Here is a 114,113-nt window from a genome sequence, read left to right as displayed (position 1 = left end):
CACGGTGGGGCGCTGGTCTTGAACAGTGGCAATCCCGATCTGCGCGAACGCGTTGATGAACTGCTGGCGCGCGGCACGAATTTTCCCGCGTTCGCCCGGCGGGAGGTGAACCATTATGAATGGACCTCCGTCTCTTCCAGCTTCGAGATGCCGGATCTGAATGCGGCCTTGCTCTACAGCCAACTGGAGCACGCAAAGGAGATCCTTTTCAAAAGCCGTGCGATCTGGGCCTATTACGAAAGGGCGCTTCGGAACTTGCCGGTCGAGATCCTGCGGCCGGGAAAAGGGACGCAGGCCAACGGCTATTCCTTTGCCTTTCTCGCACAGGACCGTGAAAGCGCGGAACGGCTGCTGCAGGGCTCAGCCATGTTGGGGCTCGGCATGCAGTCCCATTACAAGCCGCTGCATCTTTCCCGGTTCGCCGGGCAAAATCTGGCAGGCAGTTGTCCCGGTGCGGAGCGCACCTGGGACCGGCTGGTGCGTCTGCCGGTCCACATGGACCTGAACACCGGCGAAGCGTCCAGGATCTGCGACTTCCTGCAAGCGGAGCTGAGCTGAAGCGGCTGATTATTCCCGGTGTTTGGCCGACACCGCCCGGTGCAGCAGGACGGCCAGTGTGGTCACCGCAAGCCGAAAGTGAGAGATGACCCCGACCCGTTCGAAGTAGGCGGTGTCGCGGGCAAGCCTTTCCGGCAGGATCTTGCGTGCATAAACCGCCTCGATATCGGCGGCGCCGTCGATCCGGTGAAGGTTTTTCAAGGCCCACAGGGTGCCTGGGCTGAGCAGGCCCGGCAGGAAGAGAAGAGATTTCCGCATCTCTTCATCGTAGTAGCGGGCGACGATGCCCGGGTCTTCCGGTCTCGGTCCGAAAAACGCCATGTCTCCCCGCAGGATGTTCAAAAGCTGCGGCAGTTCGTCCAGCTTGGTGTTTCTCAAGAACCTGCCGATAGGGGTAATGCGACTGTCGCCAACCGCAGTGATCGCGTCGGCCTTGATTGTGCCGGGGCGCATGGTTCTGAATTTCACCATGGCGAAGGTGCCACCCCCCAGGCCGACGCGCCGGGCGATGTAGAACGGTGACTGACGGTCGGTCAGCCAGACAAGAAGAGCAATGCCGGCAAAGAGCGGCGACAGCAGGATCAGGAAAACGGCGGCAACAACCTTGGTCATCAATTCATCGACATGCGGGGGAAGCTGAGCAGAAACGATACGGTCTGGTGGGAAACGCCATGGAATCCCTTTCCTGGAACGACGAGGCCCCGGACTTTGACAGCCGGGGCCTTATCCAATCCTAGCAGTGAGGCGGGGGCCGGGAAAAACGCCGGTCCAGCGTCCCGCGTCAGTCGCGCAGCTTCACGATCTTGTCGTCAGTGCCGCCCGGGGTGTTACCGTCCGGTCCGTCATCGTCGGAACCGCCGTCATCGACATCCACTGTCTCGGTTTTGCCCGGCAGCGGTTCGGTGATCCCCAGTTCGGCAGCCGGATCGTAGCCTTCGGTCAGCCCGAGTTCTTCTGCCGGGCCTCGGCCTTCCATTGCCATCTGATAGTTCACGATGACCGATTTCAACTGGACGATCTGCTCGTTGGCAGTATCGACCTGGATCTTGTAGCGCTGCAGACGCTTGTTCTCTTCGATCAGGTCTTCCAGATTGTCGGCATACTTCTGGTTCTGGTTGCGCTGGTGGTTCAGATCCGTCAGGGCCGAATTGTAGCGCAGGTTCAGTTCACGCAGCTTGGCGGTGGTTGCCATCAGCTCGTTACGGTCTTTCTCGTGGTTTTTCTGCGCACTGTCGAGCAGGTGTTCGATTTCCTGCATGCGCTTGAGAAGATCGCGGCTGCGTTCCTTCAGCGTGGAGTTCTCGCGCGCCATTTCCTGCAGCGACTGGGCGCCGATGCGGCGCTGGGACGAGAGGTTCTCGATTTCCGCATTCAGCGCATAGACCTCGTTGTCGTGCTTGCGCTGTTCTTCCTCAAGACGATTCTTGGCGTAGAGCAGTTCCTGATTTGCGACGTCCAGATGGGACTTGAGGTCGATGTTGTCGTTACGGAACTCGGCCACTTCACGCTTGACCGCTTCCAGCTCGCTGGTGACCTGGTTGTTCTTGCGGATTTCGTCTTCCAGCAGCTTGGCGCTTTCAGACAGGTTCTGCTGCAGTTCCTTTTCGCGGTGACGAACGGCTTCCAGATCGGAGCCGAGGCTCTCCGCGTGTTTTTCCAGCGTCTCGAACTTGGCTTTAAGGTCGTTGAGCTTGCCGGTGAGGTCGGACACCTGGGAATTGGCTTCCACCAGCTTGGCGCTCTGCAGCCGATATTCCTCGTTGACCTTCTTGTTGTTGTCGCGAATGGAGACGATGTCGTTGCGCGCGGTTTCCAGCGCAGTGCGGGTCTCGGTCGCGCGCTTGCGCAGCGAATGAACCTCAGCCTGGGCATCTTCCAGCTGGGTGGTGAGCGTGCGGACCTTGTGTTCGGCGTCGAGCAGGTCGGTAGAGATCTTGGCGTTTTCCGACTTCAGCCGCACCTCGGTCTCCACGCTCGTGCGGGAGCCTTCAAGGTATTCGGCCATCATGCGGATGGAGGTCTGGCTTTCCGCCGCAAAGGCAGCCATCTGTTCGAAGGTCTGGTTGAGACCACCGATGCGGGACTTGAGCCCGTCCAGATGGTTCATCTTCTCCTGCATCTTCAGGGCAAACGGGGAAAGATGCTCAATATTGCTCTTTTCAGGAACCTGCATGGTTTCCTGAACATCGCTTGCCTCTGTCCTCGTCTCGACCCGCTGCTCCTGGTCACCGCCGGGGCGCGAGGATTTCGAGAAAATGCCCATTCCTGTCTCCTGATTTTCCCACCGGCGCCGCCCGGCGGAAGATACGCAAAACTTTAACTCTTTATTAACCCATAAGCGCTGGCGGTTTCAACGACTCAGGGGAGGCTGACCCCAGAATACAGTGTGAAGTGTTACCCCTAAAAGACAGATATCCCCGGCATTTTAACGGATTTGCACCTATGGTTAACATTCGGGCCCAAGCGCAATGGGCCGTGTCGCCCGCGCAGGCCGATGACCAGCGGGGTCGAGAGCGCGAAGAAAGGACGGTATGACACCCGCTTATCTGATCTTCATGACCTTCATGACACTGGCATTTCTCCTGATGATTGCCGGCTATGTGAGCGCGCTCCTCTTCATCAACCGTCAGAACCTTCTGGAGGAGGCCGCGCTTTCCCCTGTCAAAGGCGTCTGGCTCTGGAAGCGCCTGTTCACGCGTGGCAGCTTCGGTGACGAGGCCGAGCCGGCGCGCCGCCGCATTGCCCGGCTCTTTCTTCTGGCGCTGACGGCTTTCGCAATTGCCGTTGTGCTGTTTTTCGTCCTGCCGGCTATACCGGGTTGATCGTTACCGGGCTGCTCTGGGCCGCGATGTTCGTGCGCTCTTAAGAGGACGCTTGACGTTGCATCAGGGGTTGGTCGAAATGCATGGGGCTGAAGATGAGGTCCGGGGAGATAATCATGCACGTTTTTCAGAAGGCAGTTTTGCCGGGCCTTTTCCTGGTCATGGCTTCGTTTCTCCTCCAGCCCGCTTCCGCCTATCAGGTGTTTTACACCTACAGGATTGCCGGCAGCGACATTCTGGAGGTGAGCGAAGGCGATCACGTCGAAGAAGATCCACTCGTCCTGATGCTGAAACTCAATATCGGCAGCGGCGAGGCCACCAGTCTGGCGATCGAGACCGACGGTGACATTGAAGAATGCAAGCTCCAGCTTGAAACCATCATCGGGTCAACGTCTGCCTATGCCGAAATCGTCGTCGACATGAACGCCCAGACCATGAACGGCGTTCTGATGATCCAGTGCGCCGTGTTTCACGGGCTGTTTCCGGAGAAGCAATAGGCTGGCCTCAAAGCATCGATCAGACCGTCATTCCGGAGGAGCGAGGCAAAGCCGCGCGAAGAGCCGGAATGACGGTGGTGTTCCGGGTCGCTGGCCTCATGCAGACCCGGAAGTCACAAATGCCAGCACGTGAAGCTCTCTCCAGCGAAGGGTCTAATCCCCCATCTCGTCAATCGTCCAGCTCAGTGGCCAGCCTTCGGCAGGGCCGGTGATGCCGTCGCAGTCGGATTTTTCGAGATATTCCATCAAGGTGTAGTTGCCGCTTTCCGCCTCGACCTCATGGCGTTCGAAGGTGCCGCAGTCATAGTTGGGCGAAGCGTAGGTGGTGCCCGTCACCTGGCCGCTGTCCGGGTCGAAGAACAGATTGTTGACCAGGGCATGGTTGGGCTGGTTGAAGCCGGGAGGTGTTTCAAATTCCTTCCACTCGTCAAGCGATGGATCGTAGGGAACATGGGTCGCCATGTAATAGGGCACGTTGACGTCGGCCATCTGACAGGGAACGATCCAGGTTTCGACGTCCCCTTCCGCGTAGTATTGCGCGCCGAAGGCAGGCACGGTTTCCGCAAGCTGGCAATTCAGCGTGCGGTAACCCATCATCTGGATCTCGTCCGGAAGCTCGTTGACTGTATAGACTTGGCCGCGTGCGCCCCTGTCCAGGCCACTGTTGTTGGTCTCCTGCGACGGCATGATCGGCGGCGGCAGATCGTCTGCAGGCGCTTGTGCCACCGGGTCGGCCGGGGCCGGTGCCGGGGCTGGCGCAGGCTGAGCCGGGGCAGGGGCAGACGCCGGGGCGGCCGCAATGCCGGTTGTTTCTTCCGGTGGCAGGCCGCCCCAGGCCACGATGGCATCCTGCCGGCCGATACGGCCCTGAACCTCATCGATCTTCAACAGCGCGTGGGTGATGCCGCTCAGCGAGACCTCGTAGGTGATCGTGCCGGTACTGCCGCCATACTCGATCTGGACCGACGCCTCCTGGCCAAGACGCAGGTTTTCGATCAGGTCCCGGTCGGCGTCTCCGCCGAAGGTCATTTCATTGCCGGTGTAGATCTTGGCCGCCTTGCCAAAGAAACCGACATTGTCCTCGTCGCCCTCAATTTCGATCCGGGCACGCAGGCCGGTTTCGAGCGGCGTTTTCGGACGCAGGGTCACGTAAACCTGAGCACCGGGCTTTGCGCCGCGCTCCACCTTCAGCCGGAACGGTTCGCCATTGGAGCCGCTGCCACCGGTTTCGGCGATGCAGTAGCTCTTCTCGTTGCAGCGTACCGACCAGTCGCCGAAGTCGGTCCGCTCAAGTTCGGCGACCGCCGGTTCGGCAAGAACCAGCGAAAGAGATGCAAGTAAAATAAGCCTTTTCGTCACGTCAGCCCCCTCTGACTGTACCGGCTTTTCGCCGGTCCCCACCCCACCATGGCGTTCCACGACCTGAAGTCAATCGTGTGAAGGACGGAAACAGGGTGCTTAATGCGAAAGGCGGTTTTGGCGCCGTTCAAGCGAACGAACGTTGGAACGAAAGCTCCGGTTACTTGTTTTCCATCGAGCGCACCCGGCCGACGCCGGTTCGGGAACGTTCGCCCGGGGGGGGCGAGAGGATGGAACGAATGACGTCTAGATTGCTTCGAAATTCAACGGCCATGGCCCTCGTGCTGGCCATCGGCTTGCCGCTGCAGCCGGGCCTGACCCGCGCCCAGGAAACGGCGGTGGATTGTGCCGCCAATCCGGATCAGGAGGCCTGCCGGACGGAGGAGGCTGCCCCTGCTGGGGAAGCAAGCGCCGGCGAAGTGCCTTCCGAACCGGCCTCTGAAGAGGCTGCCCCGGAATCTTCCCCGGAAACTTCCCCGGAGGCTAGCCAGGAGGCTGCCCCAGAAGCTGCCCAGGAAGCTGCTCCGGAAGCTGCTCCGGAAGCCGGCCAGGGCGCAGAACCTGCTGAAGCCACCGAGACGCAGGACGCGCAGCCTGAGGAAAAGCCTGCTGCCCCTGTGGAGGAAGCGACGCCCGCCGAGAAGCCGGCCGCTCCGGTTGAGGAAACCGCACCTGCGGAAAAGCCCCAGACCACTCGAGAGACAACACCAGAAGAGACCGCAGCGCCGGAAGCAAAGCCAGCCGCGCCGGTTGAAGAAGCTGTTCCCGCAGAAGAGACTGCGGTTGAGCCATCAGCCGATCAGGCGAGCCCTTCTCCGGAGGCCTCCACCGCCGAACAGCCGGCGGCAGAGCCGCCCGCAGATGCGGCAACCAGCACGGAAACCGGGCAGGCAGAGACTTCGCAAAGCCCTGAGACGCAGGCCGATGCGCCGAAGCCGGCTGCCGAAGAGCAGCCTGCTGCTGCCGCAGAACAGCCCGCAGCCGCTTCTGCGGAGCCTGCGCCGGAGGAAGCAGCCCCGCAGCAGACGGACGCTCAGCAGAAGACCACAGACCCTGCACAGGCCGAGACGCTCGCTGCGCCAGATGCTGCGCCGGTTGAAGCTACGGCGGCAGATGAGACCGTGACTGAGGAGCCGGGTGAGCCGATCAAGGCCCAGGCCGCCGCGCCTGCGGAAGAGCCGGCGGCCGTCGTTTCGGACGATGCGACCGAAGCCCAGCGGGCTGAGGTCAAGGCGAAGGAAGAACGCCGCCGTGACAAGGCCCGCGACCGCAGGCTCGAACTGCTCGGCGCTGCCGCAGTTGGTGTCGGCGTCGGCATGCTGATCCCCGCCCTTGGCGGCAAGGTGGTCGAGGACCAGGGTGACCGGATCATCGTTGAGCGGGACGGCGAATATTTCGTGCGCAAGGATGAAAGCAGCCTGCTGCGTTACGGCGATGACGAGTTCCGTGCCGAGCGTCTTCGCGGTGGCCGTACGCGCGAGACCGTCACCCGTCGCAACGGTGTGAAGATCATCACGATCCGCGACGAGGGCGGCTATGTGCTTTACCGCTCGCGCCTTCTGCCGGATGGCCGTAAATATGTGCTGATCGACAATCGCCAGTACGATCATCGCCGCCGCAACTACGACCGCGAGCTGCCGCCGCTGCAGGTCGGCATCCCGCGCGATCGTTACATCGTGCCGGCAGGCCGGGCGAATTACGACGAGATCTACCAGACGTTCACCGCCCCGCCGGTGGAGCAGGTGGAGCAGGCCTATTCCCTGCGTGACATCCGCGAAAGCGAACGCCTGCGCGACAAGGTGCGCCGGGTGGATCTGGACACCATCACCTTCGACACCGGCAGCGCTGTGGTGCGCCAGAGCCAGGTGCCGCAGCTTGAAGATCTCGCCCGTGCGTCCCAGGCCTTGATCGAGCAGGACCCGACGACGGTGCTGCTGATCGAGGGCCACACGGATGCGGTCGGTTCGGATGTCTCCAACCTGGCACTTTCCGACCGCCGCGCGGAAACCGTCGCCCGCATTCTGGCGGACGTCTATGGCGTGGCGCCGGAAAACATGGTCGTTCAGGGCTATGGCGAGGACTATCTGAAGATCGATACGCAGGGTGCTGAAGAGCGTAACCGCCGCGTGACGATCCGCAACATCACGCCGCTGCTGAGCGCACGCAGGTAACAGGCAAACGGCGCGGCGCTGGCTTTGCGGCGCCGCGTTTCCCGCCTCGGGTCCGGACCACCACGTCAGATGTGGGAAGGCATTGCCCTTGCCCTGACTGACATTGACAATCCCTGACGCCACGGCTCATGTGACCGCTCCGATCCGTCCGGGCAGACCAGCTCCGGACGGTCAAGGATCGACCCGCTCCGCAATGCCCGCCCTCCAATGAGTCGCGGCAAGGCGGACCGAAAAACAGAACCAGATAAGAAGGTCTTCATGCGCCTGACACCTCCCTCCTTGATCGTTTTCATCGTTTCCCTGGCCCTTTTCGTTGTCGCAGTTCTCCCGATGCTCGGCGTCGCCATCCCGAGCATCGGCGTTTCCACCGTCCACCTGCTGATCGGCTCCTGGGCCGTGCTTGCCGCCGGTGTGCTGTTCAAGGGCATCTGAGCCTGATGTCTTTCGGCGGACGGTGAGCGAGCTGCGCTCGCACTGATGCGCTGGGTTCCGGATCTGCGTGCAGCCTTGCTGCACTTGTCCGGAATGACGATGAGGAGGAGAGGCTTATCCTTCTTCTCAGGCTTCTGAGCCCGAGTGTGGGATTGGAGGCGCAGCTTTGAAAACGGATTTACCGTCAGAATCACTCCTAGCTCGCCACACCCACCCTTCATTCCGGACAAGCGTAGCGCAGCTACGCACCGATCCGGAACCCAGACATATTTCATGCCAAAGGCATGACCTTATTTCTTGCAAGGCTTGGTGATGCACGGAATAGTCGCGCCATGCCTGCCGTCGTCTATATTCTCGCCTCGAACCGGAACGGCACGCTCTATATCGGCGTGACCACCAACCTCCCGCGCCGCCTCTTCGAGCACCAGAACGGCCTGATCGACGGCTTTTCGAAAACATACGGCGTTACCAGGCTCGTCCATGCCGAAACGTTCGACCGGATAGACGAGGCCATCTACCGGGAAAAGCAGCTCAAGAAATGGCGGCGAAGCTGGAAGATCGACCTCATCGAAAGCAACAATCCCGAATGGCTGGACCTATCGTCGTCGGCGCTTTTGTAAAGCGCCACGCAGCCCCCTCGGATCTCCTGGATACCCGCAGCCTCAACCCCCCCCCACCCGTCCTCCCGGACAAGTGCGGCAACGCCGAACGTAGATCCGGGATCCAGACATAATCTTCACCGCAGGCGCGCTCATTTCCCATTGAGAAGGGGACTGAGGAGCGAGCTGTGCTCGCGCTGATGCGCTGGGTTCCGGATCGTCGCGCAGCTTCGCTGCGCTTGTCCGGAATGACAGTGGGGGAGGAGAGGTTTGCCGGTTTCCCGAGGCTTCACGAGCAGCAGGCGTTAGAGGTGCGGCGTTGACCTTACCACTGACCCTATCGTCGCAGATACCTGTCCCCAGCCCCACCCACCTCGTCATCCCGGACAAGTAAGGCAAAGCCGAACGCAGATCCGGGATCCAGACATAGTCTGCGCCGCAGGCGCGCTCATTTCCTATGGAGAAGGTGACTGAGGTGCGAGCTATGCTCGCGCTGATGCGTTGGGTTCCGGATCGTCGCGCAGCTTCGCTGCACTTGTCCGGAATGACAGTGGGGGAGGAGAGGCTGCGGTCGCCTCACAGTTTCATATTTCCACCGTCATTGCAGGGCTCGACCCTGCAATCCATACCATGTCTGTTAGACACTCGAGGTCTCTCAGGGTGGCTCGCGTTACGACATGGATCCCATGGTCAAGCCATGGGATGACGTTAACGCAGGCCGTTGCGAACAATCCAAGCCTTGTCATCCCGGGCTGTCGAGCCTTTGATTGCCCTCCAACAGTGGGATTGTCTTTACCGCCCCGGACGCCCGCTTTTCTTCGGCCGTCCGCGGTTGCGCTTCTCTTCAGCCGGATCCTCATATGACCCAGTGCCGATCTTTGCCCGCACCAGTGGTTTGACCGGATCTGACGAACCGAGCGGGACTTCGGTTCGGCCGACGGTCATTTCGTCGAGGGTGTTCTTGCGCACCTTGGCGCTGGGGGCGGGCAGGGCGTTTCGGTCCTTGGCGGCCTGGGCCTTGTCGCGGGCGGTCTGTTTCTTCTTGCCGCTCGCGCCTTCCTTGGTTCCGCCGGCACCGAACTTGCGGTCGCCCTTGTAGCCGCCGGTCTTGCCGTCGACGTCGGACTGGCGGGCCATGGCGTCGTCGGCGACGGCCAGCTCGGTTGCCTGCAGCCGCTTGATCTCGTCGCGCAGGCGGGCGGCCGTCTCGAAGTCGAGATCGGCGGCGGCGTCGCGCATCTGTTTTTCCAGATCCTCGATGTGGGCCTTGAGGTTGTGGCCGACCAGGTTGCCCTCTTCGGCGAAGCCGGCGTCGATGGTGACGTGGTCCTGCTCGTAGACGCTTTCCAGAATGTCGCCGATGGAGCGGCGGACGCTTTCCGGCGTGATGCCGTTTTCCTCGTTGTAGGCGAGCTGCTTTTCGCGGCGCCGGTTGGTTTCGGCGATTGCCCGTTCCATGGAGCCGGTCATGTTGTCGGCGTAGAGGATCACCTTGCCGTCGACGTTACGCGCCGCGCGCCCGATGGTCTGGATCAGCGAGGTTTCGGAGCGCAGGAAGCCTTCCTTGTCCGCGTCCAGGATCGCGACCAGCGCGCACTCGGGAATGTCGAGGCCTTCGCGCAAAAGGTTGATGCCGACCAGCACGTCGAAGGCGCCCAGGCGCAGGTCGCGCAGGATCTCGATGCGTTCCAGCGTGTCGATGTCGGAGTGCATGTAGCGCACGCGCACGCCGTTCTCGTGCAGATATTCCGTCAGATCCTCGGCCATGCGCTTGGTGAGCGTGGTCACCAGCGTGCGGTAGCCTTTCTGGGCCACCTCGCGCACTTCGCCCAGAAGGTCGTCGACCTGGCTGGTGGCCGGGCGGATCTCTACCGGCGGATCGATCAGCCCGGTGGGGCGGATGACCTGTTCGGCGAAGACGCCGCCGGCCTGGTCCATCTCCCAGGAGCCGGGCGTTGCCGACACCGCGATGGACTGCGGCCGCATGGCGTTCCACTCCTCGAAGCGCAGCGGACGGTTGTCCATGCACGACGGTAGGCGGAAGCCGTATTCGGCCAGCGTCGCCTTTCGGCGGAAGTCGCCCCGGTACATGGCGCCGATCTGCGGAATGGTGACGTGGCTTTCGTCGGCGAAGACGATGGCATTGTCGGGCAGGTATTCGAAGAGGGTGGGGGGCGGCTCGCCCGGTTTGCGGCCGGTGAGATAGCGGGAATAGTTCTCGATGCCGGCGCAGGAGCCGGTGGCTTCCAGCATTTCCAGATCGAACATGGTGCGCTGTTCCAGCCGCTGCGCCTCCAGCAGGCGGCCGTGCTGGTTCAACTCCTCAAGCCGGTGCTTGAGTTCGTCCTTGATCGACTTGATCGCCTGGTTCAGCGTCGGCTTGGGCGTGACATAGTGCGAGTTGGCGTAGATCTTGACGCTTTTCAGCTCGCCCGACTTCTGCCCTGTGAGCGGGTCGAATTCGGTGATCGACTCGATCTCGTCACCGAACATGGAAATGCGCCAGGCCGTGTCCTCATAGTGAGCCGGAAACAGCTCAATGGTGTCGCCGCGCACCCGGAAGGTGCCGCGCTGGAAGGCAGCGTCGTTGCGCTTGTACTGCAGGGCCACCAGATCGGCGATCAACTGGCGCTGGTCCATGCGCTCGCCCACCTCGATGGCGAAGGTCATGGCCGTGTAGGTTTCCACCGAGCCGATACCGTAGATACAGGACACCGAGGCGACGATGATGACGTCGTCGCGCTCCAGCAGCGAGCGGGTGGCGGAGTGGCGCATCCGGTCGATCTGCTCGTTGATCGAGCTTTCCTTCTCGATGTAGGTGTCCGTGCGGGGAACATAGGCTTCCGGCTGGTAGTAGTCGTAGTAGGAAACGAAATACTCGACCGCGTTGTCCGGGAAGAAGGACTTGAACTCGCCGTACAGCTGGGCTGCCAGCGTCTTGTTGGGGGCCAGGATCAGCGCCGGGCGCTGGGTGCGGGAAATCACCTGCGCCATGGTGTAGGTCTTGCCCGAGCCGGTGACGCCGAGCAGAACCTGGGTTTGTTCGCCGTTTTCCATGCCTTCCACCAGATCTGCAATGGCAGTCGGCTGGTCGCCCTTGGGCTCATAGGCCGACTTCAGCACGATCGGCACACCACCTTCGGATTTCTCCGGGCGCTCGGGCCGGTGCGGCACCCAGAGCTCGCCGTTCTTGTGCAGCGGGTTGCCGCTTTCGATCAGCGCAGACAGCGCCTCCACCGTCGCCGTGGCGCCCTGGTTGCCGGTCAGCTCGCCGTATTTGCTTTCCTTGTTCTTCTTCTTGTTGTCTTTCTGGTGCTGCTTGAGCTGCTTTTCGAGGCTTTCGGCCTCTTCCAGCGACATGTCGAGACCGGCCACCGGGTTGAGGCCGCCAGCCGCGCGTTCGCGCGCGCTGTCCGCCTTGCCGATGGATGTTCCGCGCGACGACTTGGTCGGCTTTTCCTTCTTCGCGCTTGCGGTCGCACCGGCCTTGCGGCCTGACTTGCGTACGGGCGCGTCGTCGGCCCGAGCCTTTTTTCCCTCACGAGCGCTCTGCGGTGCTGCCTTTTTCGGCTCCGGCTTGTCTGCCTCTTGCGAAATCTCGGCTGCCCAATCGCTGATCGATCCGGACAGGGGCGCACCTGAAAAGGGGCTCTGCGGCGCTTCGCCGAAGCCGTCAGAAGAGGTCGTGTCGTCAGGGGAGGATTTGGTCGGGCGCTTGCTCATGGGCGCAATATGGTTCGGTTCCGCGCGCGAGGAAAGGGGGTGGTTGCGGGTTTGTTCCGCTTTTTGCCACTTCCTGTCAGTCTCCTGACACAAGGTTGTCAGGAAGTCGCTCTTGGAGAGTGGCGGTGATCCGAAAAAATGCTCGCCTGAGACAGGTGCTGCGGGCCAGTCGCAGGAGTTTGTGTGTGCCCCCTTTTGGGCCCGTCAGAGGGGGCATTGAAGATCGGCAGGCCGACGTAAAGCTGTTGTTTTGATCCGTAAATCTTATACGTGCTGCGTAGTTTGCTGAATATTCGGCGGTTCTGTTTCGTGCTATAATTGGGTCCATCAGTTCAAAGTGAAGCATATGGCATCTTGCGCGGAGGAGGCGAAAGATGAGGCTGATTTCTATTGTTAAAATTACGCTGATGCCGGGTCTGTTTTACGCAGCTTCTCCTGCCAGTGCAGATCCGCTGGACCTGACACATCAGCCGGACCTGAGCGCGGCGAAGGTTGTTCTGGCCAGTCTGGACAAGGGGCTTGAGGTTCCGCCGATGCCGAACATGTCGCCACGCCTGTCCGGTGCGGTGGATCTGCCGGGTTCTTCAACCGACAAGGGGCCGTTGATCCGGGTTGCCGGCCGTTGCGGATCGTCCGAATACTATTGCGACTCGCCCGGTTTCCTCTATTGCTGCGGCAATTCTTCAGATGGGTTCTACTGCGCTGCCGACGTCAACGGCTGCACCAAGTAGGCTCCGGTCGGGATCACGTGTCGTCTAGCGACACTCACATACGGACATGCGGCCCTGCACGGTGGTGCGCCACTGGCCGCTCCAACTGAGACCGTTGCCGAAGCAGATGCCGGGGCATTTGCCTTGCGCATCGGCATTGTTCCAGATGGGGCCGGCGTCGATGTCCCGCCCGGGACTGGCCTTCTCGCAGGAACAGACCGACATCTGCCCCTGCACCGTCGTATGCCACTGCCCGTTCCAGCGCGTACCCAGCCCACCGCAAACCCGCGGGCATTTTGCCTGCGCATCGCCATTGTTCCAGATCGGCCCGGCCTCGACGTTGTAGGTCTGGGCACCGGCGGGAAGGGCGACGAGCAGGAAGAAGAACGCGGCAAGTGATATCGGCAATCGCATCGGGACCTCCGTAGGCAATCGATCCTCCGCAGCTTCCATTACCCGTCGCCGCGTGTCGACCGGGAAGTTCCGTGTGAACTGGTTTCTCGAACGGTGTGATCCCCCTTAGCTGGGGCCGGGACTGGGGATCGCGGTGTCCGAGGCGAAGGAAACTGGAAAATTTTGAGGTCAGTGGCGTACTGGATCCCCGCCTTCGCGGGGATGACAAGGAAGGTGTGGTGGGTCCGGGTCCGAGAGGCTGACAGGGCTGTCTCGCTCTCAGTTGTCATCCCGGTTTGGCGAAGCCAGGACCGGGATCCAGTATTCCGTGGAAGCGGTAAGTGGTTATTCGAGAGGTCAGAGGCGTACTGGGTCCCCGCCTACGCGGGGATGACAAGGAGGGTGTGGTGGGGCCTGGGCTGAGAAAAATAGGTGCGTTTCCCCTTACTCTCCCCTCGGATACCTCTGGCTTTCTTCCACGATGTTCAGGTCCATGTGGTTGCGCATGTAGCGTTCGGAGGCTTTTTGCAGGGGCTGGTAGTCCCAGGGGAAATAGGCGCCGTTGCGCAGGGCTTCGTAGACGATCCAGCGGCGGGCCTGGGATTGGCGGACTTCGGCGTCGAAGGCGGCCATGTCCCATTGTTTTCCGGTGATTTCGGCAAAACGCACGGCCATTGCGGCATGGGCCGGGTCGGCGGCGAGGTTGGTCAGTTCGTTAGGATCGTCCGTCACGTTAAAGAGCAGCGGCGGGTCGAGTTCGCAGTGGATGTATTTCCAGTCGCCCTCGCGGATGCCGACCAGCGGGGCGTAGGAGGCTTCGGCGGCATATTCCATCAGCACCGGTGCGGTACGGGTTTCGCCTTTTGCCAGCGGAACCAGGCTGGTGCCGTCGGTCCAGGGCATGATCTCGCTCATGTCGATACCGGCGAGATCGCAGACGGTCGGCAGAACGTCGAGCGTGCTGACCGGGTCGGAAATGTGCTTCGGGAGGAGATCCGCATCGGCCACCATCAGCGGCACGCGGGCCGAGCCTTCGAAGAAGTTCATCTTGAACCACAGACCGCGCTCGCCCAGCATGTCGCCGTGGTCGGAGACGAACAGGATGGTCGTTTCCTCGCTGAGGTCCATCGCGTCGAGCGCATGCAGGATCTCGCCGATCTTGTCGTCCAGATAGGTGATGTTTGCGAAATAGGCCCGGCGGGAGCGGCGAATGTCTTCTTCCGTGATGTTGAAATTGCGCCAGTCGTTGGCATCGAAGATGCGTTTTGCGTGCGGGTCGTGGTCGTCATAGTCCATTGCCGGAACCTGCGGCAGCAGATGCTCGCAATCCTCGTAAAGGTCCCAGTATTTCTGGCGGGCGACATAAGGGTCGTGCGGGTGGGTGAAGCTCACCGTCAGGCAGAAGGGCCTGTCGTATTTGCCGCGGCCGTAATCGTGGATCTTGCGCACGGCCTGGAAGGCGACATCGTCGTCATATTCCATCTGGTTGGAAATCTCGGCAACGCCTGCGCCCGTGACCGAGCCCATGTTGTGGTACCACCAGTCGATCCGCTCGCCCGGCTTGCGGTAGTCCGGCGTCCATCCGAAGTCGGCCGGATAGATGTCGGTTGTCAGGCGCTCCTCGAAGCCGTGCATCTGGTCCGGGCCAACGAAATGCATCTTGCCCGACAGGCAGGTTGTGTATCCGGCGCGGCGCAGATGGTGGGCATAGGTCGGGATGTCGGAGGCGAATTCCGCCGCGTTGTCGTAAACGCCGGTACGGCGCGGCAACTGGCCCGACATGAAGCTCGCCCGTCCCGGCGCGCAGAGCGGGGAGGCGGTGTAGGCATTCTCGAACCTGACCGACCGTTCCGCCAGTTGTTTGAGATTGGGCGTATGTAAAAAGTCCGCCGGTCCGTCCGGAAAAAGCGTTCCGTTCAATTGGTCGACCATCAAAATCAGGATGTTCTTGCGCTTGGTCATAGAGCTTCTCCAACGGAATGCAGGACAGGTTGTCAGAGTCCTAGCGTTTTTTTGATTGAGCAATCAATCAAATTCATTATCCTCTTTCACCAGCCCAAGATGTCGTTAAAACGACGTAACTTGCACATTTTACCTATGTGTGCAGGTTATGCCGTTCAGCCGGGCCAGCTTGGCCTCAAGAAAGAAGGGACAGGTATATGAAGACTCCAAACCAGCCACTCTTACAATCGGGGATCTCCCGGCGCGGCGTTCTGATGGGAACGGCAGCGATCGGCGCAACGGCGTTCGCAGGCCAGTTCGGCGTCGGGCCGGCAGCCGCACAGCCCAAGAAGGGCGGCACGTTCCGGGTTGGCATGGCCGGCGGCAACACCAACGACAACTACGATCCGGGCACATGGGACAACGCCTACTCCCAGACCTTCGCGACCGCACGTCACGGCTACCTTGTTGAAATCGGGGCCGATGGCTCACTCGTGCCGGAAGTTGCCGAGAGCTGGGAAGCATCGCCCGACGCGAAAGAGTGGACGTTCAAGATCCGCCCGGGTGTCGAATACCACGAGGGCGGCACGGTAACGGCGGACGATGTCGTTGCCTCGATCAACTATCATCGCGGCGAGAAGAGTACCTCTGCAGCGAAACCGATTGTCGCGCAGATCGAGGACGTCAAGGCGAACGGCGATACGGTCGTTTTCACTCTGGAAGCAGGCAATGCCGACTTCCCTTATGTCGTCAGTGACTATCACCTTGCGATCATGCCCGCCAAGGATGGCACCATCGATACCAGAAGCCCGAACGGCTGTGGTCCCTACAAGGTGGTCAACTACGATCCTGGCGTGATTGCCGAGCTGACGCGCAACCCGAACTACTGGAAAACCGACCGCGCCCACTTCGATGAAGTCAAGATGCTGACCATCCTGGATGCGGCTGCGCGCCAGTCGGCGCTGATGACGGGCAACGTCGATGCTATCGACCAGGTCGATTTGAAGACAGTCGGTCTCTTCCAGCGCGCGCCGAACGTCAAGATTCTGTCGGTCACTGGCACGCAGCACTACACTTTTGCCATGGACACGCGCGCGGCGCCGTTCAACGACAACAATGTGCGTATGGCGCTGAAATATGCCGTCGACCGGCAGGAACTGGTCGACAAGATCCTGTTCGGCTATGGCGCGGTGGGCAACGATACGCCGATCAGCCCGTCCTACCGCTACTATGCCGACGATATCGAGCAGACTACCTACGATCCGGACAAGTCCAAGTTTTATCTGAAACAGGCAGGTCTCGATTCTCTCGATGTCAGCCTGTCGGCAGCTGACGCTGCCTTCGGCGGCGCAGTCGATGCGGCGGTCCTCTTCTCCAACAGCGCCGCCAAGGCCGGCATCAACCTCAAGCCGGTACGCGAGTCGAACGACGGTTACTGGTCGGACGTCTGGATGAAGAAGCCGTTTTCCGCCGTTTACTGGGGCGGCCGTCCGACCGAGGATCTGGCGTTTACGGTTGCCTATGCAGCCGGTGCTCCCTGGAACGATACCTTCTGGGACAACGAGCGCTTCAACAAGCTGCTGGTCGAGGCCCGTTCGCAACTGGACGAGGCCAAGCGCGCCGAGATGTACAAGGAAATGCAGCAGATCCTGCGTACAGAAGGCGGCGTGATCGTGCCGATGTTCGCCAGCTACGTGATGGCGCACACCAACAGCGTTGCCCATCCGGAAGTGGTGGGCGCCAACTGGACCCTCGACGGCTTCCGGGCCATCGAACGCTGGTGGTTCGCCTAACAGTCCCAAGGCGGCTTCTGCAGCCGTAAAGGCGAAGGCGGTGGAACCCGCCTCGCCGGATTGATCTTCAAAGCGCTCCATCGGGAGCCTTTCCAACGGCCGGCCGGGCAAGTTCCGCTGGCCGTTTTTTTTGAAAAGATGCTTGACCTGGAGTGCACTCCAACTGGTAGCTGAAAGAAATCGTTCCGTTCGGAGACTGAAATGCTGATTGGTGACCTGGCCGAGAAATCGGGACTTTCGACCGATACCCTGCGCTACTACGAGAAGATCGGCCTGATGCCTCGGCCCCTGAGGGACGGTGGTGGACGGCGGGTCTACGATGCGGCGATCCTCAGATGGATTGATTTCCTGGACCGGCTGAAGTCAACCGGCATGGGCATCAAGGATCGGCTGCATTATGCGGACCTGCGCACACAGGGTGCGGCCTCTCTAACAGAGCGCCGTGAATTGCTGGAACAGCACAGACAGAAGGTTGCCGGCGATATCGTCAGGCTCACCGAAATGCTGGATGTCCTGGACGATAAGATTGATCTCTACAGAAGGATGGAAGCGGGCGAGACCGTCGACCCCACCTTCGAAAGCTGCGCCCGGACCGAACACGCTGCGCCGCCAAGCAAGGAAGTTCCGAAAGATGAGCACCGCCCTGGAACGCGGCCGCGCGCTGACGCAGAAACTTAATCCCGATCTCGAAGCCGTTCTCAGCAAGGGCTATGACGATCTTCTGCCCGGCTTTGCCGAAAGCCTGATCGAATGGGCTTATGGCCGGCACTACGCCCGTGAGGGCCTCGACCTGAAAACGCGCCAATTGTGCACCATCGCCGCCCTGACCGTGCTCGGTGGACAGACGGCACCGCAGTTGAAGATCAACATCGAACACACGCTGGCCACCGGGGCCAGCCGCACCGAAATCATCGAGGCGATCTGGCAGATGGCCGTCTACGGCGGCCTGCCGGCAGCCATCAACGGCCTCAATGCGGCACGGGAGGTGTTCGAGGCTCAGGATGCGGCCTGAGGACCTCATGATACCACTTGCGAGACAGATCCCCGGCTGTCTCTCCATCGTCATCCCGGCTCGCGCTTTGCTTGGCCGGGATGACCCCGAGAACTAGGAGAAAGTCCCCACTCAGGCCGCAGCGACGTCCTGAAGGAACCTGTCGATCCGGGTGGTGACTTCAGCCAGTTGCCGGGTGGCAGCGTCGGTGATTTCTTCCACCTCGCGGGCCGAAAGGCTGGTTTCGCTGGAGCCGCGGGAGAGGTCGCCGATATTTTCCGACACGCTGGCGGTCTGACCGGCCGCCTGGGAGACGCCGGTGGAGATTTCGGCCGTTGCGCCGGCCTGCTGTTCCACGGAGCTTGCCATGGCGGCCGCCGTTTCGTTGACGGATTCCATCATGTCCATGATCGCGCTGATCGCTTCGACAGCACCGTTGGTGGCCTGCTGGATTTCCGACACCTGGCTGGAGATTTCCTCCGTCGCCTTGGCCGTCTGTCCGGCCAGCGACTTGACCTCGGAAGCCACCACGGCAAATCCCCGCCCGGCGTCACCGGCGCGGGCGGCTTCAATGGTGGCGTTGAGTGCCAGCAAGTTGGTCTGCTCGGCAATCTCCTGAATGAGCTGCACGACGGCGCCAATGCGCTCCGCAGCGGCGGACAGGCCCTTGATCTGGTGGTTGGACGTGCGGGTGGCCCCTGCAACTTCTTCGACGCGCAGCAGGGTATCATTGACCTGCCGCCCGACTTCCTGAACCGAGGCGCTGAGTTCCTCCGTGGCGGCTGCGATCGTCTGGACGTTCTGGCTGGCCTGGCTGGAGGCCGTGCTGACATCTTCGGACTTGCCCGTGGTCGTGCGGGCGATTTCGGAGAGCTGCTCGGCAGTGTTGTCGAGCTGTTGCATGTTGCCGGTCACCGTGGCGAGGGCTTCCTCGATGTCCTGACGGAACGAGGCCACAAGGGCGTCAACGGTCGCCTGCCGCTTGCGGACACCTTCCTGGCTGGCAAGGGTTTCCTCTTCCAGTCGCATCCGTTCGATTTCCCGATCGCGGAAGGTCGAGACGGCCTGGGCCATATGGCCAATTTCATCCTTGCGGTTTGCTGCCGGCAGGTCGAGATCCGTATCGCCGTCCTTGAGTTTGAGCATGGCGCCGGTCAGCCCCCGGATGGGGCGGATGATGGCCGTGGAAAGCAGTACGACGAAGGCGATGCCCAGAAGCAGTGCCAGACCCAGGGTGACGGTGATCTGCGTCTGTGCGCCAACGGCGCTTGCAAGAGCGGTCGCTTCGGAGTTGGCGCTGATGACTTCCGCCTGATCCGTCAGCGAGGCGGCTGCCGCGGCAAAGGATTGTTCGCTTGAGCGCAGTGCCGTTGTTGAGGCAACGACTTCGGCAAATGTAGCTTCCAGTTTCGGGAAAGCGTCCGTACCGGCCGTAACGAGCGCCTTCAGGGGACCGTTCAGAAGATCGGTCAGGGCCTTGTCGGAGGTATTCTTGCCGGCAGAGGTCCGCACGGTGTCGAGATTGCCCAGTTCCGTTCGGGCATCGGCCAAGTACATCTGGAATGTATCGGCGGCGTTTTGGGACGATGTGTTCAGATAGTCGGAATAGGCACTGCGGACGCCAAGCACGCTGCGGGCGACACTCTGGGTATAATTCGACAGCAGGGCAATGTCGGCGCTGGCCTTGTCGAATTCCCGCAGTTCCTTGGTCAGGTCGTTGATGGGTTCCTCGGCGGCCTTGATGATGGTGTCGGCAAGGGTGATCAGCTCGCGAGTGGCCGGTTCCAGTTGCTTTTGCCAGGCGTTCGGGTCCGGAGACTTCAGATGCGCCTTCAGCAGCTTTTCAAAGGATTTGGAGCTTTGCGTCAGAGCCTTGACGCTGTCCTTGATCGTGTCCGTCTTCACCGTACGGCGAACGGCCTTGGCATCCTTGTCCAGGGCATCCACCCGCTCGGCCAGCTTCTTTGCCAGGCCCTTGTCCGGTGCCGCGGCAAAGGTCTCTGCTTCCTGCGCCAGCACCACCGTTGTGATGCGCATGTTGCTGAGCCGAGGGCTGACGTTGGACAGGTTGTTCATCTTGCCTTCGTTGGTGATGGCAAGGGCGGATCTGTAAGCGGCAAGAGCCGTATAGTCCTCGAAGGCCTTGTTGGTGGTTTCCACCAGTTCGGACGTCAGCGTGTCGAGACTGGCTGCTGCCGTATCCCGGCTCTGCCGTTTGTCGCGTAGCGTCGCAAATCCGGTCTCCAGTTCGCCGACGATTGCCGCAAGCTGCGTTGCTGCCTGGGGCTGGCTTTCGGAGAGGTTCAGGCTTTCGCGGGAAATCGAGGCAATATCGGCGACAACAGCCTCTGCCGCCTGACTGCTTCCTTCCCGGCCGAAGGTCTGGGCGTTGGTCAGCAAGCGGGGAACGCTGCCGAGAAGTTCGTTGGCCGTCTTGGCGACCGTCACCGAGTTCTTGACCTCCGAGCCTGCGTACAGGCCGCCCGCGCCGACCCCGATCGCGCACAAAAGCATGGCGCCGAACCCGATCTGCAACTGGGTCTTGATCGGCCAGTCGAAGAAGACGCGTGGCCGTGCCGCAGTCCCGGTACGGTTGATCCTCTTGGGTGTGCCGCTGGTTGCAGTCTTCCGGAAAGGAAGGTTTACGAACTTCATTCTTGAGCTCCGGAGGTTGTCTAGCCGGACGCATTTTGAGCGGAAAGTTTTAAGAAGAACCGAAGGAGAGCTGCATTAATTATGGGCGAACTTTTGTACGCTTGTTGTGCAGGTAAGGCTTTGGAAAGATTCTCTGCTGGGCCCCGCTAAGCAAAGAACCTCTTTACGAAAGGAAGTTTCCTATTGCGTCAAACGCTTGGGGTTGCTTTGCGGTTTCTTTTCAAGGTGGGAATTGAGGACGGCCTGCAGCCGGTTGGTGAGTGACACATCTGTTTTCCGGTTGCAGGCCAGCGCAAGCTCCACTGTCTGGAGGGTCAGCAGTTTCTTGATTTCCACGCCTTCCTGAGCAGCGACATAGGGAGATGATATCAGGCCGCCCAGCCAGAGCTGGGTATGACCGGTCTTCAGCATGTTTGCGTTCAGCTTGTCTTCGTACACCAGAACCAGATTGGGGTGACCCGCATCCTGTAGTTCGTTGGTACTGGTCCAGCCGCCAACAGCCCCCGTCGCATAGCCGAAACTGTCCTCAACGGATGACAGTCTGATCGAGCTGTCCTTGAGGGCAAACAGGCCGTAGCCGTCGATTTCCAAAGGTCCGACCCAGTTGAAATTAGGTTCGCGGGCTTCTGTGCGCCACAGCGCCATGAAACAGTGGTTGGCGTTGCTTTCGACCGCGTTCAATCCGCGCTTGAAAGGACGCATATGCATCTCAACCGATATGCCGGCTTCGTCGGCAAGGCTTTGGACAAGTCTGGTAACGGAGCCGTCGATACGCCCGTCTTCATGGGGGAAATAAAGGGGTTTGTAGTCTTCGGTGTAAATGACAATTTCTGGTCGCGTATTGTCTGTTGCTGCAAAAACGCCTGTTCCTGCGAGCAATACTATTGCCAGAAATAATCCTGATAACCCTATGTGCATGAAGGCTCCGGTTCATGCGGCTTGTCTTGTGTTTCTTCCGAAAGCTTCGTTTCAGAGGATTATGATAGCGTTTCGCAGGTTTAAGAAGCGTAATCCAATCAAACTTCTCCGGGATCGTGCTGCTTGTCCTGCCGGTCGCTGTGACCGAGATCCTTCTGCGGCCAGAGCTGGTCGCGGAGCCGTTGTTTCAGCACCTTGGCTTCCGGAAAGCCGCCATCCGTCTTGCGGTCCCAGACGGTTCTGCCGTCGCAGACGATCGTAAAGATGCCGCCGGTGCCAGGAACAAGCGTAACCGCCCCTGTTTCTTCAGAGAAGGTGGACAGGATCTCCTGAGCCATCCATGCGGACCGCAACAGCCAATTGCATTGGCGGCAATAGGTGATGATGATATGGGGCGAAGGGACGTTCGTCATGGCGTCCGGCCGGCTCCTCTGTTTCACTTTATGGTCCTTGCTTGTGCCACAGCTTTCCTCCGACGCGCCAGATGCCACTTTGCCAGCCATCCTGGAGACCTTTGAGACCCATCATCATTTGCACGAAGTGTGCGGCGCGCCTCTGACAGCCATGGCGTTTCCCGGATTGACCAACCGTGTGTTCAAGCTGCATGCCGAGAAAGGCACCTTCTTTCTGCGGCTGCCGCGCCGGGAGGCGGCAGGCAGCATCGACCGGAAAGCGGAAGCGCGAAATCTGACGCTGGCCGCTGATGCCGGGCTCGCCGTGCCGCCGGTGTTCTGTGATCCATGTACGGGTGTTCTGGTGACACGGGCGGTCGAGGTTCACACCGAAGCCGCCCATCGGGGCCAGCCGCCGCAAGCTCTCGCTGAGGCTCTTGGTGAGGTGCTGGGGCGTTTGCATGGGTCCGGCGCGGCTTTTGAAGGGCGGCTCGATCCGGACTGCGTGCTTGAGGCTCAATGGCACGGGCTGCGGAATATGTCAGACCTTCATTCGGAAATGGACGGGCTGGAAAAGGTGCTGAAGCTTCGCGCAGCCAGCATGTCTGGCAGCGCTGGCCTCGGGTATGTCCCGAGCCATGGCGACCCGTCTCCCGGCAACTGCCTGATGACGGATGAACGGCTCTGGCTGATCGACTGGGAATTTTCAGCCATGTCCGACCCGGCCTGGGATCTTGCCTATGCTGTTCTCGAACATCAGATGAGGCCAGATCAGGAGGACGTTTTTCTGCAGGCCTATGCGGCCACCGGGGCGGACCTGCCTGATGCTGCCCGTCTCGGTGTCATGAAAGCCAAATGTGACACGGTATCGGCTCTCTGGGCCCTGGAGCAGGTGGCTGCAGGGCGCGACGAGGCGGTGTTTCTTCCCTTTGCCCGGCAGAGACGGCAGCGCGCGCTTCAACAACTGGCTGTGCTTACGTGAGGCCTTGGAAACAGGCCCGACATCTTGGTACATGAAGTCAGTTGAGCGGAGCCTGCCGCTCCGGGTCGGCTAGGCACTGGCTGTATCTGTTGGACATTCGGTTCCGCAGCGACTGGTTGTCTGGTTCTGCCAGAAGCTTTTCCCAGATGCCGTCCGCTTTCAGATAGTCGAGCGTGCATCCGCAAGCTGCCTGGCAGATGTCCGGCGTGGCGGTCGTACCCTGGCAGGAAACCGTGCAGTTGCGCACGAAAGCGATTGCGGACCTGTCCATTTCGGGGCCGACCTGCACTGCTGTCCACACAAGGCCGTATAACAAAGGCTGGTGCAGCAGATAGACCGCAAGGGAATGACGGCCGAGAAACCGTGTCAGACGGCCCGGACGGTGGGAAAAGGTCAGGCCGGACAGCCTCTGCCACAGGTTGAGCTTGCGAAAGATCTTCGAGACAGCGACGCCGGCGAGCGTTACGCCGGCCCAAGGGGCAAGCGGAACATAGTCGACGCTGGCAAAACCCGGCGTGCCAAGACCCGTCCACAGCCACAACTGCCCGTCAAATGCCGGAGAAGCAGCCCAAAAGGGCAGACTGAAAACCAGCAAAGCGGCAAGCCCTGCCAGGACAACGGGGAGACGTGTGAAGGGCAGGGCGATCAAGCTGGACAGGGCAATGCAGTGCAGGATTCCGAAGCGGACAAACGTATCGCCGAAGGTGAAATAGGTGACCGCAGACACCGCTGCCGCCGCAGCAACGATCACGCCAAGGCGGCGCCAGAAGGCCTGCCAGCGGATACCCGTGTGATGCGCGAAATCGAGACTGATGCCGGCCAGAAACAGAAAGCTGCCGGCGATGGATGCAGCAAAGATGCGCCATCCGGCACCCTGGGCGACGGGCCAGTCGACATAAGCGAACCAGGAAAGATCCCAGGAGAAATGGTAGATTGCCATGGCGACAACAGCGAGGCCGCGGGCAAGATCGAGCACGGCCAGACGCGTTGAACGCATAAAAGAACTCTCTGAACGAAAACCGGGCCGTATACGGACGGTTGAGCCGGTATGGATTAGCTGCTGAACGCGACGACCAGTGTCGTGATCAGGGCCGATGCAGCGATCATTGCCCCGACATATGGCCATGGAGACGGACGATGGACGGTGAATACGTCCTGGTTCGCCGGATCCTGAAGCATGCCCTCACTCCCTTGTCCCACCACGAAGTGAGGCAAGAGTGAGCCAATTGCCCGGTTGCCGAAAGACGGTAAATCAATTGCTAACGGGTTTTCCCAAGGAAAACGAACAGATCTGGAAAACCCGGCAAAATTGACCTAGCCGTCCTGACGTTGCGATGCCTTTGAAGACCGGAAACCAAGGGCGCCCGACGAAGCTCATCAGAGGTCGAGCGCGTCGAGACCGGCTTCCAGGTGATCGGCCAGAAGCGGCATGCCGAGCAGGTAGCCTGCTGTTGAGCCAACGGCACGTTCACGTGCTTCGTCCACCGCTTGCTGGAAATCTTCTGCCTCAAAGTCACCTCGGCCGATCCAGGTGATGGCCACCAGTTCGGCGGCTTCATCGACATTCAGGTCCTCGATCAGTTCCCGCAATTCTTCATCGGAGAGGTCGTCGTTTTCCTCTTCCGCCAAGCCATCGTGACCGTGGCTCTGTTCCAGCGCGTCGGCATCGAATTCGACGTCACCCTCGTGACCGTCCTCGAACGAGTCCTGAAGAGACGACGCAACGGCCCGCGCCTTTTGGGCAAGCAGGCGGATCGTGTCCGCTGAAAGTGTGAGGTCGATGTCCATTGATGCCTCCGACAAACCCTTCGTTTCTTTATCGATCCACTTTTCGCCGTTGGCAATGGTCATGATTGGAAATCCCTCTCTGGCCGCCCGTTGCAGCGGCGATAATCACCGGTCGAGGGTTAAATGCCCCGTTGCCGGTTTTGTTCCACGTATGCTGGCAATGCCTTCCGGGACACTCGCAAATACCGTACCCACGGTTATCCCCGGTATTCAAGGCTGTGCACCGCTGCTCGGTTTTATTTGCGGCCAATGCAAGCCTGGAACCGTGCTCGGTCTTGCAGGCAGAACATGTTCTTGCTTTACTTGGCTGACGAACAAATTCCTGTCCTTGACCGTGATCAACAGCGGGCGCAACTAGCGGATAAGCTCTGGGTGGTCAGGCTGAGGGCGTGCTGCAGCGCATGCTGCTGCAATGGTCTGGAAGCCTGACAACAAAGGTGCCGGCAGCGGACAGGAGACCTTTTCCGGGGGCGGACCGGGCACTGAGGCCCGGCACTCATGCCAAGCATGAGGCCGGGTCTCGGCTTTCTTGCGGGTTAAGTTTTCAGAACACGGACTTTGATGTCTGACCCGGATGACCGGGAACCACCGGCGCGCTTCCGACTGCGGTGTGAGTGACGGGTTCTGCCTTTGGACCACCTTGCATGTTGGCTGGGTTTGCCATTGCCGCCGCCGCGACCAGGGCGGTCGCCAGCAGCATGCCCAGAAAGATCGCCTGCAACAGCGGCCGTGCTTCATGCAGGTCGCTTTTCAAGGGAGCGGATTTTCGGGTTTTCTGGTTTTCGACGCGTGCCATGATCAAAATCAGTCAGGTTTGAGCGATTGTACGGTGGTTGCTGTCAGTCTGCCTGCGCATCTGCGCCGGTCAGGTCCTGAAACAGGCGGCGGGCCATCAGACAGGTGACGGCAGCCATGGACAGGAACGCGACCATCGGCAGCACCAATGACGGCTCCAGGGCGGACATCAACATCAACAAGCCTGCTGCCACTATGAACAGCAAAACAGGTTTGAAGCTTGCGTTCTGCGTTTTAATCGTCGGCTGAACTATCGTTGCTTGGGCCATCGGCTCCTCCATCCGCTTGGATGAGTTCAATCTCGACGGAAATTGCGCCGGCACGCAGACGCGAATTAGACATGGCCTGTGTGTTTTCGTGACAATTTTTAGGCAAATTCGATCTATGGTGTCGCCCGCTGAAAGTGCCGCAACAGGTAGCGAGCCGTCGCCCGTCGATGGGTCGAACAAGGTGAAGGCGTTCCGGTTTTTGCAGCGCCAGTTCCGTGCCGGCAAGGCGTTCCGGAAAAGCTGGAAATTCCGCAAGTCCGCAAATTAAGCTTTCGTAAAATTGACAATAAAACTTCTCATTAAATTGTATTTCATTTTTTTAATACTGTAAAAATTGACGTAGCTCGGGAATTTTACGATGCAGTTTTAGTGTTTGTTTGCATTTCCCAAGCATGCTTGGCCGCAGGGAAATCCGCGACGAACATACCAGGCATGGAATGACGACTAACGCTGCGCAGAGCGCCACGGTGGACAAGCCGACAGACCCAGTAACGTCGACAGAACCGCCGGTCAAAAAGGCCGGTGAACCGCCGGCGTTGTCGCTGGCGGGTATCCAGTTTTTCATTGCCGACATCAGCAAGAAAACCATCCTCTGGCACGAGATCGGCTCTCAGAGTTTCAACAGTGAAGTGCGCGACCTGCAGGAGGCGCCTTCCAACGAGGCATTGCGCTATCTGTCACCGGAAGACCGGAAAACCATTCTCCGCCTGGTTCAGGGCGCGATCCGGGAAGGGCAGGCAGGACCGTTTGACGTTGGCGGCGGGCCGGATCACCGTATTCCGGGCATTCCGATCGTTGCCTATCGTTACGAGTTGCCGGACGGCAAGATCCTCGCCATCTGTTTTCCCTCCATCGGCGAGAGCGACAGCAATCCGGGTCGGGTCATCCTGGGGCTGGCACCTATCCTCCAGCATTTCGTGGCGTCGTCGACGCGCGTGGTGCTGCTGGTCGACAATTTCGGCTACGTGCGTTTTGCCAGCGACGGTTTCCTGAAGAGATTCCAGATCGAAGACGCGCGTCTGATCCTGGGCCGGAACATCGCCCACATCCAGAACCGTGTTGGCCGGACAATCGTCTCCCTGACGATAGCGGCGCTGACACGCCGGGCCAGCGCGACCGGGCGTGGCAAGTTTCTGCTGGCATCCAACGACAGCGTCGAGCTGAAATATGATGCCATGTATTTTCGCGTTGGCGGCACGGTGGGCGGTGTGCTGTTCTCGGCAGGCCATGCGGGCGGCGATGTCGATTTCGCAAGGGTTTTCGAAGCCTGCAGTGCGCCGATCCTGGTAGTGAACATCAATACGAAGATCATCATCGCAGCGAACAACGCGGCAATGAAGACCTACCACCTGACGTCGGACGTTCTCGACAGCCGTCCGATCACCGAGATGCTGCTGCACCCGAGCAACTATGCTTCCCTGTTGACCTCTGCCAAAGACGCTTCGGATGTTCCGCTGTCGGTGCCGGTGACTGTGCTCAACGGCCAGACCAAGAAGAAGCGCTTCAAGTGCACGATCATCGACGAGGACAAGGACGAGCCGAAGCTGATCCTTGAAACGCGAAGCTGATCAATCCTGAAGCCGCAGCGAGGCGCCCTTGTTTGCCACACAATTGTGCTGTTGAGGGAACAAACCGCCTCCAAGCCTGACGCTCCCGGCTGCTCTATGCCGAGATGACTGAAAGATACGCCAGCAAACAGGTGCGAACAGCCTGAAAACTCCTGATCCTGTCCGGATTTGGTCTTGTCTTCCGCAGCGCACGGATCTAGGGTCCGCGCGCTGTTAATCCCGTTTCCCCTGGAGGACATTATGGGCTTTCTTGCTGACGCATTGGCGCGTGTTAAACCTTCTGCGACCATCGCCGTCACCAACAAGGCACGCGAGCTAAAAGCCGCGGGCCGCGATGTAATCGGTCTCGGAGCTGGCGAGCCGGATTTCGATACCCCCGAAAACATCAAGACAGCCGCCATCAAGGCCATTACCGACGGCAAGACCAAGTATACAGCCGTCGACGGTATTCCGGAACTGAAGGCGGCTATCGTCGAAAAGTTCAAGCGGGAAAACGGCCTTACTTACGAAACCAACCAAATCACCGTGGGAACCGGCGGCAAGCAGGTGCTTTATAATGCCCTGATTGCAACGCTGAACCCGGGTGACGAAGTCATCATTCCGACCCCCTACTGGGTGAGCTATCCGGACATGGTGCTGCTTGCAGGTGGCGAGCCGGTGATCGTGGAAGCGGACAAGTCGACCTTCAAGATCACTCCGGAAGCGCTCGATGCGGCAATCACGTCGCGCACCAAGTGGCTGATCTTCAACTCTCCGTCCAACCCGTCCGGTGCGGCCTATACGGAAGCTGAACTGAAGGCGTTGTGCGCCGTGCTGATGAAGCACCCTCATGTCTGGGTCATGACCGACGACATGTATGAGCACCTTGTCTATGACGACTTCAAGTTCACCACGCCTGCTCAGGTGGAGCCTGCTCTTTACGAGCGCACGCTAACGGTCAACGGCGTTTCCAAGGCCTATGCGATGACCGGCTGGCGTATCGGCTACGCCGGCGGCCCGGCCGATCTGATCAAGGCCATGGCCAAGGTCCAGTCGCAATCGACCTCCAACCCGTGCTCCATCGCCCAGTGGGCGGCGGTCGAGGCACTGAACGGCACTCAGGACTTCATCCCGAAGAACAACGAAGTGTTCAAGGGACGCCGGGATCTCGTCGTCTCCATGCTGAACCAGGCAAACGGCATCACGTGCCCGGTGCCGGAAGGCGCGTTCTACGTGTTCCCGTCCTGTGCCGGCACGATTGGCAAGACGGCACCGTCCGGCAAGGTGATCGAGAGCGACGAAGACTTCGTCTCCGAGCTGCTCGAAGCTGAAGGCGTTGCCGTTGTTCATGGGTCCGCATTCGGCCTCGGTCCGAACTTCCGCATTTCGTACGCGACTTCGACTGAAGCTCTGGAAGAAGCCTGCACCCGCATCCAGCGCTTCTGCGGCAATCTGAAATAAGCTTCTCGACTTTCTGAAAGACGTTCGAAAGGGCGGCCACTGGCCGCCCTTTTTGTTGCCGGGTACATTCCAGGTTGAGTGGGGCGCGGTTTACATCACAGTGCAAAGGACCTAGCCTTTTCGAGCAATCGAGGAACGGATGATGGCAAATGCGCGACAACAACAGCTGCTTCTTGATCTGTTCGAAAGCCTGCCGTCGATTGTTTTCATTCTGCTCTGGCGGCAGACGAGTAACCTGGAACTGGCAGGCTGGACCGGCTGCGGTTTTGCAGCTTTCGTTCTTGCCGGACTTGTGCTGCTCAAGGCGCGAATACATCCCGTCTTGATTGGGATCAATCTGCACATCCTGCTGGTGACGCCGGTTCTGGTCGGCTTCTACAGGTTTGGCGATCGCGCTCTAGCGGAGTTTCTGACGGACACTCTTACAGCGCCGTGCTGTTGACGGTGGCCGTCACCGGCGGCGTCCTGACGCTGTTCTCGCGCGGTGGGTTTGTCGGTGTCCCCGGCTTGCCCCGGCATCAGCGGTATCGGCTGTCCTTGCTGATGCTTGCCGTGTCGTTGGCCGGCGCGGTTTGGGCTTGCTGGGCACCGGATAACAGCATTTTGCCGGTTGTTGCCACATTGACCCTGCTGATCGGCGGCCGCCGGTTTCTGATTGCCGGTCTGCCGCAAAAGTCTGCGAACGGCATCGTGCTCGTGCCTGTGCTGGCTGGCGCGTCGGACACTACCGAAGATTATACATGAGGCCTTTTGCTCTTGCCGCGATTTTGACGTCTTGGCACGCCATATCACGGACGTGATCCGCGCATTTGTTGAAAGCGGATATTCGCAGCCGAACGGGAGTTCACTACATGCGTATTCTGAAACCGGTTCTTGCCGCCGTGGCCGTCGCCATGGCGATTCCGGCCCTTGCCTCCGAAGACAGCCCAACGGTTGAAATCGGCAAACTGAGCTGCCTGGTGGAAGGCGAGCACAGCTTCATTGTCGGTTCTTCGGCAACACTTGGATGCAGCTTTTCGCCGGTCGACGGCGGCGCGGTCGAAAATTACAAGGGAACCGTTCGCGACTACGGGCTCGACATCGGCAACACCAAGCAGGCCACGCTGGTCTGGGGCGTGCTGGCGCCGTCCGCGAACCGCAAGCCTGGCCTTCTGGCGGGCACCTATGCCGGGCTGACCGCCGGTGCAAGCGTTGGTGCGGGGCTGAAGGCGAATGCGCTGGTGGGTGGTTTGGACCGGTCCATCGCGCTCAACCCCTTCAGTCTGGAAAGCCAGACCGGCACCAATCTGACCCTCGGTGTCAGCAAGATGACGCTGGAACTGATCAACTAAGCCTCTGCGGCAACCGCCATATCTTCTCTCAGCTTCAGTCGCGGCAGCTCTCATTTGCACCGGCACAGGGTGTTTCCACCTTGTCCGGCTGCATGTTCTGCCGGTTGATCTGCTCGGTGCGGTTCAGGCGAACCGCACCGTCAATCTGCTGACGGGTCGAGAAGCCGGACTGTTGACGGTTCAGGTTCTGGTTGAGCTGCTGTCCGGCCGAAGGCAGCCGTGGCGAGGTCGCCATGGGGGGACTGCGCAGCTGGTTTGACTGTGCCTGCGCCGGAACGGCCGGTGCTGCGGCCACAATGGCTGCGATGAGTATGAGGGTCTTGGTCAAGCATGCTCCTTGTGCCCGAAGGCGGTTCATCACAGTTTACATAGGTTGCCGCGCTTCAATTTCACTATCTGCCAAATCCGGCAGGGCAAAGGCACCTCCGGTGGAGCGTCCGAAATGGGCTTCTTGAAATACCGGTTCGGGGCGCCGCCACTGCCAGGTACATCAGGTCTCTGTTGTATAAAGCCCACTCATGCGCCGGGGATGGCTGCCATCGGGTTTTCCGTGACCTGATCTCGACCCGGCATCAAGCGCCCGGTGAGCCACCCTCTGAAGCTCCTTGGAGGCAAAATGCTGCGCTGCCGCGTAAGATTCCCTTGCGTTGCCGCCGACATCGGCGCGACGATGGGTGTCCGCCCCTGGTCGATCGGCCGCAGTTTGGGGCTTGGTGCATGAGTACCGGGCTTAAGGCCTTCGATCCCATCCGGGCGAAACGCGGCAGGCCGCGTTCCCCAGCCGGCCCTGCCGCGTTGTTACGAGGTATCCTCGAACTAACGGGAGGCTCAGCATGGCAATGAGTTCAAACGGAAAAGGATCTGCTGCGGGCAGCGCTCCGCGCTGTATCGCCTTGGTTGGTCCGTTCGGCAGCGGCAAGACCAGTCTTCTGGAAGCCTTGCTGGCGCGAACGGACAAGGTGGCCCGGCAAGGAACCGTCGCGAGCGGCAATACGGTGGGCGACGCTTCGCCGGAAGCGCGTGCCCACGGCATGAGTGTGGAACTGAACATTGCGGACGCGGAATTTCTGGGAGACCGCTTCGTGTTCGTTGACTGCCCCGGATCGGTGGAATTCCTGAGCGAAATGGACGGGGCGCTGTCCGGTGCCGATCTGGCCGTCGTGGTGGCGGAGGACGACGAGCGCAAGGTTCCGGCCCTGCAGCTTATCCTCAAAGCCCTTGAAGCCCGCGCCATTCCGCGGGTTTTGTTTTTGAACAAGATCGACAAGAGCACGCGGCGGGTGCGTGATGTCCTGGGCCTGCTGCAACCGGCTTCCGCCGTGCCGCTGGTGCTTCGGCAAATCCCGATCTGGGAAGACGGTCTGGCAACCGGTTTCATCGATCTCGCTCTGGAACGGGCGCACGTCTATCACGAGAAGGAGGAGAGCACGCAAATCGACATGTCCGATGCGGATCTGGCGCGCGAACATGAAGCCCGTTTCACGATGCTGGAACATCTGGCCGATCACGATGACGACCTCATGGAGGCGCTGCTCGAGGATATCGCGCCCAATCGCGACCAGGTGTTTGCCGATCTCGTGAATGAAATGCAGGACGGGCTTATCTGTCCGGTCTTCTTCGGATCCGCCGAACACGGCAATGGTGTCAGCCGGTTGCTCAAGGCCCTGCGCCATGAGGTACCGGGAGTCGACCTGCTGTCGCGCCGGGTGCTCGGCACCAAGTCGCGCGCCATGCTGCAGGTCATCAAGACTCTGCATACCCAGCACGGCGGCAAGCTGTCGATTGCCCGCGTGCTGGAAGGCGTGGTCTCCGATGGCGACAGTCTGTTTGTGAACGGAGACAGCGAGGTGAAGGTATCCGGCCTGTTTTCGCTCTTCGGCCAGCAGTCAAACAAGATCGCGACCGCGAGCAAGGGCGATCTGGTCGCGCTCGGGCGGCTCGATGATGTTCAGACGGGCGATCTTCTGAGTTTCGAGAACGGAAAGATCGAAAGTCTTCAGGTGCCGGAACGGCGTACGCCTGTCCTCGCGACGGCGATTGCCGCCAATCAGCGCAAGGATGAAGTCCGCCTGTCGGCGGCGCTGGCAAAGCTGGTTGAAGAGGATCGTTCGCTGATTGTCTCGCAGAACCAGACGACGGCAGAGACCTTGCTGGCAGGGCAGGGAGAGATGCACCTGCGTGTTGCCCAGGAACGGCTTGCCGGCAAATACGGACTGGATATCGCGGCCCATACGCCGCATGTGCCTTATGCGGAAACGATCCGGTCAGGCACCAGGGTTCGCGGCCGACACAAGAAACAATCGGGCGGGCACGGCCAGTTCGGCGATGTGGTGATAGAGATATCTCCGCTGCCGCGCGGCGGGGGCATTCAGTTTTCCGATACGATCACCGGGGGCGTCGTGCCGAAACAATATATCCCCTCCGTCCGCGACGGTGTGCTGGACGCGTTGGGGCAGGGCCCGCTCGGGTTCCCTGTGGTGGATGTGTCGGTCTGTCTGACGGACGGGTCCTATCATTCGGTCGACAGTTCCGACCAGGCCTTCAAGATGGCAGGTATCCTGGCGATCCGGGAAGGTTTGCCGGAGTGCAAGCCGGTGTTGCTGGAGCCGATCCAAAAGGTGGTGATTGCCTGCCCGAGCGATGCGACGGCGCGCGTCAATGCGATCGTCTCCGCGCGGCGTGGACAACTGCTTGGCTTCGACGCCCGCCCGGACTGGAACGGCTGGGATGAGGTTCAGGCGCTTATGCCGGAGGCGGAGATCGGTGATCTGATCGTCGAACTGCGTTCGGCGACGGCGGGTGTCGCCAGCTATACCGCAGAATTCGACCATATGGCCGAATTGTCCGGCAAGGCGGCCGACCTGGCCCTGCAGAGGTCCGGCAAGCAGGCTGCGTGAGGGGGACCGCCTGAATGCGGTTTCAGAGGGGCCGGCGGGCCCCTCTATTGTGTTCGCTGCGCTCCTTTGCGCACATTTTTGATCACCTTGTCGTTGCGTCTGGTCACCAGGGCGTTATTTGCCATTGAATGCCGATTCCGGTTTCCTTCGGAACAAATGGGAGACTGACAATGAATATAGTGAAGAAGCGCAGTTGGGAGATTCCTGAGCGTGAGGCGACGCCGGAGGCGGTTTTCATGAACCGCCGACAGATCCTTGCCGGCCTTACCGGGGCCGGGGTGCTGATGGGCACTGGGCTTGGAATTCGGCCCGCCTTTGCCGAAGAGGATCCGAGCGCGGGACTTTATCCCGTCGAGCGGAATGGCGCCTTTACGCTTGATCGGGACGTGACCCCGGAAGAGTTCACGTCCAAATACAACAATTTCTATGAGTTCGGCACGCACAAGCAGATCTGGCCGGCAGCGCAGGATCTCAAGATCCGCCCGTGGACGGTCGTGCTGGATGGCATGATCGACAATCCGCAGGAGATCGGCATCGATGATCTTCTGGCCAAGATGCCACTGGAAGAGCGGCTGTATCGCCATCGCTGTGTCGAAGCGTGGTCGATGGCTGTGCCCTGGTCGGGATTTGCGCTGGCCGAACTGGTGAAGCTTGCCGGGCCGCAGACGGGTGCGAAATATCTGCGGTTTGAAACCTTCCTCGATCCGTCGGTTGCCAGCGGCCAGAAGCAGAGCTGGTATCCCTGGCCGTATGTGGAGGGGCTGACGCTGGAAGAGGCGACCAACGAACTGGCCTTCATCGCGACCGGCATCTATGGCAAGCCGCTTGCCAAGCAATATGGCGCGCCGATCCGTCTGGTGGTTCCATGGAAATATGGGTTCAAATCGATCAAGTCGATCGTGAAGATCTCCTTCACCGACGAGCGGCCGGTCAGCTTCTGGGAGGAGATCCAGTCTTCGGAATATGGCTTCTGGGCGAACGTGAACCCGTCTGTGCCGCATCCGCGCTGGTCACAGGCATCCGAGCGACTGCTCGGAACGGACGAACGCCGCAACACGCTTCTCTACAACGGCTACGAGGAGCAGGTGGCCGGCCTCTACAAGGACCTGGGCAACGAACGCCTGTTCATGTGAGGTGACATAACGTCATGCTGCATTGCAGCAACGTTTAGACAAAAAAAGAGCCGGGTCTTAAAAGACCCGGCAGTTTATTTTGATTCACTGAAAACAGTGGAATCACCTTCCAGAGGGGAACAGCTGGTCGAACATCACTGGGAGGAGGACGTGATGTCCGTGTGACCAACAGTGATGCTTATATGCAGTGCACAAGCTGCATAAACAAGAGGCAGGGGCGCAGATCTGCTATGCGTTTTCCGCAGAGCTTGACCAGACGGTCAAAAATCATAAGAAAAATCCTTTAATTTCAACAGATTGAATTAGTCAGGTTTTGTCGGGAGCCCTCGAAAAAAAGTTTAATTCCGGGTGAAAAGATCCATTGAGTCACCGGAATTTGTGAAAATGCCTCCTCTTTGTGCGAAAATTTCAGTGCCCAAATATTGGGCTTATTTGGATTTGAGTCGGAAAAAACGCCGGCCTTCTTGAGAAACCGGATCGCCTCAAGGGCCAGGCGTCGTTTTCGCCGGTTCACCTGAATAACGAGGCGAGGGGACGCTCTTAGCACGCGCTTAGAGATTGACCTTTATGGGGCTGCGGAAATTGAAATCAGGCATCATTTTTTGCGCGTACGGACCATGAGGATGGCACGCCATGGTCAACCTGCTTGATTGCAAGCCACAGCCCCTCAGCCGGGGAGTGCCGTGTCTGTAAGCTATGTAGAGATCCGGACAAGCCCAGGCCATGCAAAGACGGCATACTGTGATTGCTTGGCCTTAACCTTGGCGCCTGATCCGTGGACACTGGTGTTGCTTCACGGGTGACTGCCTTGTGGCAATCGCAACGACGGGTATCTGCTCTTGAAGGGGCCTAGAAAACCCAGCCTTCGGCGTTTGCCAGCAGAAACTCGCGGAAGGCAGTGACACGCGCGGTGTTCTTCAGTTCCGAGGGATAGACAAAATAGGTGTCGAAAGACGGCACCTTGTCTTCCTGATCTGTCATCACCGGCACCAGGTTCGACGATTTGTCGATGATGTAGTCCGGCAGAATGGCAATGCCAACGCCAGACTGAACCGCCCGTTTGATGGCCACGATGTTATTGGCCTTCAGCACAGACCTGCGCGGGCTTGTCGTGACGCGTCCGGCCGTTTCCAGCCAGTTCATCGAACGAAGATAGGCCGGGGCCTGTTCGCCGAAGGTGATCAGCCGGTGCTTGTCGAGATCATCTATGGTCACCGGCGTTCCGAAGCGCTGCAGGTAGTCCGGCGCCGCATAGACATGGAAATGCACGGTGAACAGCTTGCGCTGGATCAGGTCGGGCTGGGTTGGCTGGCGCAAGCGGATCGCAACATCGGCTTCGCGCATGCCGAGATCCAGCTCGTCGTCGTCGAAAATCAGGTGCAGGTCGACATCCGGATAGAGATCGATGAAGCTTCTGATCCGCGAAGTGAGCCAGGTGGAGCCAAGCCCCACCGTGGTCGTCACGCGCAAGGCACCGGACGGCTTTTCCTTGCTGTCCGTCAGGCTCGACTGAACCGCTTCCAGCTTCATCAGCACGTCGTTGGCAGTCCGGTAGAGCAGTTCCCCCTGTTCGGTCAGCAGCAACCCGCGGGCGTGCCGGTGAAACAGGGGAACGCCCAGGTCGTGCTCAAGTGCGCTGACCTGACGGCTCACGGCGGACTGGCTCATATGCAGAGTGTCGCCCGCGTGCGTAAAGCTGCCAGCCTGTGCGGCCGCATGAAAAATGCGCAGTTTGTCCCAATCCATGCGTGCCCCTCCGCAGGACAGTCATGCCAGCCTATTCGGCGGCCTGTTTTGTCGACGTGGCTTCATGTTCGGCCAGAAACTTTTCAGCTTCAAGGGCAGCCATGCAGCCCATGCCGGCGGCGGTGACCGCCTGACGGTAAATGTCGTCGGTGACATCACCGGCCGCAAACACCCCCGGGATGGAGGTTTTGGTCGAATCCGGGGCCGTTTCCAGGTAGCCGTTCGGTTTCAGGGTGAGCTGATCCTTGAAAAGCTCGACGGACGGGGCATGGCCGATGGCAATGAAAACGCCATCGGTGGAAATCTCCCGGAATTCGCCAGTGCCGGTGTTCTTCAGCCGCACGCCTGTAACGGCTTTCGGCATGCCGCCGCCAAGGATCTCATCCACCTGATGATCCCAGATGACGTCGATCTTCGGATGCTGGAACAGACGGTCCTGGAGGATCTTTTCCGCCCGCAGGCTGTCGCGGCGATGCACCAGTGTCACCTTGGACGCCAGGTTCGCGAGGTAAAGCGCCTCTTCCACGGCGGTGTTGCCGCCGCCGACAACCACAACTTCCTTGTTGCGATAGAAGAAGCCATCACATGTCGCACAGGCCGAAACGCCGGCGCCCATGTAATCCTGTTCAGAAGTCAGGCCCAGCCAGCGGGCTTGCGCACCGGTGGCGATCACCAAAGCATCCGCGGTGAATACGGTGCCGCTATCGGCTTCCAGGCGGAACGGGCGCTGGGAAAGATCAGCCTTCACGATCGTGTCATAGACCATCTTGGTGCCGACGTTTTCAGCCTGCTTCTGCATTTGCTCCATCAGCCACGGGCCCATAATGGGATCGGCGAAGCCGGGGTAGTTCTCGACATCGGTGGTGATGGTGAGCTGACCGCCCGGTTGAATACCGGCCACCAGCGTCGGCTCCATCATGGCGCGCGCAGCGTATATCGCCGCCGTGTAGCCGGCCGGACCGGAGCCAATGATCAGAAGTTTGCTGTGTTCCGTGCTCATGGGCGCACCTTTATCCTGTCTTCAAGTTCCGGCATTGGCATGGCCGGATTGGCCCATTGGGGCGTTGTTCTGGTTTTGCCGAAAGGCCGAAAAATCGCTCAAGATGCGTTGAGCGATCACGGGCGTGGCATCTATCGGCTCGTAGGTAGTGGTTTTCAGCGGACCTGGAAAGGGGTGAATGACACCCAGGCGTCGCAAAGTCCCCAAAAACCGGGTGATCTTGTCGTGACCACCGCCCGGTTCGAATACATGGACCGGTTTGCCGGTCGCTGTAGCCTCGCCGATCATGTTTGTGGAATCAGCGGTTGCGATGATGGCGTCGGCTTTGGCGAGATAAAGACCGTATGGGTTTGGCTCTTCACCGGTCCAGTAAAGGTGGTCTCCGGATTTCGCCAGTCCCGCCAAACCATAGGCCAGCCCGGCGGGTGTCCGGCGGGAGGCCGTAATCATGAAATGCACATTGGAGGTGTGCGCCAGTTCGCGAAGGCCGTTCAACAGACGGGTCTGGTCGTCTTCTGAAAAGCTGTGATGCCGGCTATCGCCCCCGACGAGCACCGCAACACGGGGCCGGGCCAGGCTGTCGATATCTGAAGTCTGCTGATTGCGCAGTTCGGCCAGTTTTTCGGCAGAGAACCTGTGCGGTGAGGTCGGTGTCACCAGCACATTGCGTCCGCGAAGCTTGTCGTGTTCAGGAACCCAGATCAGGTCCGCGGCGTCCGGCCCTATGCGCGGGTCTTTGAGGAACACGGTAAAGGTCTGTCCGCCGGACAGGCGTTTCACGCGGCGCAGGTATGCAACGGCCCGACGACCTGAGGCGATGACGATATCCGGATAAGGCGGGGCGATCGGGCTGCCGGGGACGGTCTCCCGCTCCCGAAGATCGATCGGTCCGAAGGGCATGAGCCAGGAAAATGGCGCGCGTGGCGCAACCTGGCGTTCTTCGAAAGGGGCGCCAAGGGCTTCGGCGACACCACGGCACTGCGCGACATCGCCTGCCTTTCCATCTGTCAGGATCCAGAGGGAGGAAGGGGCTTTCTCCAGCGATAAAGGCATATTTCGGAGACGTTCCCCTATCGTAATCTTTCGAAATAGTGCGCAATTTTGTTATAGTCTTGCACAAACGCGCAAAAAATCATAACTCGGCACACAAATAGAGGTTAGCTTGGGATTCCGGTATCGGGCAAGGCGACAGTCTTGTGAAAGGCCCGGATGCCCACAGCATGACGCCTCATGCGAAGCGCGAAGGAGACAGGTTTGAAAGCGCGGCTCGATGCCATTGACTGGCAGATCCTGAAAGAATTGCAGGATGACGGACGGATGACCAATGTGGAATTGGCCCGTCGGGTCGGCATTTCCGCTCCTCCCTGCCTGCGCCGGGTGCGCGCGCTGGAGGAGGCCGGTCTTATCCTTGGCTACCGGACCCTGCTCGACGAAAAGCAGCTCGGGTACGATGTCACCGCCTTTGCGATGGTCGGGCTGCATAGCCAGACCGAGGCGGATCTGATTGCCTTCGAGCAGACGGTTCAGAACTGGCCGCTGGTACGCGAAAGCTACATGTTGTCTGGTGAGGTCGATTTCCTGTTGAAATGCGTTTCGCCGGATCTGCAGACCTTCCAGAATTTCATTATTCGCGAACTGACCGCAGCGCCGAATGTTGACAGCGTGCGCACGGCTCTGACGATCCGCCGCACCAAGGATGAGCCGGTCGTTCCGATCGACTGACGACCGGCTTGGGAGCATGAAGGGATAATTCGCCATGGCCGTGAAACGGATCATTGCGAATGTTGCTTCGCCTGACACCAGCAAGGCGAAAAGCTTTTATAGCGATGTCCTGGGCATGGACCTCGTGATGGATCATGGCTGGATCGTTACCTTTGCCGGGGAACGCGGTGCGATGGCTCAGGTCAACATTGCCGCTGAAGGTGGGGCAGGGACGCCCGTTCCCGATTTGTCGATCGAAGTCGACAACCTTGAAGAGGTACTGGAAAGAGTTCGGGCAAAGGCCCTTGCCATCGAGTACGGGCCTGCGAATGAAGACTGGGGTGTTCGGCGCTTTTTTGTACGCGACCCGTTCGGGCGGCTTGTGAATATTCTGCAGCACGCCTGAAGCTGCGCCTGCCGACCTGGCGGGCCGGCAATCCGATCAAGCTCTCGGCGTCACTTTCCTGACCTTCTTCTGCATTCGGCGTATCAGGGAAATATCCCTGAGGGCTGCGGTCGCCAGAGTGAAGGACACCGTCAGGAACACAATGGTCGTCAGCGCCGCGACGGGCAGCATCTGATCGTAGTAGAAACTGTCGAGTGCATTGTCGACCGGTCCGATGCCCGAATAGAGCCGGCTGCGAATCATGTCGGAGTAGGTGGTGATGCCCAGGTCTCCGTCTTTCAGATATCGGAGCCCAAAGAGAACCACAAAGATACTAAACGCCAGCACGATCAGATAACCGGCCATGCGTACGGCGAACATGAAAGCGGTTTCGTGGCGCTGTGCGACAAGGCGCTTGAACATCAGGCGTTCGCGGTCTGTGAGCCTGGAAAACAGAACCCAGCGGCAAATCCATAGCGGGACCGACGCGATCAGCAGCCATATGGCAATCGCGTTAAAGACCATTGCAAACCCTCCGACACTTTCTGGTTGTCAGATTAACGGCTCTGGTGTGCACGTCAAAGGGGAAAGCACAGATTTTGCTGCGACTTAAGGACCGTTACCGGACGCGCCTACGTTGCCGGCAAGTGTCTGATGTCAGCCGTTTCCTGGCCCTCGGGGATCCAGGACATTCAACCGGTCAGGCTCGAATGCCCGGGACCCCGGGGCTGGAAGGCGCTTGCCCGAGGGCAAATCCGGAAAGGCTGGGAATCAGATGAAACGGACGTCCACGATCTCGTAAGACCGGGCACCGCCGGGGGCGGCTACTTCGACGCTGTCGCCGATGGACTTGCCGATCAGCGCACGGGCGATCGGAGAAGAAATGGAGACCTTGTTGTGCTTCACGTCGGATTCGACGTCGCCAACGATCATGTATTTCTTTTCTTCTTCGGTGTCCTCGTCGATCAGCGTGACGGTTGCGCCGAACTTGATGACGTCGCCGGAAAGCTTGGACACGTCGATGATCTCAGCGCGGGACAGTTTGTCTTCCAGTTCCGAAATACGGCCTTCGTTCAGGCTCTGGGCTTCTTTGGCCGCATGGTATTCCGCATTTTCCGACAGGTCGCCATGAGCACGTGCTTCTGCAATCGCATCAACGATGCGCGGGCGCTCAACCGAAGTACGTTCCTTCAGCTCATCCTGAAGCATCTTGTACCCGGCGGAGGTCATCGGAACTTTTTCCATTGGTCTCAGACCTTCAGCTTATTGGGTCCCCCTAATCTCCGAGGACCGCGCTTTGACAAAAACAAACCAAGCCGGGAAAGGCGCGCTTTCCCGGCCGGTCACGAGTATATTAGCCTTAGCCGAAGTAGGATTGTAAAGGTCTTACTTCAAGGCTCCCAGCTTTATGGGCTGCAATGCCTTTGGCTGCAGCCACTGATCCTGCAAGGGTCGTGTAATACGGAACCTTGTTCAGAAGAGCTGCCCGGCGCATCGACCGGCTGTCGGATATAGCCTGCGCACCTTCGGTCGTGTTGAAGACGAGCTGAACCTCACCGTTCTTGATAGCATCAACGATATGCGGCCGGCCTTCAAGAACCTTGTTGATCTTCTTCACCGCAATCCCCTTTTCCTCCAGGAATTTCTGGGTGCCGCCGGTTGCGATGATGGTGAAGCCGCCGGCTTCCAGGCTGCGGACGGCGTCAATCACGCCGGCCTTGTCTTCGTCGCGCATGGAAACGAAGACGGTGCCCTTGTCCGGAACGCCCGTACCGGAGCCGATCTGGGACTTGGCAAAGGCCTTGCCGAAAGCGGTGTCCAGGCCCATGACTTCGCCGGTCGAGCGCATTTCCGGGCCTAGGATCGTATCGACGCCAGGGAAACGGGCAAACGGGAAGACGGCTTCCTTGACTGCGATATGGTCAAGTTTCTTTTCCGACAGCCCGAAGGAGGCAAGGCTTTCGCCCGCCATGATCCGGCTGGCGATCTTCGCCACCGGTACGCCGATGGTCTTTGCCACGAAGGGCACGGTGCGCGAGGCGCGCGGGTTGACTTCCAGAACGAAGATCTCGCCGTTCTTGATGGCGTATTGCACGTTCATCAGGCCGCCGACTTCCAGTGCCAGAGCCAGCGCCTTGGTCTGGCGTTTGAGTTCTTCCAGCATGTCTTCGCCGAGCGAGAAGGGCGGCAGAGAGCAGGCGCTGTCGCCGGAATGGATGCCGGCTTCCTCGATATGCTCCATGATGCCGCAGACGAACACGTCCTTGCCGTCGCAAAGGGCATCGACGTCCACTTCGATGGCGCCGTCGAGATAGCGGTCGAACAGCAGCGGGTTGGTGCCCAGAACGGTGTTGATCTGGCCGGTCTTGTCGTTCGGATACTTGGCGCGTACTTCGGCCGGGACCAGCTCCGGCAGAGTGCCGAGCAGGTAGGAGTTGAGCGCTTCCTCGTCGCGGATGATCTGCATGGCGCGGCCACCCAGAACGTAGGACGGGCGCACGACCAGAGGCAGGCCAAGTTGACCGGCGATCAGGCGGCCCTGTTCGACGGAATAGGCAATCCCGTTTTCCGGCTGCTTCAGGTCGAGCTTGATCAGCAGCTTCTGGAACCGGTCGCGGTCTTCTGCAAGATCGATCATGTCGGGAGAGGTGCCGAGGATCGGCACGCCGGCCTTGACCAGCGCCTGGGCCAGCTTCAGCGGGGTCTGGCCGCCGAACTGGACGATGACGCCGTGAAGTGTGCCGTTCTCCTGCTCCTTGCGCATGATTTCCAGAACGTCCTCAGGGGTCAGCGGCTCGAAATAGAGACGGTCGGACGTGTCGTAATCGGTCGAGACGGTTTCCGGGTTGCAGTTGACCATGATGGTCTCGTAGCCGGCGTCTTCCAGAGCGAAGGCGGCGTGACAGCAGCAATAGTCGAACTCGATGCCCTGGCCGATCCGGTTCGGACCGCCACCCAGGATGACGACCTTCTTGCGATCGCTCGGGTTGGCCTCGCACGCAGGCTTGCCCATGAAGGGAGCCTCGTAGGTGGAGTACATGTAAGCGGTCGGCGAGGCGAATTCGGCGGCGCAGGTGTCGATACGCTTGTAGACCGGGTGTACGTCCAGCTCCTTGCGGAGCTTGGCGACATCCGTTGCGTCGAGATCGGCAAGGCTTGCCAGGCGCGCATCGGAAAAGCCCATGGCCTTCAGCTTGCGCAGGTTCACCGCATCCTTCGGCAGGCCAAGCTTGCGGACCTTCGCTTCCATTTCCAGGATGGCTTCGATCTGTTCCAGGAACCAGGGATTGATGCCACTGGCCTGGTAGATTTCTTCAACGGTCATGCCAAGGCGCATGGCCTGGGCGACGTTGAGCAGCCGGGTCGGCGTCGGCGCTGAAACGGCAGCGCGCAGGGCGTTGCGGTCGTCACCCTGGTCGAGACCGGGGATGTCGGTTTCGTCGAGGCCGTTCAGACCCGTTTCCAGACCGCGCAAGGCTTTCTGCAGGCTTTCGTTGAAGGTCCGGCCGATGGCCATCACTTCACCAACCGACTTCATGGCAGTGGTCAGCGTCGATTCGGAGCCCGGGAACTTCTCGAAAGCAAAACGCGGGATCTTGGTGACGACGTAATCGATGGTCGGCTCAAACGATGCCGGTGTCGCGCCACCGGTGATGTCGTTCTCCAGCTCGTCCAGCGTATAGCCGACTGCCAGCTTGGCCGCGATCTTGGCAATCGGGAAGCCTGTTGCCTTGGAAGCCAGGGCGGAGGAGCGCGACACGCGCGGGTTCATTTCGATCACGACCAGACGGCCGTTGTCCGGATTGACCGCGAACTGCACGTTCGATCCGCCGGTTTCCACGCCGATCTCGCGCAGAACCGCGATCGAGGCGTCGCGCATGATCTGGTATTCCTTGTCGGTCAGCGTCAGGGCCGGCGCGACGGTGATGGAATCGCCCGTATGCACGCCCATCGGATCGACGTTCTCGATGGAGCAGATGATGATGCAGTTGTCTGCCTTGTCGCGGACGACCTCCATCTCATATTCCTTCCAGCCGAGCAGGCTCTCGTCGATCAGAACCTGACCGACCGGCGATGCATCGATTCCGGAGCGGACGATGGTCTCGAATTCTTCCCTGTTGTAGGCAACGCCGCCGCCAGTGCCACCAAGGGTAAAGGCAGGCCGGATGATGGCCGGCAGGCCGATCTCGTCGATGGCGCGCATGGCTTCCAGATAACCGGCGTTGCGGTCGTAGCCGACGATCCGGCCGTTTTCGTCGTGGATCGCCGGGGAGGAGGCAATGGCTGCGCGCGGGTTTTCCAGACCGATGACGTCCATCGCTGCCCGGAACTTTTCGCGGTCCTCGGCCTTTTCGATGACATCGGCGCGGGCACCGATCATTTCGACGCCGTATTTTTCCAGAACACCCATCTGTTCCAGGTCGAGCGCACAGTTCAGCGCCGTCTGGCCACCCATGGTCGGCAGGAGCGCGTCCGGGCGCTCCTTCTCGATGATCTTGGCCACCAGCTCCGGCGTGATCGGCTCGATGTAGGTCGCGTCAGCCAGGTCCGGGTCGGTCATGATCGTCGCCGGGTTCGAGTTGACCAGGATGATACGATACCCTTCCTCGCGCAGCGCCTTGCAGGCCTGGGTGCCCGAATAGTCGAATTCACAGGCCTGACCGATGACAATCGGACCGGCACCAATAATCAGGATGGAAGAGATATCTGTGCGTTTTGGCATCTCGGCTCGCAGCTCGCAGCGGCCTTTCCGGATAGCGGGGCCGCTATTCGGTCTGGCTCGTACATGAAGGTATGACTATGTTGGCTGAGCGCGTCTTATAGGGAAAAGCTGCGTAGGAGGGAACCCCGCCAGGGCGTGAAAGTCGACCTTTTGCGGCCTAAAATCACGACTTTATTCCGGCTTGGTGGTTTCGGCGGGCAAAGCGATCGTTGTCTGGCCGTCGAAGTCGGCGATCCCTTCCGACAATGCATAGCAGGCAAGGCGGATGGACTTTGGAATTTCGACGGGCCGTCCATCGCGATTCCCCTTCTCGTAATACTGGATCATGCGCTTCTTCAGGCCGAGACGGTCCGCGGCATCCTTCTGCTTGAGCCCGAGTGCCCGGCGCCAGTGGCGGAACTGCTGCGGGGTCATGCCAGTCGCGTTGTCTTTTGATTTTGAATCGGCCATTTCGTCTTATTCCAGAATACCTTGGTTGCGGGCAGCCTCATGCGGTTTTGCCCGTCCGGTACCTGTGACAGAAATAACCTTGGTCATCGCTTGTCAATCGGGAAGTGCACAATGTGCTCTTTTGCATCAGCCTGCATGGTTGAAAGCTCATGCATAATTGACCGTGTGGACAAAAAATTGATACACTTCTTAGTCGCTGCCCTCGACAGCAATTTTAGCGTAAATACAAGGAAAAATCTCGTTTTTCTGCGGGGCGTAATCTTGAATTGATATTCGCGCATTACGGGTATTGTTGCTCAAACGCTGCCGATTTTCGTCTGGAGAACGACAATTTTGGAACTTTTTTGCCTAGATAGTATCTAGGTTATTTTCACCAATCGTAATAAACCGCAGGGTTAGGATTAAGGGAGGTAAGTATTTTTCCCTTGGCCGTTGCCGTCAGGTAAAGAAAATTTATAGTGGATTCCTATATTCAAGAAAAGCAGCGACGACATAGTCAGATTATCGATAATTAATATTTGTATGTGTTTTGACTAATTCTCACTGAATAAACATTCATAGAGACGTGTCCTTTCTGGTTATTTTTTAGATTTGGTTTTCGCATAACTGAAACTTTCATAAAAACAGGTCAATATTCCTAATTTTGGCGTAGATTTTAACTGTCGATCCGGTGTATTAAACTATTGCTTAGTCTCCTATGAGTTTGGCGTTGGGAGCTTCTGAAGTGCCGAGCATAACGCTCGAAGCTTAGGGGGCTGTAATTGCGGTGCTAGTGGGACCTGATGAGCCGGTGGTGGGACCAGCGAGTCGGGAGTGCGGCAAGACCCGGCCAGACTTGGAACAAGAAAGACAAGATCGGGCTTAAAAGAATGAACAATGTAGCAACCAAAATGGTCGTGGTGCCGGATATCGCCGGGCCTGGAGAAGAAGTGATGCTGGACGATCGCAATCTTGCGATCTCGGAAATGTCCGAACGGTTCGACGTCACTCTCCGCACTCTTCGATTTTATGAAGAAAAAGGCCTCCTGAATCCGGTTCGCAAGGGTGCGCGCCGTTTCTACGGTCCGCGTGACGTTTCGCGCATGCGGGTCATCCTGCAGGCCAAGAAGATCGGCCTGACGCTTGCCGAGATCCGCCGCGTCATCAAGCTGGTGGAGGGCAACGACAAACGCGAAGACCAGTTCAAGGAACTTCAGGAAATCTGCCTGGCGCAGCAGGACATTCTTGCCGAACAGAAGCAGATGCTCGACGAGCAGATTGCGGAAGTCGGGGAAATCCTTTCGGCGTTTGACGAATTGGTCAAATAAGGACCACCGGCATTGAGCCATCAAAAAACCCCGGCGCGCGTTGCTCGCCGGGGTTTTTTGTTTGAGAAGCTGCCTTTTGCGGAGCGGATTGACCGCCGGCGGGCTCAGCCTGCTGGACGGGAAGCGGCGCAATGGCCGCCGTTTCCCGCAGCCATCCAAACTCAGGCTGCCGACTTCGCGCTATCCATCAGATCGGTGAACCGTTTGAACAGGTAATGACTGTCGCGCGGACCGGGCGATGCTTCCGGGTGATACTGGACGGAAAACACGGGCTTGTCCTTCATGGCCAGGCCGCAGTTGGAGCCGTCGAACAGGGAGACATGTGTCTGCTGAACGTTGTCCGGCAGACTGTCCGCATCAACCGCAAAACCGTGGTTCATCGAGGTGATCTCGACTTTGCCGGTGGTGTGGTCGAACACCGGATGATTGGCGCCGTGGTGTCCCTGGTGCATCTTGAGGGTCTTGCCACCAAGCGCCAGCGCAAGCATCTGGTGACCGAGGCAGATCCCGAACGTCGGGACGCCTGCTTCAACGATCTTCCGGATCATCGGAACAGCATAATCCCCCGTTGCGGCAGGGTCGCCAGGGCCGTTGGACAGGAACACGCCATCCGGCGCATGTGCCAGAACGTCTTCGGCCGTTGCGGTTGCCGGAAGAACGGTCACCTCACAGCCGGCATCGGTCAGGAGGCGCAGGATGTTGCGCTTGATGCCGTAGTCGATGGCAACAACCTTGAACTTGCCGCCCTGCGCTTCGCCGAAGCCTTCGTCCCATTTCCAGGTCGTCTGGTGCCACTGGTGCGACTGGGAGGTGGAAGCGTCCTTGGCAAGGTCCATGCCGACGAGGCCGGGCCAGTTTTTGGCGGCTGTCTTCAGTGCGTCGATATCGAACTTGCCGTCCGGCGAATGCGCGATCACGCCATTGGGCACGCCTTTTTCGCGGATCAGCGCGGTCAGGGCGCGGGTGTCGATACCGCTGATGCCGATCAGGTTGCGGCTCTTCAGCCAGGCGTCGAGGTGTTTCGCAGACCGGTAGTTGGCCGGATCGGTGATGGAGGCTGCCAGCACGACACCACGGATGCCGCTGTCGGCGGCCATGTTGACGGTCTCGATGTCTTCATCGTTGGTGCCGACATTGCCGATATGCGGAAATGTGAAGGTGATGATCTGACCGGAGTAGGACGGGTCGGTCAGGATCTCCTGATACCCCGTCATTGCCGTATTAAAGCAAATCTCACCAACGGCTTGGCCGGTTGCGCCAAGGCCCTGTCCTTCGATTACACTGCCGTCGGAGAGCACAAGCAGGGCGGTCGCCGGGGTCTCAGACCATGCGTCTGCAGTCGTCATGTCTTGTTTCCAGATCTTGTTGGTGACATCATGCGCTGCAGGAAGGGCGTCTGCGGCGGGCCGAAAAGCCCGCAAAAGGCCGCCTGCATTAAGCGCGGGACTCTATGGGAAGCGGCTTGGATCGTCAATATTGATCCTCTGAAAAAAGATCTTTAAAATTCAATGGCTTGGCTGAGAAAATGGAATGGCGCCCCTGAGCGCTGTGTCTCAGCGCGGCAGGGGTAGGGTGAACCATGCGCGACATCATGCGCGAAAGAATCAATGCTGCCCTGAAAGCGGCGCAGGACGAGGGTGACAAGCGCCGGTGCGCTACATTGCGTCTGGTGCAGACCGCCGTGAAGGACCGTGAGGCCGCTGCCCGTGAAAACGGCAAGGACGGCGTCAACGAAAATGAAGTGATTGAGATCCTTCAGAAAATGATCCGTCAGCGGGAAACCTCCGCGGAAGAGTTCGAAAGCAGTGGGCAGCTCGATCTGGCCGAGCAGGAACGCGAAGAACAGGAAATCATTCGCGAATTCCTGCCCGTGCAGCTCAGCGAAGAGGAAATGCAGAAGATTTGCGAGGAGACGGTCAAGGAGATCGACGCGCACGGTCTGCGGGACATCGGCCGCTGCATGAACGAGCTGAAAAGCCGTTATCCGGGGAAAATGGACTTCGTGCAGGCCTCCTGTCTGGTAAAGGACATGCTGCGGGCAGATGGCGGTGAGCAGGCCAGCAGCGGCACCGGAAAACAGGACTGAGCCGTCACCCCAGCCGGTGGGGCTTATGCACAAAGTTTCCAGAAGCCGGGCAGGTGGTCGGGCGCCACTGGAAACAGCCTCAAAGACATTCTATTTTGGCGGACTGACCGGCGGTGCCTGAGTGTGCCGGCGGCAGGAAGCCGTTTTCTGTGATCCGGACCCGAACACTGTTCCATGCGTTTCGAACCGCGCCTTCTCGATGAAATTCGTGCCCGTCTGACCTTGTCGGATGTCGTCGGGCGGCGTGTGACCTGGGACAGGCGCAAGACGCAGCCCGGGAAGGGCGATTACTGGGCTTGCTGTCCGTTCCATCAGGAAAAAAGCCCGAGCTTCCATGTCGATGATCGGCGCAACCGCTACAAGTGTTTCGGCTGCGGCGCGTCCGGAGACCATTTCACCTTCCTGTGCGAAACCGAGGGACTGAGTTTTCCCGAGGCTGTCGAGCGTCTGGCCGAGCAGGCCGGCGTCGGCCTGCCTGCGCCGGATCCTCAGGCAGCGCGGCGCGAGAAGAAGCGGGCAGGGCTTGCCGACATCTGCGAAATGGCGGCGCAGTTTTTTCAGAACGAATTTGCCGGCCCGCGCGGTGATGCCGCCCGCGCCTACACGAACAAACGTGGCCTGACACCGGAAACCTTGCGCGAGTTCCGGTTCGGGTTCGCCCCTGAAAGCAGGGACGCGCTGAAGGGATATCTGGCTGCGCGCGAGATCCCCGAAGCTGACATGATAGAGGCTGGATTGATCATCAAGCCGGACGATGGGCGCCCGTCCTACGACCGCTTTCGTGGTCGGTTGATGATCCCGATCCAGGATGACCGCGGCCGGGTTGTCGCCTTTGGCGGGCGGACGCTGTCTCCCGAGGGCCAGCCGAAATATCTGAACTCGCCGGAAACGCCCCTGTTTCACAAGGGTGTCATGCTCTTCAATGCGCACCGCGCACGCGAACCCGCCTTCAAGAGCGGCGAGGCTGTGGTGGTGGAAGGCTATCTCGATGCGATTGCTCTCTGGCAGGCGGGCATCCACCACGTGGTCGCCTCTCTGGGAACGGCCTTTACCGAAGACCAGGTGGTGCGGCTTTGGAAATTTGCTCCTGAACCGGTGATCTGCTTTGACGGAGATGCCGCCGGGGTTTCGGCGGCGCACCGCGCAATCGACCGGATCTTCCCGGTGCTCAAGAGTGGCTACTCCTTCCAGTTCTGCTTCCTGCCGGACGGCATGGACCCTGACGACCTGATCAAGCAGCGCGGGGTTGCCGGCTTTCATGACGAGGTGGGGCGGGCGCAATCCCTGTTCGATGTGGTCTGGGATCGGGAGATCTCCGTGTCTCGGCTGGACACGCCGGAACGCAAGGCCGCGCTGGAAAAACGGTTCGACGATCTGATCGGCACCATTCGCGATGAACGGGTGCGCAGGCGATACCAGCTCGATTTGAAGTTCAAACTGTCCAACCTGTTCTTCGAGCAGGCCCGTCAGTCCCGGCAGGGTGGCAAAGGCGGACGACCCGGCGGAGCAGTCGAAGCGGCGGTGCCGCTCGGCATGGCGCGTGAGCGGGTTTCGGCCACCCATGATTTTGGGACGGAACGGCTTGTGCTTGGTTTGAGCATGCGCTTTCCGCATCTGCTCGACCGGAACTTCGAACGGTTTTCCCGGTTGCCTTTCGCCAATGATCTGCACAGGGAGCTGCGCGATATCCTGTGCCGCATCGTCGATGATCTGGAGGCCACCCCCATAGCTGAGCTGACCAGCGCCTTCGAGGAGCCGCTTCGAAACATCATGGGCGAAATGATGCTCGAAACCATCGGCATGCAGCAGCAACGTGGGGCGGAGTTTTCCGCGCTGACACACCGCTTTCCGCTTCTGAAATCCAATCCGCCGGAGGATTTCATCGAAGCGGCCTATCTGCATTTTCTCGACGTTCTGGAACTCAATGCTCTGGAAGAGGAACTGTCGTCGGAACTCGCAACCGCGGACGAGCAGCTCGATGAACATTCCTGGATGCGCATTCAGGCGCTGACACAGGACCTCAGCCGGCGGCGCGAGGAATGCGCGCGGGACGAAGCCGATCTCGCCGAACGCGCCAAAAAGATCCGCACGGCACCACCGGCTGCAGTTGCGGCGCATTAAAGCGCAGCGGTTGACGGCTGCTTGATGTGGTGACAACACTGCGCGGGCTTGACGGGAAGGGAACTTTCGGAGCGGCAGTCCGTTTTCAGGGGGCTGGTCGGCGTTAGGTCGGGAATCGCTCTCTTTGATGTCCGTAACGGCACAAAAATGGCATTTTCCAATTGACCGGTGACGAATCACACTTGCGAATCGCGTGAGCCGAGCTAAATAGAACGTTTGCAGCCCTCAAGCGCCGGAGCTTCCAAGCCTGCTCGCGGCAAAAGTCTTAAATATCGCTGCAACCCGAATGAACACCTTTTACGCATCCGTTTCCGGATGCCGACAGAAAAGGCCGTGTGCTGCGTCGATGCTGAAATATGCCAATGTCGAAAAGTGTACGGTTAATTGGGACTTAAGGGACACGGCTTACAACCTTTTCAACAGTGATTCTTTCAGACGCCGCCGCAACGATTGCTGGCGCGCTGAGGCTGAATTGGGTTGAAGCCAAACATAAGGGCGCGGCGTAGCCGGACCGGCCGCGAACTGGAGCACAATATGGTAGCCAAAGCGACACAAGCAGACGACACACAGGAGCAGAGCACAGACGGCCCTGACGGCCCTCTGCTGGACCTGTCGGATGCCGCTGTCAAAAAGATGATCAAAGCCGCCAAGAAGCGCGGCTATGTGACCTATGACGAACTGAACGAGGTTCTGCCCTCCGAGCAGGTCTCATCGGAAAAGATCGAGGACACCATGTCCATGCTGTCCGACATGGGCATCAACGTGATCGATTCCGACGAAGCCGAAGAAGGCCCGGAAGAAGTCGATGGCGGCGATCTGGTGGCCGCCAGCACGACGGCACTTGCCAAGAGCACCGCGAAAGAGCCGGCTGACCGCACCGACGATCCGGTGCGCATGTACCTGCGCGAGATGGGTTCTGTCGAACTGCTGTCGCGCGAGGGTGAAATCGCGATTGCCAAGCGCATCGAGGCCGGCCGTGAGGCAATGATCGCGGGTCTTTGCGAAAGCCCGCTGACCTTCCAGGCCATCATCATCTGGCGCGACGAGTTGAACGAAGCCCAGGTTCTGCTGCGCGACATCATCGATCTGGAAGCAACCTATGCCGGGCCCGATGCCAAGGCAGGCCCGGCCGTTGCCAATGACGACGTGGCACCGGGCGAAGGCAATTCGGAAAATTCCGGCGGAGCGTCCGAAGACACCGAGAACGAAGACGGTGAAGGGGACGGCGATGACGACGACGACGAGTTCGAATCCAACGTTTCCCTGTCTGCCATGGAAGCCGAGCTGAAGCCGGGCGTCCTGGAAACCTTCGACAATATCGCCGACAACTACAAGAAGCTTCGCCGCCTGCAGGATCAGCTGGTGGAAAACAAGCTGGCCAACAAGACCCTATCGCCAAGCCAGGAGCGCCGCTACAAGAAGCTGAAAGAAGACATCATTGTCGATGTGAAGAGCCTGTCGCTCAACCAGAACCGTATCGACGCCCTGGTTGCCCAGCTCTATGACATCAACAAGCGCCTGATGGGCTATGAAGGCCGTCTGCTGCGTCTGGCCGACAGCTACAATGTCGACCGCACGGACTTCCTGAAGCAGTATCAGGGCGCCGAGCTTGATCCGAACTGGCTGCGCAAGGTGGCCAACCTTTCCACACGCGGCTGGAAGAACTTCATCGCCAAGGAAAAGGAAACGGTTCGCGAGCTGCGTCAGGACATCCAGACGCTGGCCACCGAAACCGGTCTGGAAATCACCGAATTCCGCCGCATCGTTGCAATGGTGCAGAAAGGCGAGCGTGAAGCTCGCATCGCGAAGAAGGAAATGGTCGAGGCGAACCTGCGTCTCGTGATTTCCATCGCGAAAAAATACACCAACCGCGGCCTGCAGTTCCTGGATCTGATCCAGGAAGGCAACATCGGCCTGATGAAGGCGGTGGACAAGTTCGAATACCGGCGCGGCTACAAGTTCTCCACCTATGCGACCTGGTGGATCCGGCAGGCGATCACCCGTTCGATCGCCGATCAGGCCCGTACCATCCGTATTCCGGTACACATGATCGAGACGATCAACAAGATCGTCCGGACATCGCGCCAGATGCTGCATGAAATCGGACGCGAGCCGACCCCGGAAGAGCTGGCTGAAAAGCTGCAGATGCCGCTGGAGAAGGTCCGCAAGGTTCTGAAGATCGCCAAGGAACCGATCTCTCTCGAAACGCCGATCGGCGACGAGGAAGATTCGCACCTGGGCGATTTCATCGAGGACAAGAACGCTGTTCTGCCCATCGATGCGGCCATCCAGTCGAACCTGCGCGAAACGACCACCCGCGTGCTTGCCTCGCTTACCCCGCGTGAGGAGCGCGTGCTGCGCATGCGCTTCGGTATCGGCATGAACACCGACCACACACTGGAAGAAGTCGGTCAGCAGTTCTCGGTGACCCGCGAACGTATCCGCCAGATCGAAGCGAAGGCGCTGCGCAAGCTGAAGCATCCGAGCCGGTCTCGCAAGCTGCGTTCGTTCCTGGACAGCTAAGCTGCCGGGAAGAGCTAGAAACATCGAAGAACCCGGCGGAAACGCCGGGTTTTTTTGAAACTTCGAACCTGAAACCAACCGGCAACTCTGCTTTAAGGGCGCTCTATTGGCCATCACCGCCGACATGGACCGGAACGTGGCCGGGATCGAGCCTGCCGACCGGCGGCTCTTCCTGTGGGGCCTTGGTGTCTCGGCGGTTCTGCATGCGCTGGTGGCTCTGATGCTGCTCGAAGGGGTGTCTGGTTACACGACCCAGCCCCTCAAGGATGTCGTCGAAGTCGAATTGCTGCCTCCGCCACCGCAGGAGGAAAAGACACCGCCTGTAGACCTGCAGCAGCCCGAACCGGAGCAGCCTGAGCAGGAAGAGGTGGAAACCCCGGAACAGCCCGAGCAGCCACAACAGGAACAGGCGCAGGAAGCTCCGCCTCCTCCACCACCCCCACCTCCGTCACCTGATAGCCAGGATCTTGCCGAGACGCCGGAAGCTCCGCCGGAGCCTTCCGTTCTGCAGGAAGTGACTGAATTCGGCGAAGAAGATACCGGTCTGCAAGGGGAACAAGAAACGCCGCCGGCGTCTGCAGAGAGCACGACTACCGAGGGTGAGCAGCAGGCGGCAGCCGACGCGCAGACGGAGGACGCCCAGGTGGGCGAAACGGATGCTGGTGAAGGGGAAGGTGCGGGCGAAGGCCAGGAGGCTGACGCTGCCGAAACTGACGCGCCGCAGGAGGATGCTCCGGAGGATGTGCAGGATACGGCTGCTGAAGACACTGCTCCCGACGACACTGCCGATGATAGCGAAGCGTCGGATGTTGCCGAAACACCCGAACAACCGGATGCCGCGCCCGAGGAGACCGCCGGAACAGGGGCGGAAACGGACACAAGTGAAACCGGGGAACTGCCTGCAGAAGACTTCGGCGTTGTCGGGCCTATTGCTACCAACAAGACGCCAGCTCCCAAGCCGCCGAAACCAGTGACCTCTCCGGGTCGCAGCCAGGGCGGTGGAGGCGGGGCTTCAGGCGGCTCGGAAGGGCCGCCGGCCGGGATGATCGCGGCGCGCGAACTTTATTCCCGCGATATTCTGGACGATCCGCAGGCACGCACAGCCATGCGCGGCATGACCGAGGGCCAGCGGTTGAACCTGTTGTGCATGACCGAGCTGAGAGAGCAGATTGCCTCCGTCAGTGCCTTGCCGCCTGAGCTGCTGCCGTCTTTCCGTCCTCGCGGCGGCAACGTGCTGCAGCCGCGTATCGCAGCCTTCCGCAGTCTCGGACGCTGGTTCGACGTTGCCTTCCGCTGCGAAACGGACGAAGGGGTGACGCGTGTCGAACGGTTCTCGTTCAAGATCGGCAAGGAGATCCCGCAAAGCCAGTGGCTGGAACGGGGCCTGACGGGTTTTTGAAACCCGTCTGCCGGATAACCCTAAGACTGATGCTTGAATTGCAGGGACGCGTTGGCGATTTCATGCGCGCGCCTGTTGACCGCCCAATTGTAGAACGATGTCTTGCGATCCGGTCCCAGGATGGAGCTGATGATCACGTGAGACGGAGTTTTCATCGCAAGGGCGGTGAATTCCAGCGGATCGGTGCTTTCGCTCGTGTGGGCACCGACGGTCACTTCGGTGGCTTCGATAAACGGCGGGTCGAGTGTCACGGCTTTTGAGGAGGCTCCGGCCTCAAACACGATGTTGGAGCCTTCGAACTCACGTCTGGTCTTGCCCAGTTCCTGAACCAGGTCCACCGGTTGCTGTGCGTTGATGGCCTTCAGTCTGGCGAACCCCAGTATCTCTCCGTTGGAACCGGTGCGGGCAAAATCAATGGCCATGCGGTCCGCCTGGCCGGATTGCGGCTGGTTGACATGCCAAGACGCGGGGAAAAAGAAGCCGATGTCCTGGAACAGGGAAAAGTTGCTCCAGTCCTCGATCACATTCGGCCGCTTCACCTGTTCGGTGCGGAACGACCTGACGGCCATGTTGACGACGTCGGACAGGGCAGGGAACTCGCTGGAGGGGACAAAGGCCTGGATCAGGATCAGCGTGTCGCCGTTCACCGTGACGGTGACGAGGCCGCGCAGTTCGTGGCCTTCCGCCCGGACAAAGCAGCTTGCGCGTGCGCGCCGGGGATCGATCGGCTGCAGAGTGTCGACATGCCAGGACGACAGGGAGCAGTAGTATTCGAGCCAGTGTGCGGCCGAGATCTCGTTGTTGAGGAGAATGCCGATCACCTGGACGGAGATATTCGTCGCCATGGGTGGCTCGAAGACCGCGATGATGGTGGGTTTGTCCGCCGTCAGGGGCTGCTCGTTGACCTGCTTTACCTCCCAGCTTCCCGGAAGCAGCAGCTGGAACGCAAACGGGGCCGGGCTGATTGCGGTCAGTTCGGCGGCGACATAGTCCTCAGTGGTCATTCCGATCATCACCCTTGGGTGTTGTTGCCGGCGGTTTCGAGTGTAAAACCGCCTGTCTAATAAACTCCGACAAAGACCTTGAAGCCCGCCATCGGACCTGCCCCTGCCTTGGCTTCCGCAGTCACGCCATAGGCGCCACCGATCTTTCCTGCCTGCGCGCTGGCGCCGGCTGCGGCCCCGACGCCGGCTTCTCCGCGCCCTCCGATTCGAAGGCCGTGGTCATAGGCACTGTCGAGCGTTCGTTTTGCCGGATCTCCGCTCACCCAGCTCAAAAACGGGCCAAGGGTGTTGTCGTACAGGGTTTTGGGACTGATGTTAATGGTGCCTTCAGCGCTGGCCTGTACGAGCACGAGTTCACCCCCGATTTTGCCTTCCACCCCCGCAAAATCTTCGGATTTTCTGAAGCCGGCACCGGCTTCGGCTGACGCGGACAAGGCTTCGCCTTCCACCTTGCCACCGACTAGCCCGTTGAGTGTCTTGCCTTCGGCCTTTCCGGTGATGGCGGCGACCTTCGCGTTTGCATAAGCTCCAGCGGCAAAGTCTCCATCGAGATTGCCGGAGATGCCGAGCTTTGCCTCCGCGCTCGCTTCGGTCTTGAAATGACCGCCTTCCGATTCCCAGAAGGTTTTTTCCTTGCTGAACAGCTCATACTCGTATTCGGCGCTGACCTCGGCGTCGTCCTTCAGCTGGTCCTTCAGTGAACGCTGTTCCTTGTCCGGATTCTCAACGCCTTTCGAGTTGTATTTTTTCTTGAATCTTTCCTTGTACGGCTTCTCGCCGCTTTTCTCCGCGCCGGCAGAGAACTTGTGCGGACTTTTCGCAGGAGGCGCCGAACCGCCCGCGCCTCCGCCTCCTCCACCGCCGCCACCTTGCGTTCCGATCAGCACGGTCGGCAGACCCGTGATGATCGTACCGGCCTTTGCTGTCAGGTCGGTCATGCGCGCTGCCGGGCTGCCTTCGACCAGAACGTTCCAGGCACCCGTGATGATAGGATCACCACCGGCCGGTGGCGGCGGACCGACGCAAACGCACATGTCGCCGACGCGTGCCTGCGGCAGCTTGCCGGTAAGCACGGTGTAGGCACCTTTCCAGGCAATTGGTGCGGGAACGCCCATGCACATGGGGCAGGTGTGCAGGTCGGTGAGACGAGCGGCAGGAAAACCCATAAATGAACCGGACTTAATAAAACTGCCGGATCATCGGAAAGTTGATTCACGCTGTCAATACTGCGTATTGCGACAAGGAGACAGATCGTGCCTGAAAAAGACTTTCGTCACGGCAGAACGGCCAAGGTTACGCGAGTTGAGCAGATGGTTTTCGTCGAGTGAAAGTTTACGTTACGACAATCACCAGAATTTCATAACCGTTGGTCTATCCTTCGCAGGCTTCCCCGAATGGCAAACGGAGGAAATTCATGAAAGACGTCCGGAAGACCCTCTCCAACGTATCCGCTACAGGTCCAGACAGTCCACAGGGCTATATCGAAGAAACACCGGTGTGGCGGGATGGTACGGATCTCGACAGCCCTGTGCTGACGGACATGCAGTGGCGCATCTGGTGGCTGGCCTGCGCCGGCAAGTTCTTCGAAGGCATGGTGGTCTTCATGACAGGCATCGCCCTGCCGCTGATCGGGCGCGAGTTCAACCTGACCGCGCTGGAACATGGCCTTGTCAGCTCGGCCATCCTGTTTGGCATCCTGATCGGGGCAACGGCGCTTGGCGGGCTGGCGGATCACTTTGGCCGCAAGGCGATGTTCATCGTCGAGCTGGCGCTTTTCATCGCCTTTCTGCTGGTGCTTTCGGTCGCGCCGAACCTTTCGATTACCCTTTTCGCCCTTTTCGGCATCGGCCTTGCGCTCGGCTGCGATTATCCGACGGCGCATATGGTGATTTCGGAGAATATTCCGGCGCGCGCCCGTGGGCGAATGGTTCTTGGCGCGTTCAGTTTCCAGGCCGTCGGCGCCCTTTCGGGTACAGGACTGGCCTATCTGACTTTGACCTGGTTCCCGAACCCTGAAGCCTGGCGCTGGATGTATCTGACTGCCGTTCCGCCTGCTGTTCTCATTCTGGCCGGCCGTTTCTTCGTACCGGAGAGTTCCAATTGGCTGATCGTCCGGGGGCGTGTGGCAGAGGCGGAAAACGCTCTCTTAAGGCTGCTCAACCGACGCCCGAGATATCCGAGCGCGATTTCGCTGAAGACCGCAACCAGAAGCGCACCGGACGCGCACAAGATCAAATGGACGCGGTTTCTCACCGACAGGAAACTGCGCAAGGCGACCCTCTTTGCTTCGGTTCCCTGGTTCCTTCAGGATCTCGGGACATATGGAATCGGCATCTTCACGCCGATCATTCTGGCCAGTTCGATCGGCAGCAAGCGCGAGCACGCGCAGTCGCTGTCCGATCTGGTCTACAACGATCTGCTGGCGGCGAAGGGAGCGGCTCTCATCGACGTGTTGCTGATTGTCGGCATCGTCTTTGCCGTGCTGTTTACCGACCGGATAGGCCGTGTTCGTCTTCAGGTGATCGGGTTTATCGGCTGTGCCGCCGGACTGGCGATTGCCGCTTCGGGAAATCATGCCGGGCCCGGTTGGGATGTCCCGCTGATCTTCGCCGGGTTCATGCTGTTCAATTTCATGACCAACATGGGACCGAACGCACAGACTTATCTGATTGCCGGTGAGGTGTTCCCTACCGCCTATCGCGGCACAGGCGCGGGCCTTGCAGCCTCCATCGCCAAGATCGGCGCGGTTCTCACTGCATTCCTGTTTCCCGTGCTGCTGAAGGACCTGGGTACGGATGTTCTGCTTGCCGGTCTCGTGGTCACCTCGCTGCTGGGGGCGGCGGTGACCTGGGTCTACCGGATTGAAACGCGAGGGGCCGATCTCGGATAATCAGCCGAGCCGGGTTATTCCTCCGGACCGGCGCTCTCCCGGGCGATCAGCCGCTGACGGAGCACCAGCATCGCCAGCGCCGGAAGCAGTGTCAGCCCCGCATTGATGTAGAAGATGGAAGCCCCAGACCGGGCAACGGCTTCACGCGTCAGCAACTCTTCCGACCCCGGCGCGACGAGCCCGGTGACAATGGCGATCAATCCCGTAAGGCCGCCGCCTATGGCGATGCCGGCGGAAGATATCGTCGGCAGGATGCTGGAGACGAGGTTCTGGTCTTCACCCTCGGCAGTGTACATCAGCGAACGCATCAGGATCTGGTTGCACAGCCCGTGACCTGCTCCGGCCACAACGGCGGCAAGCGCAAAGAGGGGCAGCGAGCCGGTGGTTATGGCAAGAGCGGTCAGGGTCAAACCGCCGGCAATCAGAAAAGGCCCTGTCGTCAGATAGGTCAGCTCGCGCTGGCGGGACGGCGCGCGGGAGGAGATGTAGGCGAAGGTCGACCAGGAGAAGGCGAGACCTGCGGCGACATAACTTGCCTGTGTCACGCTGAGACCCCAGTAGACCTGACCCACCGTCGTCACGAAGACCGCGCGCACGGCAGCGGCTGCCGAGATCAGGAACACGATCCAGGTGCCGAGACCGATGAGGGTGTGTGCCCGGAAGGCATCACGCGGGAAGAGACGCTGCGGGCTGGCGGCATCGTAGGTCAGAAGGATCGCTGCAGTTGCGAGGCCTGCCAGGATCGTCAGGGCAAGCGGCAGCGGAGCGTGCAGTTCGCCGATAACGGTCAGGAAAAAGATGCTGGCAGCCAGCAGAGCAAGACGGACCAGCAGACGGACCGGGGCTTTTCTGGCTGTGGCGTTGCTTGGCGGCGCCGGACGGGTAGCGCTTGCGGGCAGGGCACTGTTCATTAGAACGAACAGCAGCAGCACGAGCGGGATGTTGATCAGGAAGGCTGCGCGCCACGACCAGAGTTCGGACAGGATGCCGGCTGAAACCGGACCTATGCCAGCCGCAACGGCCCAGACGGCCGCCAGCATGGCAAAGACACGCGGGGCAATGTTGCTGGGAAAGAGATCCGGGATCAGCGAGTAGCACAGTGCGATGATCATGCCTTCGCCGAACCCTTGCAGGGCGCGCCCGGCAATCAGCCCCTCCAGCGATGTCGACAGCCCGGCCAGAACGGAGCCGCTGGCAAGCAGAAAGGACGCCAGCAGGAAAGGATGCCTGGCACCGAAACGGACTTTCGCCGCCCCGGTGAGACAGCCGGCCAGGATCGCCATCATCTCGAATGAGGAAAACACCCAGAAGGCGCGATCCTGCCCGCCGAGATCGCGGATGATATCCGGCAGGACGGCGGTTGTGACAAACCCGTTGATGGCGTGTGACCCGACCCCCAGCACAAGCGCAAGAGTGCCGGTGAGACGTTCCGGCGCGAAGAGTGAATTGCTGGCAGGCACATGCGCTGGCGAAGTGACGGACATGGGAGCCTCAATAAAGAAAGGATATTCTTTTTATATGTGAGGCAAGAAAATAAAGAAAGATTTTTATTTTTTTATTTTCCTGGCCGTATGGAGTGATGACGAAGCCATGGAATCCCCGAGGTTCACGTCGACCAAACCCGTGTACCCGAGGGCTTAGCCCTTGAGCAGAAGACCGTCATGGGGAGACTTCGGACATCGTCAGGAAGGTGGTGGGAACTGCATCCGTCAGCCAGACGCCGTTGTCCGTCCGGTAAAACCGGTGCCCGTCCGCCTGCATGGCCCCTGCCGCGACCTGAAGGATGGCAGGTTTGCCGTGACGGCTGCCGACCTTGTGCGCGGTTTCGCGATCCGGTGACAGATGCACATGGTGCCGAGCCATCGGCTTCAGGCCTTCAGCCAGAATGAGCGGAAGAAAGCGGGTCGCGGTTCCGTGGAACAGGATTTCCGGAGGCGTCAAGGCCGTCAGGCCGAGGTCGATGTTAACCGAATGTCCCTGGCGCGCACGGATGCGTTTGCCGTCGTTGGAAAACTCGAAGCGTTTCTTGTCGTTGGTCGCGACCACTCTGTCCAGCTGATCCCTGTTGCACTCAAGGCCAAGAGCGCCGAAGGCGTTCAGGACAGCGACAACGTCAGTCCAGCCGTCGTCTGATAGTTCCAAACCAGCGTCTTCCGGTTTGTGTCTAAGCCAGAAGGACAGGCGTTTTGAGATCCTTGTGTCTGTTTTCATTGTCTTTTTCTTCAGATGGATGGTGTTTTTCAAAAAATGCGGTCCCGGGGAAGGCGGGAACGCAACATCAATTGTGATTGCCGGTGACGAGGTTTGAGAGGCATTCAGCAAATGGGGGCAGCGTGACCGGTTAAGGCTTGCAGGGCCGCGCGGAAACAGAAACGGCGCAGGTTACCCCGCGCCGTTCCGTTTTATGCCGCGTTGTCGTCGCGAAGCCGGACGAGGTCGTTCATCAGGCCCACGGTTCCGTTGTGGATCGTGAGCCGGTCGACCTTGCCGGCAATCGCTTCGAGCGCTTCGAGCTCCTTGAGCCGAAGCATGACCGGGTTTTCAGCCATCACCTTGGCCGTGTTCAGAAGCGAACGGGTTGCGTTCGTTTCTTCCCGGCGCCGGATCACGTTGGCTTCGGCTTCCTTTTCAGCCGTCACCACCTTGTTGAGGATCTCGCGCATTTCGCCCGGAAGGATCACATCCTTGAGGACGATGTCGGAGACCTCGACACCGATCTCGGCCATGTCGGCCTTGATCTTCTCGGCGGCTTCCGCGTTGACCTCGCCTTTCTTTTCAAGGATCTGGTCGAGCTTGAGCGCGCCGAGCTGCTTGCGGAACACAAGCTGCAGGGCCCGGTAGAGCGTGTCGGTGAAGTCCTTCACCTCGGTTGCGGCCTTTACCGGGTCAACCACGCGGTAGTCCGCGGACAGGTTGATCCGGATGGTGACGCGGTCGAGGGTCAGGACTTCCTGACCGGTGACGTCAAGCGCCTGACGCTTGAGGTCGATGACCTTCTGCGTCACGGTCCGGCCTGCCTTCCAGAAGGCATGCACACCGGCTTCAAGCACCTTGGTGAGCACCCCATCCATGAAGAGCAGGGCAACGCTACCGTCGGTTACCGGCACGATCACGAACTGCTGCGTTTGCCGGGCATCCCCGAGCCGGCGCATGAGCTTCGGCGTGAGGGCCGGGTCGGCAGCCGTGTCGATGACCTCGAAGGTCCAGGGACCGGCATCCGTCCAAAGGACAAGCCGCTCGTCCGGGCCAAGCACGGTGTGGATGCGGTTGTCGCGTTCCACAACGGCCACTTCCCCCGGTCCGGTCCGGATAACGGTCAGGTGCTCTTCGGCAACTTGTGGAAGCTTATCGAAGAGCGCCTTCTCGTAGGTCGACCGGAACTGAGGCATCGCCGTTATGGACTGGCGCTCGACCACCAGTGTGCCACGGCCGTTCTGGAGGCTGTGTTCACCTGGTCCGAGAATACCCTGGAGCTCTCCCTTGCAGATGTGGAGAGCCCGTTCCGTTTCAGAAATCACTACGCGGGTTCGCCCGCGGATCTTGTCGAGAAAAGTCGTCATTTCGATAATCCTTCCATAGCGCTAAGGCACTTGGTTGTCCTTTCCGGTGTTGAAGATGGTTGGAGGTTAGGAAAACCGGCCGCTCGTCATGGAGCAACCGGGGCGAAATTATGAGACCTGAAGAGAGCACGAGGTCTCCCGACGGGCCATTGGCCAGAGGGCGGCGCGGCGGCAACGCGGGTTCCGCCCGTTCGAGAACAGGCAGTTCCGGCAAAGCCGCGGCGGAGCCTTTGCCAAAGGCCGGGCGAAGCGACCTGGCGGTGGCGGTCAGGCTCTTTCGCCCGAAGGCAAAAGACGCGCAGTCCGCGTTCGCAAGTTCTCTTCAGGTCCCTTGTGGGACAGCTTGCATAGCTGCTGGCGTGAAAGGCCAGTCCGGCGTTCAAAACCGGGTTTTTGGAGCGAGAGTTGAACTCGCGACAGTCGGATTAAATGTCCGATGCTCTACCATTGAGCTATCCATGGCTCACAAGACAGGAGTCGAACCTGTGACTTTCAGGCAACTTGCCTGACGCTCTAACCGCTGAGCTACATGTGATGGTGCTCGGTCCACCAGAACAGCATCCGTACATGAGTGGGCAGGGCCTGATCATGCGGGTGGTGAAAATGGCCTAACCGTTGATGTCTGTTTCGGGTCAGTGACCGGCGAGGAGTTGATACTGCGAGTTCAGGGCTCGATGCAACAGTCAATTCTAATGTTGGAGGTAATTGTTGCTCATAAGATACAGTATGTTGCATTTGAGCAACGTTGCTTGTTTGGTGCAGGACGAGCCAGAGAAAGGACTTTGTTTGGTTTGAAGTGGTTTCGGTGAAGAACCGTAAACCGCAATCCGCTCTGCCTCTTGCGCCGGTAAGGCGGCAGGGGCAAACTTCCGGCCAGATTGTGTTTCCGCCCCTGCGAGGACCTATGGCCAACAAACAGTCCCGGTTTCTGATCGATACCTATTTCGCCGCTTTCAATGCCGGCGATACCAAGAAAATGGAGAGCCTGGTTACCGACGATCTGATCCATGACGTCAACCAGGGCGAACGCCGTGTCGGCAAGGACAAATTCTGGTCCTTCAACGTTCACATGACGCGCTGCTACAAGGAGCGCCTCAGCGATATCGTGCTGTTCGTCAACGAGGACGGCACACGGGCCGCCGCCGAGTTCATCGTTCACGGCAGCTATATCGGCTCCGACAACGACCTGCCGCCTGCGAACGGCCAGACCTACAAGCTGCCCGCAGGCAGCTTCTTCGAGATCCGCGACGGCCAGATCGCCCGTATCACCACCTACTACAACCTTCAGGACTGGATCGACCAGGTGTCGGAAGGTGCGGAAGAGACGGTGGCTGAAGAGGCTTGAGTCTTCGCGCCGGGCTGCGTTAACAGCGCCGAACGCACAAAATCACAGGTGACCCGTCAGCTCTCCGCGGTGTTCCGCGGAGAGCTTTTTTATGTCCGGAACGAACGGTCGCCTGGTTGGTTACGGCGCACACGCAACCGTGAAGCACAGTTCACTGGTGAAAATTATTAGACCAGTCTACTTTTAATTTAGACAGGCACCCCTGAGGGTTGGTTCCGCGAAACGACAAACGAAAGGAAATCCGTTGGCCAGGACGCGCAATGAAGCTGCCTATGAGACAGCGAAAACCCGTCTTCTGGATGTCGGCATGACGCTCATTCGGGAGAACAGTTTCGACGGGATCGGGATCAATGACGTCTTGCGGGAAAGTGGCGTGCCCAAGGGGTCTTTCTACCATTACTTCGACACCAAGGAGGACTTCGGTCTCGAAGTGGCGCGTCACTACCACCGGGATCAGCTCGCTTTTGCAAAGGCCTGCCTTTCGGACCGCCAACGCTCGCCGGTGGAACGTCTGGAAGCATTTTTCTCCGGTGCCCGGGAAGGGATGAAAGACCGCGGCTACACCCAGGGGTGCCTGATGTGCAACCTGTCGACGGAGCTGGCCGACCAGAAACCGGTCTTTCAGTCAGAGCTCGACAGCCACTGGAAGGCGCTGACGGGCGAACTGGAGATCTGCCTGCGGGAAACGGACCTGTCGCGGATCGGACTGTCTCATCTCTCCCCGGCACAGGCAGCCGACTGGCTCATGAATTCGTGGAGCGGCGCGCTGACAAGAATGAAGGCAAGCCGCAGCGACGAACCCCTGGCGCTGTTCATGCGCACAATCTTCAAGAAAGAAGGGAAATGATGATGACTACCCAAAAGACAATCCTGATTACCGGCGCAAGCAGGGGCATCGGCTTTCTGACCGCCCAGAAACTCGTGCAGGATGGCCATATCGTTTATGCCGGCATGCGTGACGTGAATGGCAGGAACGCAGACGCCGCCAAGGCACTCAGCCTGTTTGCCGAAGGGCTTGCGGGCAAACTTGTTCCGGTCAACCTGGATGTGGCCGACGAAAAAGGTGTCGAGCAGACTGTTGCGGCGATCGAGGCGGAGCGGCCGATAGACGTTCTGATCAACAACGCAGGCGTCATGCCGGTTGGGCTGACCGAAGGTTTCACCATGGCGCAGGCAAAGGATCTGTTTGACGTCAATGTCTATGGTGTGATGCATCTGACGCGGGCGGTGTTGCCGGCAATGCGGGCGCGCAAGTCGGGTCTCGTGATCAGCCTCAGTTCGGTTGCAGGCCGGTTCGGCATGCCCTTCTTCGGTCTTTACTGCGCCAGCAAGTGGGCGATGGAGGCTTACTGCGAGTCGCTGCATTACGAACTGGAGCCGTTCGGCGTCGAATCCGTGCTGGTTGAGCCAAGTGGCCATGGCACCGATCTCGTGAGCTCCGCTCCGGCACCCGGCGATGCCGTGCGGGTCGGGCAATATGGTGACTATTCGAAGGGACGCGACCGCTTGCTGGGCATGTTCCAGGGCATGTTCGATCAGGGCGATGCCATCACCGATGCCGGCAATGTGGCGACCAAGATCCTCGAGTTGATTGCAATGGACGGGCCGCGGCCGATCCGCACGCAAGTCGGGCAGGACATGGGCGTCACCGCCCTTAACGAAGCGACCGCACCGATCCAGGCGCAACTGGTGAGCGGCTTGAAACCTGTCTATCTGGGGGCTGCGTCGTGAGCGGCAACGCCCTGATCGTCGGTGCCGGAGCGGGCCTCAGCGCGTCTCTGGCACGGGTTTTCGCGGAAGAAGGCTACGCGGTGACCCTGGCCGCAAGAAACCCTGCAAAACTGGAGGGGCTATGTTCGGAAACGGGGGCAACGGCTCATGCCTGCGATGCGGCCGATGCAGCCAGTGTGGCACGCCTGTTTCAGGACCTCGATAACGCGGGAGCGACACCGGACCTTGTGGTCTACAACGCCAGTGGCCGTGTGCGCGGGCCGGTTGCCGAACTCAATCTTGAGGACGTTCATGCCGCACTGGATGTGACCGCCTTCGGTGCTCTGGCCGTCGCTCATGAGGCGGCAAAGCGGATGGTGCCGAAGCGTGAGGGGGTTATGCTGTTCACCGGGGCTTCAGCCGGCATCAAAGGCTTTCCGCAATCGGCACCCTTCGCCATGGGCAAGTTCGCCTTGCGCGGCTTGTGCCAGTCGCTTGCCCGGGAGTTGTCGCCGCAGAACATCCACGTGGTTCATTTCGTCATCGACGGGGTGATCTACAATCCAGACCGTGGCGCGCCTTATGACGACCCGGACAAGACGCTTCATCCGGATGCAATCGCGCGAGCCTACCTGGAGATCTCGCGGCAGGACAAGAGCGCGTGGACATCCGAACTTGAGCTGCGGCCGAGCGTGGAAAGGTTCTGAGGAAAAGGGTCAACCAGGACCAGAAAAACACCCGGCGCGACTGCTGCCGCGCCGGTATTGTTTTGATTGCTTATTCTGCGGCGTCCGCCCGGGCGCCGAAGTGCCGGGCGAGTTCATCGGCGAGGTCGGTTTTCTCCCACCCGAAACCGCCGTCTTTTTCCGGCGCGCGGCCGAAATGGCCGTAAGCAGCCGTGCGGGCGTAGATCGGCTTCGACAGGCCGAGGCGCTCGCGGATGCCGCGCGGCGTCAGGCGCACCATCTCGCGCAAGGTCTTGCCGAGGGCGACTTCATCAACCTTGCCGGTTCCCTGTGTGTCGACATAGACAGCGACCGGCTCCGGCATGCCGATGGCATAAGCCAGCTGGATCAGGCATTTGTCGGCAAGTCCGGCGGCTACGACATTCTTGGCGAGATAGCGCGATGCATAGGCGGCCGAGCGGTCGACCTTGGTTGGATCCTTGCCGGAAAAGGCACCGCCGCCATGGGGAGCCGCGCCGCCATAAGTGTCGACGATGATCTTGCGGCCGGTGAGGCCGGCATCACCATCCGGTCCACCGATCACGAAACGGCCTGTCGGGTTGATGAAGATCCGGTTGTCGGGAACGGACCAGCCGACGGGCAGGGCGTGCAGGATGAACGGCAAGACCGCTTCGCGCACGTCTTCCTGGCTGACGTTCTCGCCGTGCTGGGTGGAGACGACTACAGCATCGATGCCGGTCGGATGACCGTTTTCGTAGCGGAGTGTTACCTGGCTTTTGGAATCCGGGCCAAGGCGTGGTTCACGGCCGGATTTGCGGGCATCTGCCATGGTGCGCAGGATCTTGTGTGACAGCAGGATCGGCGCGGGCATGAGTTCTTCGGTCTCGTTGCAGGCGTAACCGAACATGATGCCCTGGTCGCCGGCACCTTCCTCGCCCTTGTCGCCTTCGTCGACACCCATGGCGATGTCCGCCGACTGGCGATGCAGGCGGTTGATCACCTCCAGCGTTTCCCAATGGAAGCCTTCCTGCTCATAGCCAATATCGCGGACGGCTTCGCGCACCAGGTTCTCCACATTGTCCATCACCTGATCGGGCCCGCGAACTTCGCCCGCTATGGTGACATGATTGGTGGTGGTCAGCGTTTCGCAGGCAACGCGTGCGTCAGGGTCCTGTTCCAGGAAAGCGTCCAGAATGGTGTCGGATATCCGGTCACAGACCTTGTCCGGGTGTCCCTCGGAAACGGATTCACTGGTGAATAGCCAGGATCTTTGCGTCATTGCGCGCTCCTTGTCGTTTTTGGAAAGGAAAGTCCTGCCTCGTGGTGCTTGAATGCACCGGGGCAGGAGATCTAAAAGGCAGGGGATTAGGCAGGCTTGCGGAACAGCTGAATGCCCCAGGCGAGTTGCCCGGCGTCCGCAGCGTTGACCCAGTTCATGAGCCCGATGGACATCTTGTCGAGGTATTCCGCAGAAGCACCTTCGCTGCGTAGCTTGTCGTAGTTGGCGAGCAGTTCCTCACGCACCCGGAAATAGTGATTGCGCAACTGCTGCGTCATGTCCTGCTGTTCAACGGTTTCAAAGCCGAGGGATTCGGCCGTCTCACGGTAGAAGCGCATCGAGCCCAGGCTGTTGAGCTGCAGACGGTCATAAACCGGCTGGAGGGCTTTCGGATCTGCGTCGTCTGCCTGCATCGGGTCAGTGAAGATGAAATAGCCGCCCGGCTTCAGCACCCGGTAGACTTCCTGAAGCACCTTGTGACGCTGGTCGGAGTGCAGGATTGCATCCTGGCTCCAGACGATTTCGAAGCTTTCGGGCTCTTCCGGGATATCCTCGAAGACGCCGTGCTGGACCCGGATCCTGTCCTTGAAGCCTTGCTGAATGTTGCGGTGCCGGTTGGTGTCGTTCTGGACGTCGGAGATGTTCAGGCAAACTGCGCTGCAGCCGCTGGCTTTGACCAGCTTGCGCATCGCGCCGCCGTAACCGGAGCCAATGTCGAGTACCTTCGCATCCGCACCGAGATTGGGCAGCATGCCGGCCATCTCGTCGATGGTCAGATCGGAAGCCTCACGAATGTTGCTGGTTGTGTCATAGAGGCCGATGTGCAGGTCCTGACCACCCCAGACAAGGCTGTAGAAGGTGTCGGCGTCGTCACTGTCGTAATAGCTTTCGGCGACCTCACGGATGTCCTTGGAGCCGTCTTCAAGCCGAGCACCACCCCAGCGAACCAGGTGCAGGCTGGATTTTTCGGCGATGTGGATGAAGAAGTCCGGATCGTCTTCGGCAAAGGTTTCCTGGAAGTCGCCATAGGTGCGGACCCGCTCGAAGCCTGCTTCCGACAGAAGCCGGCGCATGTAGTTCTTGCGGATGGGGCACATGTTGAGCGTGTATTCGGCACCATCGGGAAAGCTGTATTTGAACCGGGCAAGGCCGTCGTCCATATGCACCGGTTCGGCCTTCACCTTCTTGCCTGCGTAATAATACTTGTGCTTGTTTGAATAGCCATGGTCGAGCATCGCATCGTAATTGCGCTGATCGATGATCAGGATGCCGTCGTGTTTGAGCGCCGCGTAGAATTCGGCAAGCGCCCGGCGGCGATCCAGTTCGTCATGCAGGTGCGTGAAGGAGTTGCCGAGGCAGATGATGGCGTCGTATTTGCCCTGGATGTCCCGGTTGAGCCAACGCCAGTCTGCCTGAACAGTCTTCAGGATCATGCCGCGTTTCTGGCCGTTCTGGAAGGCTTTGGCCAGCATTGCGGCGGAGCCGTCGGCCGACGTGACGTTGAAACCGGCGCGGGTCAGCCGTACCGAGTGAAAGCCGGTGCCGGTGGCGACATCGAGAACGGTTTCCTTGCCGCGTGCACGCAGCACGTCCATGAAGAACTGTCCCTCGCTGTCTGCCCGCGCGTCCCAGTCGATCAACTCGTCCCACTTTTCCACGAATGACATGATGTATTCGCCGCGATAGAGATCCGTTTCACGGTCTGCAATCGGATCCTGGCCATAAGCCTGTTCATCCAGTTGCAACTCGGCATTGGTCGCCAGCTGTTCAGCCTGCATGGATATCGTCTCCTTTTTGAGGTCGAGCGATGCCGCACGGAACGGGCCGCGGCGTGCACGCGCTCATGCACCGCCCGGAGGTCGGGCAGCGAGCGTCGGAAATGGTCTGTATCCAGCCCGGCAGGTGGTGCGAGGGTGCACTGGACGGATTCTAGCCGACCCCTTGCGCGAAGGGTCGAATGCCGGACTTTTCTGGAAGGCACGCTAGGCAGCAGAAGGGTGCTGCAGATGCGGAAGATGGGCTGTCTGGTGCCCGTTTCATCCGCTGTCGAAGCGGCGCGCGCCTTTCAGTCATTTGGTGGCGAGACCTTACCAAACAGCTGAGTCATTACAACAGCGGGTGCGGGAAAAATCGGGCATGATCCGAAAGTGTGCTTGTAAGGCATTGTCAGGTATGAAGTATTTTTTTGTAAAACTTTTCTGACATATGCGTGGTCAGCACACCTCAGGCGTGCTGGCCGCTTTTGTCCCGCCGGCTTCAAGCGCCTTGGTAGTCCGGCATGCGCCGTTCGATCCAGGCGGTGAGACCCTCGTGAACGTCCTTCGTGGCTGCCATGCGGGCAAACTGTTCCTGTTCGATCCGCAGGCCTTCCGTGATGGTCGTATTCAGGCCGCGTGTGACAGCGGTCAGGATCCTGGAAGCGGCGAGGGGAGAGTGTCGCAGGATGCGCTCTGCCAGGGCGAAGGCTGCGTCCAGTTCCCTGCCGTCAGCGACAACCTGATTGACCAGGCCAAGGTCAAACGCTCTTGCCGCGGAGAAGCTGTCACCGGTCAGAAGCAACTCTAGGGCCCGTTTGCGGCCTGCCAGGCGTGGCAGGCGCTGTGTGCCGCCAAAGGTCGGCGGGATGCCGATATTGATTTCCGGTTTGGCAAACAGCGCGCTTTCGCAGGCAACGGCAAGATGAACCGCTTCGGTAATCTCGCAGCCGCCGCCGTAAGCCAGACCGTTGACCGCGGCAATAACCGGTTTGGGATAATCTTCCAGACGGGCGGTCATGCGCTGCCCCCGCTGGCAGAAGTCACGTACCGCGGCCTCTATGCTGTCTGCAATGCTGCGTGAAAATTCGTGAATGTCTCCGCCGGCCGAAAAGGCGCGCCTGCCTGCGCCGGTGATGACAACAGCACCGATGCCGTCGTCCGGTTCCAGCTCGTCCAGATGAGCCTGAAGGAGGTCGTTCGTTGCGTAGTCGAGTGCATTCAGTTTTTCCGGCCGGTTGATCGTCAGAAGCGCGATCGGGCCGTGGCGGTCGAGAAGAACGGGAGCGGTCATGGGCTGTGTCCTTGGTTTGATGTCGATAGGAGGACGCTAGCGGTGAGGTGCATTGAAGTATATTCACTGGTGAGTATACTTCGCGGATGAACAAGCCAGCCGAAACAGCCAGAGAGCGCATCCTGACCGCTGCCAACAAGCTCTTCTACGCAGAGGGGATTCGCGCCGTCAGTCTCGATACGATCGCGGAAAAGGCGGGCATCACCAAGAAGACGGTCTACTATCATTTCAAGAGCAAGGACGACCTGATTGAAGCCTATCTGGCGTCGCGCGATCAGCCGAACCTCAATCAGTTCCGCAAATGGTTTGGTGAGGCCGAAGGTGAGCTTCCAGACAAGGTTCAGGCGATCTTCCGGCACATTGCGGTCTCTGCAAGGCATCCAAAGTGGAAGGGGTGCGGCTTTCTGCGCACCGCAGCGGAACTTGCCAATATGCCCGGGCACCCGGCGATGAAGGTCGGCGCCGGGCACAAGAAGAAATTCGAGGCCTGGATGACGGAAGAATTCGAGGCCGCGGGTATTGGCAGCGCGCCGGACCTTGCCAGGCATATCGTTTTGCTGCTGGATGGCGCGTTTTCAACGATCCTGGTTCACCGCGATCCGGCATATGCGGAAGCTGCGGGAGAGGCCGCGCAGGCCCTGGTGGCGTCGGCAATGGCCAGTCAGGCCACCTGAAGGTCGGCGCCGTTTCATCTTCATTTATGAGGTAACGCCCTAGAAGAATTCAGGATTTCGGGCGACGATCTGGTCGACCTGTTTCAAGGTGCCCGAAAGATGTTCGCGCACGGCAGCTTCCGTTGCTGTTTCGTAGCCTGCCTCTATGCCATCTAGGATCAATGCGTGGTATCGCAGGATGCTGGCCGGTTTGCCGGGATCCGGCAGGTTGAGGTTGCGCAAGCGGTCGATATGGCCCGAGCGCGAGGCAACCAGCTGAGACAGGCTGGAAAGCCCGACGGCCTTGAACAGGGACAGGTGAAACTGTTTGTCGAAGGTGGCAAAGAGGCTGAGATCGCCTTCGGCAAGGGCTGTTTCCTGAAGCCGGAGGAGCTGCCGCGCCGGTGCGATCGACGATTTGTCTTCCTGTTTTGCCAGGGTTCGGGTCACCTCCAGTTCCAGCGAAAGGCGCAGGAACTGGGTCTCGCGGGCGTGGGCGACATCGATCTTCGACACTTCGGTCTTGGATTGCGGATAGATGGTCAGCAATCCCTCTTCTTCCAGCTTCATCATGGCGTCGCGCACGGGCGTCTGGCTGACGCCGTAGTGCGAGGCGAGATCTGTCCGTGACAGGCTTAGGCCGGGCTTGAGCTCTAGTGAGATGATCCGTGCACGCAGCGATTCCTGGATTTGCTGACTGACGGAGATGCGGCGAATCCGTTCTCCGCTACCGGTGTCTGACACCTTGCCCGAGTCATTCAGCATCTGATCCAGTTCAATCGTCATCGCTGATCCTCTTCTTCGAATGCACGATTCCTCTCAAAGGAAGATAGAACACACTTGCGGGAAATGCACTAATATATTAATGCATCAGATAGCGGGAGGAGGAGTTCCCCGCGCAATCGAGTGGAGGACACCATGAAATTCACCGCCGCTGCCCTTGCAGCTTCGGTCTCCGTCATCGCAACAATCGCGCAGGCAGAGACGTTCAGCATTCAGACCTCATTCAACGCAGGGGACTTTTCCACCCAGTATCTGACGGAAACCTGGCTGCCGAAGATCAAGGAAATGACCGACGGCCGCGTCGAGATCCAGTTGACGCCGAACGGGTCCGTGGTTCCGGCGAGGGAAACACCCGATGCTGTTGCCGCTGGTGTTCTGGACGGCGACTTTACGTCCGTGAACTACTTCGCGGGCCGCGAGCCGGCTTACGCAATCATGGGCGATCTCATTTCCGGCTATGATACGCCGCAGCAGATGCTTGGCTTCTGCAAGGATGGCGGCGGCGAAGCCGTGATGCAGAAGGCCGCCGATGCGGTCACCGGTGGGGAAGTGCAGGTTGTGGCTTGCGGCCCTTATTCCCGTGAGGCGCTGCCGGCCCGTGTGCCGATCCGCACGTTCGAAGATCTGGCCGGCAAGAAGATCCGCTCTCCGGAAGGGCTTGCCGCAGCCGTTTTCCAGGCTGCTGGCGCATCGCCGGTTTCCATTCCCTTCTCCGAGGTCTATGGCGCGCTGGAAAAGGGCATTGTCGATGCCGCCGATGCCTCGGCTTATGTCAACAACGACGCGACGGGTCTTCATGACGTTGCGCCATACCCGCTTTATCCGGGCATCCATTCCATGCCGTCGATGCAGTTCACCATCAACAAGGCAAAGTGGGATGCGCTCAGCGCGGAGGACCAGAAGGCCCTGCGTGACTGGTGGTATGACGCCATGTTCGCAATGGCGGCTGAGGTCGACAAGAAGGACAAGGAACTGGCTGCCAGAGACAGTCAGGGCGAGAAGATCGAAGTGATCAACTGGGCGCAGGAAGATCGCGACCAGTTGCGCGAGATCGCCCGCAAGGAGTGGGAAGCCTACGCACAGAAGTCGGACCTCGCCAAGGAAGCTCTGGACGCGAACATTTCCTACATGACCGAGATCGGTCTCTTCAAAAACTAGGACGGATCGCAACACCGCGTGCCCTTGCCCTCCGTCGATGAGGTGAGGGCATCCGGTTTTGTCGCCGAGGTGTTGGGCCGGACAAAGCCTCGAAGCCCAGCGCCGGGGAGCGTCTGACGTGCCCCGCAAGGTCTGCATTCAGGGAGAGAAGATGAAACGTCTATTCGCGCGCTATGCCGATATCATGGACAGCGTCAGCGTGTTCATCGGCCATGGCTGCTCCGTGCTGTTTTTTGCGTGTATTGCAGTCTCGGCCCTCGAGGTGGTGATGCGGTACGGCTTTGACAGGCCGACGGTCTGGTCGACGGAACTTGCCATGACGCTCTGTGCCTCGGCCTGGGTGCTGGCCGTTGGCTATGTCACTCAGCGACAGCGGCATATTTCCATCACCATGATCGAAACGCTGGTCAGCCCGCGTGTCTGGCGCATCATGCGGCTGTTGCAGATGCTGATCGCAGCAGGTGCAGTAATCGTTCTGACCATGGCCTTGTGGGACCCTATGGTGAAGGTGCTGAAGCGCACCGAGCATTCCGGTACTGCCCTCAACTCGATCCAGCCAACCTATCTGAAGATACTGCTTGTGGTGGGCTGCGTTCTCTACATCCTCCAGCTTGCCGCCAACATTATTCGCTGGTTCCAGCGCACCGAAGGGGAGATCGCCGGTGGGCATTGAACTCATTACCCTTCTGATCGTCGTTGCGCTGCTGGCGCTGATGGCGCTGGGCGTGCCGCTTGGCATAACCACGCTGACGGTGTCACTGGCAACTGCGATCCTTTATTTCGGCGAACGCGCCGGCTTCTTTATCGTTGCCGCCAATGTCGGCGAGGTTCTTCACAAGTACGAACTGATAGCCGTTCCCTTCTTCGTCTTCATGGCCAACGTTCTGGAACGATCGGGCATCGCGCAGTCGCTGTTCGACAGTATGGCTATCCTGGGTGGGCGCTTCCGCGGTTCGGTGGCGGTGCAGACCTGTGTCGTTGCGGTGGTGCTGGCGGCGATGTCCGGCATCATGGGCGGCGAGATCGTCATGCTGGGTCTGATCGCTCTGCCGCAGATGTTGCGCCTGGGCTATGACCGCAAGCTCTCGATCGGCATCATCTGCGCGGCCGGTGCCCTGGCAACGCTGATCCCGCCCTCGGTCGTGCTGATCGTCTACGGCCTTGCGGCCCAGGTGTCGATCACCAAGCTTTTTGCCGCCTCTGCTGTGCCGGGGCTGATCCTCGCCGGGCTGTTCATCACCTATATTCTGATCCGGGTCCGCCTTAATCCGGCGCTGGCGCCGATCTACGATATTCCCGAAACCGGGTTGCCGCTGTTCCAGCGCGTCAAGTTTCTGAAGGGCGTCGTCCTTCCGGGGCTTCTGATCGGTGCTGTGCTCGGGGTGATCTATTCCGGCGTTGCAACCGTCACGGAGGCGGCAGCGGTTGGCGCTGTCGGTGCGCTCGTGGTTGCCGCCATCCGCAATGAGCTGACCTGGAAGATGGCTCGCGATGCCATGCGGCAGACCGTGCTGACAGTCGGTTCCATCATCTGGCTGGTGCTGGGAGCTGTCTCGCTGATCGGCATCTACAACCGGATCGGCGGCGGCGAATTCCTGCGCGGCCTGCTGACTTCCCTCGATATCGCGCCGATCCTGGTCATCGTCGTCATGATGCTGATCGTGATGGTGCTCGGCACGTTCCTGGAATGGATCGCGATCATCTTCATCACCGTGCCGATCTTCGCACCGGTGGTCGTGGATCTCGGGTTCGATCCGGTGTGGTTCGGGGTACTCTTTGCCATGAACATCCAGATCTACTACCTGTCGCCGCCCTTTGGGCCTGCCTGCTTCTTCCTGAAGTCGGTGGCGCCAAAGGACATCCAGCTTCAGGAAATCTTCGCTGCCGTGCTGCCGTTCATCGCGCTGCAGGCTGTCGGTCTGTTCCTGGTGCTGTTTTTCCCAGATCTGGCGCTGTGGCTGCCGAACCTGCTGGATTGAGGAGGGTGAGATGAAAATCACAGACAAGGATCTTACCCGCCAGGACGAGGACATCGCACCGGGAGACTTCGCGGATGAAGAACGCGGCGACGACCGGTTCGGCAATTGGCCGGAAGTTGCCGGTCTCGTCTTCACCCTCATCGTCATCTGGCTGACCTTTGCCTTCACCGGATAAAATCATGACGCACAAAGCCCCAAAAGACTTACGTTCCGCGCGCTGGTTCGCTCCAGACGATCTACGCAGCTTCGGTCATCGCTCGCGGTTGATGCAACTCGGCTATTCGGAAGACGACTTCCGCGACAGGCCGGTGATCGGTGTGCTTAACACCTGGTCGGAGCTGAATACATGCCATGCCCACTTCAAGGAGCGGGTTCAGGACGTGAAGCGCGGTGTCTTTCAGGCAGGCGGTTTTCCCGTCGAGATGCCGTCGCTCTCGGTCGACGAAAGCTTCACGAAGCCGACCTCGATGCTTTATCGCAACATGCTGGCCATGGAGACGGAAGAGATGATCCGCTCGCACCCGCTGGATGGTGTGGTGCTGATGGGAGGCTGCGACAAGACCACACCCGGTCTTGTCATGGGGGCGATTTCGGCTGGCGTTCCGATGGTCTATCTGCCGGCCGGCCCGATGCTGCGCGGCAATTACGCGGGCAAGATCCTGGGCTCTGGTTCCGATGCCTGGAAATACTGGGACGAACGCCGGGCAGGCAATATTTCCGACGAGGAATGGCTGGGCATCCAGGGCGGTATCGCTCGCTCCGCCGGTACCTGCATGACCATGGGTACGGCCTCGACGATGACGGCCATTGCCGATGCGATGGGACTGACCTTGCCGGGGGCGTCTTCCATCCCGGCTGTCGACAGCGGCCACCAGCGGATGGGTGCGGACTGCGGCCGGCGCATTGTCGAGATGGTCTGGGAAGACCTGACGCCGAACCGTATCGTCACGGATGCCGCCTGCCGGAACGCTGCTGTCGTAGCCATGGCAACCGGGTGTTCCACCAACGCCGTTGTCCATCTCATTGCCATGGCGCGCCGGGCCGGCGTGGATCTCTCCCTCGATGATCTGGATGCCCTTGGCCGGGTGACGCCGCTGATCGCCAATGTGCGGCCCTCCGGCAAGGACTACCTGATGGAGGATTTCTTCTATGCAGGCGGTCTGCGCGCGCTGATGAAACAGATCGAGGATCGGCTGGATCTTTCCGCCTTGACCATCACCGGCAAGACACTGGGTGAGAACCTGGAAGGGGCGGTTGTCTATAACGACGACGTCATCCGTCCGCTGTCCAACCCGGTCTACCGGGAAGGCTCGCTTGCCGTTCTGCGCGGCAATTTGTGCCCGGACGGTGCGGTGATCAAACCGGCGGCCTGCGACCCGAAGTTCCATTATCACGAAGGACCGGCGCTGGTCTTCGACAGCTATCCGGAAATGAAGGCGGCCATTGAAGACGAGACCCTTGAGGTCACGCCCGATCATGTCCTGGTGTTGCGCAATGCAGGGCCTCAAGGCGGGCCGGGTTTTCCCGAATGGGGCATGCTGCCGATCCCCAAAGCGCTGATCAAGCAGGGCCACCGCGACATGCTGCGGATCTCCGATGCGCGCATGTCCGGCACCTCCTATGGCGCCTGCGTGCTTCATGTGGCGCCGGAAAGTTATGTCGGTGGGCCATTGGCGCTTTTGAGGACGGGCGACACTGTGCGTCTCGATCTCGCCAATCGTCGCCTCGACATGATGGTGGACGAGGTGGAACTGGATGCCCGCAAGGCCGCCTGGCAAGCGCCCGTGCCGCGGTACGAACGCGGATACGGCTATATCTTCCAGCGGCATGTTACCCAGGCCGACAAGGGCTGCGACTTCGACTTCCTGCAATCCGATTTCGGCCGGACCGCCGGCGAACCCGATATCTTCTGAGGACACCATGAGCGACTACACTCTTTCCGACGACACCCGCGCGAAGCTGAAAAAAGTCTCGACCGCCTCCATCGCGACGGCGCTCTACAAGCGCGGCCTGCGCAACCAGTTCATCCAGGGTGTCGTGCCTGTGGCCCCGAAAGATGAAAACATGGTCGGTCAGGCCTTCACGCTGCGCTATATCCCTGCGCGGGAAGACCGCAATCCGATCACGGTCTTCCGCAATCCGGACCATCCGCAGCGGGTCGCCATGGAAACCTGCCCCCCGGGTCATGTGCTGGTGATGGATGCCCGCAAGGATGCCCGCGCGGCAACGGCAGGCTCCATCCTGATCACGCGGCTGGCCCTGCGCGGTGCCGCCGGTGTCGTCTCCGACGGTGGGTTCCGGGATGCGGAAGGCATCGGCGCGCTCGACATGCCCGCCTATTACGCCAAGCCGTCCGCGCCTACCAATCTTACCCTGCATGAAGCGCTTGACATCAACGTGCCGATCTCCTGCGGCGATGCCCCGGTGTTTCCGGGGGATGTGCTGGTCGGCGACAAGGACGGCGTCATGGTGATCCCGGCACATCTGGCCGACGAACTTGCGGACGAATGCACAGGGATGGAGAGTTTTGAGGATTTCGTGCTGGAGGAAGTTCAGGCCGGAACGCCGATCATCGGCCTCTATCCGCCGACCAAGGAAGAGAACGTCCAGAAGTACGAAGCCTGGCGGCAGAAGACAGGGCGGTAGGGGGGCGTATGCTCTAACCAACCCAAACCTCATCCTGAGGAGCCGGAACGCGGCGTCTCGAAGGATGGGCGGCACACTCCGGAACAAGCATCCCATCCCTTGAGACAGCGCTTCGCGCTTCCTCAGGATGAGGTCGTGTGTGTGGGGCTGCGGTGGGTATGTTTGACTGTCGCTCGTGTCACTCCACCAGCCCCGCGTTCCTTCCGGGACTGACCTACCTTGCCGGCATGCCTTTCGCGCGGAAATGTCGTTTCTGGGCGGCGATGCGGAACTGGGCGTTGGCGGCGCCATAGCCCTTGTAGCCGCCACGGCGTTCGACGATCTCGAAAAAAAAGCCTTCGCCGTAGGTCGGGCTGTAGAGCTGGAAATACTCGCCGTTCTCGTCCCGGTCGTAGAGGATGCCCGAGCTTTTGAGGTCGTTGAGGAAGTCTTCCTCCAGCCCGAACCGGGCGTCCAGATCGTCATAGTAGTTCGGCGAGATCACCAGCGGTGTGAAGCCGTAGGCTTTCAGGGCTTTCACTGTCTTGAAGATATCGGCGGTTTCAAAGGCAATGTGCTGCACACCTGAGCCGAAACCCTCCGAGATGAAGTGCCCGGCGAGAGTCTTGCGATTTTCCGCCCCGTTGAGCGTGATCCGCAGGCTGCCGTCGTCGTTCTCGATGGCCTGGCTGCGGACGAGACCGGCCGGGTCGATGACATCCACCATGGCGGTCTTTTCGGTGTCGAAGATCGACCGGTAAAACAACAGCCAGGTCAGCATCTCGTCGTAGTTCATGGTCTCAGCGAGGTGGTCGATGCGGATCAAGCCGGCACCGCCTGTTGCACCGCCCTGACCGATCGGCTCGAAGTCGATTTCCCAGACCCGGGACAGATCCTTGCTGTCGTCAACGAAGTGGATGACGCTGCCGCCAAGAGCGCGGATCGCCGGGATCTTCAATTCGCCCGGACCGACCGGCTGTTCGAAGGTCTTGGCCCCTAGCGCCTCGGCGCGGGCAACGGTTGCGGAAGCGTCGGCAACCTTCAGGCCGATGTCGCAGACATTGGTGCCGTGGGAGATGTAGGACGCATGGGCGAAGCCGCGTGGGTCGGTATTGATGAGGATGTTGATGCTGCCCTGCCGCCAGAGTTCGACGTCCTTGGAGACATGCTTTCCGGACTTGTGGAAGCCGAGCGTCGTCAGCATGGACGACAGGTCGTTTGCTTCCTTTCGGTCGGCGGCAAATTCAACGAATTCGATACCGGCAACCGGTACCCGGTCGGGCATGTCCGGTACGGGGATCCTGATGCCGGGTTCGGTGCGCCGAACCTGGTCCATCAGGTAGAGCAGTGAGCGGTAGCCGTCGACGGCGATCGACTTCGGCGAGCCGCCGCGGAACTGATCGTTGAAGATCTCCAGCGATAGCACTCCGTCATAGCCGGTTGCCGCCACGGCCCGCATGAAGCCGGTCACGTCCAGATCACCTTCGCCGGGCATGTTACGGAAATGGCGGCTCCAGTAGAGCAGGTCCATGTTGAAGTTCGGCGCGTCGGCAAGCTGGACGAAGAAGATCTTGTCGCCCGGAATGGCCCGGATCGTATCCGGATCCGTCTTGCGGGCGAGGGTGTGGAAGGAATCCAGGATCAGGCCCACGTTGGGGTGGTCGGCTCTTCTGACGATTTCCCAGGCATCACGGTGATCGTTGACGAAACGTCCCCAGGCGAGGGCCTCATAGCCGATGCGGATACCGCTTTTGGCGGCAAGGTCGCCAAGTTCTGCAAGATCGTCTGCGGCGCGATCGATGCCGCCAAGCGCGATGGGAGAGACATTGGAGCAGATCAGCACAAGATCCGCACCCATTTCCCTCATCAGGTCGAACTTGCGTTCGGCGCGGGCGAAGGTCCGGCTGCGCTGCGGCTCGGGCATGCCCTCGAAGTCACGAAAGGGCTGAAATAGTGAGATCTCCAGGCCGTGGTCACTGACCATCTGGCCGACGTCCTTCGGGCTGCGATCGAAGGCCAGGAAGTCGTTTTCGAAGATCTCGACGCCATCGAAGCCGGCTGCCGCGATTGCGCTGAGCTTTTCGGCAAGGTCACCTGCGATGGAGACGGTGGCGATGGCGGTTTTCATGAGGACCTTCCGTGGTTTCAGTAGCCCATAACGCGGGGCAGCCAGATGACCGTTTCCGGCACAAAGGTGAGGATCAGCAGCACCAGCACCTCAACGAAGAAGAATGGCAGGATGGCCATGGTCAGCCGCGCCATCCCGACCTGGGCAATGCCTTCGGCAACGAACAGGCAGAGGCCGAGCGGCGGGGTGATCAGGCCGATCATCAGGTTGAAGATGACAAGGATGCCGAAGTGGACCGGGTCGACGCCCATGCCGACGGCAATCGGGTGCAGGATCGGCACGAGCACCAGCATGGCGGCGATGCCTTCCAGAAACAGGCCAACAAACAGGAACAGCAGAATGGTGGCAATGAGGAACGTGGTCTTGCTGTCCACGTTCAGTAGCACCCAGTCGGTCAGCATGTTCGGAACGCGGTTGTAGGTCAGCAGCCAGTTGGCGGCGGAAACCGCGGCAATGATGATCAGGATGACCGCGCTGTCGCGCATGGCTTCGGAGAAAAGGCGCGGCAGGGCAGACAGCTTGATGTTGCGGTAGACGAAGATGCCGAGGAAAAGCGCATAGGCGACGGCGAAACTTGCCGCCTCTGTTGGCGTCACGATACCGAGCAGGATGGAGCCGACGACGAACACCGGCATCAGCAGCGGCAGGATGCCGCCTAAGATAGCCTGGCTGGCCGGTTCGACTGTCAGTCCTACTGCCTGATCGCCGTGATCGACCTTCACGGTCAGCATCACGAAGACGGAGAGGAATATCGCCAGCAGAATGCCCGGGACGATGCCGGCAAGAAACAGCGCCGGTACCGAAACACCGGAGACGATCAGCGCGTAGATGATGACCGGGATGGATGGCGGGATGATCGGCCCGATGACGGAGGAGGCCGCCGTCAACGCTGCTGCGAAAGGACGGGAATAGCCGTGCTTTTCCATCTCGGGAATGAACACTCGGCCAATGGCCGATGTGTCGGCAACGGCGGAGCCGGAAAGACCTGCGAAGATCACCGACGCCCAGATGTTGACGAGCGCCAGACCGGCACGCAGTTGGCCGACCAGCACATTGGCGAAGGCGATAATGCGGCTGGTGATGCCGCTTTCGTTCATGACCTCGCCTGCCAGCACGAAGAGTGGAATGGCAAGCAGCGGAAAGGAGTTCATTCCCTTGAACATTTCCGTCGCGACCACGCGCAGGGAATAGGGCGCTTCGCCGTAGCCCATGAACACCAGCAAGGCCGCAATGATGGCAAGAGCGATTGGAACACCGGTGGCGAGCCCGATGAGGAGGATTGCGTAGATCATGCCTGCACCGCCTTGATCGCCGAGATACGTTCAAAGAACTTGAGAGCGGCTGCGACGGCCAGCAAGGCGCCGCCGATGGCGATGGCATATTGCCAGGTGCCCACCTTGGCGACCCAAACCAGTGCGTCGATGCCGGTGGTTTCCGCAAGCCAGTTACCTGCTGATTTCAGGCCCGAAGCATCGAGATTGCCTCGTCGAACGGCGAAAGCATGCCCGGAGAAGGCGAGGGCGACACCAGTCACAAAGCTGACCAGGTCGACGGCTGCAAAAAGCTTTTCTCGCACGGACACGGAGAGAAAATCTGTCAGCACCGTGAAGCGGATGTGCCTGTCCTGCAGATAGGCAAGCGCAAGGCCGAACATGACCCCGTAGATGGTCAGGTAGATCGGCAGTTCCTCGCCCCAGGAAACCGACTGGCCGACGGTGTAGCGGCGCAGCGAATTGACGAAGATGATGGCGAAGACGAGGGCCATCGACAGGCCGGCTCCGAGCGCAAAGAGGCGCCGGGCAAATTCGTTGACCGTTTTCATGTTCCAGGTCCTGCTTGTTCAGCTTTTGGCTATTCAACTGACTTTGATTGAACAGCCAAAAGCTGATCCTTACCAACAGTCCAGAACCCCGGGCGGCAAACCGCCCGGGGTCTTGAGCGCTTTACTGGCTTGCAGCAGCAACGGATTCCTGCAGGCGGTCGATCCAGACGGCGTCTTCACCCAGTTCGCCGCGCAGATATTCAACAACCGCCGGCTGGGCCTTTTCAGCGAAGGCTGCGATTTCGTCAGCCGTCGGAGAGTAGACCTGCATGCCTTCGGCCTGAACCTTGTTGACGCCTTCAGCCGTGCTCCACTGCTGGATGGAACGGCCCATGTTGCCGGCAATGCGAGCCGCACGGGCGACCACGGCCTGCTGAGCCGGGGTGAGCGACTGGTAGAACTCGTCGGAGATCAGGATAAAGTCGGCGGCATAGACGTGGCCGTCGAGGGTCATGTATTTCTGCAGCTTGTGCAGGCCGTTGTTGTAGATCACGCCGACCGGGTTTTCCTGGCCGTCAACGACACCGGTGGACAATGCGTTGGGAAGTTCGGTCCAGGCGATCGGGGTCGGCTCGCCGCCGAGGCCTTTCACCATTTCGACGTAGAGCGGGATCGGCTGCACACGGAACTTCAGGCCTTCCATGTCCGCAGGCGTCCGGATTTCGCGGGTGCCGTTGGTAAAGTTCCGGAAGCCGGTTTCACCATAAGCCAGCGTGCGAAGGCCGGTCTGTGCAAGGCAGTGTTCGGCAAGGGCATCACCGAAATCACCGTCGAGCACGTCCCAGGCAATGGTTGCCGAAGAGAAGGTGTAGGGAATGTCCAGAACGGACGCTGCCGGGCAGGCCTTGGACATGGCGCCGGACACCAGGACGACCTGGGTCAGGTTGTCCTGGGCCTGGGCGACCAGCTCGTCTTCGTTGCCCAGCGCGCCGGCCGGAAACAGTTCCACCGTCAGGTCGGTCTCGCCTTCGACGATGTTCTTGAAGATATGAGCGGCAGCGCCCTTCTTGGATGCGGTCCATTCGTCCGGATCGACATGGGCCAGACGGATAGTCTGAGCCTGGGCCGCGGCGGCGAGGCCGACTGTGAGAAGGGCAGTAGCTGCCAGGGATGAGAATTTGAAACGCATGACTTCCTCCCGTTTGCGTAACATTTTCAAAAAGACCATTTCCGTTTTCGTGATGATGTGAAACCGGAAGGGTTAAGCGTCCGCGGTTGCCCGCGGCATTTCATCAAAGGCGTCGAATGCCGCCTTCATCCGGACCGGATCGGCCCGGCGGCCGGTAAAGAGTTCAAAGGCCCGTACGGCCTGGAACACCGCCATGCCCGAGCCAGGCAGAACCCGGCAGTCGAGCTTTCTTGCCCCTGCCAGAAGGTCCGTTTCCAGCGGGAAGTAGACAATGTCCGCAACCCACATGTCGGGCTTGAGCAGTGCGAGCGGGAACGGTGTTCCAGGTGTCTTGGCCATGCCGACCGGGCTTGCATTGACGATCCCGGACAGGCCTGTGCAGCTTGCCGCATCAAGTGTGGCAACAGGTTCGACGGTCAGTCCCTGACGGTTTGAGAGAACCAGCCGGGCAAGTTGCTCCACGCGCGCAGTGTCGACGTCGAAGATCTTCAGGTGCTGGACACCGCAGTCCGCCAGCGCGTGGGCAACCGCAACACCGGCCCCGCCGGCGCCGATGAGAAGAACCGTCTTCAGTGATGTGCCGATCATGTTCCGGCGAAAACTTTCCGCAAATCCCCAAAGGTCGGTGTTGTGGCCAATGCGCTTTCCATCCCGGAACACGATGGTGTTGACCGAGCCGACAGCGGCCGCATTGGGCGACAACTGGTCCAGCAGCGGGATCACTTCCATCTTGAACGGGTAGGTGACGTTGAGACCGTTGAAACCGGTCACTTCGGCCGCGTGCACAATAGCTTTCAGGTTCTGTTCGTTCTCGGGAAGGGTATCCACATCGATAATGCGATAGACGCCGCGCAGGCTTTGAGCTGCCGCTTCGGCCATATGCATTTCCGGTGTTCTGGAGCGGGCGATTCCCCGTCCGATCAGGCCGGCCAATACGATGTTGCTTGCTGCGTTCACCCAGGTTCCTCCCAGAAACCTTATCTGATGCCCCGTTTTCGGGGTCTGTCTGGCAGGAGATATCGTCTCCTCACAATCAAATTGTACTAACCAGTTAATTCAGTCAAGAGAAATGTACCGTCTGGTTAATTTGGGCTGGCGCCAAGCGCCTGGCTGGTTTAGAAAAAAGGCATGTCGATCAATGAGTCAGAGCTGCCGGAAAAAAATTCTCCACGGGGTCGCTGGAAACAGGATCCGGAAGGGGTACGCGCCAATATTCTCGCCGTTGCTCTGGAGGAGTTCTCCGCGAACGGCCTTTCCGGTGCGCGCATGGACGAGATCGCGGCCAAGACGCGCTCGTCAAAGCGGATGATCTATTACTATTTCGGCGACAAGGAGAGCCTCTACCTCAAGGCTCTGGAAGCGGCCTACAAGAAGGTGCGCAAGGGCGAAGAGCAATTGGAGCTGAAGCATTTGCCGCCTAAGGACGCACTGGCGAAGCTTGTGGCGTTCACCTTCGATCACCACCGTGAAAGCCCGGCCTTCATCCGTCTGGTGATGATCGAAAACATTCACCACGGCCGCTATCTCGAACAGTCGGATGAAATCAAGAGCCTGAACGAGGCGGCGATTTCCCAGATCGCCGGCATCTATGCAAAAGGCGTTGCCGAAGGTGTCTTTCGGGGTGGCCTGACGCCCTTGAGGATCCATTGGCTGATTTCGGCCATGAGCTTCTTCAACGTCTCCAACGCCACGACTTTTTCCATGCTGTTTGGCCAGGAGTTGCAGTCGGCAACCGGTCAGGCCGCGCTCAAGGGCGATGTCTGCGAAACGGTGATGCGTTTCGTCGCCGCCTGACGTTCCCGCCTCGCAAAACCTTTCTGCCAGCACTGAAGTTTCAAGCGCCAATCCGGCGGCTCGTCAGCCGGCGGAGGCAGTTGACAGTACCAAAGAAACTATATAACTAGAAATATAGTTATATTGAGTGAGGCGCGAATGGATCTGGAAATTGCAGCGCAAGGATTTGCCGCGCTGGGCTCGGAAGCCCGGTTGCAGGTGGTGTTGACCCTGGTGAAGGCCGGGCAGGGCGGGTTGACGGTCGGGGATATCCAGTCCCGCACCGGCATGGCCGCATCGACGCTGGCGCATCATTTGAAATTTCTCGCCTCAGCTGGACTGGTGTCTCAGGAAAAGGACGGCCGTTCGGTGATCAACCGGGCGGCCTACGGCCATCTGGAGAACCTTGCCGATTACATCCTGAAAGAGTGCTGCGTGGACGAAAAGGGCTGCGATTGCCCTACCGCGGAAAAGGAGCCTGCTGATGTCTGATGCTTTGAACAATCTTCAGCCCGGTGGCGGCGGTGCAAGCTGTTGCGCGCCCAAAACCGCCTGCTGCAGCACACCGGTGTCGAAATGGTCGCTGAAATCTGTCGCCATTACGAAATACCTCCTGTCGCCGTGGGTCATCGTTATTGGCGGCCCCTTACTGGTGCTCCTGGTGGATCAGCCGCACTTCGTTGCCTTCATAACCTTCGCGTTCTCCGCTTTCACCGGGACGTTGCCGTACATCGTGTTTGCCGTGGTGCTGATCGCCTGGCTGAAGGCAGCCGGGGCAGAGGCTTTCGTCGGACGGGCGTTCGAGGGGCGCGAGACCCAGGCAATCGTGCTGGCAGCTCTCTTCGGCGGGCTCGCCCCTTTCTGTTCCTGCGAGGTGATACCGTTTATTGCCGGTCTTCTGGCGGTCGGCGCGCCGCTGTCGGCCATCATGGCCTTCTGGCTATCGTCCCCTTTGATCGATCCGCCCACACTGCTGATCACGGCCGGCGCATTGGGATGGCCGTTTGCCATCGGCAAGGCGGTCTTTGCCGTGGCTTTGGGTCTCTTTGGCGGGGTGTCGGTCTCTCTGGCGATGCGCAGCGGCTTTCTTGTCAATCCGGCGAAGATCGGCGCGGCGACCGGTGGCTGCGGCTGCGGGGCGTCCCCCAAGACAGGGCGGCCGGTCTGGCGGATCTGGCAGGAGCGTGAGCGCACCGACACGTTCCGGAGTGAGCTGAAAGCCAATGCGCTGTTTCTGATCAAGTGGCTGGCGCTGGCCTACGTGCTGGAGGCCGCGCTCGTCACCTATGTACCGGCGGACATGATCGCGCGGGCGGTCGGCGGGGATGGGCTGGGCGCCATCCTTCTGTCGGCGCTGATCGGGATGCCGGCCTATCTCAACAGCTATGTGGCGCCGCCGCTTCTTTCCGGGCTGATGGAACAGGGCATGAGCTCCGGGGCGGCAATGGCGTTCATGATCGCAGGTGCGGTCAGTTCGATCCCGGCAATGGCTGCTGTCTGGTCGCTGGTGCGCCCGCAGGTCTTTGCCGCCTATGTCGGCCTTGGTTTCGTCGGGGCAGTGCTGTCCGGCGCGATTTTCCAGCTTTTTGTCTGAAGGAACGGTGATGCACACCAATGTTTCAGTCGCAGTCAGACCGATGGAGACCGGCCGCAAGCTGCTGGTGCCCGTCGGTCTGCCGACGCCGCACCAGATGCCGGTCCGTTTCGAGGTCGAGGGCGGCAGATTTAGCCTGGCCGGAGAAATCACCACGGGCCAGAGGGTGGCCGTGGTGTCTGTTGATCCAGGGGCGGACGTTTGTGTCCAATACGCGTATAGGGACGAAGGCCCGGGCTACCCCGATGCAGTGTTCGCGCCGCTTCGTAACCGCTTCACCCGGGCGGCCCAGGATCTTGTCTTCGATGCGATCAACATTGCCGACAGCCAGCCGGACGGACATGCGGCCATCCAGGCGCTCGTCAATGCGGCGGCTGAAAAGTTCCGATACGCTCACCCGGACGTGCGGTTCAACGAGGGCTGCGATGAGGTGCCTTATCTCTCCTGCGGGCTGACGGAAGGCTCCTGTGTCGACATCAACACCTATCTGATTGCCAGCCTGCGGGCAGCCGGTTTTGAGGCCGGTTACGTGACCGGGTATTTCTTCCCGGAAGAAAAGGCCGGCTGCTGTGACGACATGCACTGCTGGGTGGTGACACGGCATCAGGGTGTGGTGCTGGAGTGGGACATCGCCCATCACCTGAAGATGGGGACAAGGGAGATCTGCTGCGGACTCAACCCCAAGCCGGGCGACCGGGTGGCACTGGCCCATTCCATGGGACTGACCTTTCCCGAACTCGGCATCTTCTGCGAAAAACTGATCGCAGAGCCCGTCTGGCTTTCACCGGACGGGCTGGAGAAGGCGGAGATCACGATCCGCCGGGAGATCGCGTGACGTTGTAAGGAAAGACGGAGCTTTCCGCTCACCCCTTCTTGCGGCTGAACACCATCTTCTGGTTGGCAAGGCGCTCGGGCGGGCCGATCCAGGCCCAGGCCAGGAGTGCCGGTTCCAGCTTGGAAACGGTGATCCGGTGCATGTGCTCCGGCGGGTTGAAGATCATCGACCCGGGGGCGTAAACACCCTGGTGATTTTCCGAGACGGCTCCTGAAACGCAGATATAACTCTCCGATATGCCGCTATGGGCATGGGCCGGATAGGTGCAGCCGGGGGCAAACAGCACAAGGCCCAGAATGACATCCGTCGTCAGCACCGGGCCGTTCGGTCCGCAGATTTCTGCATAGGCGTAGGTCTTGTCGAGGCCGCGCGGCACTTTCTCGTAGCCATACTGCCAGATCAGATGGTCCTTGATGCTTTCGATGGAGCGAACGAGCGGTGCTGTCCGCTCCTGTTTGCCTTCATCCAGGGCACGCCTCAAATGCGCCGTCACGGGTTTGTGGGCCGGGGCATCGAATCGCATTTCCGGATCGGCTTTCAGCACCCGGCTTATCGCCTCGCGCACGGCGCGCTGGTGTGCCCGGATCCTGTCACTGCCACCGGACGAAAGGAACCGGTAGGCCTCGTAGAATTCCCGCAGCAGATAGCCCCAGTCGGGGAAACCGGTGAGACGGCGGCTTGCCAGAGGCTGTTCTTCCGACATGTCTTTTTCCAGCAAGACTTACACTCCTCGCATCACGATGACCATGGCCAGAACCTATCAGGCTGGAGGGTAGCGGCTTCTCTCTTTGCGGCAACCGAAAATACATAACCGGCATGCGCGGTTTGCGTCAGAACGTCTCTTGCGCTCGCCGAAGAGGCGGATAATCTGACCGCCCATTCCGCAGGATGAAATTCATGACAGTTGTGATCGTTGGAGCTGGCGTTTCCGGCTTTTCCACCGCCTGGGCCCTGACAAAACGAGGCGTCCCTGTAACGCTTCTGGAGCAGGGACCGATCCCCAACCCGCTTTCGGCGTCCGGTGACCAGCACCGTATCATTCGCCGCGCCTATGGCGGCCAGGGCGGATATCAGCGCCGCATTGGCGATGCTTATGCGGCCTGGGACGAAATGTGGGACGATCTGGGCGAGAAGCATCTTGTCGAGACAGGCTTCCTGCTGATGTCTCAAGAGCCGGGCGATGGCGGCGAAGTCTATCGGGATGGCCTGATCGAAGGCGGTTATCCGTTCGAGAACCTGACACCGGAAGAGACAGCGAGCCGGTTTCCCTATGTCGATCCGGCGACCATCCGCTACGGTGCTGTCAGCGACGAGGGCGGTGTGCTGCTCTGCCAGAAGATCGCTGCCGGCGTGCGCGACTGGCTGATCGCCAATGGCGTGGATGTTCGCGAAAATACGCAAGTCACAGCCGTTGATACCTCCGCAGGTAAGGTGACCCTTGCCGACGGCAGCACGGTTTCCGGCGATCATGTGATTGTGACGGCGGGCGCCTGGACGCTGGGGCTTTTCCCCAAGCTGGACATCAGCCTGACGACCTACCGGACAGCCGTTGTCTATCTGACGCCACCTGAAGATCTGCGCGAGGCCTGGGAACGCTCGCCTGTGATTCTCGATCCAGGCGGGCCTGTCGATGGCTATATCCTGCCGCCGGTGGCCGGAACCGGGCTGAAGTTTGGGGCCGGCATTCACAAATACAAGGCGCCGCCGAACCAGGACCGGACAGCGGTTGCCGGCGAGGGCGAGACCCTGCGCGATTATTTCTCGCCGCCCTTCTGCCGGATCAAGGAATACCGCGTGGATGACGTTGTCACCTGTGCTTACACCTTTACCTCCGACGAACACTTCTTCGCCATGAGCGAAGGCAAGGCCACCGTCGTTTCGGCCTGTTCCGGACACGGCTACAAGTTTGGCGCCGTGGTGGGGCAGAAGCTTGCCGAAGGCTTTACCGGCAAGGATATGGATGCCGCTCGGGTATGGCTGGAAGCACGCGACTAGGTCTGGTCACGCCATGCAAAAGGCTCCGGCGACCGGGATCGCCGGAGCTTTTCTTTATCCGGCTAGTGGCGGGAGGAAATCATCCGCATCATGGTGCCATCCTTCAGCGCGACATGATGGTAGAGCGCGCCGAGCACATGGACCACGATCAGTACGATAAAGAACGGCTTGAAGACTTCGTGGACTTCTTCTGCCGTGTGGATGCCGCCATACCAGGCCAGCAGGCCGGTGATAGGTGCCAGCAACAAACCCAGATAGAGCAGGCCATGGACGGCCTTGGCCGCCAGTTCCTGTATCCGGGACGTGGGCAGCGGGGCCGGGACGCCGAACTTAAACCTCACGAGAAGACGAACGACCGTCAACGCCAGAACGGCAATACCCACCCAGATATGGGCATTTCCCAGAAAAGCGGTCATCGTGTCCGGTACGCCGCCGTCGCGCAGCGCGTGTTTCAAGTCACCCATGCTTTCACCGAAGATCAGCTGAAACAGGATCAGGGTGGCGATCACCCAGTGCAAAAGGATGTGGATCGGGCTGTAGGCAGCTGGCTGTGTCCTGGACATGGCGGGCTTTGGCTCCTGGCAAACAATAGAAGTGCCGCTCATTAGTGCCACGATTGGGCTGGAACAGGTATCGCTCTTTTGTACGATTTGGTAACGGTTCCAACAGTTTTGCGACAATTGCAAACAGGCCGGCCTGTTCCGTTCAGCGCCGGAGGGCTTTCGAAGAACGGGAGACATCATGCCAGCCGACATCAGAACGCTGACGGACGATGCACTGACCGCTGTCCTGAACGACCTTGCGCGTCTGAGGATATCCGTTTTCCGGAGCTGGCCTTATCTCTACGAAGGCTCTCTGGACTACGAAGCCGGCTACCTGCAGCGCTATGTGCAGACAGAAGGGGCCGTAATCGTCGGGGCCTATGACGGCGACCGGCTGGTCGGAGCCGCGACTGGCGAACCTCTCAGTGCCGAACTGGATGCCTTCAAGGGACCTTTCGTGGAGAACGGCCTCGATCCGGACAGGATCTTCTATATGGCTGAATCCGTTCTGGACCCTGCCTATCGCGGCCAGGGCATCGGCCACCGCTTCTTCGACGAGCGCGAAGCGCATGCAAGGCGTCTTGGCTTCAGTGAAGCGGCCTTCTGTGCCGTGATCCGCCCGCAAACACACCCCTTGAAGCCTGCGGATTATGCTCCGCTCGATCCGTTCTGGCGCAAGCGCGGTTATGAAAAGCTGGACGGTGTCGTCGTGACGTTTCCCTGGCGCGATGTGGGGGTAAGCGCTGAGACCGACAAACCGATGCAGGTGTGGCACCGGACGTTGTGAGCAGACTGCCAGGCAGGCAAATTGCGCGGGTGATTGCCAGATCAGGGCATAGAAAAACCGGGGCCTGGAAAGCAGACCCCGGTTTTTTGATATGTGAACGTGGTTACTTCAGCATCCAGCGGATCGTGACAGACGCGCTGATGGTTTCTTCACCAGCCTCGATCGGCACATCAGCGGACTTGGACATCATCATGCCTTCAGCGCGCATCATGTAGGGGCGCGGTATTTCCGTGCCGTTTTCGGTGATGTCTGCAATGGCACCGAGTTCGACGCCGGCAGCGGCGGCGAAAATCTCTGCCTTGTGCAAGGCGGCCTCGACAGCCTTCTTGCGGGCTTCGTCGAGGACCTCGTCTGCATTGCTGACCTCGAAGCGGGTGGAATCCACCGAATTGGCGCCGCTTTCGACGACAAGTGTCAGCACACTGCCGAGTTTAGCCAGATCGCGGATCTTGACCTCAACGCCGTTGCGCACTTCGTAGCCGGCAATATCCGGCTGGCTGCTGCTGTTCTTGGAATGATCGTAACGCGGAAAGATGCCGAAGCCCTGGGTCTGGATGTCCTTGGCTTCGATACCGTTTGCCTTCAACGCTTCGATGACCTTGGCAATTGCAGCGCTGTTTTCAGCCAGCACGTCGGGGGTGGATTTGCCCGTGGTGAGGACGCTGGCAGTAACGACAGCCATGTCGGGCGCAACGGAAACCTCTCCGCGGCCCTGCATCGTGATGGTGCCTGCCGGTGCCGGGGCATCTTCAGCGAATGCCGGTGCGGCGCTCACGAGCGCAGCGCTGAGACCGGCGGCCAGAACGGCTTTGCGCAGCAAGGAGACGGAGGCAAAAAGAGGTGCAGTCATATGAACTTATCCTTGATGGAAACAGTTTGTTCGATGGCCGGACACTCGCTTGCGATTACGGCGGCGTGATGACGGTTGTGTTCATCAGCCGTTCATCGAAAAAATCGCTTGAGGCCTGGAAACCAGCCTAAGAATCGTCCGTGAGGAACAAGACTCAATACTAAACGTCAAGGCTGCTTTTTCCCGAAAGGCCGCCGACCTCGCCTGTCTGCGACAACAGAATCGCAATCGGTCTGGAGCCTTCGAACCGGGCGCAGACGATCACGATCATCACTGTAAGCGGGACGCACAGAACCATGCCGACAACGCCCCAGATCGCGCCCCAGAATGCCAGCGACAGCATGATGACAAGGCCGGACAGGTTGAGGTTGGAGCCCATCAGGCGCGGTTCGATCAGATTGCCGATAGAGAACTGGATGAGACCGAGGCCGGTCGCAATGGCAATGAAGGGGCCCAGGGTGTCGTAATAGACAATGGCAAGGAGGCTGGGAAAGATCACGCCGATCAGCGAGCCAATGGTCGGAATGTAGTTGAGCAGGAACGCGATGAAGCCGAACAGCGCGGCATAGGGCAGGCCGATGGCGATCAGCACAAGGCTGGTCAGGACACCGGTGGCGACGGACACGGCGGTCTTGATCGTGAAATAATGCATGATCGAACGGTTGATCTCGGCCCGCATGGCAAAGGCCGCTTCTGCCCGCTCGGGCGTGGGGAACAGCCGCTCGAACTTGCGGTCGAAGGTCGACTGCTCGAGCACCAGAAACAGCACATAGATGAACACCAGGCTGGCGGAGCCGGCGAGGGTCGTCACCAGGCTTGCCCCGGCTGTCACCATCCGCGGCACGATGGATTCGGGCAGAAGGTCCTTCAGTTCGATCGGATCGTTCAGGTGCAAGTGGTTCGATGTCTGGACAAAGAGTTCTTCCAGCCGCCGCTGATAGGTCGGTGCGTCCTGGGCAAGCTGGGTCAGATTGACCGTCACGATGTCGAGCACCACGGTGCCGGCAAAGAAGATCGTCAACAGCGCCAGCGAAAACGACACCAGGCGCGGCAGGTGCCAGCGGCCAAGTGGAATATGGGCAAAGACATGGGCCAGTGCGTTGATCATGTACCAGACAATGAGCGCGATCACGAACGGCAGGATCAGCGAACGCCCGACCACCAGCAACCAGCCGATCATGCAGACAAGCAGGACACTCAGCGTGGCGGTGAAAAGCGGTGATCGCATGGTGGCTCCGGCTGGCGAGAATGGCAGGTCTTTTCACCGGGTGACTCGTCAAAGACCCGGCTGCCTCATTTAGACCCGATGGCGCTGGCGAACGGAACCGCTTTTTCCACGAGCGCCCTCCCGCCCTTTTCAGAAGCGTCTCCACCGCACCAAATTCCCAACCTTTTTCACCCTGCCGTTGCAAAGCACTTGCTCCGGAGATTGGCCATGGTATAGGGAACCAGACGCAGGACCTTGCAAGGCTTGGCCCTGCTGTGGGCCTGTAGCTCAATTGGTTAGAGCCGTCCGCTCATAACGGATTGGTTGGGGGTTCGAGTCCCTCCGGGCCCACCATTTTCTTTCGGATCAATACCAAGTTCCTCTGCGATTCACGTCGGGTACGTCCGCTCGAGAGAGCTAACCGGACCGCTTTGCGTCGAATTTCCGGCATTGATCTCTTTCCTTTGCCTTGGAACGCCTGCTGTTCCAGAAGTGCGTGCTCTCCGCTTTTTCCGGACATGTTCAACCTGCCGCAACGGCTGCTTTTGGGAGCTCGCTGGAGAGGTGGTGAGAATGAAAGTTGTGTTGCGACGCTGGACGGGGAGATGTCGGGCGCTTAGCTTTGGGTCGATAACCTTGGGGAAGTCCTGTGCGGGTTACATCTTCAAACAAGGCAGCCGCCTGCTGCTGCGTTGAGCGGATGGGCGCACTCCTGAACGGTCGTCTTGATTGGACATGAGCGGGAACGTTAGTTTGGCTTCTTACACGAATGCGACAGGGCATTTCGAGAACGGCGATTTCGCTGATGCTCAGCAGGCCGTTTCCGCCTGTCTGCAGGAAGTCTACGCGAATATTCATCGCTTCGCCCTGACGGAAAATCTTCAAAACATATATGGCACGAAGGTGTCGGTGATTGTCGTTTCTCATCGAAGCGGTTTGGAAGCCTGCGAGGTGATGAGGGGGATTGAAGATTTCATCCGTCGACCGGACGTTGAATTGATTTTTGTCGGCAACGGGCTCGGAGCTGCGGAGGGGGCGTTCGGCCCGTATGCGGATAAGGCGCGGGTGTTCGGCTTGCCGGAGAATATCGGTTGTTCGGCGGCGCGAAATGTGGGGGCCTTTGTCGCCCGTGGGGAGTGCCTTCTGTTTCTGGATGATGACGCATCGACGGGCGCGGGAGATCTTGATCTGCTTGCCGGCACCTGTATCGAGCGCGGGGCCATGGCTGTACGCGGGCGCATTGCGCCGAAGTCCGGTCCCGGACTGACAGGCAACCACTACGATCTCGGCAAGAGTCTGAAACCGGCGCCTCCGACGACGGAGGGATTTTCCGCCTGGCAGGCGTCGGCCTTCGAAAAATACGGCGGATATGATCCGCTTCTGGCGGGTCATGAAGGCATGGATCTTTGTTGCCGGATGCTGGGCGAGGCGGATGCGAAGCAGTTCCTGTATCAACCCGGGGCCGTGATGCGTCACGACTATGCCGAAGACGACCGGCAACGACTAGAGAAAGTGGAGAAGCTGCAACTTTCCGACAGGTATCTTGCGTTCAAGGGGATCGACAAGGATCGGGTTGCCGTCGCGTTCAAGGAGGTTGAGAAGGTGCATGCTGTGTGACTTGTCAAAGAAAGCGCCGTTCGCGCGCGGGAACGTGGTCCTGTCTTTTCCGGGCGGACTGCATGGATAGGCCTGACCACACCTGGCTCAGTCGGCGCTTCTGTTCCAATCCGTTCGACCGGATCGACACCCGGCCGAACCAGGACATTCACTTCTGTCCCGCCGCCTGGCAACCGGCTGCCATCGGCAGCCTGTCTGACGAGCCTGAAACCGCCTGGAACTCGCCCAAGGCCCAGGAAATACGGCGTTCGATCCTTGAGGGCGACTTTTCGCATTGCAGCTGTCTGGACTGCCCTCGTATCGCAGGGCGTGATCTTCCGACGCGCGAGGAGATCCTGTCGTCAAAAGACCCGTCTCCTGCGGTTGCCTGGTATCGAGAGATCATCAAAAGTGGCAGGACGCACCTGGAGAAACCTCCAACACGCGCCAGCCTCGGTCACGACCTGAGCAGCAACACCGCCTGTCCATCGCGAGGGACAAAGCCGGTTCAACTGAAAAAATACGATGCCGACCGGCTCGACTGGATTGTCAATGGCCCGTACGCGCGCTTTCTGGCGAAAGCGGATCAAATAACCATCGGCCGCAACGGCGAACCATTTGCCAGCCGGCATTTTCTGAACTTCCTGAAGACCTATTGCACGGAGGCAGAACCGCGAAAGGCGCTCGACCTTCACACCAATGGCCTGCTGCTGACGGAGGCTGTCTGGAACAGGCTGGACCTTTGGGGGCATGTCGGCAGCGTTCATGTGTCCGTCGATGCCGCGACCCCGGAAACCTATGGCAAACTGCGTCCTGGCAGGCAGTTATGGCAGCTCATGCCCAATCTGTACTTCCTGGGCCATTTGCGCAGGTTGAAGGCCATAGACACCTTCCAGGTGGTGTTTGGCGTCCGGCAGGAGAACTTCACAGAGATGCCGGATTTTGTTCGTCTGGGGCGACAGGTTGGGGCAACAGGCGTTCTCTTCCAACGGTTTCGCGCTCAGCGAGAGGCTGGCGCATCCCATTCGGTGGATGTCGCAGACCCTTGCCATGCCGATTACGAGGCGTTGCAGCTGGTTCTCGAAGACCCGGTGCTGAATGCGCCGGACGTCACCATCGATGATCTGGTCCCTGCGCCTCAGCGCAGGGACGCTTCAGGGGCACCGTGTTCAGGCAAAAGACCTGATCAGGGCCTGCAAGGCTGAAAGCGATGGTGCATCATCTCATCCTGCTCTCTTCGGGAAGAAGCGGCACGCATCTGCACCAGACCATGATGCGGCACGGGCTTGAAAAGGCCGTCGTGCTTGGAGAGCTGTTCAATCCGTCGTCCCCCTTCGGTCTTGAAGCGCAGACGCCGGAGTTTATCGGCATGCTGGAAGAGGAATGCGGCATTGAGGTCGACCTGGGGAAGGCGAGGGCGCTCGCCAACTATGTCAGGGAAGATCCGGTTGTCTTCCTCAACGCGCTCTCCACGGTCTGCGACCGCCTTGGATACGACTATCTGTGTTACTCGATCCTGCCGAAGCAACTGGCCGGCAGATCGATCGAAGACATTCTGTTCAAGTTTGACTGTTCCTGCAGCTTTCTCACACGGGAAAGGCTTGCGAGATATGTCTCTCTCGTCAAGGCCCGGCAGCTCGGGGGCTGGAAGCGGGTCGACACGACATCCCTGAAACCGGAGATCACGGTGGAGGGGTTTCTGGAAGACGCCAGAGCCACTGACGACTGGTTTCAGTTTCTGTCGGAAAGGGTACTGGCTGCGGGGCTCAACGTTCGGCATCTTTCCTATGGCGCGGATCTCAACCAACCGGCCCGGACTGCCTTTTACAGCCTGCAGCGGACCTATCGGGGCATCTGTGCGCTCACTGCCTTCGACTTCAGCCTGATCCCGGATTTCAAGCAGGAGCGGGAAGCCGATCCGTTCCGGTCGATCGCGAACGGCGACCACATTCGGGACGCGCTTCAGCAGGCTTGCTTGCTGGACTATGCCTTTGCCGAGCCAGAGGTGTTTTCAGCGGATGGTTATGTATGATCGCCTGTCAGGAGCGACAGGATATAGTCTTCCGGTGCCGAGCCGACCGTGAATTCAAAGTCCGGCGCCCAGCTTTCCCGAATGCGGGCGATCCGGCGCTTCAGATAAAGATCCCAGTTGGCTGAGACGCCGCTGCGGGGAAGATCCGACAGCGGCGGCAGGGTTTCGAAAAAGAGGCCTCTGCTTCGGAGTGCCGAAAAGAACCTGGGCGGGCAGACGATGACCACCGTTTCGAACTCGGCAAGCTTTTCCAACTGGTCTTTCAAGGCATTGGAAAGATGATCCTCCGCCTCATCGAGCGCCCAGACAAGCGCGACGGTCCCCTGCCTGCGGTGGTCCGACAGGAGGGCTGCATTTTGCTTTGCGTTTGCCTCGAGCTTGCGAATGCTGCCAAGGGCAACCCGTAGTCCAATTTTGCGAAGGCTTTGTTTGAAAGACACGGTTCAACGGTCCTCCAGGGGATTTGCGGGAAGCTGGGCGATCGCCTGCAAAAGCTCTGCGATCTGCGACGCGCCGTTCCACCAGCCGGCCTTTCTGAGGCACGAGCGGGCCATCGATTGGCGGTAGTCGGGGTCGAGCATCCGCACAAGCTGGTCCTCGATCGCGTAAGGATCTTCGGCAGATGCGGTGAGGTTCCATCCCGCCCGGGCGCCGTATTCCGCTCGGGCCTCCTGCACATCCATGATCGGGTTGCTGTTCGGAATGAAGATCGATGGCAGCGCGGCCGCGATATTTTCATGAAAGGTGTTGTATCCGGCGGCACAGACCGCGAAATCGAAGGCCTTCAGGTATTGCCCGAGCGGATAGACCTTCCGCATCACCAGCCGCTCATGGAAATCGGCCTGTTCCTCGAAATGGAGCGGGGATCTGACGTCGACCGCGATTACGTCGGGGTGCCTGTCCAGAAACTCCAGCAGACGGGCGCGGGGAAGGGACATGTCGAAATTGGCTTCCGAACCGAGTTGCACCAGACAGAGGACCGAGTCTTCCGGCAGGTTCAGCGCCCGCCTCGCGGTTGTTTTGTCAAAGAGCTGATCTCTTCCCGTCATCAGCACCGGGTCGACCCGGGCGACGCTGTTGGGGTTCGGGCGTGAATGGCCTTCGTCCAGGGGCGCGCATAGTTCACCTGGTTCGATGATCGCATCGAAAAAGCCTTCGCGGGAAATGCTGTTGGGCTGGGGCGTGCGCCAGAGCCCGCGCCGGATCCAGACGCTGGTGGCCTGGCCGTAGCTTTCAACCGCGTCGACGAATCCCGCGTATGGCAAGTTGCCGTCAAACAGGGTGAGGCAAGGCTTGTAGTGGCTGAGCGCCTCGCGCATTTCCTGGAAGAAATAGCTGTTCCAGCCCTCGAAATCCAATTCCAGTCTCTGCCGGAAAGGCCGGAATTCGGCGAGGTATCCCATGGACCTGGCAATTTCGATTGCCTCGGAAAGAGAGAAGAAAACGACATTCGCCCGAGGACCGATTGCTCTTGCGATGGCAAGCTGCCGGGAGAGATGGCCGAGGCCGACGCCATTGGAGGTGACAGTCAGAACGACCGGTGCAGGTGCTGCTCTATGCTTTTTGGGGGCAGGTAGGGCGGTGACGGATGGGTCGGCGACCTTGTCGAATTTCGCCCGGAACTGGTCGAGGCCGAACCGCTTCTCCACAAATCCACGTGCCTTGCGGGAGGTCGTTTCAAGGAGGCAAGGATCAGAAGCAAGCCGCTCATAGACCAGGGGGGCCTCTTCCGGTTCCGCATAGAGGCAGGCATCGCAAAAGCTTGCTTCCATATAGGGCGGAAGGACGCACGGCAGGCCGGTCGCAAGAGCTTCGAGAACGCTATATCCGAACGCTTCGACGAGCGCGCGGGAATGGAAATAGCTGTAGATGTCGAGCCTTTGAAGAAACCCTGAAACCGGTTCCTTCGAGAACGGCAGGACCTGCCAGTTTGACGGCAGGTCATCGAACTGATCCAGAAATGCCTGCGGCACGCCCATCATGCGGAAGGCAAAGTCAGTTGATTGCGGATAGCACGCTGTGGCAACTGGCAGGGAAGGCCATTTATCCGCGCTCGGGCGGCTGTGGCGGCCGATTATCAAAGGGGACTTCGGGTCCCTGGATTGTTTCTGCGGATAATCGGCCAGATCGATCAGGTTTTCCCAGTTACCGGCATGCAGGGCATGCGAGAGGCCGTTTCTGGCGAGATCTTCGCGCACGATCCCGCTCACCGGAAGGAGTTTCAGCGTGTGGCCATACCAGTCGGTGAGGAGCGTTGACCAGTGATCAGACGGGAAGGCGCGTTGCCCGTCCCGGTTCCGGATCGTCTGATGCACGACAAGGTAACAGGCCTGCGCATCGAAACGCGTCCGGCAGTGCACCCGTTTGTCCAGCAAGGACGGGTGGTAGAGCAGCGCGACCCTGGCCCGTGGCCGTTCGTTTAGCGGAACGATGATGGTGCCGGTGGATCTGATCTCGGCCAGCACGGAGGTATTCAAGATACGGTTTCTGGAAAACAGCGGGGAACGGAGCGGAAGGATACCGGCTCTCAACCCGGCTTGCTTGCAGGCGCGCAGATCGTATTTGAGCGATGTGGACGTTCCGCCGGGAAAGCGCAGGTCGGCCAGATAAAGGACGTCAAACTCCATATGCCGGTCTGCCCCCACGAAAGCTTTCAATCGATCTTGCCGGAAATCACGATGGGGAGCCACCATAGAGCCGCCACGACTCCAGTCCGCGGTTGAAGAGTGGCCCCGGGACGCCGTCAAGTGTGCCCTCGTAATAGCCGGCAGACTGCAATCTGGTCTGGATTTCAAGGATGGTATCGCGCGACCAGCTCCGGGCTTCGGCGGATATTTTTGCCAGCGTCTCACCGCTGTCTGCCGTCAAGGCCGACAACAGCAGCTCGGAGGCCTTTTGCGGGGATTTGTCGGTGTGGAACCCTTCGTCGTAGATGGCGGCAGCCGCGAGAGCGCCTTCCGCATATCCCTGCTGCGCGGCAAGCTCGAAATAGGCAGCGGCGTCTTCCGGGTTCTTGTAGATGCCTTCCTTGGCAAAGACGCCGAGATTGTAGGTTGCTCTGGCAGCGCCCTCCGAGGACGCATATTCCAGAAGGGTGATCGCGCGCGGAACGTCGCGGGACCCGCCCGTGCCGTTATAGAGGGAAACGGCAAGGTTGATCGCACCGTCCGCACTGCCGTTGGCATAGGCGCGTTCGAACAAATCGCGCGCTTTCAGAAGGTCTTTCGGCAGGCCCTGGCCGAGTTCATAGAGAAGGCCAAGGCTGACAAGCGCCCGCGTATCGCCTGCTGCCGCTGCCTGCTGGTAAAGATCGACGGCGATCTTCGTGTCGCCGGCGGCTGCGCGTGCTCTTGCAAGCAGGGCCTTGTAGTGTGGTACGTCCGGGTAGTCCCTGACGGCCTGCTCGCAGGAGTGAATGGCCGCTCCGGAATTCTTGGCCAGGAGGTTCAGCGAAACGCCGCGGTAAATGACCGTGGAATCGTTGGGATGGGTGGCAAACCGTCTGCAGAGTTCCGATGGCGTCAGGTTGTTCGGGTTGTCGGGCACCATCTGCGTGACAAGCGTTTTTGCCTGTTCCAGGTATTGCCCGTCCGGAAAGCGCTCGATGTAATATTGCAGCAGGGCCTGGTTCCGGGAGGCGAGTGCATTCGACCAGATGTCGTCTTCCAGACTTGCGAGACTGATCGCAGGGGCCGGCAGCGTGCCATTCGTATCCTTCAGGGTCCGTTCGAGTATCTTTTGTGCCTCGTCGACGAACCTTCCTTCCGGATAGCGCTGCAAATAAAGCTGGATCAGCTTCGGATCTTCCTGCTGTGCCGACAGCTTCCAGAGCCCCACTTCCAGATCTCCATCCGTTTCCGGTCCGGGCTTGAAGTAGAAATCGGGTTTGACGGAAAACTGAACATAGGGAACCTGGGCACCACCCGTGACCTTGCGCACGTTCTGGTTCACATCCGACAGAACGGACAGCACCTCGCGGCCGGATGCGTGCATGTAGGACAGGAGCGCCGAGGCGTAGGGGCTGTTGTCTCCCGCACCGTCGTAAGCAACCTTGCCCGGCTGAGTGGCGTAACCGATCAGAAACCCGCTGACATCCGGCGGAGGTGCCAAGCCGACTTCGAGGCTCTTGATGCGATCCTGAAACGGATTGTTCTGGCAGGCGTCGAGGAAGACCATCTTGAAGGCGCTGCTTTGCCCGACAAGCTTGAGCAACTCGTCGAAATGGATGCTGTCGCTGACCAGTGTGTCGATGTCGCTGATGCGTGAATCGACCGGGATAAGATAGTTCTTGCCGGCCAGTTGAACCCCATGGCCGGCATAATAGACCAGTACCACGCTGGCGTTGCGCCGGACGACCGCCTGCGAGAATTCTTCCGTTTTCTTCAGGAAGTCTTCTTGCGTGGCATCCAGAAGGAGCGTGACGTCGAACCGGAGGGTTTGCAGCGTTGCAGCGATGCTTTCTGCATCGTTGCGCGCATTGGGGAGTTTCTCGCCCTTGTAATTGGAATTGCCGATGATGAGCGCCATGCGTGTGTCGGGCACGAGTTGCTGGGCTCGCGATGGCGGCAACCAGGCAACCGTGACGGCGAGCAGGATGACCGCCAGCACGAAAGCTCTCTCTAGACGTCGCCGGGCGGGAAACACGTACATGGTCAGGAACCGCATTTCACTCAGATTGAAATCATCGAAGCCAGATTGATTTCGACTGCCTCAATTGTCTCTGTCAGGACGGCGCGTTGTTGCTGTTGCAGGTTCGCGATCACCGTATCCTGCGAGCGGACGATCTGAATGCGTTGAACCTTGCTTATGCCTTCGCGCACGGCTTCAAGGGCCGCTTCGCCGCTCTCCGCCTGCTCCACTTTTACCACCATTTCGCGCACGATGGGCAGGGCGGATTGCGCGACCGCGCTGCCATTTTGCGCCTCACGCGCAAGCCGGTTCTCCAGGTCCTTCAGCACTTCGGTGATGCACCTGACCGGTTCGAGGCCGGTTTTTACCCTCTGCTGGCACCGTTCGCAGGCATTTTTCACACGAACGCGCGTGTTCAGGAAGCGCTCAAGTGTGGCTCTTTCCCGGGCGATGGTGGTCGGTTCGCTGTCGCTTTTCGGAATAAGGAAAAACGGCCGGACAGGTTCCTTTCCGGATCCGGCCTTCACGCTTGGGGATTCGCTCTCATACGCCGCAATGGTGATCGGTTTGCCGCCGGGACTTTCCAGCCTGCTGCCGGTCGCCGCCGGGTCGAATGACTCATCGAACGGCAACAGGGTGCTCCGGGAAAAAATCTGCCGCGCGCTGGATAGCTGCCAGGAAGTGTTTTTGACGGAATCTGTCAGCGCCTGATTGCTGGCCTTTGCGGAACTTGTGGCGCCTGTTAGCCAGGCTACCAAAATAGATGCAATAAATGAAAGGAAACCGAGCATCTTGCGCTTGGTAATCTCTGCCATAACTCACCGAATTTTTAAATCTGACTTAGCGTTCTGGGACGCTTTCATCATGTTATTGATAAATTTTGCATTGTCGGCGGCACGCAACATCCTACCAAGTGTCTGCGTTTAGTGAAGCGAAAATTCGCGCCACGGGGTGCCTCGCAAGCGGGCGAGGCTCGTTTTGCCGGAAGACAACAGACCCATCGACTTCAGGCAAGCCGATGGTTCCTTCCGGTTTGAAAGGCCTCCGGACAAGCTTCAGCGGGCCGGGAAAAGGCTTTCCAGCTCAAGGAGAAATGGGGTGGGGAAGGGTGTGCCGACCTGCTGCCGGTCGTCCGAATAGTGTGCCGGTGCGGCGTTCGGGGCGCTTGTTTGCTGGAGTTGCAGCAGGCGCCCCGACCACAGGCATGTTCAACTTGTGCTGATTATCCGCGTTCTTTTCCGGACAGGAAGTCTTCCGCCAGCGCGACCCAGAAGTTCGTGCCGATGGGCAGGATGTCGTCGTTGAAGTCGTACTTCGGGTGGTGCAGGGGTGGGTCGCGGTCGGTTTTCGCGGTGCCAAGCATGAAGTAGCACCCCGGCCGTTCCTCAAGGAAATAGCCAAAATCCTCACCACCCATTGAGGGGCGGGTAAGATCGGCGACGTTTTCCTCGCCTGCAAAATGTCTGGCGAGATCACGCAGATAGTCGGTTTCCGCCACGTGGTTGATCATGGGCGGATAGCCGCGCAGGTAATCTATCTCGGCCCGCATGCCATAGCTGGCAGCCTGACCTTCGGCGATCAGCCGGATGCGACGTTCCAGTTCGTCGCGTACATCCGGTTCCAGAGACCGGATCGTCAGGTTCATTTCCGCGCGTTCGGGGATCACGTTGCTGGCAATGCCGCTGTTGAACGATCCGACCGTGATCACGGCTGACTGCAGGGGATGGATGTTGCGCGAGGCGATGGTCTGTAGCGCCATGATAATGCTGGCACCGCAGACAATCGGGTCGGATGCCGCCTGCGGTTCGGCGCCATGGCCGCCGTAGCCGATGACCGTGATCTTGCATTCGTCTACGGCTGCCATCATCGGGCCGGCACGGAATGCGAATTGGCCGAAGGGCAGGGTTGGGTCGTTGTGAAGGCCGAAGACGGCATCGCACGGGAAACGGTCAAAAAGGCCGTCGTCCATCATCAATCTGGCGCCACCGAAATTTTCTTCCGCAGGCTGGAAGATCAGGTGTACTGTCCCGTCGAACTGCTTGCGCTCCGCCAGGATTTTCGCGGCGCCGAGCAGCATGGCCGTGTGGCCATCGTGTCCGCAGGCATGCATCACACCCGGATGCGTGCTGGCATACTCCGCCCCGGTTTCTTCGGGGATCGGCAGCCCGTCGAAATCGGCGCGGATGCCGATGCTTTTCGAGGAGGTGCCATTGCGCAGCGTCGCGACGATGCCTGTTTTAGCCAGGCCCCGCGTGACCTCATAGCCCATGGCAGCCAGTTCGCCGGCGACATAGTCCGACGTCTTGAATTCCGACAGGCCGATCTCCGGGATCGTGTGCAGATGCCGCCGCGACGCGACGATTTCGGGAAGAAAGTTGGACGACTGTACTGTCATTTACGCACCACGGCTGGGGATACGGTTTTCAAGGAAGCGGAACAGCATTACCAGAATCCCGGTGAGACACATATAGATCAGTGCGAGCAAAAGCAGAGGCTCATAGGTGAGATAGGTGTCCTGCCGCACTCTTGAAATGATGGCGTAGACATCGACCACCGTGATGGTTGCGACAAGCGGTGTCGATTTAAGCTGCAGCACCGTTTCTCCGCTCAAGGTCGGCAACGCACGATAGAACGCCCGGGGCAGCCAGATGCGCCGGAACATGGTGAAACGGCCCATGCCAAAGGCGCGTGCGGCTTCCAGCTCGCCTCGCGGCACACCGGCGAAAGCGCCGCGCATGACCTCGCCCTCGTAGGCGGCGAAGGAAAGCATGAGGGCCGTAAACCCGTAGGGCCAGGCCTGGCGCAGATAGGGCCAGAACATCGACTGCCGGATTTCCGGATATTGCGCGAAGACCGAGCCGAGGCCGTAGTAAAGCAACCAGAGCTGCAGCAGCAGCGGTGTGCCTCGGATCAACGTGCAAAAGCCGCGTGCAAGCATGGCCAGAGGCCTTGGGCCGGTGACCTGGACAATGCCCAGAATTACAGCAAGGACGAAACCGGCGGCGGCCGTTGAAAACAGCAGAAACAGCGTTTCCCAGATGCCGTGGATCAGTTTCCATTGGTATTTCTCCAGCCAGTCCCAGCGCAAGAACCAGACGGCGCAGAAGACGATGGCACCGAAAAGAGCAATCAGGAAGATCCTGTGAGGTTCCAGCAACCGGCGCGGTGGTGGCGGAACATAGGCGGGCATTGTGACTTTGGTATCGCTCATCTTACATCGGCCCCGCAATTCCGCGCCTGGCGCGTCGTTCGATATGGCCGATGACGCGGTTGGATACCAGCGTCAGGGTGAGATAGAGCACGCCGGCAGCGCAATAGAAAAGCATGTAGGCCTTGGTGGCTCCGGCAGCCTGGCGGGTCACCAGTGTCAGCTCCGAGAAGCCGACGACCGCCAGAAGGGCGGTATCCTTGGTGGCAATGAGCCAGAGATTGGAGAGACCGGGAATTGCGTAGGGCAGCATGGCGGGCAGGGTGATACGGCGCAATGTCTTGAAAGGGGACATGCCGTAGGCCCGGGCCGCTTCGATCTGTCCGGGCGGGATGGCCTTGATGGCCCCGCGCAGAACCTCGGTCGAGTAGGCTCCCTGCACAACACCGATGACAAAGATGCCGGCGGCCAGGCCACTGATATCGACCCTTGGCAGGCCCACAAGCATCAGGAGCGAATTGACCGCGTCAGTTCCGGCGTAATAGAGCAGCAGGATGAGAACGAGCTCGGGAACGGCGCGGATGACAGTGGTATAGACCTCAAGCAGGTCCCGCAGGATCGGCCCGCCGTAGAGTTTGCCGAAGGCGCCGCCGATGCCTATCAGCAGCCCCAGTCCAAAGCCGCCGACCGCGAGTTGCAACGAGGCTGCAAACCCGGCGAGAAGAACACCACCCCACCCCGGTGGCGAGAGGGCAAGCAGATCGAGATTGAGAAAGACGGGAGAAGCAGCCATCGGCAGCGGTCAACCTTGCTTTTTAAAAAGTGTTTGCCCGCGCCAGAAGGCGCGGGACGCTTTTTTAAGGGTGATCCGGCCGCTTAGCCGCCGTAGATATCGAAGTCGAAGTACTTCTTGGAGAAGGATTCATAGGTGCCATTGTCGCGGATCGCCTTGATCGCGGCATTAAGCTTGTCCTTCAGTTCCGTGTCGCCCTTGCGGATGCCGACGCCAACGCCGGCACCCAGGATCGCCTCGTCGTCCTCGACGTTGCCCTTCAGTTCGCAGCAGTCACCGCCATCGGATTTCAGGAACGCATCCAGAGCGATGGCGTCGGCCTGAACGGCATCGACACGGCCGGCGGCGAGGTCCTGATTGGCTTCGTCCTGTGTCTGGTACTGCTTGATCTCGGCAGCGACGTCACCGAAATGCTTTTCGGCGTAGTCTGCATGAATGGTTGACACCTGAACGCCGATGATCTTGCCGGACAGGCCTTCCGGAGTTGCTTCGAAGTCGTCGCCCTTGGCGCCGATGATGCCCGTCGGGGTGTTGTAGTACTTGTCGGAAAAGTCGATGGTTTTCAGACGCTCTTCCGTGATGGACATGGAGCCGATGATCATGTCGATCTTGCCGGAGGTCAGCGCCGGGATGATGCCGTCCCAGGCAACCGGCGTGACGACACAATCAAGCTTGGCTTCCGCGCAAATCGCGTCCATGAACTCGATTTCCCAGCCAACCCACTTGCCGCTGGAATCGGGTGAGGTGAATGGCGGATACGGTTCGGCCGCGATGCCGACCTTCACTTCTTCGGCCAGAGCGCCGGTGAAGGCCGTGGTGGCCAGTGCGGCGGCTGCGAGCGTTGTTTTCAGAATATGCTTCATGTTGTTCCCCTGTTTTTCGAGTTTTCATGCCGGATTTTCCGGCTGGACCACCCCGCGAAAAGTTCGCGGGACGGTCTAGTTGATCGAGCTGATGAATTTCTTCAGCCGCTCAGATTTCGGGTCATCGAACACCTGGTCCGGTGGGCCCTGTTCCTCAATGATGCCGTTGTGCAGAAAGATGACGTGACTGGCGACTTCCCGTGCGAATTTCATCTCATGGGTAACCAGGATCATGGTGCGCCGCTCGCGGGCCAGATCGCCGATGACACCGAGAACTTCTCCCACAAGTTCCGGGTCGAGGGCGGATGTCGGTTCGTCGAACAGCATGGCAAGCGGCTGGACGGCAAGAGCGCGGGCAATTGCGGCGCGTTGCTGCTGGCCGCCGGACAGAAATGCCGGATAGGCGTCCTGCTTTTCGTGCAGTCCGACACGACGCAGCAATGTTTCTGCAATGTCGACGGCTTCGTCGCGTTTCATGCCCAGAACATGGATCGGAACTTCAATCACGTTCTGAAGGACCGTCATGTGCTGCCACAGATTGAAGCTCTGGAAGACCATTGCAAGCTGGCTGCGAATGCGCTCGATCTGCTTGCGGTTGGCAGGGCGCAGGCCATGATGGCCGTCTTTCTTGAGGTCGATCGTTTCACCATGGATGGTGATCGACCCTGCGCTTGGCATCTCAAGCATGTTGATGCAGCGCAGAAAAGTGGATTTGCCGGAGCCCGATCCGCCAATGATCGCGATCACGTCGCCCTGCCGGGCCGTCAGCGAGACACCCTTGAGCACCTCAAGAGCTCCGAAACGTTTGAAGAGGTCACGTACCTCGATGGCTGGCGCCGCTGATTCCATCCTACCGCCATTGCCCGGATCAAACCGGTGCAGTTGGTGTTTCTGTTTCCTGCTGACCTCGTCGGTTTTGCCAGTGCAGCGTCAGCTCTCTGCTGCGGCAACAGTTGTAAGCTTTGCACTTGTCTCGTAATTATTCAACCGTATAATAACGAAAAAATCGATACCGGTGCGTCATGTGGCCGGAGATAAAGGTGAAGGACACAAGGATGATGCGGCAGGCAAATGAGGCGTTGGCAGCACGGTGCCAAACCATGCCTGCGCCCCTTGTCACGCAAGACTATCCGCTGCATTGGAGCCGGGTATGAGCCGTCGTCCGTTTCATCGCGCCAGCGAGGCCGTCCGGCGTCAGGATCTGATCCGGGCGACGCTGGACTGCATTTCCGAACTCGGTTTGCGCGGTGCGACCGTGCGCGAAATCGCAGCCCGGGCCGGTGTCACTCCCGGTCTGATACGCCACTATTTTTCCAGCAAGGATCAGATGCTGCAGGACGCCTATCGGGAGGTCATGACCGGCATGACAGCTGCCGTTTCTGCGGCCGCAGATACCGATCAGCCGAGCCCGAGGGCGAAGTTGCACGACTTCATCGTGGCAAACCTGACGCCGCCGGTCGCCGACGGGCGGACGTTGTCGCTCTGGGCGGCGTTCATCAGTCATGTTCGCGTCGATCCGGCCTTTGCGGAAATTCACCTTGAGAGCTATCTGGCCTTCCGCTCCGTGCTGGAAGCGCTTGTTGCCGATGTGCTGGTTGAAGCCGGAGAAAGCGCGGATGCGAAGCGCTGCCGGGAACTGGCAATTGCGATCAACGGCGTGATCGACGGTCTGTGGATCGAAGGCACGCTTGTGGGTCACCTGTTTTCGGAAACGCCCCTGCCGGGCGTTGCCATCAAATCCGTCGAGGCTTTGCTCGGCGGAATAAGCCTTGCCGCCAAACCCCAAACGAATTGAGAGACCGACTATGCGTTATGCGTCGATCACCGACCGCCTTGCCCATCTGGGCTCGGGAAAATGGACCGTCCACATTAAGGCGCGCGAAATGGCTGCGGCGGGTATTCCCGTTATTGAACTGACCATCGGTGAGCCGGACATCCTGCCCGACGAAGCCCTGTTCGAAGAAGCAACCCGGGCAATGAAGGCCGGTCGCATCCGCTATTCCAACGGACGCGGGGAACCGGGTATCGTCGCTGCGCTCACGGAAAAATACCGCCAGCGCCGTCCGGATGTGAGCGAGAAGAACGTCCTGTGTTTCCCCGGCACCCAGACGGCCCTGTTTGCGGTCATGCTGGGGCTGGTGGAGACGGGTGATGCCGTTTTGGCAGGCGATCCGCTTTACGCCACCTATGAAGGCGTAATCGCCGCGACAGGCGCGCGTATGGTTCCAGTGCCTCTGCGTGCGGAAAAGGGGTTTCACCTTCAGGCGGAAGATCTTGAAAAAGCGATCACACCGGACAGCCGCGTGCTCCTGCTCAATACACCGCACAATCCGACGGGAGCGACGCTGACGGCTGATGAAATTGCCGCGATCGGCGAGGTCTGCATCAAACACGACCTCTGGATCGTTTGCGACGAAGTCTATGAGAAACTGATTTTTTCAGGGGCTTTTGCCTCGCCCTTCGACCAGCCGAAGCTGGCCGACCGCACCATTGTGGTGTCCTCGATTTCCAAGTCTCATGCCGCTCCCGGGTTCCGGTCCGGATGGGCCATCGGCCCGGAGGAGTTCTGCACGCGGTTGCTGGCGGTTTCCGAGACCATGTTGTTCGGCGGTCAGCCGTTCATTGCGGACATGACCGCCATGGCGATTTCCGGAGATTTCGACACCGCGGAGCGCATGCGGGAGAACTATCTGAGACGGGCAAAGCTTATCCTCGACCATCTGTCCGGTCACGGCGCCCTGAAGCCCATGATGCCGGAAGCGGGCATGTTCCTTCTGGTGGATGTCAGCGCCACAGGGCTGGACGGTGCCAGTTTCGCGGAGCGACTGCTGGAGGAAAAGCAGGTCGCGGTCATGCCGGGGGTCTCTTTCGGCGATCAGGCTACAAATTTCATCCGGTTGTCGCTGACGGTTGCCGATGAAACGCTTTGCGAAGCAACAGACCGGATTGCCGCTTTTGCGGACGGTCTCGGCAAAGGCGAGGGGAACCGCAAATGGGCGTAGTCACCAAAACGGTCGGTGAAGCACTGATCGATATTCTGGAAGCCAATGGCGTCGAGGCCGTTTTCGGAATTCCGGGCGTGCACACGGTTGAACTCTACCGGGGTCTTGCCACATCCGACATCCGCCACATTACCCCGCGCCATGAACAGGGTGCAGGCTTCATGGCCGACGGCTATGCCCGGGTAACCGGAAAACCCGGCGTGGCCCTGGTGATTACCGGCCCGGGCCTGACCAACACGATCACCGCCATGGCACAGGCCTATCAGGATTCCGTGCCGATGCTTGTGATCTCGGGCGTCAATGCCCGGGCAACTCTCGGCCATGGTCGGGGCAAGCTGCATGAATTGCCGGACCAGCGGGCCATGATGGCACCGCTTGCCCTGATGACGCACACGCTTCTGGAACCTGCGGATCTGCCGGCTGTCATGGAGCGGGCCTTTGCAATTCTCCAATCAAAGCGGCCTGGCCCAGTCCACATCGAAATTCCGACCGATGTGATGGTTGAGAAGATCTCGCTTGGCGACCTCCATCCTTCAAAGGCCTGCGGCCCTCGGGCGGCGCAGGCTCAGGTAGCCGAGCTGGCGGAAAAATGCAGGCAGGCCCGCCGTCCTGTAGTCCTGTGTGGCGGCGGATCCGTTGCAGCTGCCGACAAGATCCGGCAGTTGGCCGAGCAGATCGATGCGCCGCTGGTCACCACGGTCAATGCGCGGGGCATGTTTGCCGGTCATCCGCTGTCGATCCCGGCCAGCCCGAGCCTTGCCGCCGTGCGGGACGTGATCGGAGCCTCCGATCTGGTGATTGCCCTTGGCACCCAGATGGGAGAGACCGACTACGACATGTATGCGGACGACGGCTTTCCGGAGCTTGCCAACCTGGTGCGTGTCGATATCGATGCGGACCAGCTTGCACGCGGTCCCGAGGCCGCGTTGCCCATGCTGTCGAGTGTCGGTCAGTTGATGGATGATCTTCTGCCGCTGCTTGAAGGGCACGAAACGGATGCGGACGGCGCTGCGCGGGCGAAGGCTTGCCGCGAGGCGGTTACATCGTGGCTCAGCCCGAAGATGCAGGCGGAGGTCGGCGTTCTGGAGACGATCCGCGAGACGCTTCCCGGCTGCATCATCGTTGGCGACAGCACACAGGCCATCTACTCCGGCAACCTTTATTATGAAGCGGGGCGGCCACACGGCTGGTTCAACGCGGCAACGGGGTTCGGAGCGCTTGGATATGGCCCCCCGGCGGCGATTGGTGCCAGCATCGGCGAGCCTGGAACACAGGTGATCTGCCTGGTGGGCGATGGCGGGCTTCAGTTTTCGCTTGCCGAAATCGGGTCGGCGGTGGATTGCGGGGCGCGCGTGATCTTCCTGGTCTGGAACAACGACGGTTACGGCGAGATACGGTCCTACATGGTGGACCGCGGAATTGAGCCGGAAGGCGTGACCCCGTCGGCACCCGATTTCGGCAAGATTGCTGAAGCCTATGGCCTGCCGTCCGTCCGTCTTGACGATGTGGCGGAGCTGGCAAGCGCCTTGAAGCGGTTTGCGGACCTCTCCGGGCCGAGCCTGATCGAGATCCACGAGACAGGCACGCGCGGCGCAACTGCGTGACTGGAGCCCCTCCAGTGCCTCCGTCAGTTTGAAACGGGCAGTGTCAGCCTGAATTGCGTTCCCCTGCCTTTCACGGACTGGCAGGTGAACGCGAGGCCATGTTCCCGGGCAAGGTCATGGCAAACAGACAGGCCGAGGCCGTGGCCGCGGGACAAGCTGCCTTTCTCGTAGGCCTTGAGGAAGCTTTCCTGCTCAGCCCCGGTCAGGCCCGGACCTGTGTCGAGGACACAAAGCTCCACGGTCCGGCCGCGGTTGCGCACACCGATCAGCACCTTGCCCGTCTCGGTGTATTTGACCGCGTTGGAAACCAGATTGCTGGCAATGCGCATCAGCACGATCGCCGGCACGGCGGTATTGCGGGATGAGGCAACCCGGCGCAGCTTCAGGCCCTTTGAGATTGCTTCTTCACCAAACATCTGCTGGACCGTGTCGAGCACGAGCGAGAGCTCGTAGCTCTCGGTTTCCGCCGGTTCCGTATGGGCCATCCTGACACCGGTCTGGAGAGGTTCGTCGCCGGCTTTCTGGTCAGGCAAGTTTTCGGTTTCTGCTTCAGCGCTTCGTGGTGTCGTTTCCTTCAGATAGGAATTCGACAGGGCTTCCATGTAGTCGAAGGCCTCTGCAAGGCGTCGCCGGACCGGGGGTTCTATATGGTCGGCCAGGTGGTCGAAGCTTAGCCGCAGCGACGTGATCGGCTGTTTCAGGTCATGGGAGGCAGTGGCCAGCTGGCGTTGGCGCAGGCTGGCAAGGTCACGGGCGCGGGTATAATTGCGCTCGGCGACAAGCAGCTCCCGGCTGCGCCTGGCTTCCGCTTCAAGAGCCTTGATTTCAGCCTTAACAGCGTTTGCATGCTTGTGGCGCAGGGCCACGATATGGGCGGTCAGCCCGGTCATGGTGGCAATCAGCAGGCAGGAGAAAATGCCTTTGACCGTGGTTGCCACAGGCAGGATTTCCGCCTCCAGCCCAACCACCATCAAGGCAATCAGACCGACGACCAAAAGCGTTCCGGCAGCCGATATCAGTTCGCCGCTGAAATGTGCTGCCCCTTCGGCACGCCGCCAGCGGCGGCCCGCCAGGAAAACCGAGACAAACATGAAGGCCAGAAGCACGTAGCCGAAAAAGGCGACGTAGGTGCCGGGCGAAAAGAAGGAAAGCACGAAACCGGCGACCGAGAGGGCTGACATGGATGTCAGAGCGATGGACAGCCGGGTTTCGCGCCGATCCTCGACAAGCGAGCGCCCTGAAATGACGAAGCCGACGCCCGATAGCGCAAACAGCAGAAAAAAACCGATTGGCGACTGGAGTTCAGGATTGTCGGGAAAGAAGAAGCGAAACCAGAGACCGTCGATATAGCCGATGAAGGCGAGGCCGAGGCCGAACTGGAGGGCATACAGCATGCCGATCCAGTTTTTCATGGCCAGGTGAAAACCGAAGAAAAAGATCAGGCAGGAAATGGTGAAGGCGTAGAACGCCGTGTGCGTGATGCCGGACGCAAAAGCGGATGCTTCCAGTTCGACCGGCGTTTCCAGCGCCATCTTGAAGGACTGGAACGGCCCGAACTTGAAATTGACCAGCAGTGTGACCCGCTCTTGCGGCGCAATCTGGAATACGGGGGTGCGCAGGCGCGTCACGGAATGGTCTTCGGGGGCGAAGGGTTCGAAGATCGAATAGTTGATCAGGTTTTCCGTAAAGCCGCTTTCGCGGATGACATAAGCATCCAACTCGCTGACAAGCGGCAGTTCCACGGTGAGGATGAAAGGGTCGGGGGCGCGGCCATCGTTCAGGGTTGCGTTGTAGATTTCGACCGCTGCCCAGGCTTCGGGTGCATAGTTGGTTCCCAGCAGTGAGGCCTTGAGCGTGGATGAAAACGTGCCGGAGCGAAATCGATTGAGGATATCTGCGAGCGATGCTGACGGGTCACTTTCATAAACCAGATGCGGCTTCAGATCGCCAATGCCCTGGCCGGGTTCAAGGCGCACCGTTTCGGCACGGGCAAGACCGGTCACGAGAAGACTGAAAAACAGGAAGACCCACAGGTGCAGAATTCTGGTCATTTCCCCTAAGGCATGTCAGATAGAAGGACTGCTGCTGCTGGATCGAGAGCCGTGAAAGATCAAAGATATAGTGCCATCATTGCAGACGATCACGCAATCGTTCGCTCCGGGCTGCGCGATGCTCTGGAAAAACCGGGCCTGATCGAACCGGAGGGGATCAACGTGCTGGCGGAAGCCGGCGACGGACTGAGCGCGATTGCCGAAGTGCGCAGGCACCGGCCCGATCTGTTGCTGCTGGACGTTTCCATGCCGATGGCGGGCGGCGTGGAAGTGCTGATCGAGGCAAGGCGCTGGTCGAAGGAAACGAGGGTCGTCGTCCTGACCGGCATTTCCGCAGTCGGGCTGATATCCGACCTTATTGAAACAGGGGTCGACGGGCTGTTTTCGAAAGCCTCGGACAATGCCGAGTTCTACCAGAAACTGCCGGGAATCCTGCGGGGGCAGCGGCATATTTCGGACGTGTTTCTGAAGATCCTGGAAGAAACGCCTGCACCGCCGGTGCTGACCGACCGGGAACGGCAGACGCTGAACCTGATTCTCGCCGGGCGGTCCAACAAGGAAATTGCCGAAGGCCTCGGCATCAGCATCAAGACCGTCGACAAGCATCGCACCAGCCTGATGCAGAAGCTGAACGTGCATTCGGTGCCGCAGTTGATGGCCAAGGCCTTGAAGGAAGGCATGATCGATCCGTCGCGGGAACTTTGACCGGGAGGCTGCTTGCCCCGGCCGGAATGGGGGATTGGCCCCATGGCTGGCGGCGACCGGACATGGGTTACTGCTTTGTGTGACCCACAAGAGGATTTTGCCATGCCCCGCTCTTTCAGATTTTCCACCGTCTCGCTTGCCGCGTTACCCGTTGCCTGCCTGCTTTTGACGGGCTCGGCGCTGGCACAGGATGACGGTTTCCGCGAGATCCGCGTTGCCCCCGGAACGGCGGTCGCGGCCAATTTCATGGATGTGCTGATGCCGTTTCTGCAAGGCCATCCGGAAAGTGACGAAGGCAATGCCGCTCTGGACCTGAAGGTGCGCAAGGCGGGCAGCGGCTACAGTGTCGATATCGTCATGACGGGATATCTCGATGACAGCCTGTCCGGCGAACACTATCGGGGTACGGTGATACGCACGGCGTCGGGCGAATGGGAGCTGCTGGAGATGAAGGTCAGTCCGCTTTGCGCGCGCGGTGAGAATGTCGGAGGGGTATGTACCGCATCGGCTGCGCCTCCGGCCATGTTCCGGTCTTCCGGTGACGCGCCCGACAATCGGCTCATGTGTGTTTCCATTGCGCGGGATGATGTGCTGAATGTGCGGAAGGGGCCCGGAACACGGCATGCGGTCACCGGCGCTCTTGCGGCAGGAACCTGTAATGTGGAACTTTCCGAGAGCTGTGAAGGAAGCTGGTGCGAAATCCGTTCGGATGCAATTTCCGGATGGGTGAATACCCGTTACCTTGAGCCCGCAAATTGAAGGACCTATCGACAAGCCACATGCCCACCAGCAACCAGCAAAAGCGCAGATCTGCCAGAAGCCTTCTCATCGGAGGCTTGCTGCTGTCTTGCGCCACTGTCACGGTTCTCGCCAGCGGCTTGCCGGAGCCGACGTTCCTGGAAAGCGGCAGCAACGACCTGATCCGGTTTCAGAAAGGCGAGGTGCCTGCACCGGAGAGCGCTCCGGTGGTCGCCGCCGAACCGGCGCAACCTCTCGAACGGCGCGAGCCAGAGCACCGGCTGATGGATGGTGAAGAGGCTGCCGTCGAGGCTTCCCCGCCGCCGGCCCCAGCACCTTCCAACAACGCCTTTGAGGAGGCAGCTGGCTTTGATGGTGTGTCCGAACCAGCTATCGGACAGATAGCTCCCCAGCGGCAACGCGTTGCGCCTGCCGCTGGGCCGAAACAGGAATCGCAAAAACAGGAAGCCACGGGCGCGGACACTCAAGGTTTGAGCTCGGCTGTCGAGAAGTCTGCAGCAGGGCGTGCGCCGGCCCCGGCTCCGGCTCCACTGGAAGAAACCGCCGATGCAGATGATGCGATTTCCGCGCGTCTGGTAACGGTCTGCCTGACCAATCCGGACGATGCAAGCGGTGCCAAGGGCTTTGACATCCGGCGCGATGGCCCGCCGCGCTACGTTGCCGACGTTGGCGCGACGGCTTGTGCCCGCTTCGAGCCGACGCGCCATACGATCTATCTCTGGAAGACGAATGACCTGGGCGCGTTGTCGCTGATCCTCTCCAGTCGCCTCGATCTCGTCCAGGCGGACGGGACGCAAGTGTCTCTGGACTGGTTGCGGGACCGGTAACCGTCCCGGCAGCGCAAACGCGCATTCTCCAGTTTTTCTCGAAATTGTTACTCGCGTGAATGCGCTTGGAAGCAGGGTTCTTTCCGGGCTGACATGGCTTGTTGGGGCTGCAATTCGGAACCCCATCGTCATCCCGGCCAAGCGGAGCGCGAGCCGGGATCGGGGAGATAAAGGTTCCTTTTTAGGTGCCCATTTCGCCGACCCTCGGCTCCCCGATCCGGATCTTCGCTGCGCTGCGTCCGGGATGACCAAAGGAGGGATGCGGCATTAGGTAGCAAACGCACCAAGGAAAAAGACCATGGAATTCTGGAAATCGGCTAATGTCGAGCTAGTCTCTCTTCAGCCTCGCGAGCCTTTTCTATTAGAAGCTGGCCCAAATGGAGACCTTCGGAAGGTGCCAGTGACATCGCCAGAACAATATCTGGATCTAGGTTCACATCGGGATGCGGCTTCCCAATCCGTAGCCAAACATCTTTCCGGTCAGGCCAAGAATAACGGCAAAGGCATCAGGGGCAATAAAGAGCGGGCGTTCGTCTATAACTTGTCCTCCTGAGCCTAGGCTATGACAGATTACAAACCCGCAAAACTAAAAAGCTACGATCAGACCATACGAGGCTTACTGGCGAAAAGGGTTGAACTCTGTCACCAGGATCAAGAGCTAAGAAAGCTACAGGCTACTGCCGGTAGTGAGATAGCTGCGATAGACCGAGTTCTGAGCCTATTGGACTTCGAGGCTGATTACGACGCTCTGATGCCCAAAAACGTAGGCAAGAAACAGCATAAGCGCGGCGAGATATGGCGACAGGTGTCAAGCATCCTCCGAACCGCTACAGAACCTGTAACAAGCCGTCAGATTGCGTTGCAAATCGCAGAGGATCCGCGGAGATAACCCGAACGACCATGCACACATCGTGAAGCTTAAAAACAACGTGTCACACGCTCTAGGTGGAATGCGGAAGCAAGGGCGTGTTATTTCTGAGGGGAGTGGGAACGGGGAGCAGTTGTGGCGATTATCAGATTAACAGCCAAGCCCACGCACAATTCTCCTCACATCGTCATCCACGTGCTGTGACCTGCTCCCCTGAAAGTTCCTCGTTTTGAGGTTAGTCTGTTCCCAATTTAAG

At 59.8% G+C, this 114,113-nt stretch carries 105 protein-coding genes and 3 tRNA genes (1 of these 108 running past the window's edge); 55 read left to right on the top strand and 53 right to left on the bottom strand.

Annotated elements, in window-relative coordinates; genetic code table 11:
• Positions 1-558, top strand: the final stretch of a protein-coding gene (locus V1T76_RS24635) for an aminotransferase class V-fold PLP-dependent enzyme (protein ID WP_330563338.1). Its footprint begins 591 nt before the window's first position; 558 of the gene's 1,149 nt are visible here — the last part of the coding sequence; the start codon falls outside the window, past its left edge; it ends in the stop codon at positions 556-558.
• 9 nt (positions 559-567) lie between these two features.
• On the opposite strand, the gene V1T76_RS24630 is transcribed toward V1T76_RS24635, so the two are convergent.
• Positions 568-1,170, bottom strand: coding sequence for a sugar transferase (locus V1T76_RS24630; RefSeq protein WP_330563337.1), 603 nt, complete (start codon positions 1,168-1,170; stop codon positions 568-570).
• Between the two features lie 169 nt (positions 1,171-1,339).
• The gene (locus V1T76_RS24625; RefSeq protein ID WP_330563336.1) at positions 1,340-2,821 is read right to left on the bottom strand and encodes a hypothetical protein; all 1,482 of its coding nucleotides are present in this window, start codon (positions 2,819-2,821) and stop codon (positions 1,340-1,342) included.
• A gap of 268 nt (positions 2,822-3,089) precedes the next feature.
• Between V1T76_RS24625 and V1T76_RS24620 the strand changes: the two genes are divergently transcribed.
• Both V1T76_RS24620 and V1T76_RS24615 read left to right on the top strand, forming a co-directional pair.
• Positions 3,090-3,380, top strand: a complete 291-nt coding sequence (locus V1T76_RS24620; protein ID WP_330563335.1) for a hypothetical protein — start codon at positions 3,090-3,092, stop codon at positions 3,378-3,380.
• 116 nt (positions 3,381-3,496) lie between these two features.
• On the top strand, positions 3,497-3,877 hold the full coding sequence (locus V1T76_RS24615; RefSeq protein WP_330563334.1) for a hypothetical protein: 381 nt from the start codon (positions 3,497-3,499) through the stop codon (positions 3,875-3,877).
• 153 nt (positions 3,878-4,030) lie between these two features.
• Here the strand turns inward: V1T76_RS24615 and V1T76_RS24610 are convergent, their stop codons facing one another.
• Positions 4,031-5,236 carry a DUF1176 domain-containing protein gene (locus tag V1T76_RS24610; RefSeq protein WP_330563333.1) on the bottom strand — a complete coding sequence of 402 codons (1,206 nt, stop codon included), beginning with the start codon at positions 5,234-5,236 and terminating at the stop codon, positions 4,031-4,033.
• A 239-nt stretch (positions 5,237-5,475) separates the two neighbouring features.
• On the opposite strand from V1T76_RS24610, the gene V1T76_RS24605 reads away from it, so the two are divergent.
• From V1T76_RS24605 to V1T76_RS24595, 3 genes are all read left to right on the top strand, one after another.
• Positions 5,476-7,407: an OmpA family protein gene (locus tag V1T76_RS24605; RefSeq protein ID WP_330563332.1), complete on the top strand. Its 1,932-nt coding sequence runs from the start codon at positions 5,476-5,478 to the stop codon at positions 7,405-7,407.
• 258 nt (positions 7,408-7,665) lie between these two features.
• Positions 7,666-7,839, top strand: coding sequence for a hypothetical protein (locus V1T76_RS24600; protein WP_006937482.1), 174 nt, complete (start codon positions 7,666-7,668; stop codon positions 7,837-7,839).
• A 332-nt stretch (positions 7,840-8,171) separates the two neighbouring features.
• The gene (locus V1T76_RS24595) at positions 8,172-8,459 is read left to right on the top strand and encodes a GIY-YIG nuclease family protein (RefSeq protein WP_330563331.1); all 288 of its coding nucleotides are present in this window, start codon (positions 8,172-8,174) and stop codon (positions 8,457-8,459) included.
• A gap of 771 nt (positions 8,460-9,230) precedes the next feature.
• Here V1T76_RS24595 and uvrB read toward each other — a convergent pair.
• The gene (gene uvrB, locus V1T76_RS24590; protein ID WP_330563330.1) at positions 9,231-12,161 is read right to left on the bottom strand and encodes an excinuclease ABC subunit UvrB; all 2,931 of its coding nucleotides are present in this window, start codon (positions 12,159-12,161) and stop codon (positions 9,231-9,233) included.
• Positions 12,162-12,535: 374 nt separating this feature from the next.
• Between uvrB and V1T76_RS24585 the strand changes: the two genes are divergently transcribed.
• On the top strand, positions 12,536-12,892 hold the full coding sequence (locus V1T76_RS24585) for a hypothetical protein (RefSeq protein ID WP_330563329.1): 357 nt from the start codon (positions 12,536-12,538) through the stop codon (positions 12,890-12,892).
• Between the two features lie 24 nt (positions 12,893-12,916).
• Here the strand turns inward: V1T76_RS24585 and V1T76_RS24580 are convergent, their stop codons facing one another.
• Both V1T76_RS24580 and betC read right to left on the bottom strand, forming a co-directional pair.
• Complete coding sequence (locus V1T76_RS24580) at positions 12,917-13,285, bottom strand: mannan-binding lectin (RefSeq protein ID WP_330563328.1); 369 nt, start codon at positions 13,283-13,285, stop codon at positions 12,917-12,919.
• A 423-nt stretch (positions 13,286-13,708) separates the two neighbouring features.
• Positions 13,709-15,226 (bottom strand): choline-sulfatase, encoded by a 1,518-nt coding sequence (gene betC / locus V1T76_RS24575; RefSeq protein WP_330563327.1) that lies wholly within the window; start codon positions 15,224-15,226, stop codon positions 13,709-13,711.
• A 197-nt stretch (positions 15,227-15,423) separates the two neighbouring features.
• Here betC and V1T76_RS24570 point away from each other — a divergent pair, with 197 nt between their 5' ends.
• The 3 genes from V1T76_RS24570 (at position 15,424) to V1T76_RS24560 (ending at position 18,010) form a co-directional block, all read left to right on the top strand.
• A complete protein-coding gene (locus tag V1T76_RS24570; protein ID WP_330563326.1) occupies positions 15,424-16,998 on the top strand; it encodes an ABC transporter substrate-binding protein in 1,575 nt (524 codons plus the stop codon).
• A 201-nt stretch (positions 16,999-17,199) separates the two neighbouring features.
• Positions 17,200-17,676 (top strand): MerR family transcriptional regulator, encoded by a 477-nt coding sequence (locus V1T76_RS24565; protein ID WP_330563325.1) that lies wholly within the window; start codon positions 17,200-17,202, stop codon positions 17,674-17,676.
• Positions 17,630-18,010 (top strand): carboxymuconolactone decarboxylase family protein, encoded by a 381-nt coding sequence (locus V1T76_RS24560; RefSeq protein ID WP_330563324.1) that lies wholly within the window; start codon positions 17,630-17,632, stop codon positions 18,008-18,010. The genes V1T76_RS24565 and V1T76_RS24560 overlap by 47 nt, the downstream gene beginning before the upstream one ends.
• 111 nt (positions 18,011-18,121) lie before the next feature.
• Here the strand turns inward: V1T76_RS24560 and V1T76_RS24555 are convergent, their stop codons facing one another.
• The 3 genes from V1T76_RS24555 to V1T76_RS24545 form a co-directional block, all read right to left on the bottom strand.
• Positions 18,122-20,644, bottom strand: coding sequence for a methyl-accepting chemotaxis protein (locus V1T76_RS24555; RefSeq protein ID WP_330563323.1), 2,523 nt, complete (start codon positions 20,642-20,644; stop codon positions 18,122-18,124).
• 180 nt (positions 20,645-20,824) lie between these two features.
• Positions 20,825-21,523 (bottom strand): substrate-binding periplasmic protein, encoded by a 699-nt coding sequence (locus V1T76_RS24550; RefSeq protein WP_330563322.1) that lies wholly within the window; start codon positions 21,521-21,523, stop codon positions 20,825-20,827.
• A gap of 137 nt (positions 21,524-21,660) precedes the next feature.
• Positions 21,661-21,975 carry a SelT/SelW/SelH family protein gene (locus tag V1T76_RS24545; protein WP_330563321.1) on the bottom strand — a complete coding sequence of 105 codons (315 nt, stop codon included), beginning with the start codon at positions 21,973-21,975 and terminating at the stop codon, positions 21,661-21,663.
• Positions 21,976-22,018: 43 nt separating this feature from the next.
• Here V1T76_RS24545 and V1T76_RS24540 point away from each other — a divergent pair, with 43 nt between their 5' ends.
• A complete protein-coding gene (locus V1T76_RS24540; RefSeq protein ID WP_330563320.1) occupies positions 22,019-22,936 on the top strand; it encodes a choline/ethanolamine kinase family protein in 918 nt (305 codons plus the stop codon).
• A gap of 37 nt (positions 22,937-22,973) precedes the next feature.
• Here the strand turns inward: V1T76_RS24540 and V1T76_RS24535 are convergent, their stop codons facing one another.
• The 3 genes from V1T76_RS24535 to V1T76_RS24525 all read right to left on the bottom strand — a co-directional run bounded on the left by V1T76_RS24535 (position 22,974) and on the right by V1T76_RS24525 (position 24,724).
• Positions 22,974-23,933, bottom strand: coding sequence for a heparan-alpha-glucosaminide N-acetyltransferase (locus V1T76_RS24535; RefSeq protein ID WP_330563319.1), 960 nt, complete (start codon positions 23,931-23,933; stop codon positions 22,974-22,976).
• 56 nt (positions 23,934-23,989) lie between these two features.
• Positions 23,990-24,115, bottom strand: coding sequence for a hypothetical protein (locus V1T76_RS24530; RefSeq protein ID WP_267871945.1), 126 nt, complete (start codon positions 24,113-24,115; stop codon positions 23,990-23,992).
• Between the two features lie 198 nt (positions 24,116-24,313).
• On the bottom strand, positions 24,314-24,724 hold the full coding sequence (locus tag V1T76_RS24525; protein ID WP_330563318.1) for a DUF3775 domain-containing protein: 411 nt from the start codon (positions 24,722-24,724) through the stop codon (positions 24,314-24,316).
• On the opposite strand from V1T76_RS24525, the gene V1T76_RS24520 reads away from it, so the two are divergent.
• Positions 24,717-25,082, top strand: a complete 366-nt coding sequence (locus V1T76_RS24520; RefSeq protein ID WP_330563317.1) for a hypothetical protein — start codon at positions 24,717-24,719, stop codon at positions 25,080-25,082. The genes V1T76_RS24525 and V1T76_RS24520 overlap by 8 nt on opposite strands.
• Positions 25,083-25,268: 186 nt before the next feature.
• On the opposite strand, the gene V1T76_RS24515 is transcribed toward V1T76_RS24520, so the two are convergent.
• Complete coding sequence (locus tag V1T76_RS24515; protein WP_330563316.1) at positions 25,269-25,520, bottom strand: hypothetical protein; 252 nt, start codon at positions 25,518-25,520, stop codon at positions 25,269-25,271.
• A 43-nt stretch (positions 25,521-25,563) separates the two neighbouring features.
• The gene (locus V1T76_RS24510) at positions 25,564-25,968 is read right to left on the bottom strand and encodes a hypothetical protein (RefSeq protein ID WP_330563315.1); all 405 of its coding nucleotides are present in this window, start codon (positions 25,966-25,968) and stop codon (positions 25,564-25,566) included.
• Between the two features lie 257 nt (positions 25,969-26,225).
• On the opposite strand from V1T76_RS24510, the gene V1T76_RS24505 reads away from it, so the two are divergent.
• The 5 genes from V1T76_RS24505 (at position 26,226) to V1T76_RS24485 (ending at position 30,127) form a co-directional block, all read left to right on the top strand.
• Positions 26,226-27,356 (top strand): hypothetical protein, encoded by a 1,131-nt coding sequence (locus V1T76_RS24505; RefSeq protein ID WP_330563314.1) that lies wholly within the window; start codon positions 26,226-26,228, stop codon positions 27,354-27,356.
• 240 nt (positions 27,357-27,596) lie between these two features.
• Positions 27,597-28,796 (top strand): pyridoxal phosphate-dependent aminotransferase, encoded by a 1,200-nt coding sequence (locus tag V1T76_RS24500; RefSeq protein WP_330563313.1) that lies wholly within the window; start codon positions 27,597-27,599, stop codon positions 28,794-28,796.
• A gap of 139 nt (positions 28,797-28,935) precedes the next feature.
• Positions 28,936-29,238: a hypothetical protein gene (locus V1T76_RS24495; protein ID WP_330563311.1), complete on the top strand. Its 303-nt coding sequence runs from the start codon at positions 28,936-28,938 to the stop codon at positions 29,236-29,238.
• Positions 29,229-29,540, top strand: coding sequence for a hypothetical protein (locus V1T76_RS24490; protein WP_330563310.1), 312 nt, complete (start codon positions 29,229-29,231; stop codon positions 29,538-29,540). Before V1T76_RS24495 ends, V1T76_RS24490 begins: the two co-directional genes overlap by 10 nt.
• A gap of 107 nt (positions 29,541-29,647) precedes the next feature.
• The gene (locus V1T76_RS24485) at positions 29,648-30,127 is read left to right on the top strand and encodes a DUF992 domain-containing protein (protein ID WP_330563309.1); all 480 of its coding nucleotides are present in this window, start codon (positions 29,648-29,650) and stop codon (positions 30,125-30,127) included.
• Between the two features lie 34 nt (positions 30,128-30,161).
• Here V1T76_RS24485 and V1T76_RS24480 read toward each other — a convergent pair whose 3' ends face one another.
• On the bottom strand, positions 30,162-30,455 hold the full coding sequence (locus tag V1T76_RS24480) for a hypothetical protein (RefSeq protein WP_330563308.1): 294 nt from the start codon (positions 30,453-30,455) through the stop codon (positions 30,162-30,164).
• A gap of 511 nt (positions 30,456-30,966) precedes the next feature.
• Between V1T76_RS24480 and V1T76_RS24475 the strand changes: the two genes are divergently transcribed.
• Positions 30,967-33,024 (top strand): elongation factor G, encoded by a 2,058-nt coding sequence (locus V1T76_RS24475; RefSeq protein WP_442970176.1) that lies wholly within the window; start codon positions 30,967-30,969, stop codon positions 33,022-33,024.
• Between the two features lie 170 nt (positions 33,025-33,194).
• Entirely contained in the window at positions 33,195-34,157 is a 963-nt protein-coding gene (gene msrP, locus V1T76_RS24470) for a protein-methionine-sulfoxide reductase catalytic subunit MsrP (RefSeq protein ID WP_330563305.1), read from the top strand.
• Between the two features lie 849 nt (positions 34,158-35,006).
• Here msrP and V1T76_RS24465 read toward each other — a convergent pair.
• The 3 genes from V1T76_RS24465 to V1T76_RS24455 are packed head-to-tail and all read right to left on the bottom strand — an operon-like array spanning position 35,007 to position 37,956.
• Entirely contained in the window at positions 35,007-35,903 is an 897-nt protein-coding gene (locus V1T76_RS24465; RefSeq protein ID WP_330563304.1) for a LysR family transcriptional regulator, read from the bottom strand.
• A 31-nt stretch (positions 35,904-35,934) separates the two neighbouring features.
• Positions 35,935-36,903: a thioredoxin-disulfide reductase gene (gene trxB / locus V1T76_RS24460; protein ID WP_330563302.1), complete on the bottom strand. Its 969-nt coding sequence runs from the start codon at positions 36,901-36,903 to the stop codon at positions 35,935-35,937.
• Positions 36,904-36,924: 21 nt separating this feature from the next.
• On the bottom strand, positions 36,925-37,956 hold the full coding sequence (locus tag V1T76_RS24455; protein ID WP_330563301.1) for a mitochondrial fission ELM1 family protein: 1,032 nt from the start codon (positions 37,954-37,956) through the stop codon (positions 36,925-36,927).
• A gap of 201 nt (positions 37,957-38,157) precedes the next feature.
• Here V1T76_RS24455 and V1T76_RS24450 point away from each other — a divergent pair, with 201 nt between their 5' ends.
• Together V1T76_RS24450 and V1T76_RS24445 are read left to right on the top strand one after the other, a co-directional pair.
• Positions 38,158-38,625, top strand: coding sequence for an Lrp/AsnC family transcriptional regulator (locus V1T76_RS24450; protein ID WP_031268195.1), 468 nt, complete (start codon positions 38,158-38,160; stop codon positions 38,623-38,625).
• Between the two features lie 34 nt (positions 38,626-38,659).
• Complete coding sequence (locus V1T76_RS24445; RefSeq protein ID WP_330563300.1) at positions 38,660-39,010, top strand: VOC family protein; 351 nt, start codon at positions 38,660-38,662, stop codon at positions 39,008-39,010.
• Positions 39,011-39,046: 36 nt separating this feature from the next.
• Here the strand turns inward: V1T76_RS24445 and V1T76_RS24440 are convergent, their stop codons facing one another.
• The 4 genes from V1T76_RS24440 to V1T76_RS24425 form a co-directional block, all read right to left on the bottom strand.
• Positions 39,047-39,514 carry a hypothetical protein gene (locus tag V1T76_RS24440; protein ID WP_330563299.1) on the bottom strand — a complete coding sequence of 156 codons (468 nt, stop codon included), beginning with the start codon at positions 39,512-39,514 and terminating at the stop codon, positions 39,047-39,049.
• A gap of 246 nt (positions 39,515-39,760) precedes the next feature.
• Entirely contained in the window at positions 39,761-40,234 is a 474-nt protein-coding gene (greA, locus tag V1T76_RS24435) for a transcription elongation factor GreA (protein ID WP_330563298.1), read from the bottom strand.
• Between the two features lie 115 nt (positions 40,235-40,349).
• The gene (carB, locus tag V1T76_RS24430; RefSeq protein ID WP_330563297.1) at positions 40,350-43,712 is read right to left on the bottom strand and encodes a carbamoyl-phosphate synthase large subunit; all 3,363 of its coding nucleotides are present in this window, start codon (positions 43,710-43,712) and stop codon (positions 40,350-40,352) included.
• A 171-nt stretch (positions 43,713-43,883) separates the two neighbouring features.
• A complete protein-coding gene (locus V1T76_RS24425) occupies positions 43,884-44,162 on the bottom strand; it encodes a helix-turn-helix domain-containing protein (RefSeq protein ID WP_330563296.1) in 279 nt (92 codons plus the stop codon).
• A gap of 869 nt (positions 44,163-45,031) precedes the next feature.
• On the opposite strand from V1T76_RS24425, the gene V1T76_RS24420 reads away from it, so the two are divergent.
• Positions 45,032-45,469 carry a MerR family transcriptional regulator gene (locus V1T76_RS24420; RefSeq protein ID WP_006936195.1) on the top strand — a complete coding sequence of 146 codons (438 nt, stop codon included), beginning with the start codon at positions 45,032-45,034 and terminating at the stop codon, positions 45,467-45,469.
• A gap of 161 nt (positions 45,470-45,630) precedes the next feature.
• On the opposite strand, the gene carA is transcribed toward V1T76_RS24420, so the two are convergent.
• Entirely contained in the window at positions 45,631-46,815 is a 1,185-nt protein-coding gene (gene carA, locus V1T76_RS24415) for a glutamine-hydrolyzing carbamoyl-phosphate synthase small subunit (RefSeq protein ID WP_330563295.1), read from the bottom strand.
• A 245-nt stretch (positions 46,816-47,060) separates the two neighbouring features.
• Between carA and V1T76_RS24410 the strand changes: the two genes are divergently transcribed.
• From V1T76_RS24410 to V1T76_RS24395, 4 genes are all read left to right on the top strand, one after another.
• Positions 47,061-47,555: a GatB/YqeY domain-containing protein gene (locus tag V1T76_RS24410; RefSeq protein WP_330563294.1), complete on the top strand. Its 495-nt coding sequence runs from the start codon at positions 47,061-47,063 to the stop codon at positions 47,553-47,555.
• Between the two features lie 174 nt (positions 47,556-47,729).
• Complete coding sequence (dnaG, locus tag V1T76_RS24405; protein WP_330563293.1) at positions 47,730-49,676, top strand: DNA primase; 1,947 nt, start codon at positions 47,730-47,732, stop codon at positions 49,674-49,676.
• 534 nt (positions 49,677-50,210) lie between these two features.
• On the top strand, positions 50,211-52,199 hold the full coding sequence (gene rpoD, locus V1T76_RS24400) for an RNA polymerase sigma factor RpoD (RefSeq protein WP_330563292.1): 1,989 nt from the start codon (positions 50,211-50,213) through the stop codon (positions 52,197-52,199).
• 106 nt (positions 52,200-52,305) lie between these two features.
• Positions 52,306-53,598 carry a DUF930 domain-containing protein gene (locus V1T76_RS24395; RefSeq protein ID WP_330563291.1) on the top strand — a complete coding sequence of 431 codons (1,293 nt, stop codon included), beginning with the start codon at positions 52,306-52,308 and terminating at the stop codon, positions 53,596-53,598.
• A gap of 20 nt (positions 53,599-53,618) precedes the next feature.
• Here the strand turns inward: V1T76_RS24395 and V1T76_RS24390 are convergent, their stop codons facing one another.
• Both V1T76_RS24390 and V1T76_RS24385 read right to left on the bottom strand, forming a co-directional pair.
• A complete protein-coding gene (locus tag V1T76_RS24390) occupies positions 53,619-54,602 on the bottom strand; it encodes a hypothetical protein (RefSeq protein ID WP_330563290.1) in 984 nt (327 codons plus the stop codon).
• A gap of 56 nt (positions 54,603-54,658) precedes the next feature.
• Entirely contained in the window at positions 54,659-55,768 is a 1,110-nt protein-coding gene (locus tag V1T76_RS24385) for a PAAR domain-containing protein (RefSeq protein ID WP_330563289.1), read from the bottom strand.
• A gap of 248 nt (positions 55,769-56,016) precedes the next feature.
• Between V1T76_RS24385 and V1T76_RS24380 the strand changes: the two genes are divergently transcribed.
• Entirely contained in the window at positions 56,017-57,492 is a 1,476-nt protein-coding gene (locus V1T76_RS24380; protein ID WP_330563288.1) for an MFS transporter, read from the top strand.
• Positions 57,493-57,506: 14 nt separating this feature from the next.
• Here the strand turns inward: V1T76_RS24380 and V1T76_RS24375 are convergent, their stop codons facing one another.
• The 5 genes from V1T76_RS24375 to V1T76_RS24355 all read right to left on the bottom strand — a co-directional run bounded on the left by V1T76_RS24375 (position 57,507) and on the right by V1T76_RS24355 (position 61,587).
• Entirely contained in the window at positions 57,507-58,976 is a 1,470-nt protein-coding gene (locus V1T76_RS24375; protein WP_330563287.1) for an MFS transporter, read from the bottom strand.
• A 175-nt stretch (positions 58,977-59,151) separates the two neighbouring features.
• Positions 59,152-59,703: an RNA 2'-phosphotransferase gene (locus V1T76_RS24370; RefSeq protein WP_330563286.1), complete on the bottom strand. Its 552-nt coding sequence runs from the start codon at positions 59,701-59,703 to the stop codon at positions 59,152-59,154.
• Positions 59,704-59,894: 191 nt separating this feature from the next.
• The gene (locus V1T76_RS24365) at positions 59,895-61,052 is read right to left on the bottom strand and encodes a slipin family protein (RefSeq protein ID WP_330563285.1); all 1,158 of its coding nucleotides are present in this window, start codon (positions 61,050-61,052) and stop codon (positions 59,895-59,897) included.
• A 394-nt stretch (positions 61,053-61,446) separates the two neighbouring features.
• Positions 61,447-61,510 (bottom strand) — tRNA-Lys (locus V1T76_RS24360).
• 1 nt (position 61,511) lies between these two features.
• Positions 61,512-61,587, bottom strand: a tRNA-Thr gene (locus V1T76_RS24355).
• A 369-nt stretch (positions 61,588-61,956) separates the two neighbouring features.
• Between V1T76_RS24355 and V1T76_RS24350 the strand changes: the two genes are divergently transcribed.
• The 4 genes from V1T76_RS24350 (at position 61,957) to V1T76_RS24335 (ending at position 64,814) form a co-directional block, all read left to right on the top strand.
• Entirely contained in the window at positions 61,957-62,397 is a 441-nt protein-coding gene (locus tag V1T76_RS24350) for a ketosteroid isomerase-related protein (protein WP_330563284.1), read from the top strand.
• A 244-nt stretch (positions 62,398-62,641) separates the two neighbouring features.
• Complete coding sequence (locus tag V1T76_RS24345; RefSeq protein ID WP_330563283.1) at positions 62,642-63,244, top strand: TetR/AcrR family transcriptional regulator; 603 nt, start codon at positions 62,642-62,644, stop codon at positions 63,242-63,244.
• Positions 63,241-64,128, top strand: coding sequence for an SDR family oxidoreductase (locus tag V1T76_RS24340; RefSeq protein ID WP_330563282.1), 888 nt, complete (start codon positions 63,241-63,243; stop codon positions 64,126-64,128). Before V1T76_RS24345 ends, V1T76_RS24340 begins: the two co-directional genes overlap by 4 nt.
• Complete coding sequence (locus V1T76_RS24335) at positions 64,125-64,814, top strand: SDR family NAD(P)-dependent oxidoreductase (RefSeq protein ID WP_330563281.1); 690 nt, start codon at positions 64,125-64,127, stop codon at positions 64,812-64,814. Before V1T76_RS24340 ends, V1T76_RS24335 begins: the two co-directional genes overlap by 4 nt.
• A 70-nt stretch (positions 64,815-64,884) precedes the next feature.
• Here V1T76_RS24335 and metK read toward each other — a convergent pair whose 3' ends face one another.
• From metK to V1T76_RS24320, 3 genes are all read right to left on the bottom strand, one after another.
• Positions 64,885-66,072 carry a methionine adenosyltransferase gene (gene metK, locus V1T76_RS24330; RefSeq protein ID WP_330563280.1) on the bottom strand — a complete coding sequence of 396 codons (1,188 nt, stop codon included), beginning with the start codon at positions 66,070-66,072 and terminating at the stop codon, positions 64,885-64,887.
• Positions 66,073-66,158: 86 nt separating this feature from the next.
• Positions 66,159-67,850, bottom strand: coding sequence for a glycine/sarcosine N-methyltransferase (locus V1T76_RS24325; RefSeq protein ID WP_330563279.1), 1,692 nt, complete (start codon positions 67,848-67,850; stop codon positions 66,159-66,161).
• A gap of 478 nt (positions 67,851-68,328) precedes the next feature.
• The gene (locus V1T76_RS24320; protein ID WP_330563278.1) at positions 68,329-69,120 is read right to left on the bottom strand and encodes a crotonase/enoyl-CoA hydratase family protein; all 792 of its coding nucleotides are present in this window, start codon (positions 69,118-69,120) and stop codon (positions 68,329-68,331) included.
• A gap of 86 nt (positions 69,121-69,206) precedes the next feature.
• Between V1T76_RS24320 and V1T76_RS24315 the strand changes: the two genes are divergently transcribed.
• Positions 69,207-69,794, top strand: a complete 588-nt coding sequence (locus V1T76_RS24315) for a TetR/AcrR family transcriptional regulator (protein ID WP_330563277.1) — start codon at positions 69,207-69,209, stop codon at positions 69,792-69,794.
• 39 nt (positions 69,795-69,833) lie between these two features.
• Here V1T76_RS24315 and V1T76_RS24310 read toward each other — a convergent pair whose 3' ends face one another.
• Positions 69,834-70,559: a GntR family transcriptional regulator gene (locus V1T76_RS24310; RefSeq protein WP_330563276.1), complete on the bottom strand. Its 726-nt coding sequence runs from the start codon at positions 70,557-70,559 to the stop codon at positions 69,834-69,836.
• Positions 70,560-70,691: 132 nt separating this feature from the next.
• On the opposite strand from V1T76_RS24310, the gene dctP (V1T76_RS24305) reads away from it, so the two are divergent.
• The 6 genes from dctP (V1T76_RS24305) to V1T76_RS24280 all read left to right on the top strand — a co-directional run bounded on the left by dctP (V1T76_RS24305) (position 70,692) and on the right by V1T76_RS24280 (position 76,339).
• Positions 70,692-71,714: a TRAP transporter substrate-binding protein DctP gene (gene dctP, locus V1T76_RS24305; RefSeq protein WP_330563275.1), complete on the top strand. Its 1,023-nt coding sequence runs from the start codon at positions 70,692-70,694 to the stop codon at positions 71,712-71,714.
• A 151-nt stretch (positions 71,715-71,865) separates the two neighbouring features.
• Positions 71,866-72,387, top strand: coding sequence for a TRAP transporter small permease subunit (locus tag V1T76_RS24300; protein WP_330563274.1), 522 nt, complete (start codon positions 71,866-71,868; stop codon positions 72,385-72,387).
• A complete protein-coding gene (locus V1T76_RS24295) occupies positions 72,377-73,693 on the top strand; it encodes a TRAP transporter large permease (protein WP_330563273.1) in 1,317 nt (438 codons plus the stop codon). The genes V1T76_RS24300 and V1T76_RS24295 overlap by 11 nt, the downstream gene beginning before the upstream one ends.
• A 10-nt stretch (positions 73,694-73,703) precedes the next feature.
• A complete protein-coding gene (locus tag V1T76_RS24290; RefSeq protein WP_330563272.1) occupies positions 73,704-73,868 on the top strand; it encodes a hypothetical protein in 165 nt (54 codons plus the stop codon).
• A gap of 4 nt (positions 73,869-73,872) precedes the next feature.
• Positions 73,873-75,606, top strand: coding sequence for an L-arabinonate dehydratase (araD, locus tag V1T76_RS24285; protein WP_330563271.1), 1,734 nt, complete (start codon positions 73,873-73,875; stop codon positions 75,604-75,606).
• A 7-nt stretch (positions 75,607-75,613) separates the two neighbouring features.
• Positions 75,614-76,339 (top strand): ribonuclease activity regulator RraA, encoded by a 726-nt coding sequence (locus V1T76_RS24280; RefSeq protein WP_330563270.1) that lies wholly within the window; start codon positions 75,614-75,616, stop codon positions 76,337-76,339.
• Between the two features lie 214 nt (positions 76,340-76,553).
• Here the strand turns inward: V1T76_RS24280 and V1T76_RS24275 are convergent, their stop codons facing one another.
• From V1T76_RS24275 to V1T76_RS24255, 5 genes are all read right to left on the bottom strand, one after another.
• Positions 76,554-78,446 carry a bifunctional sugar phosphate isomerase/epimerase/4-hydroxyphenylpyruvate dioxygenase family protein gene (locus V1T76_RS24275; RefSeq protein ID WP_330563269.1) on the bottom strand — a complete coding sequence of 631 codons (1,893 nt, stop codon included), beginning with the start codon at positions 78,444-78,446 and terminating at the stop codon, positions 76,554-76,556.
• 17 nt (positions 78,447-78,463) lie between these two features.
• Positions 78,464-79,738: a TRAP transporter large permease gene (locus V1T76_RS24270; RefSeq protein WP_330563268.1), complete on the bottom strand. Its 1,275-nt coding sequence runs from the start codon at positions 79,736-79,738 to the stop codon at positions 78,464-78,466.
• Positions 79,735-80,268 (bottom strand): TRAP transporter small permease, encoded by a 534-nt coding sequence (locus V1T76_RS24265; protein ID WP_330563267.1) that lies wholly within the window; start codon positions 80,266-80,268, stop codon positions 79,735-79,737. The genes V1T76_RS24270 and V1T76_RS24265 overlap by 4 nt, the downstream gene beginning before the upstream one ends.
• Before the next feature lie 121 nt (positions 80,269-80,389).
• Entirely contained in the window at positions 80,390-81,397 is a 1,008-nt protein-coding gene (dctP, locus tag V1T76_RS24260; RefSeq protein WP_031268177.1) for a TRAP transporter substrate-binding protein DctP, read from the bottom strand.
• Positions 81,398-81,469: 72 nt separating this feature from the next.
• Positions 81,470-82,354: a shikimate dehydrogenase gene (locus tag V1T76_RS24255; RefSeq protein ID WP_330563266.1), complete on the bottom strand. Its 885-nt coding sequence runs from the start codon at positions 82,352-82,354 to the stop codon at positions 81,470-81,472.
• Positions 82,355-82,525: 171 nt separating this feature from the next.
• Here V1T76_RS24255 and V1T76_RS24250 point away from each other — a divergent pair, with 171 nt between their 5' ends.
• The 4 genes from V1T76_RS24250 to V1T76_RS24235 all read left to right on the top strand — a co-directional run bounded on the left by V1T76_RS24250 (position 82,526) and on the right by V1T76_RS24235 (position 85,599).
• The gene (locus V1T76_RS24250) at positions 82,526-83,191 is read left to right on the top strand and encodes a TetR/AcrR family transcriptional regulator (protein ID WP_330563265.1); all 666 of its coding nucleotides are present in this window, start codon (positions 82,526-82,528) and stop codon (positions 83,189-83,191) included.
• Between the two features lie 138 nt (positions 83,192-83,329).
• The gene (locus V1T76_RS24245; protein WP_148585916.1) at positions 83,330-83,662 is read left to right on the top strand and encodes an ArsR/SmtB family transcription factor; all 333 of its coding nucleotides are present in this window, start codon (positions 83,330-83,332) and stop codon (positions 83,660-83,662) included.
• A complete protein-coding gene (locus V1T76_RS24240; RefSeq protein ID WP_330563264.1) occupies positions 83,655-84,764 on the top strand; it encodes a permease in 1,110 nt (369 codons plus the stop codon). The genes V1T76_RS24245 and V1T76_RS24240 overlap by 8 nt, the downstream gene beginning before the upstream one ends.
• A 10-nt stretch (positions 84,765-84,774) precedes the next feature.
• Complete coding sequence (locus tag V1T76_RS24235) at positions 84,775-85,599, top strand: transglutaminase-like domain-containing protein (protein ID WP_330563263.1); 825 nt, start codon at positions 84,775-84,777, stop codon at positions 85,597-85,599.
• A 28-nt stretch (positions 85,600-85,627) separates the two neighbouring features.
• Here the strand turns inward: V1T76_RS24235 and V1T76_RS24230 are convergent, their stop codons facing one another.
• Positions 85,628-86,302: a dimethylsulfonioproprionate lyase family protein gene (locus V1T76_RS24230; protein ID WP_330563262.1), complete on the bottom strand. Its 675-nt coding sequence runs from the start codon at positions 86,300-86,302 to the stop codon at positions 85,628-85,630.
• Positions 86,303-86,496: 194 nt separating this feature from the next.
• On the opposite strand from V1T76_RS24230, the gene V1T76_RS24225 reads away from it, so the two are divergent.
• On the top strand, positions 86,497-87,594 hold the full coding sequence (locus V1T76_RS24225) for an NAD(P)/FAD-dependent oxidoreductase (protein ID WP_330563261.1): 1,098 nt from the start codon (positions 86,497-86,499) through the stop codon (positions 87,592-87,594).
• 62 nt (positions 87,595-87,656) lie between these two features.
• Here V1T76_RS24225 and V1T76_RS24220 read toward each other — a convergent pair whose 3' ends face one another.
• The gene (locus tag V1T76_RS24220; protein WP_330563260.1) at positions 87,657-88,157 is read right to left on the bottom strand and encodes a cytochrome b; all 501 of its coding nucleotides are present in this window, start codon (positions 88,155-88,157) and stop codon (positions 87,657-87,659) included.
• A gap of 178 nt (positions 88,158-88,335) precedes the next feature.
• Between V1T76_RS24220 and V1T76_RS24215 the strand changes: the two genes are divergently transcribed.
• Positions 88,336-88,923, top strand: coding sequence for a GNAT family N-acetyltransferase (locus V1T76_RS24215; RefSeq protein WP_330563259.1), 588 nt, complete (start codon positions 88,336-88,338; stop codon positions 88,921-88,923).
• 103 nt (positions 88,924-89,026) lie between these two features.
• Here V1T76_RS24215 and V1T76_RS24210 read toward each other — a convergent pair whose 3' ends face one another.
• The gene (locus tag V1T76_RS24210; RefSeq protein ID WP_330563258.1) at positions 89,027-89,773 is read right to left on the bottom strand and encodes an SIMPL domain-containing protein; all 747 of its coding nucleotides are present in this window, start codon (positions 89,771-89,773) and stop codon (positions 89,027-89,029) included.
• Between the two features lie 160 nt (positions 89,774-89,933).
• The gene (locus V1T76_RS24205; RefSeq protein WP_330563257.1) at positions 89,934-91,001 is read right to left on the bottom strand and encodes an AI-2E family transporter; all 1,068 of its coding nucleotides are present in this window, start codon (positions 90,999-91,001) and stop codon (positions 89,934-89,936) included.
• A gap of 256 nt (positions 91,002-91,257) precedes the next feature.
• Here V1T76_RS24205 and V1T76_RS24200 point away from each other — a divergent pair.
• The 4 genes from V1T76_RS24200 (at position 91,258) to V1T76_RS24185 (ending at position 94,608) form a co-directional block, all read left to right on the top strand.
• Positions 91,258-91,334 (top strand) — tRNA-Ile (locus tag V1T76_RS24200).
• Between the two features lie 399 nt (positions 91,335-91,733).
• Positions 91,734-92,597: a glycosyltransferase family 2 protein gene (locus V1T76_RS24195; protein WP_330563256.1), complete on the top strand. Its 864-nt coding sequence runs from the start codon at positions 91,734-91,736 to the stop codon at positions 92,595-92,597.
• Positions 92,598-92,659: 62 nt separating this feature from the next.
• A complete protein-coding gene (locus tag V1T76_RS24190; protein WP_330563255.1) occupies positions 92,660-93,781 on the top strand; it encodes a hypothetical protein in 1,122 nt (373 codons plus the stop codon).
• Positions 93,782-93,786: 5 nt separating this feature from the next.
• Positions 93,787-94,608, top strand: coding sequence for a hypothetical protein (locus V1T76_RS24185; RefSeq protein WP_330563254.1), 822 nt, complete (start codon positions 93,787-93,789; stop codon positions 94,606-94,608).
• Here V1T76_RS24185 and V1T76_RS24180 read toward each other — a convergent pair.
• The 9 genes from V1T76_RS24180 to V1T76_RS24140 all read right to left on the bottom strand — a co-directional run bounded on the left by V1T76_RS24180 (position 94,599) and on the right by V1T76_RS24140 (position 104,890).
• Positions 94,599-95,048, bottom strand: a complete 450-nt coding sequence (locus tag V1T76_RS24180) for a hypothetical protein (RefSeq protein ID WP_330563253.1) — start codon at positions 95,046-95,048, stop codon at positions 94,599-94,601. The genes V1T76_RS24185 and V1T76_RS24180 overlap by 10 nt on opposite strands.
• Positions 95,049-95,051: 3 nt before the next feature.
• Complete coding sequence (locus V1T76_RS24175; protein WP_330563252.1) at positions 95,052-97,235, bottom strand: glycosyltransferase; 2,184 nt, start codon at positions 97,233-97,235, stop codon at positions 95,052-95,054.
• Positions 97,236-97,281: 46 nt separating this feature from the next.
• Complete coding sequence (locus tag V1T76_RS24170; RefSeq protein WP_330563251.1) at positions 97,282-99,216, bottom strand: caspase family protein; 1,935 nt, start codon at positions 99,214-99,216, stop codon at positions 97,282-97,284.
• Between the two features lie 62 nt (positions 99,217-99,278).
• The gene (locus V1T76_RS24165; RefSeq protein WP_330563250.1) at positions 99,279-99,869 is read right to left on the bottom strand and encodes a hypothetical protein; all 591 of its coding nucleotides are present in this window, start codon (positions 99,867-99,869) and stop codon (positions 99,279-99,281) included.
• A 590-nt stretch (positions 99,870-100,459) separates the two neighbouring features.
• The gene (locus V1T76_RS24160; protein WP_330563249.1) at positions 100,460-101,632 is read right to left on the bottom strand and encodes a M20 aminoacylase family protein; all 1,173 of its coding nucleotides are present in this window, start codon (positions 101,630-101,632) and stop codon (positions 100,460-100,462) included.
• Positions 101,633-102,448, bottom strand: coding sequence for an ABC transporter permease (locus tag V1T76_RS24155; protein WP_330563248.1), 816 nt, complete (start codon positions 102,446-102,448; stop codon positions 101,633-101,635).
• Between the two features lies 1 nt (position 102,449).
• The gene (locus V1T76_RS24150; RefSeq protein WP_330563247.1) at positions 102,450-103,178 is read right to left on the bottom strand and encodes an ABC transporter permease; all 729 of its coding nucleotides are present in this window, start codon (positions 103,176-103,178) and stop codon (positions 102,450-102,452) included.
• Positions 103,179-103,261: 83 nt separating this feature from the next.
• Positions 103,262-104,041 (bottom strand): transporter substrate-binding domain-containing protein, encoded by a 780-nt coding sequence (locus tag V1T76_RS24145; protein ID WP_330563246.1) that lies wholly within the window; start codon positions 104,039-104,041, stop codon positions 103,262-103,264.
• Positions 104,042-104,116: 75 nt separating this feature from the next.
• Positions 104,117-104,890 (bottom strand): ABC transporter ATP-binding protein, encoded by a 774-nt coding sequence (locus V1T76_RS24140; RefSeq protein ID WP_330563245.1) that lies wholly within the window; start codon positions 104,888-104,890, stop codon positions 104,117-104,119.
• 301 nt (positions 104,891-105,191) lie between these two features.
• Here V1T76_RS24140 and V1T76_RS24135 point away from each other — a divergent pair, with 301 nt between their 5' ends.
• The 3 genes from V1T76_RS24135 to V1T76_RS24125 are packed head-to-tail and all read left to right on the top strand — an operon-like array spanning position 105,192 to position 108,647.
• Complete coding sequence (locus V1T76_RS24135) at positions 105,192-105,836, top strand: TetR family transcriptional regulator C-terminal domain-containing protein (RefSeq protein ID WP_330563244.1); 645 nt, start codon at positions 105,192-105,194, stop codon at positions 105,834-105,836.
• 10 nt (positions 105,837-105,846) lie between these two features.
• On the top strand, positions 105,847-107,043 hold the full coding sequence (locus tag V1T76_RS24130; RefSeq protein ID WP_330563243.1) for a pyridoxal phosphate-dependent aminotransferase: 1,197 nt from the start codon (positions 105,847-105,849) through the stop codon (positions 107,041-107,043).
• Positions 107,034-108,647 carry a 5-guanidino-2-oxopentanoate decarboxylase gene (locus V1T76_RS24125; protein ID WP_330563242.1) on the top strand — a complete coding sequence of 538 codons (1,614 nt, stop codon included), beginning with the start codon at positions 107,034-107,036 and terminating at the stop codon, positions 108,645-108,647. Before V1T76_RS24130 ends, V1T76_RS24125 begins: the two co-directional genes overlap by 10 nt.
• Positions 108,648-108,670: 23 nt before the next feature.
• Here V1T76_RS24125 and V1T76_RS24120 read toward each other — a convergent pair whose 3' ends face one another.
• Positions 108,671-110,698, bottom strand: a complete 2,028-nt coding sequence (locus V1T76_RS24120) for a sensor histidine kinase (protein ID WP_330563241.1) — start codon at positions 110,696-110,698, stop codon at positions 108,671-108,673.
• 51 nt (positions 110,699-110,749) lie between these two features.
• On the opposite strand from V1T76_RS24120, the gene V1T76_RS24115 reads away from it, so the two are divergent.
• The 4 genes from V1T76_RS24115 (at position 110,750) to V1T76_RS24100 (ending at position 113,542) form a co-directional block, all read left to right on the top strand.
• Positions 110,750-111,403: a response regulator transcription factor gene (locus V1T76_RS24115; protein WP_330563240.1), complete on the top strand. Its 654-nt coding sequence runs from the start codon at positions 110,750-110,752 to the stop codon at positions 111,401-111,403.
• Positions 111,404-111,505: 102 nt separating this feature from the next.
• Positions 111,506-112,162 (top strand): SH3 domain-containing protein, encoded by a 657-nt coding sequence (locus V1T76_RS24110; RefSeq protein ID WP_330563239.1) that lies wholly within the window; start codon positions 111,506-111,508, stop codon positions 112,160-112,162.
• A 20-nt stretch (positions 112,163-112,182) separates the two neighbouring features.
• The gene (locus tag V1T76_RS24105) at positions 112,183-112,989 is read left to right on the top strand and encodes a hypothetical protein (RefSeq protein ID WP_330563238.1); all 807 of its coding nucleotides are present in this window, start codon (positions 112,183-112,185) and stop codon (positions 112,987-112,989) included.
• A gap of 298 nt (positions 112,990-113,287) precedes the next feature.
• Positions 113,288-113,542 carry a hypothetical protein gene (locus V1T76_RS24100; protein WP_330563237.1) on the top strand — a complete coding sequence of 85 codons (255 nt, stop codon included), beginning with the start codon at positions 113,288-113,290 and terminating at the stop codon, positions 113,540-113,542.
• The last annotated feature ends 571 nt before the right edge of the window (positions 113,543-114,113 follow it).

Origin of the sequence: Roseibium sp. FZY0029, assembly GCF_036350355.1 — a bacterium.
Taxonomy (GTDB): Bacteria; Pseudomonadota; Alphaproteobacteria; order Rhizobiales; family Stappiaceae; genus Roseibium.
The sequence above is the reverse complement of the archived record's forward strand: the minus strand, read 5'-3'. Positions and strand labels throughout refer to the sequence as shown.

Coding starts and splice junctions, on each gene's coding strand:
- V1T76_RS24155 (WP_330563248.1), bottom strand. CDS start 102,448: ATGAGCGATACCAAAGTCACAATGCCCGCCTATGTTCCGCCACCACCG.
- dctP (WP_031268177.1), bottom strand. CDS start 81,397: ATGCGTTTCAAATTCTCATCCCTGGCAGCTACTGCCCTTCTCACAGTC.
- V1T76_RS24515 (WP_330563316.1), bottom strand. CDS start 25,520: ATGGCACGCGTCGAAAACCAGAAAACCCGAAAATCCGCTCCCTTGAAA.
- V1T76_RS24605 (WP_330563332.1), top strand. CDS start 5,476: ATGACGTCTAGATTGCTTCGAAATTCAACGGCCATGGCCCTCGTGCTG.
- V1T76_RS24105 (WP_330563238.1), top strand. CDS start 112,183: ATGCCCACCAGCAACCAGCAAAAGCGCAGATCTGCCAGAAGCCTTCTC.
- dctP (WP_330563275.1), top strand. CDS start 70,692: ATGAAATTCACCGCCGCTGCCCTTGCAGCTTCGGTCTCCGTCATCGCA.
- carB (WP_330563297.1), bottom strand. CDS start 43,712: ATGCCAAAACGCACAGATATCTCTTCCATCCTGATTATTGGTGCCGGT.
- V1T76_RS24160 (WP_330563249.1), bottom strand. CDS start 101,632: ATGACAGTACAGTCGTCCAACTTTCTTCCCGAAATCGTCGCGTCGCGG.
- V1T76_RS24135 (WP_330563244.1), top strand. CDS start 105,192: ATGAGCCGTCGTCCGTTTCATCGCGCCAGCGAGGCCGTCCGGCGTCAG.
- V1T76_RS24390 (WP_330563290.1), bottom strand. CDS start 54,602: ATGACCACTGAGGACTATGTCGCCGCCGAACTGACCGCAATCAGCCCG.
- V1T76_RS24325 (WP_330563279.1), bottom strand. CDS start 67,850: ATGCAGGCTGAACAGCTGGCGACCAATGCCGAGTTGCAACTGGATGAA.
- V1T76_RS24625 (WP_330563336.1), bottom strand. CDS start 2,821: ATGGGCATTTTCTCGAAATCCTCGCGCCCCGGCGGTGACCAGGAGCAG.
- V1T76_RS24505 (WP_330563314.1), top strand. CDS start 26,226: ATGACGACTAACGCTGCGCAGAGCGCCACGGTGGACAAGCCGACAGAC.
- V1T76_RS24420 (WP_006936195.1), top strand. CDS start 45,032: ATGAACAATGTAGCAACCAAAATGGTCGTGGTGCCGGATATCGCCGGG.
- V1T76_RS24445 (WP_330563300.1), top strand. CDS start 38,660: ATGGCCGTGAAACGGATCATTGCGAATGTTGCTTCGCCTGACACCAGC.
- V1T76_RS24475 (WP_442970176.1), top strand. CDS start 30,967: ATGAGTTCAAACGGAAAAGGATCTGCTGCGGGCAGCGCTCCGCGCTGT.
- V1T76_RS24380 (WP_330563288.1), top strand. CDS start 56,017: ATGAAAGACGTCCGGAAGACCCTCTCCAACGTATCCGCTACAGGTCCA.
- rpoD (WP_330563292.1), top strand. CDS start 50,211: ATGGTAGCCAAAGCGACACAAGCAGACGACACACAGGAGCAGAGCACA.
- V1T76_RS24500 (WP_330563313.1), top strand. CDS start 27,597: ATGGGCTTTCTTGCTGACGCATTGGCGCGTGTTAAACCTTCTGCGACC.
- msrP (WP_330563305.1), top strand. CDS start 33,195: ATGAATATAGTGAAGAAGCGCAGTTGGGAGATTCCTGAGCGTGAGGCG.
- V1T76_RS24560 (WP_330563324.1), top strand. CDS start 17,630: ATGAGCACCGCCCTGGAACGCGGCCGCGCGCTGACGCAGAAACTTAAT.
- betC (WP_330563327.1), bottom strand. CDS start 15,226: ATGACCAAGCGCAAGAACATCCTGATTTTGATGGTCGACCAATTGAAC.
- V1T76_RS24385 (WP_330563289.1), bottom strand. CDS start 55,768: ATGGGTTTTCCTGCCGCTCGTCTCACCGACCTGCACACCTGCCCCATG.
- V1T76_RS24215 (WP_330563259.1), top strand. CDS start 88,336: ATGCCAGCCGACATCAGAACGCTGACGGACGATGCACTGACCGCTGTC.
- V1T76_RS24275 (WP_330563269.1), bottom strand. CDS start 78,446: ATGAAAACCGCCATCGCCACCGTCTCCATCGCAGGTGACCTTGCCGAA.
- V1T76_RS24145 (WP_330563246.1), bottom strand. CDS start 104,041: ATGAAGCATATTCTGAAAACAACGCTCGCAGCCGCCGCACTGGCCACC.
- dnaG (WP_330563293.1), top strand. CDS start 47,730: ATGCGTTTCGAACCGCGCCTTCTCGATGAAATTCGTGCCCGTCTGACC.
- V1T76_RS24250 (WP_330563265.1), top strand. CDS start 82,526: ATGTCGATCAATGAGTCAGAGCTGCCGGAAAAAAATTCTCCACGGGGT.
- V1T76_RS24600 (WP_006937482.1), top strand. CDS start 7,666: ATGCGCCTGACACCTCCCTCCTTGATCGTTTTCATCGTTTCCCTGGCC.
- V1T76_RS24110 (WP_330563239.1), top strand. CDS start 111,506: ATGCCCCGCTCTTTCAGATTTTCCACCGTCTCGCTTGCCGCGTTACCC.
- V1T76_RS24205 (WP_330563257.1), bottom strand. CDS start 91,001: ATGCGATCACCGCTTTTCACCGCCACGCTGAGTGTCCTGCTTGTCTGC.
- uvrB (WP_330563330.1), bottom strand. CDS start 12,161: ATGAGCAAGCGCCCGACCAAATCCTCCCCTGACGACACGACCTCTTCT.
- V1T76_RS24280 (WP_330563270.1), top strand. CDS start 75,614: ATGAGCGACTACACTCTTTCCGACGACACCCGCGCGAAGCTGAAAAAA.
- V1T76_RS24595 (WP_330563331.1), top strand. CDS start 8,172: ATGCCTGCCGTCGTCTATATTCTCGCCTCGAACCGGAACGGCACGCTC.
- V1T76_RS24530 (WP_267871945.1), bottom strand. CDS start 24,115: ATGCTTCAGGATCCGGCGAACCAGGACGTATTCACCGTCCATCGTCCG.
- V1T76_RS24210 (WP_330563258.1), bottom strand. CDS start 89,773: ATGACTGCACCTCTTTTTGCCTCCGTCTCCTTGCTGCGCAAAGCCGTT.
- V1T76_RS24125 (WP_330563242.1), top strand. CDS start 107,034: ATGGGCGTAGTCACCAAAACGGTCGGTGAAGCACTGATCGATATTCTG.
- V1T76_RS24320 (WP_330563278.1), bottom strand. CDS start 69,120: ATGACCGCTCCCGTTCTTCTCGACCGCCACGGCCCGATCGCGCTTCTG.
- trxB (WP_330563302.1), bottom strand. CDS start 36,903: ATGAGCACGGAACACAGCAAACTTCTGATCATTGGCTCCGGTCCGGCC.
- V1T76_RS24495 (WP_330563311.1), top strand. CDS start 28,936: ATGATGGCAAATGCGCGACAACAACAGCTGCTTCTTGATCTGTTCGAA.
- V1T76_RS24525 (WP_330563318.1), bottom strand. CDS start 24,724: ATGGACATCGACCTCACACTTTCAGCGGACACGATCCGCCTGCTTGCC.
- V1T76_RS24120 (WP_330563241.1), bottom strand. CDS start 110,698: ATGACCAGAATTCTGCACCTGTGGGTCTTCCTGTTTTTCAGTCTTCTC.
- V1T76_RS24580 (WP_330563328.1), bottom strand. CDS start 13,285: ATGCGATTGCCGATATCACTTGCCGCGTTCTTCTTCCTGCTCGTCGCC.
- V1T76_RS24300 (WP_330563274.1), top strand. CDS start 71,866: ATGAAACGTCTATTCGCGCGCTATGCCGATATCATGGACAGCGTCAGC.
- V1T76_RS24100 (WP_330563237.1), top strand. CDS start 113,288: ATGGAATTCTGGAAATCGGCTAATGTCGAGCTAGTCTCTCTTCAGCCT.
- V1T76_RS24350 (WP_330563284.1), top strand. CDS start 61,957: ATGGCCAACAAACAGTCCCGGTTTCTGATCGATACCTATTTCGCCGCT.
- V1T76_RS24240 (WP_330563264.1), top strand. CDS start 83,655: ATGTCTGATGCTTTGAACAATCTTCAGCCCGGTGGCGGCGGTGCAAGC.
- V1T76_RS24310 (WP_330563276.1), bottom strand. CDS start 70,559: ATGACGATTGAACTGGATCAGATGCTGAATGACTCGGGCAAGGTGTCA.
- V1T76_RS24190 (WP_330563255.1), top strand. CDS start 92,660: ATGGATAGGCCTGACCACACCTGGCTCAGTCGGCGCTTCTGTTCCAAT.
- V1T76_RS24175 (WP_330563252.1), bottom strand. CDS start 97,235: ATGGAGTTTGACGTCCTTTATCTGGCCGACCTGCGCTTTCCCGGCGGA.
- V1T76_RS24620 (WP_330563335.1), top strand. CDS start 3,090: ATGACACCCGCTTATCTGATCTTCATGACCTTCATGACACTGGCATTT.
- araD (WP_330563271.1), top strand. CDS start 73,873: ATGACGCACAAAGCCCCAAAAGACTTACGTTCCGCGCGCTGGTTCGCT.
- V1T76_RS24570 (WP_330563326.1), top strand. CDS start 15,424: ATGAAGACTCCAAACCAGCCACTCTTACAATCGGGGATCTCCCGGCGC.
- V1T76_RS24130 (WP_330563243.1), top strand. CDS start 105,847: ATGCGTTATGCGTCGATCACCGACCGCCTTGCCCATCTGGGCTCGGGA.
- V1T76_RS24555 (WP_330563323.1), bottom strand. CDS start 20,644: ATGAAGTTCGTAAACCTTCCTTTCCGGAAGACTGCAACCAGCGGCACA.
- V1T76_RS24150 (WP_330563247.1), bottom strand. CDS start 103,178: ATGGCTGCTTCTCCCGTCTTTCTCAATCTCGATCTGCTTGCCCTCTCG.
- V1T76_RS24370 (WP_330563286.1), bottom strand. CDS start 59,703: ATGAAAACAGACACAAGGATCTCAAAACGCCTGTCCTTCTGGCTTAGA.
- V1T76_RS24140 (WP_330563245.1), bottom strand. CDS start 104,890: ATGGAATCAGCGGCGCCAGCCATCGAGGTACGTGACCTCTTCAAACGT.
- V1T76_RS24630 (WP_330563337.1), bottom strand. CDS start 1,170: ATGACCAAGGTTGTTGCCGCCGTTTTCCTGATCCTGCTGTCGCCGCTC.
- V1T76_RS24535 (WP_330563319.1), bottom strand. CDS start 23,933: ATGCGTTCAACGCGTCTGGCCGTGCTCGATCTTGCCCGCGGCCTCGCT.
- V1T76_RS24485 (WP_330563309.1), top strand. CDS start 29,648: ATGCGTATTCTGAAACCGGTTCTTGCCGCCGTGGCCGTCGCCATGGCG.
- V1T76_RS24265 (WP_330563267.1), bottom strand. CDS start 80,268: ATGAAAACGGTCAACGAATTTGCCCGGCGCCTCTTTGCGCTCGGAGCC.
- V1T76_RS24465 (WP_330563304.1), bottom strand. CDS start 35,903: ATGGATTGGGACAAACTGCGCATTTTTCATGCGGCCGCACAGGCTGGC.
- V1T76_RS24365 (WP_330563285.1), bottom strand. CDS start 61,052: ATGACGACTTTTCTCGACAAGATCCGCGGGCGAACCCGCGTAGTGATT.
- V1T76_RS24340 (WP_330563282.1), top strand. CDS start 63,241: ATGATGATGACTACCCAAAAGACAATCCTGATTACCGGCGCAAGCAGG.
- V1T76_RS24585 (WP_330563329.1), top strand. CDS start 12,536: ATGAGGCTGATTTCTATTGTTAAAATTACGCTGATGCCGGGTCTGTTT.
- V1T76_RS24185 (WP_330563254.1), top strand. CDS start 93,787: ATGGTGCATCATCTCATCCTGCTCTCTTCGGGAAGAAGCGGCACGCAT.
- V1T76_RS24230 (WP_330563262.1), bottom strand. CDS start 86,302: ATGTCGGAAGAACAGCCTCTGGCAAGCCGCCGTCTCACCGGTTTCCCC.
- V1T76_RS24455 (WP_330563301.1), bottom strand. CDS start 37,956: ATGCCTTTATCGCTGGAGAAAGCCCCTTCCTCCCTCTGGATCCTGACA.
- V1T76_RS24290 (WP_330563272.1), top strand. CDS start 73,704: ATGAAAATCACAGACAAGGATCTTACCCGCCAGGACGAGGACATCGCA.
- V1T76_RS24520 (WP_330563317.1), top strand. CDS start 24,717: ATGTCCATTGATGCCTCCGACAAACCCTTCGTTTCTTTATCGATCCAC.
- V1T76_RS24425 (WP_330563296.1), bottom strand. CDS start 44,162: ATGGCCGATTCAAAATCAAAAGACAACGCGACTGGCATGACCCCGCAG.
- carA (WP_330563295.1), bottom strand. CDS start 46,815: ATGACGACTGCAGACGCATGGTCTGAGACCCCGGCGACCGCCCTGCTT.
- V1T76_RS24410 (WP_330563294.1), top strand. CDS start 47,061: ATGCGCGAAAGAATCAATGCTGCCCTGAAAGCGGCGCAGGACGAGGGT.
- V1T76_RS24235 (WP_330563263.1), top strand. CDS start 84,775: ATGCACACCAATGTTTCAGTCGCAGTCAGACCGATGGAGACCGGCCGC.
- V1T76_RS24270 (WP_330563268.1), bottom strand. CDS start 79,738: ATGATCTACGCAATCCTCCTCATCGGGCTCGCCACCGGTGTTCCAATC.
- greA (WP_330563298.1), bottom strand. CDS start 40,234: ATGGAAAAAGTTCCGATGACCTCCGCCGGGTACAAGATGCTTCAGGAT.
- V1T76_RS24440 (WP_330563299.1), bottom strand. CDS start 39,514: ATGGTCTTTAACGCGATTGCCATATGGCTGCTGATCGCGTCGGTCCCG.
- V1T76_RS24615 (WP_330563334.1), top strand. CDS start 3,497: ATGCACGTTTTTCAGAAGGCAGTTTTGCCGGGCCTTTTCCTGGTCATG.
- V1T76_RS24220 (WP_330563260.1), bottom strand. CDS start 88,157: ATGTCCAGGACACAGCCAGCTGCCTACAGCCCGATCCACATCCTTTTG.
- V1T76_RS24245 (WP_148585916.1), top strand. CDS start 83,330: ATGGATCTGGAAATTGCAGCGCAAGGATTTGCCGCGCTGGGCTCGGAA.
- metK (WP_330563280.1), bottom strand. CDS start 66,072: ATGACGCAAAGATCCTGGCTATTCACCAGTGAATCCGTTTCCGAGGGA.
- V1T76_RS24375 (WP_330563287.1), bottom strand. CDS start 58,976: ATGTCCGTCACTTCGCCAGCGCATGTGCCTGCCAGCAATTCACTCTTC.
- V1T76_RS24225 (WP_330563261.1), top strand. CDS start 86,497: ATGACAGTTGTGATCGTTGGAGCTGGCGTTTCCGGCTTTTCCACCGCC.
- V1T76_RS24565 (WP_330563325.1), top strand. CDS start 17,200: ATGCTGATTGGTGACCTGGCCGAGAAATCGGGACTTTCGACCGATACC.
- V1T76_RS24545 (WP_330563321.1), bottom strand. CDS start 21,975: ATGACGAACGTCCCTTCGCCCCATATCATCATCACCTATTGCCGCCAA.
- V1T76_RS24315 (WP_330563277.1), top strand. CDS start 69,207: ATGAACAAGCCAGCCGAAACAGCCAGAGAGCGCATCCTGACCGCTGCC.